This is a genomic window from Sneathiella litorea (genome assembly GCF_009882915.1).
Taxonomy (GTDB): domain Bacteria; phylum Pseudomonadota; class Alphaproteobacteria; order Sneathiellales; family Sneathiellaceae; genus Sneathiella; species Sneathiella litorea.
Genome location: NZ_WTUW01000009.1, coordinates 745,860 through 842,604, shown reverse-complemented (window position 1 = coordinate 842,604; position 96,745 = coordinate 745,860). Strand labels below are relative to the sequence as shown.

Here is a 96,745-nt window from a genome sequence, read left to right as displayed (position 1 = left end):
CCCGCAACCAACAATATCAACGGCTTAGTGAGTAATCACTGAGCCGCTTTTTGTTGAAAAGACGCTTAAGAAGGGTGATTTAAGAGTTATTCTTTATCATTAATGGGGTTGCCCGCAATTTCAAGGATAAGCTTTTTGCGGACAGCATTGGCAAAGGTATCAGTGTTATCTGCTGTAATGACAAACGCGCCGTTCCCACCGATGATCTGATTCTTGAATGCCAACTCAAGGTCATAGCTGTTTGGACGACCTGAGCAATAGCGACAAAGGACCGCAAGGCCGTTGATTGTGATACCGGCAGCGACAACTTCCTGGCGAGCAAGTTCAATTGGTGGCCCGCTCCAATTATTGGCACTGTCTGCAGAGATATCTATTACGCGGCTGAAACCCCAAATATTGTTATTTTCAATAAGGCTTTTTCCGAATAACAGCGCGGTACCGATGGCGTTATATCCTTGCGCCTTTCTAGGGCGCTGCAGCAGTTCTTCTGAAAATTCTTGCGCGCTTTCCAAGCTATCTATAATTTTCCAGCCGACCACGATATCTTGTGAACTTGAGTCTCCCCATTCTACATAGGTAACCGCGATCCTCTCATAAATTGTTGTCTGAATTGCTGATATGACCGTGGGATCGGTAATGGCCTTGGCATAGCCTTGCCGTTGAAACTGAATTTCAGCATCATCAATGGATCCAGTGGCATCCGCGAGTAAAACAAGCTCCAGTCCGACCTTCATTTCTTCTTGGGCCGTGACGGGCAAGCCCCAAAAGACCATCAATGATATCAAGGTTGCGCCTAGTTTGTGACAGGGCATGAATATTCTTCACCAATATATATTAGGAAGATATCATTTGGGAATTTAGAAAGGTGGTCAAGTGCCAAATACTAGGCAGCTCTAAACTTATGCGAAATTATACCCCTTACTTTCACAGTCAAAATAGTGTGGTTGAGGACCAAGGGATACTATTGATTATAATATCCCTTGGTCCTGCCCAAACAGATTTATTAGTAATTTGAAATACTTGGCTATCTAAGATGGATGGGCAGGAATATGTTGCTCATGCAAAATGAAGGGTGCACATGGCGCGCGATCATCCTCGAGAAAGAAACTGTCGATCTGTCGCGAGTTTTTTCCAGGCATAGACATTTGGCGGGCCTATCGTTCTGATTTTTAGATCGCGTAACTCCCTGGCCATCCAACTCCGCATATTTTGTATATGTGCGAGGGGAGCGTCGGCATAACGGGTAACCCGCTCAACCTTTTTTCTCCGTCTCTTCTGGTAAGTAATGAGAGCCTGATCGATGTTCTGCATGGCCAAAGCATCAGCCAGACAGCGGCTATCGGCAAGAGCTGTCGCGGCTCCCTGTTGAATTAAAGGGGAACAACCGTTGGAGGCATCGCCTACAAACGCTATACGGCGGTCAAAGAAACAGGGTTCGATGACAGATTTGAGGCGATTGGTCAGGATTTCAGCCTCGTCAACCTGTGGCAAGATACCCGGGAGTGGTCCACCGTAATCCGAGAAAGTTTTTTTAAAGTTTTCCTGTGCGTTATCACCGAGGGTAATATTATTCAGGTCCTGATATACATGGCCATAGCAATAGAGCGTGTCGGCGCTGATCGGATAGGCCATGAACAGATCTGTCTTCCCTATCATATGTAACGGCTGCATTCCATGTTCAGGGTAGGGAATAAGAAATCGCCAGCAAATGACATTGTGATCAATATTGATTTCCTGACCCTCGAAGTTTTTCTGTCGTACAAGGGAGTTAATGCCGTCAGCTGCGATTAGAAGATCGTAAGTTCCGTTAAGAAGCTCATTGGTACATGTGACTTTAACGGAGTCATCGCCATGCTCAATAGTTGTTATCTCTGTATTGTAGCGGATTTTTCTTCTTAGGCCTTCTACCAGTACGTTATCCAGATATTGTTGTTTAAGGGCTATAAATTGATCATTCTCGAAGGGAGGCTCTGCAAGATTGGCCGTTTTAATCACTCGGCCGCTGGATTTGCTGTAGGTAATTGTTTTGGCTTCAAAAAATTGGCCCGTTAGTTTGTCGAACAAATTGAGATCTTGAAGTTCCCTGACGGCATTGAAGGGAAGTACAATGCCAGTTGGTGTGATACATTCTGACGATCGCTTTTCGATGATTTCGAAGTCTAGGCCAAAGCGCGTAAGCCATTGAGCGACAGAAAGTCCAGCAATTCCGGCACCTACAATCAGAATTTTCGATGTCAAAACAGTGATTTCCTCATTGTAATCAAGCCCTCAAGTAATAGTACGTGATCATATATATTTCCGCGGTTGAATCAAAGTGGCTTATTGATAGGGCGGATTGGCAATTCTCACTGATTAGTGCAGAGGTAATCTTCCAATTGGAAGATACGGTCATTAACGGATGCTCAATACTTTCACGTTAACATTCAGTAAACCTGTATAAGTTCGAACGGGGAAGACAGATTGACTAGAGATTGCAACAGCTTGCGTGACCGTAATCGCAAGGAGAATGGTTCATGCTGAGTGAGTCAGCCATTCTTATCTGCTTGCTGGTTATTCTCGTATTATTCTGGCGTCGAAAAAAGCGGCTCACGCATGTTAAATTGGGCCGGGACCTAATCAATTACGGTCTTCTTATTGTTGTTATCGCGTCTCTAATAGATGTTCTTTTTGTCGGAGCCGGGTCCGCTTTTGATATTGGTTACAGCAATGAAAGCTCATTAGGGGTTTGGCAAATTTCAGCCTATCTGCCCGGCCTTGTGCTGGTTGCATTTGGAATGAGCCGTATGCTTCCTGCAATTGAACAACTCAATCGAGAAATTCAGGCTAGGATTTTATCTGAAGTAAAGCAGCGGGAACAGAATAAGCGTTTGCAGTTGGCGATTGCACGCGCTGAAACAGCCGAAAGTACGCTTCTTGATGCTATCGAATCTATGCCGGAAGCCGTTGCTATTTTTGATCCGGAAGACAGGCTTTATGTCTGCAACCATCCCTATCGTGAGCGTTACAAGAACATTGTCAATAAGGTTAAGCCTGGCATTTATTTTGATGAGCTTGTTCGTATTATGGTTCATTTAGGGCGCGTACCAGAAGCCATTGGTTGCGAGGAAGAATGGATAGAAAGGCGGATTAAGAAACATCAAAACCCCTCTGAACCGATAGAACAGGAACTTGACGACGGACGGGTTTACCGTTTGTCTGAAACAAAAACCAAACTTGGGGGAATAGTATCCATTCGAACCAATATTACGGATATCCGTATTCGTGAGCAGGCTCTTAAGGAAAGTCGTGCTAAACTCGAAGAAGCCCAAGCCATCGCTCATATTGGCAATTGGATGCATGATAGTGCTGGCAATACCCATGAATGGTCAGACGAGGTTTTCCGCATTCTGGGATATCAACCGGGCGAAGTCATACAAAGCTATGGTAATTTCATATCTCGGGTGCATGACAATGATATTGAACGTTTAAGAGCAGTTTTCCAGCATTTAACCGAGAGCCAAGAGCCTTTTGAAGTTGAGTTCCGGGTGGTTCAGGGCGAAGACAAAATGGTCTATGTTCGGCTTATCGGGAGAGCGATAGTTGATGATAATGGTAACCTGACGGGAGCCAGTGGTACCATACAGGATATTACCACCCAGCATATTTTTGAACGTAAATTGATGCAGGCAAAGTTGGAAGCAGAAGAAGGAACCAGGTCGAAATCCCTATTCCTCGCCAATATGAGCCATGAACTCAGGACGCCGCTAAATGCAGTGATTGGATTCTCTGAAGTATTAGCCAAAGAAATTTTCGGTCCGCTCGCTAATGACCGCTATCGTGAATATGCGGATAATATCCAGTCGTCGGGCAGGCATTTGTTGTCTCTGATTGATGATATACTGGATTATTCCCGCCTGGAATCTGACTCTATCGAACTTCATGAAACGGAATTTAGCCTTTTGAAGGCAGTAGAATCGACGAAAACCATGCTGGCGGCCAAGGCAAATGAAAAATCGATAAGCGTTTCGTTGTCGGGCAATCTCGATATTCGTCTGAATGCAGACGAAAGAAAGTTTAAACAGGTCCTTATAAACCTTGTTAACAACGCCATAAAATTTACGCCGGAGAAGGGACATATCGAAATAGATTTCTCAATGAAATCGAAAAACTTTATTTCCCTTTATATAATCGATAGTGGCTATGGCATTAGCAAGGAAGAAATAAATAATGTCATGCGCCCGTTTGGCCGCACACATTATTCAATTTCCAAGTCAATTGAAGGAACCGGGCTCGGGCTACCACTTGCCAAATCTATTGTTGAATTACATGGCGGTGAGCTGAAAATCACCAGTAATAAGAAAAAATCAGGTACCACGATCGAAATAAGACTACCAAAAACCCGTATCGTGAAAATAGCGCCAAATTCTCCCCACTTGAACCTGATTGCCGGCCCTTGAACTGGTGGAAAAAATCATCACCTGATCGATGAATCTTTATGTAGCATATTAGTATTTTTTCTGCTACTGAGCCTCTCTGAAAAATTTGGTATCAACAACTAAACAGGTGGAACATTAGAATTGCAACTGCTCCAGGATTGTGAGGGCTATGTCGCTGATCGCGAGCAAGCCCTAGCCGGTTTGCGGCGATATGAAAACGAAGCGACAGCTCTTGAAATCGAGCAGTCGAATGATGCTGTCCACTTTCTGTATATCGACAAGATTGCAGAAGCAGCCAACACCTTTCTCACGGGTTTTCCCGGTACATGTCTTTATGCGGCGAAAGCAAATCCGCATCCGGCGCTTTTGCGTCTGATGTGGGCGGCTGGCGTTCGTAATTTTGAGGTGGCCTCGATTCGAGAGATTGAACATCTACGAGCCGAATTCCCTCTTGCCCGGCTATATTTTATGCATCCGGTCAAGAGTCGACAGGCGATTGCCCGCGCCTATGAGCTTGGCGTGCGTCATTTTGCCTTCGATAGCCTGGACGAACTTCGGAAGATCAAGCAAGAAACCGGTCATGCCGAAGATCTCTCGCTGATGCTGCGCCTGAGTGTTTCGCAAGTCGGGGCAGCCTATCCGCTGGACAACAAATTTGGCGCAACGCTGATGGAAGCACCGCTTCTACTGACGCATGCTCGGCAGATTGCGGAGAAAATCGGTGTTACATTCCATGTCGGATCCCAATGTCTAGAAATCGAAGCTTACGTTAATGCGATCTACAACATTGCCAATATGCTGGATGGTTGTGGTGTCAAGATTGACATGATTGACGTCGGCGGCGGATTTCCTGTGGCATACCCGGGGATGGAACCAGTTCCGTTGCAGAATTATTTTGATGCTATTGCCAGATCTCTTATGGAATGCGGTTTTGAAGATCTTGAGATCTTTTGTGAGCCGGGCCGGGCAATGGTTGCAGCAGGTGGTGCGGTCGCGGTTCGCGTTGAATTGCGCCGCGGTCAATCGCTTTATCTGAATGACGGCACTTACGGATCGCTTTTCGACGCGGGCCAGCTGGGCTGGACTTACCCAATCGAGCTTTATCGGGCAGGTCGGCATCCCGTTCCAACGGAAATGTCACTCTTTCAGCTTTATGGACCAACATGCGACAGCATTGACAAGATGCAGGATCGTCTTGCGCTGCCGGAAGATGTCTGTGAGGGTGACTGGATAATTTTCCAGCATTTGGGAGCATATGGTTACGCCATGCAAACCAAATTCAACGGATTTTATTCTGAAACTGTAGTGGCGATAGAAAATAGCGCCGAGCTCGTATAGCGCAACCAATTGATAAGGGTGCAGAGTTAGAAAATGACTAATACCTCTAAAAGTAATGATAAAGCGGCTCTTCTATCGAAGGTCGTAGAACATATCGATTTTAAAAGCTTTGATGCCCGTCCAATTATTGACGCCATGGGCAAAATGTCTTTTACCTCGCGTGACCTAGCGCGGGCGACGGAGATTTTCAACATGGCCGTTGAGGATCCGGATTGCGCTGTTATCCTGACTCTGGCTGGTTCGACTTCCGCCGGGGGTTGTATGCATGTTTATCGGGATCTGGTGGAAATGGGTATGGTGGATGCAATAGTGTCCACCGGCGCCTCCATCGTTGACATGGATTTTTTCGAGGCGTTGGGCTTTCGTCATTATCAGGCGGATAGTGCCGTTGATGATAATGATTTGCGGTCCCTGTATATCGACCGCATTTACGATACTTATATCGATGAGGAAGAACTGCAGCATTGCGATGAGACGATCAAGAAAATCGCCGATGGGTTGGAGCCACGTCCGTATTCTTCACGGGAGTTTATCCTGGAGATGGGCCGCTGGCTGAAAACTAATGCCGTTAAGAAAAACTCGTTGATTGAAACCTGTTTTGATCATGATGTGCCGATCTTTGTCCCGGCCTTTTCCGACTGTTCGGCCGGGTTCGGCCTGGTCAAGCATCAGGTGGAAAACCCGGACGCGCATCTCAGTATTGATAGCGTAAAGGACTTCCGTGAGCTTACCGAGATCAAAATTGCAGGGGGCACAACGGGATTGCTAATGGTCGGCGGCGGCGTTCCGAAGAACTTCGTTCAGGATACGGTCGTCTGTGCGGAAATTCTCGGCAAGGAAGTCGATGTCCATAAATATGCCGTGCAGATTTCCGTGGCCGATGTACGTGACGGAGCGTGTTCTTCCTCAACGCTTAAAGAGGCAGCGAGCTGGGGCAAGGTCAGCACCAGCCTTGAGCAGATGGTCTTTGCAGAAGCCTCGTCGGTCATACCGCTTTTAGCCTCCGACGTGTATCATCGGGGCGGCTGGAAAAATCGGCAGCCTCGTAAATTCACGCAGCTCTTTAAGTAGCTGATCAGCGGGCGTAGAGGCATGACCGAACCGTTTGACATACTCCCGTCGGAAGAGGGGTTTCTCGGGTTGCCCGCGGCGGAGGCGGTGGATTACGCCGCCGCCAAGGCGATTGTCATCCCTTTTGGTCTTGAAGGGTCCGTCAGCTATGGCGGGGGAACGGCCATGGGGCCCGCCGCGATGATTGAGGCGAGCCACCAGGTCGAGCTTTTTGATGAGGATCTCTGGCGGGAACCCTTTCGTGACTTTGGTGTCGTGACCATGCGGGAACGGCCAGTTGATGGTAGTAATATCAAAAAAGCAATTGATAGCCTCGCGACGTTGACAGGAAAGGCGCTTGCGGATGATAAGTTTCCACTTGTTTTCGGAGGGGAACATTCCATTACGCCAGGCGCAATCCGGCCCTTCCTCGAACAGTTCGACGATCTGATTATTTTGCATTTTGATGCCCATGCGGATCTTCGTGATGGATACGACGGCGAACATTATTCCCATGCGGCGGCCATCCGTCGGGTGCTTGATCATCCGTCCGTACCTATTGTGTCTATTGGCATACGGAATATTTCGGCCGAGGAAATACCTTTTCTGGATGCAAACCGGCATCGCATTACGATCCATTGGGGAAAAGACCGTGAAAACTGGCGCGTTGAAGACATCATTGCACCGCTGAAAGATCGCCCCATTTACCTGACCTTCGATCTCGATGGTTTTGATGGCTCTGTCATGCCTGCAACCGGGACACCTGAACCGGGCGGATTCTTCTGGAATGATGCGATTAGTATCATCAAGGCTGCTTCAAAAGCCGGGAAAATTGTGGGGGCAGATATCAATGAACTGGCGCCGATCGAAGGGCTCAATGCGCCTAACTTCCTCGCCGCCAAGCTTGCTTATAAGATCCTTTCTCTTGCGTTTTCGCGCTGATTTCCCTGAAAGCAGCAAAATTTTACCTTATTTTTGAATAAAATTAGCCCCATTTCCCCGTCAAAGTGCTCTTCATAAAGAAAGGACAGGGAAATGAATAAAGCACAGTCTCTACGCGGGAAGCAGAATGTATTTTCCCGGCTGATATCCTTAACCAGATCATATCGCCAGCAAATTGCTGTTATTGCCGTTGCGGCGACGCTTGGACTGGCCTTGGTTCTGAACGTTGTCATGGCGCCAGAAAATATGAGCGACAAAGCACAGTCCCAGATGGCCAACCTCAAGAAAGAGCCATCTGAGAAAGTAAATATGATACGTTAGGTAATTCGATGCCTGTCGTTTATTTGGCGGTGGTCAATCCGTCCTGTTTCATGCGCCACAGACACGCCTCCACCCGATCTTGACCGAAGAAAGCTTCGTTCTTATAGGCAAGAGTGGGAACCCCCCAATGGCCTGATTTTTCAAGTGCGGCTTGATTTTCCTCAACCTTGGCGGCATAGCCATCAAAATCGTCAGCTATGAGACTATCAAGATGCGCGAGATCAAATCCCGCCTTTGCTGCCGCTTTGGCGAGATGATCGCCTTCATGCCAGCCACGAACATTACCATTCCAGAGGAGTTGGGAAATTTCATCCAGGAAGGCAAGGCCGTTGCCTGTTTCCGCAGCCGCGACCCCGAGGTGCGTCAACCGATGGATATAGGGCTGTTCCCGCGGTATCTCTTTTGTCTCCCGATTCATTTTTACCGGATCAGGCCTTGGCCAGGAAATAGGAATGCCATTCATATCGCCAACGCGCTGTATGTCGGTCAACAGATAGTCAATCCAGAGCGGGTGGACATCCTTGAAAAATTCCGGCGTCCGGACGGCAATAGGATAAACAGGCCGAACATTTACCCGGAGGTCATACTCTTTTGTTAATTCTACAATCCGTCCTGTTGCCAAATAGGAGTATGGACTTCTGAACGACCAGAAAAGATCAACGCTGTAGGTCATGGTTTTCTCCATTGTTATTTGTTACTTTTTCTTCACAATAGGTCTTTATAGTGCCTGCGGCCAAATAAATTTCGTTATCGTTGCAATGGGTTGAGACATTGTATTCGATTCGATGAGATAATAGTCGGCAGAAGTATGCGATGCCCTGAGTATTTTTAAGAGATAACATGCCATTTTTTCATATTCTAGTTCTTGCTGTCATTCAGGGAATTACAGAGTTTCTGCCAATCTCTTCGAGTGGTCACCTATTGATCATCCCGACACTCACCGGCTGGCAGGATCAGGGACAAAGCATTGATATCGCGGTGCATGTCGGCACACTAGTAGCGGTGATCGCTTATTTTCGGAAAGATGTTCACGCGATCATAATGGCTTTCCTGCGACCAACGGATAATTCTGCCTCTGAAGGGCGGCGACTTGGCCAGCATATTATAATCGCCAGCATCCCAATCATTGTTGCCGGTGGTGCTGTGTACTTCTTAATCCAGGGAGAACTCAGGTCGATCCTTCTTGTGGCGGCGACGACAATATTTTTTGGCCTTTTCCTCGGGTGGGTCGATAAAAAATATCCTGTTACAAAGGAAATTGGAACGATCACTGTACTGGATTCCTTTATCATCGGGATTTTTCAGATTCTTTCACTTTTACCGGGAACCAGCCGATCCGGGATTACCATGTCAGCGGCGCGAATGCGTGGCCTAAGCCGGAGCGATAGTGCGTATTTTTCAATATTACTTTCAATCCCGACGATTCTTGGGGCGGGCACGCTTGCCACCTACCATTTGATCCAGGTCGGGGACGCGCAAATCGGTCTTGATGCGATTCTTGCGGGTGTGGTCTCTTGTCTAGTTGCATTCATGGTCATAAGTCTTTTGATGCGTTGGATTGAGAAGATTGGCTACACACCTTTTATTATTTACCGGCTGATCCTCGGCGTAATGCTGCTTGTACTATACTTTTCTACTTGAGGTTCAAAGGCATCGGCCCATTCCCGAAACTCAAATTGCTTGATTAATCCGGTCTGAAGCACCATCTCCCCTTCAAAGTGAACGGGGAGGGATATGCATGTCTGCGTTTAAGAAAAGTAGCGTAAATTCCATAAGGATAGTGGGGGCAGGCTTTTTTCTCTTCGCCGCGCTATTCTCGCGCTCAGTTGTCGCGGCAGAGGATGAAACGGACTTATACTATTCAGTTTATATTGGAGGGCTTTATCTCGGCAGCATTGAGACTGAAGTCAGGCAAGGACAGAGTAGCTATATAATCGAAGGGGCTGCCCGGACCAATGAGGCGTTTAATTGGATGTTTACCTGGTTTGCAACCAGTGAAACCCAAGGCCTTATCAGTCTCGATAAGTTTTTTCCTCGCCAACATCAGCATAAAAGCGCCTGGAATAAAAATGTTCGTACGGTTTCCATGGATTACGTGAACACAGGTGAGGTAAAGGTACATAAAACCGCCACGCGTATTGACTCGCCGGATAAATATACCCCGATTTCCCCAGACAGCCTGACGAACACGATTGATCCAATGACGGCTATCCTGACGATGACTAATCGGTTGGAGAAAGGCAAAGGTTGTAATGCGCAATTGCCGATATTTGACGGGCATCGACGCTATGACGTGCTGCTGACCGAGACGCCGATGCGGAATATCAAGCCCTCCCGCTATTCTGTGTTTGATGGTCAGGCCATTGGCTGCAAGATTGACTTTATTCGAAAAGGTGGTTTTCCTGCTAACCGGAATTATGACCGGCCCCCCAACGCCGATCAGGAAATCATTGTGTGGGCCGGGGCACCGATTAGAAATGGCCGCATTGTTCCGGTTCGAATGACATTGGACACCCAATTTGGCGTCATGGAATTGCATCTCAGTCGTTATCGTGAAGGCCCTGTGCAACTAGTAAGCCGTAATTCGCAATAAACCCACAATTGATAAGAGAAGTTTGGCAATACGCCCCTGATTAGACTAAAAAAGCATAAACATTAAACGAAAGCTTCTTCTGAGGGATGCCTGGGTCATTCATATAATATGGATAGATCTGCAATAGTGGAGTTAGCGCGATGGTCGAGGCACGGACGATTGATGGGATGCGTCAATTAAAAGAGAGGGAAGGCCAGGACGGTATTGAGAGTAATAAATACCTCTATGAGGCGCTGGAACAGAACAAACATGAAGGAGTGATGCTGGCAGTTCGGGCGCGGACTTTTTCTCTCGCCATAATTAGTGTGTTTCTGATCTACCGCATTCCCAACTGGTCTGTTCTTTATTATCAGGCATTGATTGTCGGTTTTCTTCTGATTGGTTGGGCTCAGGTCAAAATGGGACGGGTGGAGCGATCTCGGGTCGAGTTGTTCCTGATATTCCTGGATCTTTTACTGATGACTATTGTCTTGGTGGTTCCCAACCCCTGGGATCCACGCCCTTGGTCAGTGGCCATGCAGTTTAAATCCGGGAATTTTCCCTATTTCTATATTTTATTGGCGGGTGCGGCTCTTGCATATTCCTGGCGAACTCTGCTCCCTGTTGCTGCCTTCACGACGGCTCTTTGGTTAGCCGCTTATTTCTGGGCAATCTATCAGCCTTCAGATATTGCCGACCTTTCTGAAAAAGTAAAATTGGCGCTCGCGGGCTATCCAAATGTTCTCGAGATTGTTGACCCAAATTATATTCCATTAGAACCACGCATCCAGGAGGTATTGATATTCTGCATTGTTGCGGGCTTGCTCGGCCTGAACAGTTGGCGCTCGCGTAGATTATTGGTCCGTCAGGCTGATGTGGCGCGGGAGCGGGCAAATCTTTCCCGGCATTTTCCGCCAAACATTGTCGATAATCTCGCTGAAAGCGATCAACCACTTGGTGCGGTAAGGGCGCAGTCGGTGGCGGTTCTATTTGCAGATATCGTTGGTTTCACAAAAATGGCGGAGGCGGAAACGCCAGAAAGAATTGTTGAGGTATTGCGGCAGTTTCATTCCCGCATGGAAGCATGTGTCTTCGACAATCATGGGACGCTGGACAAGTTTCTGGGTGACGGTTTAATGGCAACCTTTGGCACACCGGAAACGACGGAGGCCGACGCGGAGAATGCCTTGCGTTGTGCGGCCGCCATGCATCAGGAAATGAAGAGCTGGAATGAATTGCGCGTCAAGGGCGGTGCCGCGCCCATACGACTATCTGTTGGCATTCACTATGGCACGGCGGTTCTCGGCGATATCGGTTCGGAACGCCGCCTGGAATATGCAGTGCTTGGAGACGTCGTCAATGTTGCCAGCCGGCTGGAAGCTCTAACGCGCGAACTGAATGCAAAGGTGGTCGTTAGCGGTGATCTTATAGAAGCCGCTGGCGGCGCGGTAATCGCTAGAGAATTGCAGTATACCGAAAATGGGTCCCAATCAATTCGGGGGCGGGGTGAAACTGTTAAAACCTGGATAAACCCGATGGTTTCCGTCCCGGCTTAACCGGAGAGCAAGCGCGGTACAAAAAGAGCGATGACAGGAAAGAACAGGATCAGCCCGATACGGAGTATCTCGATAGCAAAGAAGGGAAGAACTCCCTTAAAGGTATCTTTCATCTTCACGTCTCCTGCAAGGGCGCTAATGATGAAAACATTTAGGCCGACCGGGGGAGTTATCAGCCCGAGCTCGATCACAATGAGCGAGAGAATACCAAACCATATTTTTAGTTCGTTAGCATTCATGGCAAAGGCGGAAGTGGCGGCTGTCGCATAGTCGCCGCCGTTAATCTCCACCAGAACCGGCCATAAAAAGGGAACCACAACCAGAATCATGGAAAGTGAATCCATAAAACAACCGAGGATGATAAGAGCGATCAGCATGATGACGATAATTCCCAGCGGCTCAAGGCTGCTTGCGCCGGCCCAGGATGCCAGTGCCTCGGGAAGTCCGGCGCGTGTAAAAAAGCCTTTCAGGACCTCTGCTCCGAACAGGATGAAATAAATCATCCCGCTGGTCACAGCCGTTGCCAAGATAGAGTCCTTAATGGCGGCAACGCTCAATCCTTCCCCAAAACGGCGAAGATAGAGGCCGTAGACAAAAATCAGGAAAACACCAATTCCCGCCGCTGGGGTTGGGGTAAAAAGACCAAGGCCAAGCCCAAGAATAATGGCGCCAAAGATGACCACAACGGGTATGAGGCGGCGGATTGCGACGCGTCGTTCCTCTTTCGCCATGGGTTGAGCTTCTGGCGCGAGGGACGGTTTGATCCGGACAATAACGGCAATCGCAATAATGAAAAACAAGACGGCAATAAGTCCTGGGATAATAGCCGCCTGGAACATCTCTAGGATTGAAGCTTCAACGATGATCGCATAGATCACGAGCGCGACAGACGGAGGAATAAGAATGCCGAGGGTGCCGCCAGCCGCCAACACCCCAGTTGCAAAGCCGGGCGCATAATGAAGCCGCCGGAGCTCAGGTAGTGCAACCCGCCCCATGGTAGATGCTGTCGCAAGAGAGGAGCCGCAAACAGCACCAAAACCGGCACAGGCGCCAATCGCTGACATTGCAACACCGCCGCGATATTTTCCGGCAAAGGCGTTGACACCCTGGAATAGATCCCGGCTGAGATTGGCGTTTGAGGCGAGATAGCCCATCAGGATAAACAGCGGGACAACAGAGAGATCATAATTTGCGACTGAATTCCAGAGCAGGCTCTTGAACTGGAATAGATAAGGCTCAAAACGAAGGTAGGGCAAGGTAAGGCTCAGGGCAAAGTTGCCGCCAATGCCGACCAATACCATCGCCAGTCCCACCGGTATGCGAAGGGCCAGGAGGGCGAACAGGACCACAAGGCCCAAAATGCCGATAATCTCCCCGCTCACTGTCTACCCTTCTTTGTGCTAAGTTGCATTGCCGCAACCAGGGCCCAAAGGAGCAGGGACACGACACCGGGAATGTAAAAGGGCCAGTTTGGCCAGCCAAGAATAGGTGATGAGGCAAAATCTTCATATGCGGAAATCATCCCTAACGTCATCCAGTAGGCAAGAAACAATGCAATGATGATCGTCAGGATCAGGGTGATACTTTCAATAACATCTTGAGTCTGAATAGAAAATTGTTCCGCAAATAGATCGACCGCTACATGCCCCTTTTGGCGCTGACAATAAGGAAAGAACATCAGGGCCGCGGCACTGATTACAAGGCGGACAAAATCCTCATACCCGGACAGGCCGCTGACATTCTCACCAAACATGCGGGCAATCTTATCTGCCCCAAAAGCCGCTGTATTGACCGTTGTTGCAAGCACGATCAGGAAGGTAAGGATACCTGCGAGCAACGCCCAGCCGGATATAATCCAATCCAGTTTTTTTGGCATCCTTACCTCTAAATTTTACCTCAAGACGGTGCGGGTCAGTTAGAGTGCTTGGCGATGGCTTTGCGGGCCTCCTCGACAAGCTTTTGTCCGTCAATCCCTCGGTCACCAACCTCCTCAACCCAGCGGGCGACCACCTTGCCGCCGACCTCGTCAAAGACGCCTTTTGCAGCAGCATCAAGTTGGACAATTTCGCCACCTGATTTTTCCTGCATACCTATCCCGGGTTTTTCAACGTTGTTCCAGACCACGCCCATTTCCTCAGAGAAAGTTGGCCCGATGTTGTCGTCGATCACTTTTTTCAGGTCGTCAGGAAGTCTGTTGTAGCTGTCCTTGTTCATCGCGAATAGAAAAGTTGCGGTCCCAAAACGCTCATTGTCGCCACCGACCAAGGAATACTTGGTGAGGTCTGCCAATTTGAAAGGAGGGAATATCTCGAAGGGAACCAATCCCCCTTCGACAACACCCTTGGAGAGAGATTGCGAAAGATCCGGCAAAGGCATTCCTACCGGATCCGCTCCCCAGGCCTCGATCATCCATCCTCCACTTCGTGAGGGTGTGCGTATTTTCATGCCCTTTACATCGTCAAGTGAGGTAACTTTCTTGGAAGTTGTATGCAGGGCGTTGCCAGCATGGACGTGAACAAGCAGTGGCTTCACATCCGCAAAATCCTCCGCGATCAACGGGAAGATTTCCTGAATGGCGGCATTCGTAACCTTAGCATCGCCTTTATGGACCGTCGGCAGCTCAAAAACTTCAATGCGCGGAAAAACGCCCGGTGTGTAGCCTGGAACGGTCCACACCATGTCAACGACACCATCGCGAACTTGCTGATAGAGTTCCGGAGGCTTGCCTCCCAAGGCCATGGAAGGGAAAATCTTGACCTCAATTCGACCATTAGAGTCTTTCGCGATCTTTTCTGCCCAGGGTTGAAGCATCTGGGTATGCGCCGGGGCTTTGGGGCTTAGAAAATGATGCAAAGTCAGTGTAACTTCTGCGGCCTGTGCGGATGGCGCACCGGTAATGGCAACTATGGTTGCCAATGTTAAACCAATTAGCTTTTTCATGTGTATCCTCCCAGTTTCGCCTGTTTTGTTCTCCGACAAAATAGATGGCGATGAATTAGACATTACTGATAAAAAGTCTCGCGTAAAATAAGTTTATGCTTCGCGCTATTCGTAAAATGCATGGGATGTAAATTTGTAACCGTCAATAGCTTGGTCCTGAAAAAAAGATCAAAACAAACAGGCTATGATTGACTTTCCGATCCAGTTTTATGAAGACTTTCTAATATCTAGTTTAAAGGGAGTGACACATGAAAGCTGCTGTCTGCCGGGAGTTCAATAAACCGCTTCAAATTGAAAATCTTGAAATTGCGTCACCGGAAGAGGGTGAAGTGCGGGTTAAGCTTGACGCCTGCGCCATATGTCATTCGGATATTACCTATATGGATGGGGGCTGGGGTGGCAGCCTTCCCATGGTTCTCGGCCATGAGGCCGCCGGTGTTGTAGTGGAGATCGGTGCGGGTGTGCGACATATTCAGGTGGGAGATCATGTGCTCGTTACTCTTATCCGATCCTGTGGTCACTGTGCTGATTGCGAGAATGGGGAACCTTATATCTGCTCGACCCCCTTTCCAATCGACGAGAAAAGTCGCCTAACCTCGGCAACAGGTGAAAAGATCGGACAGGGGCTGCGCACTGGAGCCTTCGCAGAGGAGGTGGTTGTAGACCAATCTCAGCTCGTGATCCTCCCGAAGAATTTTCCGATGGATACCGCCTCACTGCTCTCTTGTGGCGTCATCACGGGACTCGGCGCGGTCGTTAATACGGCGAAGGTAGATTGCGGAGCATCCGTCGTCGTGATCGGCTGCGGTGGTGTTGGTCTCAATTCGATACAGGGCGCTGCCTTGGTAAATGCGGCGCCGATTATTGCGATAGATCTTGTTGAGGAAAAACTGAAGCCTGCCCGCAGTTTCGGTGCCACTCATACAGTAAATCCACTCGTCAATGACGCGGTGGAGTATATTCGCGGCCTGACTATTGGTCGCGGCGCTGACTATGTGTTCGTTGCAGCGGGAAGCCCCAGGGCATTTGAACAGGGGCTGGACCTACTGGCACCATCCGGGACGCTCGTGATTGTCGGGATGCCGCCAACGGGACAGAAAATCGCTGTTGAGGCCGGTAACATCGCCGGATCGGGCCAGAGAATACTTGGCAGTAAAATGGGGTCGACGCGGTTGCGGGTCGATATCCCGAAACTTGTAGCACTATATGAGGCGGGCCGATTGAAACTGGACGAACTGATCACCGGGCGATATCCGCTTGAGAAGATCAACGAGGCGATAGATGAAGTACGGGCAGACAAGGCCCTTAGAAACGTAATAATATTTGAGTAGATGTCATGAAGCTAACCGATCTTGAGACTTTTGTTGTCGGCACGCCGCCCCCTCATTGGGGTGGGCAGTTCTGGGTTTTCGTCAAGCTCACAACCGACAGCGGCGTGAGTGGAATAGGGGAGGCCTATGCCGTGCCGTTTCATCCCGATGTGACGGTCAAGATGATTGAGGATGTTTTCGCGCGACGCCTTCTCGGGATGGATCCGTTTCACATCGAGCGTATCTGGCGACGCGTCTATTCAAGTGGATATACGCAGCGGCCGGATTCGTCCATAATGGCAGTTCTGAGTGCGCTGGAAATGGCGTGTTGGGACATTATCGGGAAAGAAGCTAATAAACCGGTTTATGAGTTGTTAGGTGGTAAAGTTCGCGAAAAACTCCGGACTTATACTTACCTCTATCCAAAGGAAGGGGATAAGGGGGATGTCTATGCGGACCCTGACCTTGCGGCGGAACGGGCGGCGGAGAATGTTGCGCTCGGCTTCACCGGCGTAAAGTTCGATCCGGCAGGGCCGTATTCCGCCTTCGATCCGCGGCAGCCGTCACTTGGGCGCATGGATCTCTCGGAAAAGCTGGTCGCGCGGGTGCGTGAGGCTGTGGGAGATAAGGCAGACTTGCTGTTCGGGACCCATGGGCAACTGACCACATCCGGCGCAATACGTCTTGCCCGTCGGTTGGAGAAATATGATCCGCTTTGGTTTGAGGAGCCAACACCCCCTGAGAATGCGAATGAGATGGCGAAGCTGTCCCGACAGACGACCATCCCCGTCGCGACGGGCGAAAGGCTCTGTACAAAATATGAATTTCACCGCGTTCTGGAGAGTGGGGCTGCCTCTATCCTGCAAATGGCACTCGGGCGTGTCGGAGGATTGTTGGAAGGTAAGAAGATCGCCAGCATAGCGGAAGTTTACTATGCGCAGATCGCGCCGCATATGTATTGCGGTCCTGTCTCGGCGATGGCCGATATCCAGCTCAGCACCTGTACGCCGAATTTCCTGATTCAGGAAAGCATTAACACCATGGGGGACTTCCACGCGGAGATATTGAAAGAGCCGATCCAGTGGGAGGATGGTTACATCATTCCGCCAACAAAGCCGGGACTTGGCATTGAACTGGACGAAGAAGTTATCGCCCGTCATCCCTTCACAGGCGATAAACTACATCTCGAAATGGTCGATAATCCGGTGGTTTTCGAATAACTCAGCCGAAGTTCATGTCGGCGACGAAGGGATTGGTTTGTCTTTCCTGACCGAAGGTGGAAAGGTTTCCATGCCCTGGAATGAAGGTGATGTCATCACCAAGCGGCCAGAGTTTCTCGCGAATGGAATGGATCAGATCCTCATGGTTGCCGCGCGGGAAATCCGTCCGGCCGATTGATCCCTGGAACAGGACATCCCCGACGATAGCGACACGTTCCTTCAGGTTGACAAAAACAACATGGCCGGGCGTATGGCCGGGACAGTGGACCACGGTGAATTCTTCATTCCCAACAGTTACCTTGTCCCCATCCTCAAGCCAGCGATCGGGTGTAAAGGTAAATGATTCCGGAAAGCCATAGCGAGCGCATTGTGTCGGCAATTGATCGATCCAGAATTTGTCGTCCTTATGGGGCCCTTCAATCGGAACACCGAGCTTTTCGTGGAGTTCCTGCGTGCCCCCCGCATGGTCAAGATGCCCGTGGGTGATCAGGATTTTCTCAATCGTTACCCCTTGCTTTTCTGCGGCTTCGAGAATGCGATCAAGGTCGCCACCCGGATCGGTTACAGCGCCCTTCATGGTTTCCTCGCACCAGATCAGGCTGGAGTTTTGGGCAAATGGGGTAACGGGAATGATAACGGCTTTCATGAAATACCGAAGCGTGAATTGCTCCGTCCTTTGGTTATTGTTATTACATTATCTTTTCAAGGCGCCGAGAATACCACGAAGAAGCGCCTTGGCAATGCTGCGCCCAAAAGAAGAGCTGACAGCCCGGGTGAGTGACTTGACAGCCGCCTCTCCGACACTTTGGCGGTTTGATCGGCGCGCAGGTGCTTTTTTGGGTTTTGCAGCCTCAGCGGCTTCTGCCTTTTCGGCTGCTTTCGCGGCTTTTTCGGCCCGTTCCTGCAGGATCTCATAGGCCGACTCATTATCGACCGTTTTGTCATATTTAGCGCCGAGCGTGCTGTCGTTCAAGACCTGCTTGCGCTCAGCCCGGCTGACCGGCCCGAGTTTGGAGGAGGGAGGCCGGATCAATGTCCGCTCCACGATCGATGGTTGGCCCTTTTTCTCAAGTGTGGAGACAAGCGCTTCACCGACGCCGAGCGTTGTAATTACGTCTTCAACCTCGAAGGCGGGATTAGGGCGATAGGTCTGTGCGGCGAGGCGGATCGCTTTCTGCTGCTTCGGGGTAAAGGCACGCAAGGCGTGCTGTATCCGGTTGCCAAGCTGACCCAGAACAGAATCGGGTATATCGTCCGGGCTTTGGGTGACAAAAAAGACGCCAACACCCTTTGACCGGATCAATCGGACAACCTGCTCCACCTTCTCAAGTAGGGCTTTTGGCGCGTCATCGAATAGAAGATGTGCTTCATCAAAGAAGAAAACGAGCTTTGGCCGGTCGGCATCGCCTGCCTCCGGCAGTTCCTCGAACAGCTCAGACAGCATCCAGAGCAGGAAGGTGCCATAGAGCCGTGGCGAATTCATCAGCTTGTCGGCGGCAAGGATATTGACCATGCCACGCCCGGTATGGTCAGTCCGCATGAAATCGCGCAAATCAAGCGCCGGTTCACCGAAAAATTTGCCTGCGCCTTGGTCTTCAAGGCGGAGGAGGGCGCGCTGGATGGCCCCAATCGATTGAGGCGAGACATTTCCGTAGACCGCGGAGATTTCTTTCCTTTGCTCATTCACGACGCTGAGAAGTGCGCGGAGATCCTTCAAGTCCAGCAGCAGCAAGCCCTGCTCGTCCGCAACGCGAAAGGCGATATTCATCACGCCTTCCTGCGTATCGTTCAGCTCCAGCATGCGGGAGAGAAGCAAAGGCCCTATCTCGGAAATGGTTGTCCGAACGGGATGGCCCTGCTCGCCAAAGAGATCCCAAAAGACGGCGGGAAAGGAAGCCCCCTGATATTCTTCTGCGAAGCCGATCTTGCTCGCTCGCTTGGTCAGGAAATCCTGCATGTCCGACGTGCGGCAGAGACCGGAAAGGTCGCCTTTCGCATCGGCAAGAAATACCGGAACGCCCGCCCGTGAAAATCCTTCCGTGAGAACTTGCAAGGTGACTGTCTTGCCTGTGCCCGTCGCGCCAGCGATCAGGCCGTGGCGGTTGCCCCATTTGAGCGGAAGATATTGGTTGCTGCCGCTTCCATCATCGCTCTTACCGATAAAGATGCCATCGCTTTGCAAACAGGTCATGGTCAATGTCTTCCTTTAATCAAGATCGGGCCAGCAAATACGGAATACTATCGAATTTAATCTAAACCGGTTGTCCTGCGGCCTCAAGCATCCATTCGCGAACGGTGGCGAGCTTCGGCCGTGTCGATTTTCTCGATGAGGACACAATATGAAATGAGTGGTTGGAGCGTCGGTCCACATCGAATAGCTTCACCAGTCGCCCCGCCGCGATCGACTCCTGAACAAGCGCGTCTATTCCGATCGCAACGCCGAGGCCGTTCTCCGCTGCATGCAGCGCCATGTTGGCACTCTCGAAATGCAGGCCTGGGCTGGAATTAATGTTGCTCACTCCGGCCTCCGCGAGCCAGCGAGGCCAGTCCGTCGGGCGGGGGCTTTCATGAACAAAGACCGCATCATGCAAATCCTCCGGACGAGAGTATTTTTTTGCTAATTCCGGGCTGCAGACGGGATAGGTGACGACCTCGAGCAACTTGTCAATCCGCATGCCCGTCAGATTGGTCCCGTCTGGCAGGACCTGGATGGAGATATCAAAATCATCCCGTTCAAAATCTGCCGGGTTGAGGGAGGTAATCAATTGTACGTCAATATCCGGATGATGTTCATAAAGGTCGGCCCATCTCGGGATCAGCCAACGCAGTGCAAATGTCGGGTAGGCACAAATGGACACTGCATTGCGCCGTGTTTCGCTTCTAAGCCGGGCCGAAGCCGCCGCTATCTTTTCCAGCGGCAGGCTGATTTCCGCAAGATATTGCCGACCTACTGCGGTAAGTTCAATTCTTTTATGATGTCGGTGAAAGAGTGTTTTGCCCAGATATTGTTCCAACGTCTGAATTTGCCGGCTGACCGCGCCCGGCGTGACGCCCAGCTCTTCCGCTGCTTGATTGAAGCTCAAATAACGACAGGCCGCCTCAAATGCCCTGAGACCAGATGTAGAGGGAATATGAAGCATAAACAATACAATCCTGAGTGAGTTTTTTTCAATTATAATATGCTGAATTATCGATTGTCCACAGCTGTTGTCTTGCTCATTATGTGCACCAACCAAAAAACCTTGACGGTAAACAGAACTAGGCGGGAACGAGATGTCATATTTGCATAAAAAACAGGAATTTAAGCCACAGGAACTCTCTGACTATATCGCGCCTGATTGCCATGGCCTCAACTTCTTTGAAGTTGATAACAACCTGCGCGATCTGTTGCATGTCTATATGCCGGATGATTTGCGTCAGCACATGGAACCGCACTATAATCGCCTTGGCGAAATCTCAGGCACGCAGCTTGACGATTGGTCACGTGAGGCGGATAAGCATGGTCCGATACTCCATGCCCGCGATGCCCGTGGCCGGAACGAGGACTGGATCGAGTTTCATCCCTCCTATCGCAAGATGGAAGATGTTGCTTTTAGGGATTTTGGTTTCCATTGCATGTCGCATCGCGAGGGCGTGTTGGGCTGGCAGGAAAAAGTCCCGCCCATCGGAAAATATGTCTTCCAGTATCTCTTTGGCCAGTCCGAATTCGGACAGCTTTGCCCAATCTCGGCCACCGACACATCGGCGATGCTGATCGAGCGTTATGCGGATGAGGCTACTAAAGCGAAACTGCTTGACCGTATGTACAGCCAGGACATGGACAAGATCCTGAAGGGCGCCCAGTTCATGACCGAGAAGACGGGTGGCTCTGATGTGTCGCAAATCGCGCTGGAGGCCCGGTTCGAAGATGGCGAATGGAAGCTCTACGGTGAGAAATGGTTCTGTTCCTGCGCAGACGGCGACATTGCGTTGCTGCTGGCCCGCCCGGAAGGCGCTCCGGAGGGCAACAGCGGCCTTGCGCTCTTCGCCATGCCGCGCCGACGCGAAGATGGAAGCCGCAATCCATATCGGATCGTCCGGTTGAAGGATAAGCTCGGCACCAAGTCCATGGCCTCTGGCGAAATTATCTTTGAGGGCGCATCGGCTTATCCGCTTGGTGAGGTTGGCGCGCATCCGAACAAGGGCCTTAAACTGATGATGGATCAGGTAAACTTCTCCCGTCTGTCGCATGGCGTGCGCGGCGCGGCGATGATGCGCCGCTGCCTGAACGAGGCATTGACGGTGGCCAACTATCGCAAGGCGTTTGGGGAGACTATTATCGATAAACCTCTGCTGCGCCGTCAGCTGATGAAACTGATGGTTCCGACGGAGCAGGCACTTTCGATGTTTATGTATGTGGCCGTCAATCTTGAGCAGGGTGAAAAGGGGGGCGAAGCCGCCGCGAAACGGACCCGTATCCTGACCCCGTTGCTCAAATACCGAACGGCACGGGATAATATCCGCGTTGCGACCGGTGCCATGGAAGTCCGTGGTGGCAACGGCTATATCGAGGATTGGGTCAATGCCCGCCTTGTCCGGGATGCGCATCTCGGTGTGCTTTGGGAAGGAACCTCCAACATCAATTCCCTCGATGTGACAACGCGGGCAATCGCCCGGGCCGGGGCGCATGAAGATCTCGCCGAAGATCTCACCAGGCAGATTGATGCAAATAGCGCTTTGCCAGGTCAATATGCCGGACAACTTAAAGGCCTTTTGGATCAATCTGTAAAGTTTGCGGAGGAAGTAGCGCGTCTGGGCAAGGAAACCCATGCACGAAAGGCGGCAAGCGCGCTCTATCATGTGACGACCGCGACCCTTATGGCGAATGAAGGCGCCAAACTCGGCGCAGCCGGAAAAGATGCCCGTCGTTTGCTTCTGTCGCGTATGATCATCGATCACAAGCTTGGCGCGGCTAACCCATTATCAATCGAGGCGGATGCCTTCGATACGGCGGCGACGGACGCCTTGCTCAGTGAGTCGCCGCTCAGCCTTGAAGAAGTGAGTCGTATCCTTACACTGTAGGGTACGGTATTGACTGACCTAAAATGAAGTTCAGCGGGAAGAGACACTATGAATATGGAAGTTAAAATCAAAAGCCGTGAAGAGCGGGAGCTTGAGGACTGGGTAGCGGCGGATTGCCATGGTCTCAATTTCTTCGAGATCGACAAAAGTCTTCAGGATTTGCTGACCCTCTATCTTCCCGATGACCTGAGGGAGCATATGACGCCGGTTTACCGGGAACTCGGGGAAGTGGCGGGTAATCGCCTTGATGAACTCGCCCGGATTTGCGAATCCCATATGCCGGTGCTACATCCACGCGATGCGCGGGGCCGGAATCGTGACTGGATCGAATACCACCCCGCCTTCCGTGAAATGGAAAAAATCGGGTACGGTGACTTCGGTATTCATTGCATGTCGCGGAAACCCGGGGTTCACGGCTGGCCCGATAAAATTCCGCCGATGGCGAAATATGTCTTTCAATATCTTTTCACGCAGTCCGAATTTGGCCTGATGTGCCCGATCTCACTGACCGATACTTCGTCAATGCTTCTGGAACGTTATGGCCCGGAAGCGGCCAAGGAAAAATTCCTTGAACGGATGCGCAGTCAGGACATGGATGAGCTGTTCCGTGGCGCGCAATTCATGACCGAGAAAATCGGCGGCTCTGAGGTCGCCAACCTCGCGGTCACGGCGCGGGAAGAAAATGGCGAATGGCGGCTCTATGGCGATAAATGGTTCTGCTCCAGCGCGGATGCAGAGGTAAGCCTAGTCCTTGCCCGACCTGAAGGGGCGCCGGAGGGGAATTCCGGTCTTGCGATTTTTGCGGTGCCGCGCACATTGGATAACGGGGAGCGAAACAACTACCGGATCGTCCGCCTGAAAGACAAGATGGGCACGAAATCCATGGCGTCCGGCGAGATCATCTTCAATGGCGCGCTTGCCTACGCATTTGGGGATGTAGGGGCAAAACCCAATCCCGGTCTGCGCCAGATGATGGATCAAGTCAGCATGTCGCGGCTGTCGCATGGCGTGAGAGCGGCAGGTATGATGCGTCGCTGCCTGAACGAGGCATTGGTTGCCTCGAAAACCCGCGATGTATTTGGCGAGCCGATTATCAATAAGCCGCTGCTGCGGCGTCAACTGCTGAAATTGATGGTGCCGACGGAGCAGGTGCTCTCCATGGTGATGCATGTTTCCTCTGTTCTCCATAAGGCAGAGAATGGAGATGAAAGCGCCAAGCGCCTCAACAGAATCCTGACACCACTTGTGAAATTCCGTGCCTGCCGCGATAACGTAATGGTTGCGACCGGGGCGCTGGAAGTGCGTGGCGGAAACGGCTTTATCGAAGACTGGGTTAATTCTCGGCTTGTCCGGGATGCGCACACAGGCCTTCTGTGGGAAGGGACGTCCAACATCAATGCGCTGGACATCACAACCCGTGCCGTTGCCAAGACAGGCGCCCACGAAGATCTGGCTGAAGATCTGAAAGATCGCCTTCAGAATACCGACGGTGTGCCCGGTCAATATGCGGGTGAGCTCTCCGGCCTGATAGATCGTGCCAAGAAATTCGCTGAAGACATCGCGTCAAGCGGGGACGAAACCAAGGCACGTCAGGCGTCGAACGCGCTTTATCATGCCACAACGGCGACGCTTCTTGCAACGGAAGGCGCGGCTCTTGGTAAGGCGGGTGGAGATGCTCGTCGGATGCTTCTCTCCAGGCTGGTCGTGGACACACGATTACGACCCCATGATCCACTCAGCAATGGGAATAACCAGTTTGAAATTGAGGCAGGAAACTACCTGCTGGATGATGTGGACGTTCCGCTAGATGCTGCTACCGACCTTCTGCGGGTTTAGTCTAAATTAGAAAATAATAATAAAAAAACTATAGGAAAATCGACAGTCTCCCCCGACTGTGGCATTATGTCGCTGTCGGGGGATTTTTTGTGGAAAAGCCCATAAAACTGCGGAAAACATCATTCTGAAGTGTCTGTTTTACCGATTTTTTGTGTAAATCTTAAGTCTGCGTCATCTCACCACATGTAGGGACACCAGAAAAGTTTAGAATATAGGGGCTGAAGATAGGTTTGTGATTCATCTGCAATCAAACTAGATAGGGAGATTACGTGGTATGTTAGAATCATTAGATGCGCGTATTTCATCGTTGGCTAAATCTAAGTCGCAGGCTAATGGGCACAAGCAGTCTGAAACGACTCCCAAAGCAGAGCGGAAAAATATTTCAGAAGCACCTTGCTCAACCTGCAGTGCACATGCTCAGGCTATTTGCGCTGATTTAAAAGATCAGGAAATGGATGAAATCGCCCGCAATATCAGGACCAGACTGGTCCAAACAGGGCAGTCTGTCTATCGAGAATATGAAGAAGCGAAGTATCTTTATACCGTCGTTACGGGAGAAATTCGGCTTGCCAATTTGCTAGATGACGGGCGTCGTCAGGTGACGTCCTTCAAAACAGCCGGGGAAGTCCTCGGGGAGCAAAAAAACGGTTACTATCAATCGGATGCAGAAGCCGTTTGTGATACGGTTGTATGTCAGATTCCCATTAAGATTCTGGAAAAATATTTGCAGGAAATGCCGGCCATGCAGACGGCCCTGACAGCAAAGGTGCTGAGCGAGATACATGAGTTGAGACACCATGCCATACTGTTGGGCCGAAAAACACCGATAGAAAAAATTGCGACCTTCCTTGTTGATCGTGCAGAGAAATTGGGCGGTAAAGACAGTGTTGAGGTTGAAGTTATGTTGACAATGGGCCGGAATGATATTGCGGATTTTCTTGGCCTGACAATTGAGACAGTCAGCCGGACAATTACGAAAATGAAAAATTTGGGCCTTTTGGAGGTGCCGTCGAACCATTCGATAATCATCAAAGATATGGCAGAGCTAGAAAATCTGGCGGAAGGCGAGAAATGACGATGGCGATGGAGGTGTAGGTTGGCGAGACCGTACTCTCGTTCTACCCATTCATCGGCCCGAAACTTTAGTTCCGTGGCATCAGTGCATGCATGCCAATACTGGCATAAAGAGCTCAAACCGCAAAAGCCACTGCAGCTCAATTGTTATGGGCTTCGAATGCCCATTGAGGCAATGGAATGCCGATAATAATTTTGGCGCGAGATTCTCTAAAAAAAAATGAATTTAATCAAAAATCGCTTTGTTGTTAGAAAAGCGGAAGTGTAGAAAGTAGAAACGTTCTCTTAGGTAGCCGAATAGCTATTCCCCTATCGGGTTATATACGGATGTACACATTATCTGTGCGGCCTGTGCGGCATCCAAAACCGGCTTAGGTAATCAGGAGGCCAAAAAACTACTTCGGGGAAGAAGGTTTTGTTTGCGTTGATTTAGATCAATGTCAGGCGCAGACTAAAACCTAGTCTGCGAAATGAGGGGAGTATGAGTAGTTTGCGCTGTCGAGAGGTTCGCGAAACGATTTGAATACTCCGTAAACTATTGGAATAGACGGAACTCGGGTATGAATCTGTTATGGCTCGCTTTTACAATAATCTGTGCCCTGATAGGGGTCATGTTGTCCGCGAAGGCGGTCGATTCAACGATGATGCTTCATGGCATGGTATTTTCCATTGCCAGCGTGCTCAGCGCCTTCGCGCTAATCGCAAGGAATTATCGTAACATTAACACCCCCGGCCTGGCGGATGCGAATGGCAGCGTTAATTACAATACAGAAATTATCAAGGCGGGAGTGATTGCCTCAGCATTCTGGGGGATCGTTGGCTTTGCAGTTGGCCTTGTTATCGCTTTACAACTTGCGTTTCCAGCCCTGAACTTCGATCTTCCCTGGACAAATTTCGGGCGTCTTCGTCCACTTCATACCTCGGCTGTCATCTTTGCATTCGGCGGTAATATCCTGATCATGACGTCTTTTCATGTCGTGCAACGGACCTGTCGCGCCCGGCTGGCCGGAGATATCGCGCCGTGGTTTGTCTTCTGGGGATACCAGCTTTTCATCGTGCTGGCCGCGACCGGTTATGTTTTGGGTGTCACCCAATCCAAGGAGTATGCGGAACCCGAATGGTATGTCGATATCTGGTTGACGCTGGTGTGGGTGGTCTATCTGCTGGTTTTCCTCGCAACGATCTGGAAGCGCCAGGAAAAGCATATCTATGTCGCCAACTGGTTCTACTTGGCCTTCATCGTAACTATTGCCATGCTTCACATCGTGAATAATCTCTCCGTGCCGGTCAGTCTTGCGGGTGTGAAAAGCTATTCCCTGTTTGCTGGGGTGCAAAGCGCGCTGACCCAATGGTGGTATGGGCATAATGCGGTCGGGTTCTTTCTGACCGCGGGCTTTCTGGGAATAATGTATTACTTCATCCCGAAGCGGGTGAACCGGCCGGTCTATTCATACCGCCTGTCGATCATTCATTTCTGGTCGCTGATTTTCCTCTATATTTGGGCGGGTCCGCATCATTTGCATTATACGGCGCTGCCGGACTGGGCGCAGACACTTGGTATGACTTTTTCCATCATGCTCTGGATGCCGTCGTGGGGAGGGATGATCAACGGCCTGATGACCCTTTCCGGGGCTTGGGATAAACTCCGGACTGATCCGGTCGTTCGCTTCCTGGTGACATCAGTAGCTTTCTACGGGATGAGCACCTTTGAAGGACCGCTTATGTCGATCAAGGCGGTCAACGCGCTCAGCCATTACACGGACTGGACTATCGGCCATGTGCATTCCGGCGCGCTTGGGTGGGTGGCCTACATCAGCTTTGGGGCGCTTTACTTCCTGACGCCTGTTGTTTGGAAGCGCAAATCGCTTTATTCGGATGCGCTCGTCAATCTGCATTTCTGGATTTCGACGGTGGGTATCCTGCTTTACATCACCGCAATGTGGGTCTCCGGCATTCTGCAGGGCTTGATGTGGCGCGCCTATGATGCCTTCGGGTTTTTGGAATATTCCTTCAGCGAGACGGTCGAGGCAATGCATCCTTTCTATGTGATCAGGGCACTTGGCGGCGCCCTCTTCCTGATCGGGGCCCTCATTATGGTCTATAACCTCTGGCGGACAGTCCGGGGCGACGTGCGAGAGAAGGAAGCAGGGGCACTTGTGCTGAATATGGAATTTGCAGGGGCGAGGTAAGGAACATGTTTAGTCACAAAAAAATCGAGAAAAACTCGATCCTGATGCTGGTTCTCGTCCTGATCGTGGTTTCCATCGGCGGGCTTATCGAAATTGCGCCGTTGTTCTATCTCGAAAGTACAATCGAGAAGGTAAAAGGGATGCGGCCCTATAGCCCATTAGAACTCGCAGGTCGGGATATTTATATCCGCGAGGGCTGCTACAACTGTCATAGCCAGATGATCCGCCCCCTCCGTGATGAGGCGGAACGTTATGGCCATTACTCACTGGCGGCGGAAAGCATGTATGATCATCCGTTTCAGTGGGGGTCCAAGCGGACAGGTCCGGACCTCGCCCGGGTGGGCGGACGCTATTCGGATGAATGGCATGTCACTCATATGAATAACCCGCGTGACGTGGTGCCTGAATCTATAATGCCGGGATATCCCTTCCTCGGGAAAACGCCTCTGCATGTGCCGGATGTTGCTGGCAATCTCGAGACAAACAAGATTGTCGGGGTACCGTATACGGACGATATGATCGCTAACGCGGAGCTGGATTTGGCAATACAGGTAAATCCGGATGCCGACGAGATAGATGCCTTTTTGGAGCGTTACCCCAAGGCTCAGGTGCGGAATTTTGATGGTAATCCGATGATGCTGTCGGAGCTGGATGCGTTAATTGCCTATCTTCAGATGATGGGAACCCTGGTTGACTTCACGTCATATGACGTGGATGCCAATAAACGGTAGGAGGAGACTAATGGATTATCATAGCGTTTCTACCTTCGCACAGAGTTACGGACTGCTTTACCTATTCGGCCTGTTTATTGCGGTGCTTGTTTATGCATTGTGGCCGCGAAACAAGGAAAAGTTTGACAAGGCAGCCCATATCCCGCTTGAGGAAGATTAAGATGTCCAACAAGGTTGAAAAAGACGAGATCACCGGCACCGATACCACAGGACATGAATGGGACGGTATCAAGGAACTGGATAATCCCATGCCGCGGTGGTGGCTTTGGACGATGTACGCCTCTATTGTCTGGGCAATTGGTTACTGGATCGTTATGCCCGCTTGGCCACTTGTTACCAGCTATACTTCCGGATTCATCGGGTACTCCTCTCGCGGATCGCTGGAACAGGAACTGGCCAAGGCAACAGAGGCCCATGCACAAGATCGGGCCGCTCTTGTGGCGCTGGAACTCAGTGAGGTGAAAAATAATGATCAGCTCTATCAGTTTGCATTGCGAGGCGGAAAATCGGCGTTTGCGGTGAACTGCTCCCAGTGTCATGGATCAGGCGCGCAAGGGGCGCCAGGCTTTCCGAACCTGAATGATGATGATTGGTTGTGGGGTGGGAATATGGACGCGATTTACGAAACCATTAAGTATGGTATTCGCTCAGATCACGAGGATACCCGCATAGGCGAAATGCCCGCGTTTCTTACGGACGAAATGCTCACGAAAGATCAAATCAATGATGTTTCGGAATATGTCCTTTCCCTTTCGGAAGATCGGAAGGATATGGCTGCCGTCGATCGTGGTCAGGAAGTTTATGCGGAAAATTGTGCAGCATGCCATGGGGACAATGCCAAGGGCGGGCGGGAATTCGGGGCACCGGACCTGACCGACGCGATTTGGTTCTATGGGAAAGACAAGGATATTATTCTTAAAACCATTTCCCGGGGCCGCGGCAACGTAATGCCAGCCTGGGTCGACCGGTTAGATGAGACAACAATCCGCCAGCTTGCCTTGTATGTGCACTCCCTCGGGGGCGGGGAGTAATCCGTTTAACCTATCCATTTTGGAGTAAGAGTTGTGGTTGACAGCTCCGTTGAGAATATCGACGTACGTCCGGTTAACAAGAAAGAGAACCGGGCTTTATTCGAGAAGCGTGAGAAAATCCAGCCGAAGAAGGCGCGTGGAAATTTCCGCCGCCTGAAATGGATCATCATGGGAATAACCCTGGGGATCTATTATATCACTCCCTGGATTCGCTGGGACCGGGGTGAGAGTGGGCCGGATCAGGCGGTGCTTGTCGATTTTGCGCGGGAGCGGTTCTATTTCTTCTTTATCGAGCTCTGGCCGCAGGAAATTTATTACATTACCGGATTGCTCATTCTGGCAGCAATTTCTCTGTTTCTAGTGACATCGCTGTTTGGGCGTGCCTGGTGCGGATATTCGTGCCCGCAAACGGTCTGGACCGACCTTTTCATTTTTGTTGAGCGCATGGTGGAAGGGGATCGTAACGCCCGCCTAAGGCTGGACAAGGCGCCGATGTCGATCTCAAAACTCAGCAAACGGGTGTTGAAGCATTCAATCTGGCTCGTAATCGGCGTACTCACCGGCGGCGCCTGGGTTTTTTATTTTGCCGATGCACCGACCTTGCTACGGGAACTGTTTACGTTCGAAGCACCTGTTATTGCCTATTCCAGCGTCGCCGCCTTGACTGCGACAACCTATGTGTTCGGCGGCTTGATGCGGGAACAGGTCTGTACATATATGTGCCCCTGGCCACGGATACAGGGGGCAATGGTGGATGAGGATACTCTGACCGTCACATATCACGGTGCCCGAGGTGAACCGCGTGGACCGCATAAAAAAGGAGAACCCTGGACGGACCGGGGGCATTGTATTGATTGTAACCAGTGCGTTGCGGTTTGCCCGATGGGAATCGATATCCGTGACGGGTTGCAGCTGGAGTGCATTACCTGTGCGCTCTGCATTGACGCCTGTGATGACGTGATGGACAAGATTGATCTACCGCGCGGACTGATCAGCTATGATACCCACGTTGGCCAATTTGACAGCAACCCGGAACGTAAACTCAACATACGCTTTATCCGGCCGAGAACCATCGCCTATGGATTGATACTTGCTCTGGTTGGCGCAGTGATGCTGTTTACCCTGCTTAATCGGTCCATCCTTGATGTTAATGTCATTCGTGACCGTAACCCGTTGTTCGTGACTCTCTCCGATGGATCTATTCGCAATGGTTACACGGTGAAGATCCTGAATAAAATTCATGAGACTCGGCGATTCCTCATCGAAGTGGAGGGGCTGAAAGGGGTTCAGGCCTGGCTTGAGAGTGGTCCTCCGCTCGGACTGCCAATGCTGGTAACCGTACCCGCTGACTCGCTTTCCAGTTATAAGCTCTATGTATCTGTTCCGGCGGAGAACCTGGATGGCAAGAGTTCCGATATCGATATCGTGGTTACCGATTTTGAGAGCAGTGAGCGAGATTTACAGGCATCGAGCTTCAAGGGACCGGATAAATGAACGCAAATATTCATGGAAAGCCACTGACCGGACGCCATGTGGCCCTGATGCTGGCCGCATTCTTCGGGTTAATGTTTGCTGTTAATGGTGCCTTTGTATATTTCGCGCTTGGAAGTTTTTCAGGTGTAAGTGAAGACGATGCCTATAAACGCGGCCTCGCTTATAACGAAGAAATCGATCACCGAGAACGTCAACGTACCCGAGGGTGGCAACCCGCTCTGGAATTTGTGCAGACGGGAGCAGAGCAGGGAAAATTGACCCTCAATATTATCGATGCTGATGGCAATAACCTGAAAGACCTGGACGTGGTTGCAATCATTCGACGCCCGGTGATAGAGGGCACAGATCAGGGTCTATCTCTGGTATATGATAAAGATCACTATGCTGCGGAAGTCTCGCTTTCAGGCCTTGGGCAATGGGATGTCTCCATTCTTGTGCATGGAGGCGGATTTAAAGAGCCTTATCGATTGGATAAGAGGATATGGGTGAAATAGCCCAAAAAAACTTCGATAATCTGACCCTCCGGCAATCTCGCGACCTGGGTGGTGACTGCTGTGCTGCCGGTGCTATGGCGATGAGTGAAGTGGCTTCTCCCGCAGCGGACTATGATGACTTTGTCAGTGCCGACCCAACGGCTTTTGTTGAGGCTGATCAGGACGGCAATGCGATCTTGCATACACTCGTCGAAAATATGCACTGCGCCAATTGCATTAAAACTGTAGAGCAAACCCTGAAATCCAATCCAGCGGTTCTTGATGCGCGGGTAAATTTTTCAACTCGGCGGTTGTTTCTGCGTTGGCGCCCGGAGGGAATTGATGTCACCGACCTTGTCAAACCAGTGATTGATCAGGGTTACCCGCTTACGCCTTATAATCCCGCGATGATAAAATCAGCCGCAGCAGAGGAGAATATGCGCCTCCTTCGAGCGCTAGCTGTTGCGGGTTTTGCCGCTGCTAATGTTATGTTGCTCTCCGTTTCGGTTTGGGCTGGGCTTTTCTCGGAAGATATGGGGCCTGCAACCCGTGATTTCCTCCACTGGATCTCGGCAATGGTTGCTCTTCCTGCTGTGGCCTACGCAGGTCAACCCTTCTTTAAATCTGCACTTGCCGCCGTTCGTGCCGGTCGGCTCAATATGGATGTACCCATATCGCTGGCAGTCATCCTCGCCGCTGGCATGAGCTTGGCCGAGACCATTCAAAGCGGTGAACATGTTTATTTTGATGCGGCCGTCACATTGCTTTTTTTCCTGCTTATTGGGCGTTATCTTGATAATGCCGCGCGCAGCAAGGCGCGATCAGCAGCAGAACGCTTGCTGCTTCTTAAGGCAGTGGCCGCCACTATCATTCTACCTGATGGCAATAGCAAGACAGTACCGGTCGAGACCGTCACACCGGGAACCCGAGTCAAAATCATGGCGGGAGACAGACTCCCCGTAGATGGGGTGGTGAGTTCGGGTCGATCGGAGCTCGATGTGAGTCTGATTACCGGTGAAAGCCTGCCAATAACAGTCAAGACAGGCGACAATGTTTTTGCCGGAACGCTGAACCTGAACGCGCCGTTCGAGATTGAGGCAACAAAGACGGGCGATAATACTTTACTCGGGGATATTGTTCGGTTGATGGAGGCGGCAGAGCAGGGCCGTGCGAAATATGTTCGTCTTGCCGACCGGGTTGCTGAATTTTATGCGCCTGCGGTCCATTTGTTGGCGGCGGCCACTTTTATTGGCTGGTGGATATTGGCCGGTAGCTGGCAAAACGCGCTGATGCAGGCAGTTGCGGTGCTTATTATTACCTGTCCTTGCGCGCTTGGTCTTGCGGTACCGGTCGTACAGGTGGTCGCAAGTGGGCGTTTGTTGATGAAGGGTATTCTGGTCAAGGCGGCAGATGGACTTGAACGTCTGGCGGAAGTGGATGTTGTTGTCTTCGATAAAACCGGCACCCTGACAGAAGGCCGCCTCGACCTCATTAACCGCGAGGAGTTATTGCCTGAACAGCTGCGTCTTGCGGCTCGGGTTGCGAGCAACAGCCGCCATCCGCTCGCTCGGGCTGTCGCGCGGGCCGGATACGGCCTTGGCGACCATCTGGAAGTAGAGGAATGCCCGGGGGAGGGGCTCAGAGCAGCCTTGGACGGTGAGGAAGTTCGTCTTGGCAGCCGTGCCTTTTGTCATGTGCAAGAGGGCGTAGCTGATGATCAAGCCCCAGGTCCGGAACTATGGCTGCGTGTCGCTAATAAGGAGGCGGTCCAGTTTCGTTTCAGGGACCGTCTGCGCCCTGGCGCCCGCACCGCGATTGACAGGTTGAAAGCACAAGGGTTTAAAGTTGAGCTTCTCTCAGGTGACAGAGAGGTCGTGGTGAAGGAACTTGCCGAGGCGCTTGGCATTGAGAACTGGCATGCAGAGAAGAAACCGGAAGATAAGGTTGCTCGCCTTAAAACGTTGGCAGATCAAGGTCATAAGGTGCTGATGGTGGGCGATGGTTTGAATGACGCGCCGGCCTTGTCATCTGCGCATGCTTCTTTATCTCCGGCAAGCGCAGCGGATATCAGCCAGACAACGGCTGATTTTGTCTTTCAGGGGAAGGATCTGTCAGCGGTGACGGAGACGATCCGCGTTGCACGCGCTGCAAGGCGCCTGATCTTCCAGAATTTCTCGCTCGCGTTTCTCTATAATGCAATTGCTGTTCCGTTGGCGGTTGCGGGGATCGTGACGCCACTAATTGCGGCCATTGCCATGTCCGCTTCATCTCTTGTCGTTTGCCTCAACTCGCTTCGCCTTCGGCTAGAAGGAAGGGTGGCTATGCGATGAATGTACTCATTTATCTCATTCCGGTAGCATTGTTCCTGGGAGGGGTTGGCCTTATCGCTTTCCTCTGGAGTCTGAAAACTGGGCAATATGAAGATCTTGATGGCGCGGCCAACCGGATACTTATTGATGATGATGACACAGAAGATTCCTGATAAACCAGAAGTTCAAGAACTAGGAACGCTGGCGATTTTGAATTCCTCCTGATATTGTGCTTCTTGGTAAAATACTATTTGGTAGCGTAAACAATTATGGCAATTTGGGGAAAAATACTGGGCGGCGCAGCCGGCCTTCTTGTTGGAGGTCCGCTTGGTGCTCTTGTCGGAGGGCTGGCGGGACATGCCGTCGATAAATATCGCGCGACTGCGTCAGATACAGACGATAATATCGGACAGCATCAGGTAAAGCAGGTTGCCTTTACAATCGCAGTCATTGCGCTTGGCGCGAAAATGGCGAAGGCAGATGGCGTTGTTACCCGAGAGGAGATTAACACCTTCAAGCGGGTGTTTCGTATTCCGCCAAATGAGGAAAAGAATGTTGGCCGTGTCTTTAATATGGCGCGTCAGGATACAGCGGGATATGAAGAGTACGCCGCGCAGGTCGCGCGAATGTTTCGTGATACGCCTCAGTTGATGGAGGATCTCCTTCATGGCCTGTTTGCAATCGCCATGGCAGACGGTGTCCTTCACCCGGATGAAGATATTTATCTGCAGAATGTTGCGTCTATTTTCGGGTTTAACGAGGCTGCCTATGCCCGTATTCGCAGTTATCATGCCAAGGATGGGGAGCGGGACCCCTATCAAATACTTGGCGTTTCGGCAGATATTTCCGACGCAGAGCTCAAAAAGGTATATAGACAACTCATTCGTGAGAACCACCCGGATAAGGTCATTGCGGATGGTTTGCCACAGGAGTTTGTGGACGTTGCCAATGCTAAACTCGCCAAGATTAACGCAGCCTATGATCAGATTATAGCGATCCGCGGTCTGTAGAATCGGAACATTAAATTGAAAAATAAAGACCTTGCCCTGATTTTGGTGGTCAATTTTCTCTGGGCAGCCAATTTTCTATCGGCGAAAATCGGCATGGAGATATTCACGCCACTTTTCTTTACGGCGCTTCGTTTTTCAATCGTGATTGTCGTCCTGTTGCCCTTTGTCTCATTTCCGCATGGTTATTGGCGGAAAATGCTAATTATCGGGGTGCTGATGGGGGTGTGTCATTTCTCGTTGATGTTCTGGGGCTTGTCGCTATCACCAGATATTTCCTCGGTTGCGATAATCAACCAGGTTTTTGTACCCTTTTCCGCCCTGCTGGCGATGGTATTTCTCAAGGAGAAGATTGGTTGGCGACGCTGGACGGCAATTCTAATGGCATTCGCCGGAGTAATGGTCATTGGTTTTGATCCGGTAATATTTGCAAACTGGCTATCACCTGTACTTGTTATTATTGCCTCCTTCATGGTTTCCCTCAATATGGTGGTTGTCCGGACGATGCCGGGGGTCGGCGCCCTTAACCTGACTTTCTGGACGGCCGCCATCGGTACACTTCCGTTATATGTCTTTTCTTTCCTGTTTGAGGATGGACAGGGGGCGGCTTTGCAAACAGCTGGCTGGGAGGAATGGTCAGCCGTTGCTTTTTCTGCCATCGGCGCAACGGTTGTCGGCCATGGGCTTGGCAACTATCTGATCAAACGTTACCCTGTCAGCACAATTGCCCCCTATTATCTTTTGGTGCCCATCTTCGCTGTGGCGTTGGGTATGATTTTCTGGGGGGATGTCATGACAGTGGAACTCATGGTCGGCGGGGCCATGGTGATGAGTGGTGTAACAATTATTACATTGCGATCAGCCAAAAAGAAGCCAGTAAAGAATATCAGCGATGGTTGAGAATATCATTTGGCGGCCTTCTCCAAATTATGATCAGCGTGGGTCCGGGACGCCAATTGACATGCTCGTCCTTCATTATACAGGGATGCCGACGGCAAATGGCGCCCTTGATCGGTTGACAGACGAAGCGTCGAAAGTGAGCGCACATTATCTTGTTCGGGAAGATGGCCAGATTTTAGCCCTTGTGAAAGAAGAAATGCGCGCGTGGCACGCGGGCGTTGCAAGTTGGCGAGGGGCGGACAACATCAATGCCCGCTCGATCGGGGTGGAAATAGTTAACCCTGGTCATGAATTTGGCTATCGCGCCTTTCCGGCGGAGCAAATGGTTGCGGTCACAGCGCTAGCGAATGGTATCGTCACCCGCCACGCTATTCCAGCCCGGAACGTTGTTGGGCATTCCGACGTTGCGCCGGATCGGAAGGAAGATCCTGGTGAATTGTTTCCCTGGCAAGCGCTGGCCCGGACGGGGGTCGGGTTGTGGTATGCAGAAGACACAGTGGTTTCTCAGGAATGTATTTCGCTTGCATCAGGCGAACAGGGCGCGAATGTTTTTGCCGTCCAGAAAGCCCTGAAAGAGATCGGTTACCATGTCGTGGTAAATGGAATTTATGATGCGAAGCTGACAAATATTGTTCGGGCTTTTCAGCGTCACTGGCGCCCCTCTTGCGTGGACGGGAATGCTGACGAAGAAACGCAGGCTATAATTTATGCGGTATTGGCCGAGGTTCGCCGCTTGACTTGAGCATTTCTGGCGCTTACTTACAAACAGACAGATAGCTGGATGATCGCCGCTTGTCGAAAGACAAGGGGAGGAAAGTCCGGGCTCCACGGAAATACGATGCCGGTTAATGGCCGGCGGGGGCGACCCCAGGGAAAGTGCCACAGAAAGCAAACCGCCCGGGATTTCCGGGTAAGGGTGAAAGGGTGCGGTAAGAGCGCACCGCGCGCCTGGTAACAGGAGCGGCACGGTAAACCCCATCGGGAGCAAAACCAAATAGGGATGGTCGGCGCAGGGGCAACCTGTGCGCAAGCCGGTTTTCCGGGCTATCATCCGGGTTGGTTGCTTGAGGTGTCTGGTAACAGGCATCCTAGATGAATGATCATCACCTGCATTCAGGGACAGAACCCGGCTTACAGGCTATCTGTCTTATTCTCTACCGTGATTTGCGGTATAGTGTTTTTTAAGCGAAAGCGTCTTGCTGCGGTAGGAAATTGTATGGGTATTATGCGGGCAACGGGTCTCGGGATTGCGGCGGTTTTCTTTCCGCTTCTGATACGGCCGGCCCATGCATCAGCGGCCGCTATGCCCTCGCTTGTTTATGATATCGGTATCAGCCTGTTTATTGCGAGTATTCTTGCGATCATCTTCGTTCGGATCAAGATTCCAAGTATTGCGGCGTTCCTGGTTTGTGGCATTCTAATCGGTCCGATTGGCGTGAAGCTCATAACCGAGCCGGAAAATATAGAAACAATTTCGGAACTCGGCTTTATTCTGCTTTTGTTCATGATCGGGATGGAGATTGATCTGCGGCGAATGCTGCGAAGTGGCAAGATGATTATTATCTCCGGCCTGCTTCAATATCCCTTTACCATCTTGTTTGGATTTCTTATCGGCAAGGCGCTGGTCTGGGGTGGATTGTCAACGATTGGTGGAAACTACGACGCGTTGTATTTCGGGTTATTTATTGCCGGATCGTCGACGCTTCTGGTGATTAAGCTGTTTCAGGAAAAATATGAACTGGATACAGAACCGGGAAGAATTGCTCTTGGTCTTCTGGTGTTCCAGGACTTCTGGGCGATCATCGTAATTATCCTGCAGCCCTCCTTTGCGGCCCCTGAAGTGATGCCTGTCGTGTACACTATTCTTGGGATAGTTCTTTTGGCGCTGGTCTCCTATTCACTTGCCAAAAGTCTTGTTCCACTGGTGTTTCGCTGGCTATCGAAAGAGCCGCAGATGATGCTGGTCGGTGCGCTTGGCTGGTGCTTTGCTATTGTGTTTATTGGTCGCGGGTTTGAACATGTCGGGGAATTTGTCTTCGGTGAGGGTAAACACATGTCCGTCGCCACAGGGATGAGTGCTCTGATTGCGGGTTTGACCCTCGCAACTCTTCCCTACAGCCGGGAGATTGTTGCCAAGGTTGGCATTGTGCGGGATTTCTTCATTACCCTGTTTTTTGTTGGTCTGGGAATGAGTGTCCCCCCGATAGAAGATATGGGTGTCATCGTGATCGCTGTTGCGCTTGCTTTTTTTGCGCTTTTAAGTCGGCAGCTGATTTTCTTTCCCTTGCTCTATTTCACGGGCGGGGATCAGCGTCACGCACAAGTTGCCTCCATTCGGCTTGCGCAAATCTCGGAGTTTGGTCTCGTAATCTCTTATCTGGGGACACAATACGGTCATATCTCGGGTGAATTCGCCAGTGCAATCATTTTTGCGTTTATTATAACGGCACTTCTGACACCAGCACTTTACAAGCATGCCTATAATTTTCATCGCTGGGTGGCGCCTTTTCTTCAGGCAATTGGTTTTCGCGAGCCGGACGAGGGCGCCCTGGATGCGGAGAAAGAATATGACCTGGTGTTGCTTGGGTTCCACCGCGTTGCCTCTTCGCTACTCCATGACATTGCCAAGAACAAGCCAGAGCTCTTGCCGCGTATCCTTGTGATCGATTTTAACGTGCAACTCCATCCTGCGATCAGAAAGCTCGGTGCGGCTGTCCGCTATGGTGATTTGTCAAATGACGAGATCCTTCTTCATGCGGGGGTAGGCTCGGCGAAGGTCGTGGTTGCGACCATCCCGGATGATATCCTCCGGGGCACCAGCAACAAGGAATTGGTAAAGGTCGTTCGGCGGATAAACAAAAAAGCAATTGTGATTGCCAATGCCGAAGAACTCGCCTCCGCTCAGGAGGTTTATGCGTGCGGTGCCGATTATGTTTATATGGGACGGATTAACACAGCGCGCGCGCTGGAAGACATCATCACGCGGACGATGGATGGCGCCCTTGAAGACTTTCGGCGGGATGAAGAGAAACTGCATGGTCGCCACCACGAAAGAACTGAAATTCTGAAATAACACGGCCCGAAGCCAGGTTGCGGGTCCAATCCGGACCGACGTATATCAGAAAATTGCGAATCTCTAGCCTTCCGACGCGTTAAAACGGTGTTTTTATCGGGGAACGTTGAAAATAAATTCTCACCATGTGGGGGCGAGATGCTCTGTCCATCGTTGGACCGGGCCTGCGACTTTCCTGTGTCGGGCATATTTCACTTTTCTAAATAATAAGAACAAAAATAGAACGTATAAAAAATATTCTATTACTTTCAGTTGCTCCGCGGTCGCGTTGGGCAATTCAATAAAGCCACAATAATGGAAAAATTTTTACTTAAAATCTAACGATTTCATGTTTTGAAATCCATAAACCAACCCCCGTTTGGCATTGACTTCCATAATATCCCATGATATTCCAGATTTATCCATTTTTGACCAGAAATGCTTGTTTTTGACGGTTTGTTTCGGAAGTTTTGAGAAATTTTCTGGGTTCTTGGGGAATGGAAAAATAGGGGGATTTTTGGCTGTATGGCCCTGTTTCTATCCACATATGTCAACAAGGTCGATAAGAAGGGACGCGTATCCGTTCCGGCGAAGTTCCGTGCGGTTCTTGCGTCCAAAGGTTTCGACAGCGTTGTCTTGCTACCGACGGTCAATGGTGATGCCATTGATGCCTGTGGCATGGATGTGATGGAAGGCCTCCTCGAGAAAATCGGTGGCTTTGATCCCCTGTCGGAAGATCGGGAAAGTTTTGCCGACGCGTTAATGAGTGATGCCATCGAGCTACCTATCGATGGTGATGGACGTATCATGATTCCTCTGCCGATGCTTGAAAATGCCGATATCGAGGGGCAATGCGCCTTTGTCGGGCGCGGCGACAGTTTTCAGATCTGGCAGCCTGAAGCTTTTGAAATTCGTAAAAAGCAGGCGCGCGCCCGGGCGGCCAAAAAGCGAGCCGACAGTTCGTCGAGTAAGGAGGAGGTTGATGGCTAGTCAAGACGCGTCACATATTTCCGTCCTGCTCCGAGAGGTGATGGAGGTTCTTAGTCCCAAAGATGGCGGCATTTATGTTGACGGCACGTTCGGTGCTGGTGGCTATTCCCGCGCAATTCTTGAGGCGGCGGATTGCCAAGTGTTTGGGATTGACCGTGATCCTTTGGCGATCTCAAAGGGCCAGAAGATGGCCGACGAATTTCCCGGTCGATTAATCATGATTGAAGGTTGTTACGCAGATATGGAAGAACTGCTCGCTGGGCAAGGAGTTGCCGCGGTTGATGGCATTGCTCTTGATATCGGTGTTTCATCCATGCAAATCGACGAAGCAGAGCGCGGCTTTTCCTTCATGCGGGAGGGGCCGCTTGATATGCGCATGTCTGGCAAGGGTCGGACGGCGGCGGAAATTGTTAATGAAGAATCTGAAGCGGAGCTTGCCAGGATTATTTTTGTGTATGGCGAGGAGCGCAGATCACGTGCAATTGCGCGTGCAGTAGCCGAAAGGCGCGAGTTGGCGCCTTTCAAGAGTACAGTTGAGTTAGCGGAAGTGGTTGCGTCGGTTGTGCGCCCAACAGGAAAGGGCATTCATCCGGCGACGCGTACCTTCCAAGCGTTGCGTATAGTAGTAAATGATGAACTTGGGCAGCTGGTCAAGGGCTTGGCCGCATCCGAACGATTGCTAACTCCCGGCGGTCGTCTTGCGGTTGTGTCATTCCATAGTCTTGAAGACCGACGCGTGAAAAACTTCCTGTCAGCAAGGTCTGAAGGGCGTGCCAGGCCGTCTCGTCATGTTCCTGTCTCGGACGAGGGGCCAGCTCCCACTTTCAAGTTAATCAAACGAGGGACCATTAAGGCTCGTCCCGATGAATTGGCCGTCAATCCGCGTTCACGTTCCGCCCGTTTGCGAGGGGCGATCCGAACTAACGCATCAGCCTGGACGGAGGCAGCATGAAGCTAAACTTAACGATTATTTCTCTCGTGCTTGTTGCCGCTGTATCATTTGGTCTGTACCAGCTTTCCTATGAGGTTCAGGGGCTGGAAAAAAACCTTAAATCACTCAACCAGAATATATCTGAGAATAAGGAAACCATTCGTATTCTAAAGGCGGAATGGACCTATCAGAACCGTCCGGACGTTTTGCAGTCGCTCGCGAGTAAATACCTGCCTCTGTTGTTGATTGCACCCTACCAGGTGGCGTCAGTGGGCGAGGTGCCGTACCCGCAAATTGACCCTGAGCAATATACCGTACCTATACCGCGCCACAATCCGCGCCGGGATTATACACCGGCGACGCCGTTGCCAAGAGGGCCGGTGCAACTCGCTACCTTCACCCATACTGGGGGAGTGCAATGAGCGAATTGACTTGGCCCACTAAGTCACCTCGCCCTCGCATCACGCTGACGCCTTCCCTTGGTCAAAACAATCAGGATGATCGTCACATGGCGTTGCGACTGGACGGCAGCGCGAAAGAAACGTTGGAGCGGGGTAGAAATCGGCTCGTAATGGCCGGGGTTATCTTTGCTTTTTGCTTTGTCGTCCTTGCGGGAAGGCTTGTCGGGCTCGCAATAAGCGGTATCGGAGATGAGGACGTCATGGCGTCGGAAGCTGACTCGGTGCCGCCTGTTGCCATCAGTGAGAGTAAGAGGGCTGAAATCAGGGATCGTAATGGCGTTCTGCTGGCGACGACTTTGACCACGGCATCGCTATTCGCTGAGCCGAAGAATGTCATTAACCCTAAGGAGCTCGCAGCAAAGCTCACGACTGTTCTTGATGATATGAGCGAAGCTGCAATCCTAAGCAAGCTTGCCTCGGCTAGGAATTTTGTCTGGCTCAAACGGAATTTGACTCCAACCCAGCAATATCAGGTGAATGCGCTTGGTATTCCGGGATTGCATTTTCGCGAGGAGGAAAAGCGTTTCTATCCGATGGGTGCGCTGGTCTCTCATGCGATGGGTTTCACCGATGTGGATAATCAAGGCATCGCTGGCGTTGAAAAGTATTTTGATGCTCAGCTCAGTGGATCAAAAGAAAAGTCTGCGCAGGATTTGACACTTTCCCTGGATGTCAGGATACAGCATGCGTTACGGGATGAGCTTTCGCGCCATATGTCAATTTTCCGGGCTATCGGTGCCGCAGGCATGGTGATGGACGTGAAAACAGGTGAAATACTGGGCATGGTTTCCCTGCCGGACTTTGATCCCAACCGGCCCGGGGATTTTTCCGGTGATGCCAAGTTCAACCGGATATCCCTTGGTGTTTATGAGATGGGATCAACCTTTAAGACTTTTACGACGGCCATGGCGCTGGATATGGGGGCCGTTGAATTACAGGGTGGCTATGACGCGACAGAGCCTATCCGCAAGGCGGGCTTTCGTATTCGCGATGACCATCCTAAGAAGCGCTGGCTGTCCGTACCTGAAATTTATATGTACTCATCCAATATTGGTGCAGCAAAAATGGCCGATGATGTTGGCCCAAAAAACCATAAGGCGTTCTTGGCGAAACTGGGGCTGCTTGATAAGCCGTCTCTTGAGATTCCAGAGGTCGGTGCCCCAATTTTGCCGCCAAGATGGAATAGCCTTGAAACCATGACAATTTCATTTGGCCATGGACTGTCCGTTAGCCCCTTGCAACTCAGCACCGGGATCGCGGCAATTGTCAATGGCGGTAACTATATCAATCCGACGATGATCCGGAGGAACGAAGAAAAAATGACGCCGGTCCGCCAAGTCATCTCGGCCAAGACTTCCGATGTCATGCGGCGGCTTATGCGGCTTGTTGTCGAAAAGGGAACGGGCGGTAAGGCGGCTGCTACGGGTTATCTGGTCGGCGGCAAAACCGGGACGGCGGAAAAAGCTGTTGGGGGCCGATACAAGCGTGATGCGCTGATTTCCTCGTTTGTGAGCGCGTTTCCCATGAATGATCCACGTTATGTCGTCTTCGCGATGCTTGATGAGCCAAAAGGGAACGCTCAGACCCACGGTTTTAGAAGCGCAGGCTGGACAGCCGCGCCAATTATTGGACGGCTGATTTCCCGTATCGGGCCAATACTGGCAATTGAGCCCGTTGAAGAGGAAAGTGAGGCTGTGCAGAAAGCCATGTTTATTCCCATCAATTCAAGGGAGAAGAAACTTGCGTCTTTCTGAATTGATGAAGGGCCGGGATGTGCCGGTCATGCATGATAGACATGTTAAGGGTTTGACTGCCGACAGCCGTCATGTCGAGCCGGGCTTTTTGTTCGCGGCGCTTTCGGGAACCAAGGCTGACGGGCGCAATTACATTGAGGATGCGGTCAGGAAAGGGGCGGTTGCCATTCTTACTGATGCATCCTACGAGCCCGCTGATTGCGATCTTCCCTGTTTTCGGGAGGGTAACCCGCGCTTAACTCTTGCACGCCTCGCTTCGCGCTTCTATGGGGCGGAGCCGGAAGCGATAGCTGCTGTTACTGGAACGAATGGTAAGACATCTGTGGCGTATTTTACGCGCGCTATATGGCAGGCGATGGGATTGCCTGCGGCGAGCATTGGGACACTTGGTGTAATGATGCCCGACCAGACGATGTCACTCGGATATACAACCCCTGATCCTGTGCTCCTGCATAAAACGCTTACCTATCTCGTCGGGCACGGAATTCAGCACACAGTCATCGAAGCTTCAAGTCATGGGCTGGATCAGTACCGGCTTGATGGTGCGCGAATTAAATCGGCGGCCTTCACCAATCTGACGCGTGATCATCTTGATTATCATTCCTCCTCTGAAGAATACCTCAATGCGAAACTTGGATTGATCTCGCGCGTTCTCGATAAGACGGGCACAGCCGTTTTAAACTCGGATTCGGAAGTATATCCCGCCTTCTTGCGGGCCGCTAAGGACCGTGGAGTGAAGATTATATCCTATGGCCGAATGGGCGAGGAGATCAAGCTGGTCGACCTTGCGCCGAAAAGCGTAGGGCAGATAATCACGATAGAAGTTTTCGGAAAACGCCACGAAGTCATGTTGCCGCTTGCAGGCGAATTTCAGGCGATGAACGCTCTTTGCGCGCTTGGTCTCGTTATCGGTGCAGGGGGTGATCCGTCGGCTGCGATTATGGCTCTTCCCAAGGTGACGAATGTTCCGGGACGCCTTGAGTTGGTCTCGAGACTCGCGAATAATGCCGCCATTTATGTTGATTATGCTCATTCACCGGATGCGCTGGAAACCGTCCTTGAGGCTGTCCGTAGTCATGCAAAGGGAAAAATTCATGTTGTTTTTGGCTGTGGCGGCGACCGGGACAAGGGAAAGCGGGCTGAAATGGGCCGCATTGCCGGTCTTTATGCGGATCGGGCGATTGTGACGGATGATAATCCGCGTAATGAGGATCCAGTTCAAATACGTGCTGAAATTATAGTGGCTTGTCCGGATGCGCTGAATATTGGCGATCGTTTTACCGCGATTGAAACCGCGATCAAGGCACTCGGGCCGGAAGATATTCTGGTGGTAGCGGGTAAGGGCCATGAGGAAGGTCAGGTTATCGGCACGGAAGCCATTCCCTTTAACGACAAAACAGCCGTCCAGCAGATCGTTTCTGTGTTAGGGGGCGAAAATGTCTGAAGCGCCGCTCTGGAAAGGGATCGATGTTATCGCCGCTGTTGGCGGAAAAGCCGACCGGGAAGACTGGCTGGCGACAGGTGTTTCTATCGACAGCCGATCACTTGAGGCAGGCGATTTGTTTGTCGCGATTGTCGGGCCTGTGCATGATGGCCATGACTTTGCCTGCGCCGCGTTTGAGAGCGGTGCTTCGGCACTGCTGCTGAGCCAGAGGCCGGATAATCTGCCGGCAGAGGCGAATGTTATCCTTGTGGACGATACTTTGCGCGCGCTTGAAGATCTGGGGCGCGCCGCCCGGGCACGAACGGACGCGCAGATTGTTGCTGTTACCGGCAGTGTCGGCAAGACAGGCTCCAAGGAATCGCTTTTACACATATTGTCGCGGCAGGGAAAAACCCACGCCAGCATCGGCAGCTTCAATAATCACTGGGGCGTGCCATTATCGCTTTCGCGTATGCCCGAAGATACCAAATATGCCATATTCGAGCTTGGCATGAATCATCCGGGTGAGCTTGGTCCCCTGTCAAAAATGGTTCGTCCACATGTTGCGCTGATCACAACAATTGAGGCCGTTCACCTGGAATTTTTCTCGGATGTTGAGGCAATTGCACGTGCGAAAGCGGAAATTTTCGAAGGTTTGACTTCCAGTGGCTCGGTTATTCTCAATGGTGACAATAGCTATGGCGGTCTTTTGAAGAGTATTGCAGCGAATGCAGGTATTACGCAAATCCTGACATTTGGCGAAAAATCAGAAGCGGATATTCGTCTTACTGACTTTACGCTCTACCCCGATTACAGTGATGTGGCGGTCAAGATCGCCTCCCAGGAGGTTTTCTTCCGCTTAGGTGTGCCGGGACGCCACTGGATCAGTAATATTCTTGGAGTTTTAGGCGCCGTGAGCGAGCTTGGCGCCAATATCGAGAAGGCCGCGGAAGCGCTTGGTGCTATGCAGTCACCCAAGGGGCGCGGTGCGCGACATATGGTGCCCTGTTTAGGTGGCAGCTATATGGTTGTTGATGAAAGCTATAACGCCAGTCCCGCCTCCATGAGGGCCTCGCTGGAAGTTCTCCAAAATCTCTACCCGGACGGCGACGGACGGCGCATTGCCGTGCTCGGTGATATGCTGGAGTTGGGGGAGAAGTCTGCTGATATTCATCGAAGCTTGAAAGCTGACGTTTGCGCGGCGGAGGTTGATCTCCTGTTCACCTGTGGCCCCAATATGGCCCAGTTGGCGAAGTCCATGCCGAGCACTATCCGCACACATCATGAAGACATATCGGAACTGTTGATCAATCCCCTGCTGGATACGGTCCGTGCCGGTGACATTATATTAATCAAGGGCTCGCTGGGCAGCAAAATGCGCATTCCGCTTGATGCGCTGCTTGCGCAACAGCCGACGGCATTGGCCGCTTCAGAACAGAGGGGGCGCTGATGCTCTACAATCTATTATTTCCGCTGGCCGAAGATTTTACGCTCTTCAATCTGTTCCGCTATTTGACCTTTCGTACTGGCGGTGCGGTTATGACGGCACTGCTAATCAGTTTTATTTGTGGTCCGGCTGTCATTCGCTGGCTGAAAAGCAAACAACACCGGGGGCAACCAATCCGTGACGACGGACCGCAATCCCATATTATCGCCAAGCAGGGCACTCCGACAATGGGAGGTTTCTTGATCCTTCTGGCGCTTGGGATCAGCACATTGCTCTGGGCGGATCTGAAGAATATCTACGTCTGGGTGGTTCTGTTGGTCACACTTGGATTTGGTGCCATCGGATTTGCCGATGACTATCTGAAAGTTAGCCGCCACAATACGCGGGGTCTCCCAGGAAAGCTCAAGCTACTGCTGGAACTTTTGATCGCCGGTTCGGCCGGGTATGTCATCATGGCGAGTTCTCCGGTGGAGATTTCCGGCGTGCTGACTATTCCTTTTTTCAAGCATGCGATTATCACTCTCGGCTGGTTCTATATCCCCTTTGCCATTTTGGTGACGGTGGGGGCGGGGAACGCAGTCAACCTCACAGATGGGCTTGACGGTCTTGCAATTGTTCCCGTGATGATCGCGGCGGCCTCCTTTGCATTGATTGCCTATTTGGTGGGTAATGCTGTCTTTTCAAACTACCTGCAGATCCAATATGTCCCAGGATCAGGAGAATTGACTGTTTTCTGCGGTGCCCTGATTGGTGCCAGTCTCGGTTTCCTGTGGTTTAATGCGCCTCCCGCGATGGTATTTATGGGTGATACTGGCTCCCTTGCTATGGGGGGAGCGCTCGGTTCTGTCAGTCTTGTGGCGCGCCATGAAATTGTGCTGGCGATCATTGGCGGGTTGTTTGTGTTGGAAACCGTTTCAGTGATTGTACAGGTGGCCTCCTTTAAATTAACGGGGAAACGCGTCTTCCGGATGGCTCCCTTGCATCATCATTATGAACAGAAAGGCTGGGCCGAGCCGACGATCGTAATCCGCTTCTGGATTATTGCCGTTATTCTTGCGCTTATTGGCCTTGCATCGTTGAAGTTGAGGTGAGGGGATGATGCAGAGCCACTCATATCAGCATAAGAACATCGCCGTATTTGGGCTCGGCAAGAGCGGTATGGCAACGGCGCGCCAGCTTCATCTCGGCGCGGCGCATGTTTATGTCTGGGATGATAACGAAGGCCGCCGCAAGGCTGCCGAGGAAGAAGGCCTTATCGTTCAGAATCTGGCGGAGGATAGCTGGCCGGAGGCGGAAGCGCTGGTGCTGAGTCCAGGGGTGCCCCTGACACATCCAGAGCCGCATCCCGTCGTTGGTCTTGCAAAAATGGCCGGTGCTGCTGTTATCGGGGACGTCGAAATTTTCCTTCAGGAAAAGAAGGCCGGCCGTATCATTGGTGTAACGGGCACAAATGGTAAATCGACGACATCTGCCTTAATATATCACTTGCTGACTGCAGCCGGTAAGTCCTCGGCGCTGGGTGGAAATATCGGTACGCCGGTTATGGATTTGCCAGAACTTGACGCGACGGGTTGCTATGTTCTGGAGCTGTCGTCTTACCAGTTGGATCTAACGCCCTCCTGGCAGGCGGATGTGGCAATCCTTCTTAATATCACACCGGATCATCTGGATCGTCATGGTGATATGGAGGGATATGCGGCCGTTAAACGGCGTATTTTCCAGCATCAGGATGAAAAAGGTATCGCGATTATCAATATTGATGATCCACTTTGTGAACATATAGCGACATGCCTCGCAATTCATGGTGAGGGAAGACTCGTACCAATCTCGACTAGGGTGCGGGTAGCCGGGGGAGTCAGCGTCATCGACGGCCAACTTGAGGACCAGTCCATTGGTGATCAATCTTGGACGATAGATATCTCTGAGATTGGTTCCCTGCGTGGCCGTCATAACTGGCAAAATGCCGCGGCGGCGGTTGCTGCTGCACGGAGCGTTGGTTTGACATCGGATGAAATAAAGTCGGGTCTTCAGTCTTTCGGGGGTCTTTCCCATCGGATGGAGGAAGTCGGACGTTATGAGAATGTCCTCTTTATTAATGATTCCAAGGCGACAAATGCAGAGGCGGCGGAAAAGGCGCTGACCAGTTTTGAGAATATTTTCTGGATTGCCGGAGGACGGCAAAAGGCTGGGGGGATTACCTCTCTTGCGCCGCATTTCGATAGAGTTTGTGAGGCTTTCCTGATTGGCGAAGCGATGGATCAGTTTGCCTCGACACTGGAAGGAAAGGTGCCATATCAAAAATGCGCTAACCTTGAGGAAGCCGTTTTAAAGGCAGCGACAGCTGCGCATGATGATAAGGGGAAAGATGCCGTTGTGCTGTTATCCCCGGCGGCCGCAAGCTTCGACCAGTTTACCAGTTTTGAGGCCCGCGGAGATATGTTTCGTAAGGCCGCCGTTCAGTGGATTACGAGGGAGACGACATGACAACCTTTACTCGTCTTGACCGTTCTGTTGTCGGAAGCTGGTGGTGGACCGTGGATCGCTGGACGCTTGTTGCGGTTGGCCTGCTTGTCGCGATGGGCGGAGTGATGGTCCTGGCCGCAAGTCCTGCTATCGCTGCCCGGCTTAACCTTGACAGCTTCCACTTTGTTCGTCGCCAATTCATGTATCTGCCGATGGCTGTGATGATGATCTTTGCTATCTCACTGCTTTCACCTCTGTGGGTGCGGCGGCTTGCTGTGGTCAGTTTCGGCTTTTTCTCCCTCCTGACAATTGCGACCCTTTTGGTCGGGCCTGAGGTAAAGGGTGCGCATCGTTGGCTGCAATTTGGCAGCTTTACTCTTCAACCGACGGAATTCCTGAAGCCTTCATTCGCGGTTGTTGCCGCGTGGATGTTTGCCGAGCAACGCAGAAGCGACGAGATTCCAGGAAATCTCATATCGATTGCCCTTTTTGTTTTTGTTGTTTCTTTACTTCTTCTGCAGCCGGATGTTGGCATGACACTGGTGGTCTGTGCAGTTTGGTTCGCCCAATTTTTTCTGGCCGGTCTGCCTATCATCTGGGTTGTAATGTTTGTTGTTGTCGGGATTGTCAGCGCCGCGGCCGCCTATAGCCTGTTTCCTCATGTAGCCAGCCGGGTAGACCGTTTTATGGATCCGTCCGGCGGCGGAAACTATCAGATTGAACGCGCGATGGAGGCCTTCCAGACTGGCGGCTTTCTCGGTGTGGGGCCTGGGGATGGCTCTGTAAAACGGCAATTGCCGGACGCCCATACAGATTTTATTTTTGCGGTTCTGGGTGAGGAATTCGGCGTGGTGGTCTGCCTTCTCGTCGTCGCTCTATTTGCATTTATTGTGCTCCGGGGATTTAGCCGCTTACTGGAAGAGAAAAACTTCTTCGTCGTGCTGGCAGCTGCTGGATTGTTGACGCAATTCGGATTGCAGGCGGTAATCAATATTGGGGTTAATCTGCGACTGATGCCGACAAAAGGAATGACACTCCCTTTCATTTCATACGGCGGATCATCGATGTTTGCGCTGGCCCTTCTGATGGGTATGTTGCTTGCGCTGAGCCGTCGCCGGGCAGGTACAGGGGAGCTGAGATGACTCTCCCGAAGAAACAGGTTGTCTTGGCGAGTGGTGGCACCGGTGGGCACATATTCCCGGCCCGTGCGCTTGCGGAAGAGTTGACGGCGCGCGGGTTCACTGTAACGCTGATCACCGATATGCGGGGCGAGAAATACGATGAGCTTTTCCCGGGGGTCACGGTTCTTCAGGTTAAGTCCGGCTCTCCATCCATCGGCGGGTTCATTGGGAAAGTAAAAGCTGTTGGCGCCCTTATTCTTGGCTTTCTACAATCTCGTAAGATTCTGCGCCGTATTAAACCTTTGGCAGTGGTGGGATTTGGCGGGTACCCCTCCATGCCACCAGCGGCCGCCGCAGCTAGTTTGGGAATTCCGTTGGTGTTGCATGAGCAGAATGCGGTATTGGGGCGGGTAAACAAGCTTTTGGCCGGATATGCAAAGATTGTGGCAACGTCCTTCGATCACACGGAAAGCCCAGACAATGAGATCGCGGATAAGATGATCTATACCGGTAATCCGGTCCGGCGTGCGATATTACCCCTTTTTGACAAAGGCTATAAAAGCCCTGTCTCCGGCGGTCCCATAAACTTACTTGTTCTCGGGGGAAGCCAGGGGGCGACAGTCCTTTCCGAGGTTGTGCCGGAAGCTTTAAGTGCGCTGTCCGCTGATCTGAAATCGCGGATACATGTGACACAGCAATGTCGTGCCGAGGATATCGAGAAGGTCCGGGCTTTTTATCAGGAGAACGGCATAGACGCGAATTTGGCGTGCTTTTTTGAAAATGTCGCCCAGCTCCTGGAGGAGTGTCATCTGGCCATCACTCGGTCCGGTGCGTCCACCTTGTCTGAATTGACTGTAGCGGGGCGGCCTTCACTCCTCGTGCCCTATAAACATGCGATGGATGACCATCAACGTAAGAATGGCGAGAATGCTGTGGCGAGAGGCGCCGCACGGCTTATTCTGCAGGATGATTTTACCGTGGAGGAAGTGAGCCGCCAGCTCACCTATCTTCTTATGCATCCCGACTGTCTCTCGGTCATGGCGAATGCTGCAACAAGTATTGGTGAGATACATGCTGCGGAAAAGCTTGCTGATCTGGTCGAACGGTTCAAGCCAGCCAACAGTGAAAACCAAAATAATGGAAAGGCAGCTGCATGAGAAAGCTACCTCTAGACATGGGCCTTGTACATTTCGTCGGGATCGGCGGGATCGGGATGAGCGGCATCGCGGAAGTAATGCATACCCTTGGCTATCAGGTTCAGGGATCCGATCTTTCGGCTAACGCAAATGTTGAGCGACTGCGCGCCCTTGGTGTCACCGTGCATATTGGCCACGATGCAAAAAATCTTGGCGAGGCGCAAGTCGTCGTGATTTCCTCTGCGGTAAAGCCTGATAATCCGGAAGTACGAGAGGCGCGAAATAATCTGATACCGGTTGTGCGCCGTGCGGAAATGCTGGCGGAATTGATGCGCCTTAAATCGGCAATCGCTGTTGGCGGCACTCATGGTAAGACGACCACAACCTCAATGCTGGCCAGTTTATTGGACGCAGCAGGTATGGAGCCTACGGTGATAAACGGGGGCATCATTAACGCATATGGCACCAACGCGCGCCTTGGGAAGGGTGAATGGATGGTGGTTGAAGCGGACGAGTCCGACGGCAGCTTCACCAAACTACCGGCAACGATCGCGGTGGTAACCAATATTGACCCGGAACATCTTGATTTTTATGGCGATTTTGATGGCGTGCGTGATGCCTTCCAAACATTTGTACAGAATATTCCCTTCTATGGGTTCGCTGCGGTTTGTATCGACCACCCTGAAGTTCAGGCATTGATCGGCAGGATTTTGGATCGACGCCTCGTTTCCTATGGCTGCTCCCCACAGGCAGACTATCGCGCAACTAATATCCGGTTTGAGGGCGGTCATGCCCATTTTGATGTTGAGTTGAGCGATCGTGTGGAAGGCGATCTCCGGGAGATAAAGGGCTTTAATTTACCGATGCCCGGCACTCATAATGTCATGAATGCGCTTGCTGCTATTACGGTTGGCAAGGAAATGGGTTTCGCGGAAGAGGATATTAAAAAGGGACTTCACAACTTTGGTGGCGTCAAACGACGTTTTACCAAGACCGGTGAAGTGGATGGCGTAACCATTATTGATGATTACGGACATCACCCAGTTGAAATTGCTTCGGTCCTGTCCGCTGCGCGTCAGGCCTACGACAAAAAGGTTATCGCGGTCGTCCAGCCACACCGGTATTCCCGGCTTCATGATCTGTTCGAGGAGTTTTGCAGCTGCTTCAATGATGCGGATATTGTAGTTGTCGCAGATATCTATGCTGCGGGAGAGGCTCCGCTTCCCGGAATTGACAAGGAGCATTTCGTCGAGGCTCTTCGCGTTCGTGGTCATCGCCATGTCCTTTCGCTTGATGGACCCGACGCGTTGGCGGCTTTAATCAAGGAAAACAGTCATCCGGGCGATGTTGTTGTCTGCCTCGGAGCGGGCTCCATTTCCGTGTGGGCCAACGCCTTGCCTGCAGACCTTGAAAAGCTTCTCGCCAAGGAAAAGGTAGGATGAATGAGATGACCCCGGTGGTGCCGAAAAATATTACTGAGGACAAGTTAATTGACCGGATGCCGTCGGTACGCGGTCGCCTGCGGGAGAATGTGGATCTTAGCAAGGTGACCTGGTTTCAGGTGGGGGGACCGGTTGATGTCCTGTTTAAGCCCGAAGATGAAGCGGACCTCGAGGAGTTCCTGAAAAACCTGCCCCGGGATATTTCTGTCTATGTGATCGGCGTGGGGTCTAACCTGTTGGTGCGGGATGCCGGTATGCGCGGTGTTGTTATTCGGTTAGGCCGGCATTTCGCAAAAATGAACCATGACGGTGATAAGCTGATTGTCGGTGCGGGCGCGCTTGACGGGCACGTGGCGCGATTTGCAGCGGATGCCGGGTTAGAGGGTGCCGAATTCCTGAGCGGAATACCTGGTGGTATTGGTGGCGCGCTAAGAATGAACGCCGGAGCCTATGGGGCGGATATCTCCGATATCTTCCTTTCAGCAGTTGCGTATGACCGTGAAGGTAACCGGCATGAATTGAATTTAAAGGACATGGGATTTTCCTACCGCCATACGGATATTCCAAATGACTGGATATTCACGCAGGCAATCTTCCGACTTGCTCCTGGTGACCGTAAGGAAATCCTCAACCGGATGGCGGATATTTCCCGAAACCGGGAAGAAAGCCAGCCTATTCGCAGCCGGACAGGAGGTTCTACTTTTGCTAATCCTCCGGGGAAAAAGGCATGGGAGTTGATTGACGATGTCGGCGGTCGCGGCCTGACGATTGGCGATGCCATGGTGTCGGAAAAGCACTGTAATTTCCTCATCAATAAAGGTACGGCGCGGGCGTCCGATCTGGAGGCGGTTGGGGAAGAGCTGCGTCGACGTGTCTTCGTCAAGCACGACACGCTCTTGCGCTGGGAAATTGTTCGTCTTGGAGACGCAGATGAACAAATTGAAGGGACAGGATCATGAAACATGTCGCCGTTTTAATGGGGGGCTGGTCTGCGGAGCGGGAAGTTTCGATGAACAGTGGCCTCGCCTGCAGTGAGGCCTTAAAAGCTGGCGGTTATCGGGTCACGCCAGTGGATGTTGGTCGTAATATATCGGAAACACTCGCTGAGTTGAAACCTGATGTTTGTTTCAACGCTCTCCATGGGCGCTACGGCGAGGATGGATATATTCAGGGACTGCTTGAAATCATGGGCCTTCCCTATACCCATTCCGGCGTCCTTGCTTCAGCGCTGGCCATGGACAAGCCCGTTGCCAAGACCCTGTTTGCCGAAGCGGGTATCCCGATTGCGGATGGAAAAATCTTCACGCGTCAGGAAGTTCAGGACGGAGCCAGCTTCCCGAAGCCTTTTGTTGTCAAACCGCTTAATGAAGGGTCGAGTGTTGGCGTAACGATCATTTTGGAAGACGAAAACATAAGCCTTCAGGATTTGCCCTGGAATTTTGGCGAGAAAGTTCTGATCGAGAGCTTTATCCCGGGCCGGGAAATTCAGGTTGCCGTAATGGGGGACGCCGCTCTTGGCGCTGTCGAAATCAAACCGCTTGGCCGCTTTTATGATTATGAAGCCAAATACACCGCGGGAAAAGCAGAGCACTTAATGCCGGCTCCGCTCGATCCCGAGAAATACGAGGAAGCCTTACGGTTGGCTTTGCTTGCTCATCAGACTTTGGGGTGCCGCGGTGTCAGCAGGAGCGATCTCCGTTTCGATGATACGGGGGAAGGACCGGGTGAATTTTATATGCTGGAAACGAACACCCAGCCGGGCATGACGTCGCTCAGTCTCGTTCCGGAGATTGCTGCTCATTCAGGCATTTCCTTTGAAGAGCTCGTCAGTTGGATTGTGGAGGATGCATCATGCGACAGATAACTATTGATAAAGATGATCGCGTCATTCCGTCATCTTCGCGTCCGCGTAAATCAAAAGCCAAGGGTGGATTTTTTAAAAGTCTCCGTGGCGGAGCCAAGAAAAAGAAGGCGGTCAAAAGAAAGGCAGAGCCCAGAATTTCAACCGAAGCCGCATTTTCTCGTCTGGGCAGTATGACCGTTCAGATAACCGACCGGATAAGTGCGCCTTTTAAAAGAGAGAAACCACGACGGGGCGGGCGGCGCAAGCCCATACCTGCCTGGCGTAAGCCCGCCTTGGTTTGCGGCTGCGTCCTGGTTCTCGCCATTACTATTGGCGGTGTTACAAATTTTATTATTCGTACGGAACTGTTGGACAGAAGCGCAACATGGATTGATGAACAGCAGCAGTCCCTTGCAGAAGTATTTGGCCTGACTGTGCAGCAAATTAGCGTCATCGGTCGCGATAAGACTTCTGGTGACGATATCCTGCGGGTTCTCGATGTTAGTCGCGGTGAAAGTATTCTCGGTATCGATCCTGAAGCGGCGCGGGAACGGCTGGAAACCCTGGGGTGGGTTGAAACGGCATCGGTCATGCGTCGTTACCCCGATGAAATTTTTATCGAGATTGTGGAAAGACGCCCCTATGCCCGTTGGCAAATTGACGGAAAAACAGGTGTCATTGACCGAACAGGTGCTCTCGTCTCGAGAAAAGATGAAGCGGCGTTCCGTTATCTACCCAAAGTTGTCGGGACCGGTGCAAATGATCATGCCGCAGAGCTATTTGATATGTTGGCACAAACGCCCGAACTCTTTACACGTCTCGAAAATGCCGTTCGCATCCGTGATCGCCGCTGGAACCTGGAATTCAAGAATGGCGTAACAGTGCTTCTTCCAGAGAAAAGCGCACTCCACGCTTGGAAACAACTTTATCTGATACAGAACGAACAGAAAATTCTCGACAAGGATGTCGTCACCATCGACTTGCGCGGAAAAGATCGCATGTATGTGCGGTTAAACGGAGAGGCCGCCAAACTTCGCCGTTTGGCGGGGAACGATACATGATTTGCGGTCAGGGATATTGCTATGAAAGAAAGACGGAGCAGGTGAAAAGGTAATGGCAGCGGGACGTAATGGACCTTTGGCAGCACTGGATGTCGGCTCGACGAAAGTATGTTGTTTTGTCGCGACAGAGGAGGCCGGGCGCCTCCGTGTAACCGGTATCGGCCATCAGGTCTCCCGCGGTTTGCGGGCTGGCGGAATTACCAATATGGAAATGGCAGAGGAAGCAATTCGCTCTGCCGTCGATGCGGCGGAGCGCATGGCTGGCGAGACAGTGCGTGAGGTTTTCCTGGGTGTTTCCGCGGGCAAACCCGCCTCCCAAACCGTTGATGTCGAAATGTCGATCGGTGGCCAGGAAATTACGGAAAAAGATCTGCAGCGGACCTTGAAGGAAGCTCGTGCAAGTTATCAGCCAGAAGGGCGTACGGTTATCCATGCACTTCCTGTTGGCTACACCGTCGATGGCAATCGAGGCATTCGCGATCCACGCGGAATGTATGGTGAAAGCCTTGGTGTCAGCATGCATATGGTTTCCTTGCAAAACAGTCATATGCGTAATCTCGCCAATTGCGTCGAACGCTGCCATCTCGGTGTGGCGGGGATGGTCTCTGCCCCATATGCGTCCGGCCTCGCCTGCTTGGTTGAGGATGAAATGGATCTTGGAGTCACCGTAATTGACATGGGGGGAGGGTCAACTTCCTTTGCCGTCTTTTATGATGGTGAGATGGTCTATAACGAGGTGATCCCGGTTGGCGGCGGGCATGTCAGCAATGATATTGCGCGAGGGTTATCCACCACGCTCGCCAACGCGGAACGAATGAAAACGCTCTATGGAAATGCCCTCGCAAGCCCCGCAGATGAAAAGGAAATCATCGATGTCCCGCTGATCGGTGAAATAGATCATGATGTCGCCAATCATGTGCCGCGTTCCATGCTGGTTGGTATTATCAAGCCGCGCATAGAGGAGATTCTCGAGCTGGTTAATGATCGCCTGCTAGCCTCCGGATTTAACAAGGTCGCCGGACGCCGAGCCGTCCTTTGTGGAGGAGCCACGCAGCTATCCGGGGTACAGGAATTAACCGCCCGGGTTCTCGACAAGCAGGTCCGCATGGGTAAACCTATCCGTGTCAAGGGACTGGCCGATGCGACAGATGGGCCTGCTTTTACAACTGTTGCCGGATTATTGTCCTACGCGGTGCGTGAGAGATTTGATGAAGGCATCAAGATGGCAGTGGCGGAAAAGCCGCCAAAAAACCGGTTTTTACGAGTTGGAAACTGGTTCAAGGAGAATTTTTAGGCAAAAAAATGCATAAAAATTGTCAATATAGTGAGAAGTAGGGTTTCATTAACCACAATATTTGGTATTAATTAGCTGTACGACAGCGTAGTAGAGGAGGAGAGTACCGTGAGTATCAATTTGTCAGTGCCGGAGCAAGCTGAGCTAAAACCGAAAATCTTGGTATTAGGCGTTGGAGGAGCTGGTGGTAACGCGGTAAACAACATGATTTCCTCCGAGCTTCAAGGCGTGGAGTTCGTGGTTGCCAATACAGATGCGCAGGCTCTGAAGCAGAGCTTGGCTGAGCGTCGCATTCAACTGGGGGCTGAGTTGACCGAGGGGCTGGGCGCCGGATCGAAACCGCATATCGGCGCAGGTGCAGCGGAAGAAGCGCTCGACGAAATCACCGGACACCTTGAAGGTGTGCATATGTGTTTTATCACTGCCGGTATGGGCGGTGGTACAGGAACGGGCGCAGCGCCGGTTGTCGCACGAGCAGCCCGCGAAAAAGGAATTCTGACGGTTGGCGTGGTAACGAAGCCCTTCCAGTTTGAAGGTAACCACAGAATGCGGATTGCTGAAGCTGGCATTGAGGAGTTGCAGCGTTATGTAGATACGCTGATCATCATTCCGAACCAGAATCTTTTCCGCATCGCGAATGAGAAAACCACTTTCGCCGATGCGTTCAACATGGCCGATGAAGTCCTTCATTCCGGCGTTCGTGGTGTAACCGACCTCATGGTGATGCCGGGCCTGATCAATCTCGACTTCGCAGACGTGAATACGGTCATGAACGAGATGGGCAAGGCCATGATGGGCACTGGCGAGGCGAGTGGTGAAAATCGGGCGATTGAAGCGGCCGAGGCAGCCATCTCCAATCCACTGCTTGACGACGTCTCCATGAAAGGCGCGCGCGGCGTTCTGATCAATATCACGGGCGGCATGGATCTCACTCTGTATGAACTGGATGAGGCAGCCAACCGGATTCGCAGTGAAGTTGACCCGGAAGCAAATATTATTGTTGGATCCACCTTCGATACGGAGATGGAAGGCAGCATGAGGGTATCGGTCGTTGCAACCGGTATTGACGCGCTGGAAGCTCAGAAAGCCAATTCTCCGAATGTAACGTCACTTCTTTCTGTGAAGAACGAAGGTAGGGCTGCATCTTTCTCGGCATCTGGCTCTAGCGATTCAGCGCCCATGGTGCCGGCAGCCGCAGATATTTCTGCATCCGGATTTGGTGCGACGGTGCCGGGCGGTAATTTCTCAGGACAGCCGGTTGCACAGGCTGGCGATGCAAACAATTCTTCGGAAAATCTTGAAATGGGGTCCACCTCATCGGATGCCGGTTATATGAGTGGAAATCTTGCCGTTGATCAGGAGCGTGACCTTCTTTCTGATATCGATGGAGAGATGGAAGAAAGTGATCAGACCCCGTCAGAGATTGAGGGAAAAGACAGCCCCTTCAATGCACCGCCAGCGATTAAGGTAGATAAAAGCCCGGAAAAACTGGTAAATCCTGATGCGCATCAGGCATTGGCGGACGCTGCGGGTCCGAAGTCGAAGAAGCGTGGCCCCAGCCTGTTTGAACGGATGACAGGCGTCAGCCGAACGTTCAGGAAGGAATCAGCGACGGAAGAAGTACCCGCACCAGTGCGTAAAGAGCCGACGAGCGCTCGGGTCGCGCCATCTCCTGCGGCTCCCGCACCGGCCGCGCCACAAAGTCCGTCAGTTCGGAAGGAAGTCACGTCTTCAGTCAAAATTGACCAAAAGCAAGAGGATGAAGATCTTCTTGATATCCCGGCTTTCCTTCGTCGACAGGCGAATTAATCAGTCAAATCCAGCTGAACAAAGAAAAAGCGTGAAACCGACTTGGTTTCACGCTTTTCTTACGCGGCGGTAATTCGCCCATTAATCGTCTGTATTTTAATCTGTGTCGAGGGGAAAAAAAAGGTTTTCGGATTAAATACAGTCACAGCCATGACAGGGTTTAACACCTAATGCATGGCATGCCATATATGCACGCAAGCTCTTCAGGGCGTCTGCTATCAAAACCAGGATGCTATATCTGTATCTGACCATCGAACCAATCCTCTTTAAGTCACGATCACAAGGAAATATTACACCGTCAGGGCGCATCGCCCAAGTAAAAGAGGTGTGCGCCGCGTCACAGCTTGGCGTAAAAAGGAGTATCTCCTTCTGTTACGGCCATTTCACTTCTGGTGGCAGGGACATAAGTATCGCATCTGTATTCCCCCCGGTTTTCAGGCCAAAGGTTGTCCCGCGATCGTATAGGAGATTAAATTCGACATAGCGACCGCGGCGAATGAGTTGATGCTCCCGCTGTTCAGAGGTCCATTCTTTGTTCATATGACGACGAACAATTTCCGGATAACTATCCCGAAAGGCTCGTCCGACATCCTGCGTAAAGGCAAAATCCTTTTCCCATTCCGTTTCAAGCCGATCGTAAAAAATTCCGCCGACACCTCGTGGTTCATTCCTGTGGGGAAGGAAAAAATACTCGTCACACCATTTCTTGAATTTAGGGTAATATTCCGCATCATGTCGGTCGCACGCAGTTTTTAGGGCTGAGTGAAAATCATCGGTGTCCTTTTCGTCAGGATACATCGGTGTCAAGTCTGCACCGCCACCAAACCAGTGATTGGCAGTGACAATGTGGCGGGTGTTCATATGCACCGCCGGAACAAGGGGAGACTGCATATGGGCGACAAGGGATATGCCGCATGCCCAGAAAGAACCATCGGTCTCAGTTCCTGGGATGGATTTTCTGAATTCCTCTGAAAACTGGCCGTGAACCGTTGAAATATTGACGCCCACTTTTTCGAATACCCGGCCTTTCATGACGGACATTTCTCCGCCTCCACCGCCCGCACGATCCCATTTAGTAACCTCGAACCGTCCCGGCTCCCGATCGCAGAGTTGGCCGGATAGTTCCTGCTCCAGCGTCTCGAAACTATCACGTATCTGATCACGCAATGACCGAAACCATTCCGCGGCCCGGGCTTTTTGGGATTCTGTCGTACTATCTGTCATGAACTTACCAAATTTTAAGTAAAAGAAGAGGAGTTAGGAAAATCAGCCGTCTGCCGAAGCGCCTCACCAAGTACCATAGCTGCCGAAAGTGCGACATTGATTGAACGCAATCCTTTCGTCATGGGGATAAGTACTCGATGATCTGCGGCATCATGGATTGCATCGGGCACACCGGCACTCTCTCGACCAACAAGAAGAATATCCGATTCTGTGAATGTAAAATCCGTGTAGGCAGTATCGGCTTTTGTCGAAAGTAATATGAGGCGTTTTCCGCTTATGTGCCTAGTGAACTCCTGCCATGAGACATGGCGCGTTACATCTGCTGCGGCGCTATAGTCCATCACGGCCCGTCGCAGGTCCTTTGCGCCAAAAGGAAAGCCACAAGGCTCGATAATATCGACCGGAACGCCTAGGCAGGCGCCCAATCTGAGCATGGTTCCCACGTTGGGGGCTATATCTGGTTGGTAAAGTGCAAGTCGCATCTTGCTGTTGTAATGGGAGTGTTGTAACAAATACAGAAAAAATGCGCGCTTTATTGTCGCATTCGGCACGTTCGGGCTGGACATGTCGGCATTATGATGACAAAAAGCGGGCGCGGTAAAATTATTTTTATAGGCTTTGGGGAAAGTAAATGACGACAACCACCCCTGAAGAAGAGAACGGCGTAAAGCGCCGTGATTTTCTTTATATTGCTGCAGGCGGCCTTGGTGCCGTGGGGACGGCAGCGGCCATCTGGCCCTTTATTTCGCAAATGAACCCATCTGCGGATGTTCTTGCGCTGTCAACGACGGAAGTCGACCTTGACGGCATTGAAACCGGATCTGAAGTCACTGTTGTTTGGCAGGGCAAGCCGGTTTTTGTAAGACATCGGACAGAAGAGGATATCGAGAGGGCCGAAGATGTCGACCTCGCGGATTTACCTGATCCGGAACCAGACTCCGAACGGGTGATTAATCCTGAATGGCTGATCATGGTCGGTATCTGCACCCATCTGGGATGCGTCCCGCTCAAAGGGCAAGGCGATTTCGGGGGATGGTTCTGTCCCTGTCATGGATCGCATTACGATACGTCAGGACGTATCCGTAAGGGCCCGGCACCAGCGAATCTGGTCATTCCGCCTTACGAGTTCCTGAACGACAGCAATATCAAGATCGGGTAGGGGGCCCCAAGATGTCTTTTGAACCTAAAAATCCAGCTGTTAAGTGGGTAGAGGATCGGCTACCGATCACGGGGATGCTTCATCATGCCCTGTATGAGTATCCGACACCCAAAAACCTGAGTTACTGGTGGACCTTTGGCTCTCTCGCCGGCGTCATGCTGGTAGTCCAGATTGTCACCGGCATTGTTCTTGCCATGCATTACACACCGCATGTCGACATGGCCTTTAATAGCGTTGAGCATATCATGCGTGACGTGAATTATGGTTGGCTGCTTAGGTATATGCATGCCAATGGCGCCTCGATGTTCTTCATCGTCGTCTATCTCCATATTTTCCGGGGGCTTTACTACGGTTCCTACAAGGCCCCACGCGAACTTCTCTGGTGGCTAGGCTTGGTAATCTTCCTGCTGATGATGGCAACGGCCTTTATGGGCTACGTGCTTCCTTGGGGCCAGATGAGCTTCTGGGGCGCGACCGTTATCACCAACCTGTTCGGTGCTATTCCAGTTGTGGGCGACAGCATTGTGACCTGGTTGTGGGGTGGTTTCGCGGTGGATAACCCAACGCTTAACCGTTTCTTCAGCCTGCATTATCTGTTGCCTTTCGTGATTGTTGGCATCGTAATCCTGCATATCTGGGCTTTGCATACGAACGGTTCGAACAATCCGACAGGTCTGGACCTGAAGGACAAGCAGGACAGCATTCCTTTCCATCCTTATTACACGGTCAAGGACCTGTACGGGCTGGCGATCTTCCTGATCTTCTTCTCAGCCTTCCTGTTCTATGCGCCAAACTATCTTGGCCATCCGGACAACTACATTCCGGCCAATCCGCTGGTAACCCCGGCGCATATCGTGCCTGAATGGTACTTCCTGCCATTCTACGCGATCCTGCGTGCGGTTCCGGACAAGCTCGGTGGTGTTATGCTGATGTTTGGTGCGATTGCAGTTCTGTTTGCACTGCCATGGCTGGATAAGAGCAGGATCCGTTCCGCGCGCTTCCGTCCGATCTACAAGCAGCTCTTCTGGGTGTTTGTAGCGGATTGTATCCTGCTTACCTACATCGGCGGCAAGCCGGCAGAAGGTGCTTATATTATTTGGGGCCGGATCGCCACGATATACTATTTCGTGCATATCCTGATCTTGTTGCCGTTGGTCGGCTTGTTTGAAAAGCCAAAACCGTTACCGGCGAGTATCTCGGAGGATGTTTTGTCCAAGAAACCCGCGAGTGAGGAGGCGGCCAATGCTTAAATTATTGACGTCTTTGAGCATTGCAGCTCTGGTTTCCCTGACAAGCCTGGGCACTGCCCAGGCGGCCGGGGAAGCGGTTGAACTGAAATCCGTGGCCTGGAAACATGGCGGTATTTTTGGAACTTATGACCGCGCTGCGGCACAGCGTGGCCTTCAGGTGTACCGCGAAGTCTGTGCCGGCTGTCATGGGCTCGGCCTAGTCGCCTTCCGCACACTCTCCGATCTTGGTTTCAGTGAAGAAGAAATTAAGGCACTTGCAGCGGAGTCCGATTATCTGGACGGTCCGGACGGTGACGGCGAAATGTTTGATCGGCCGGGTAAACCGTCCGACAAGTTTCCGTCGCCCTTCCCGAACGAACAGGCAGCACGTGCGTCCAATGGCGGGGCTTACCCACCGGATCTCTCGCTGATAACCAAGGCACGTCCAAACGGAGATAATTATCTTTATTCACTGTTGACCGGGTATGTGGATGCGCCAGCTGATTTCAACCTGGCAGAAGGTATGAATTATAACGCATACTTCCCGGGACATCAGATCGCTATGCCGTCTCCAATATCGGAGGATGCCGTTGAGTATTCCGATGGTACGCCTGCTACTGTGGATCAGATGGCGAAAGATGTGACAGTGTTTCTGGCTTGGGCAGCTGAACCCAAATTGGAGCAGCGCAAAAGCATTGGTCTTCGGGTGATCCTGTTCCTGCTTATCCTTGCGGGTGTTTTCTACGCGGTGAAGCGGAAAGTCTGGTCTGACCTTCACTAAAACCATTTGTGACTTCAAGAAAAGGGCGCTTATTGAGGCGCCCTTTTTTATGGCGTAACGAAGTATTCAAGGTTAGGTTTTCGCTAATACTAAGCTGGAGGTGGGAATGAGCGTATCAAGTAGTAAGCCGATTATCGGTGTGATCGGCGGAAGTGGTGTTTATGGGCTTGATGCGCTTGAGGATAAGCACTGGAGGACCATTGAAAGCCCCTTCGGACAGCCTTCAGACGACTTGCTGTTTGGGACGCTGGACGGCGTACAGATGGTCTTCTTGCCTCGCCACGGAAGAGGACATCGAATCCCGCCGGCGGAAGTGAACTACAGGGCCAATATAGATGCGCTCAAACGCGCGGGGGTGACGGAAATTATCTCTGTAAGCGCCTGCGGTTCATTTGAGAAAGAGCTTGCGCCTGGAACTTTCGTAATCATCGATCAGTTCATCGACCGGACAATTGATCGCAAGAAAAGCTTCTTTGGCACTGGGCTCGTCGCCCATATCAGCATGGCAAATCCGGTTTGTTCTCGTCTTGGAGATAAGTTGGAGGATGCGGCACGCCAAGTGGGTATCTCTGTGCATCGGGGCGGGACATATCTCGCGATGGAGGGACCGCAATTCTCGAGCCTTGCCGAATCAGAACTCTATCGGAGCTGGGGGTGTCAGGTGATTGGTATGACAAATATGCCAGAAGCCAAACTCGCCCGGGAAGCTGAGATGTGTTATGCGACCGTTGCCATGGTAACTGATTATGACTGTTGGCACCCTGATCATGACGCGGTTGAAGTCTTAACAATTATCGAGGTGCTGATGAAAAATGGGGAGAAAGCCCGCAGCCTGATAGAAACAGTGGTCCCTGTGCTTAAGGGGCGGGCTACTGCCTGTTCGGCAGGCTGTCATCATGCCTTGGACAATGCCTTAATCACGGCTCCCGAAGCGCGGGATCCGGTCCTCATGAAAAAACTTGCGGCTGTGGCAGGCCGCGTACTCTAGGCAAGAGGCCATTATGGATATAAAATCTGTTATTCGGACAATTCCTGATTACCCGAAAAAGGGAATATTGTTCCGTGATATCACCACCCTCTGGCAGGATGCGCGTGGCTTTCGTCATGTTGTTGATCAACTTGTCTGGCCTTATGCGGGGGTACGGATTGACAAGGTCGCGGGAATTGAGGCCCGGGGGTTCGTGCTTGGCGGTGCTATCGCTCATCAACTCAGCGTCGGGTTCGTTCCGGTTCGAAAAAAAGGCAAACTCCCGGGTGCTGTCCACAGCGAAGAATATGATCTTGAGTATGGCACCGACACAGTGGAAGTTCATCAGGATGCCATAAAAGAAGGGGAGAATGTCCTGCTGGTTGATGATCTTATTGCTACTGGCGGCACGGCTGCCGCGGCGATCAACCTTATTCGTCATGCGGGGGGCACCGTGATCGGGGCCGCCTTTGTCATTGATTTGCCGGATATCGGCGGGGCCAAGCGAATTGCCGCGATGGGTGTCAACGTCCGCACCCTCTGTGAGTTTGAAGGGGATTAAACCGACTTCTTGCCAGATTATAAGCAGGCACTTGTCATTTTTCGCCAGCTATGTCTTTGCTGATTAAAAGGCATATTATGAGGAACTAGATATGTCGTTCGAAATCTGGATATCGTTCTTCATTGCCAGTGCGGCCCTTCTTGCCATTCCAGGGCCGACTGTGATGATTGTTATAAGCTATGCGCTAGGTCAGGGCCGGAGCACCGCTTGGGCGACAGTCCCCGGTGTCACACTCGGGGATTTTACCGCAATGACAGCCTCCTTATTGGGGGCCGGTGCAGTCCTTGCGACTTCGGCAACGCTTTTTACGGCGTTAAAAATACTGGGTGCAATATATCTCGTTTGGCTCGGTATCAGGCTCTGGCGGGCAGAGGGTGGCATGAGCACCGTTCACTCAACTAAGGCAGCATCTAAGGCGGCAATGTTTCGCGCCACTTATATTGTCACCGCCCTCAACCCGAAAAGTATTGTTTTCTTTGTCGCTTTCGTTCCACAATTCGTGACTGTAAATGAGCCTTTGTTTATACAATTTATGATTTTGGAAGTGACTTTCCTTGTGTTGGCTGCAATAAATGTTGCAATCTGGGCTTTCCTGGTCAGTAATTTGAGGGCGCGGTTTAAAAATCCCAGGGTGTTGAAGGTTGTGAATCGTTTGGGCGCAAGCTTCTTGATTGGCGCAGGATTGCTGACGGCTCTTGTCCGTCGCACGGCGTGAATTAGCTTATAACCGATCGCTGAAATTAAATCGGAGTAGGGAATGCTGCATAATATAACCGGAATTGATCATGTCCTGATTGGGGTTGAGAACCTTGAAAATGCGCGATCTATATATGAAAGCCTTGGGTTTACCGCGACACCGCGTGGATCGCACATTGGTTGGGGAACGGCAAATTACTGCGTTATGTTCGAGGAGGACTATATCGAGCTCCTTGGTATCGTGGATCCGTCTTTAGAGACCAACGGACTTGATCGCGCCCTTGGTGAGCGCGGGGAGGGGTTGCTTGGTGTGGCTCTTGCCAGTGATGACCCAGACGTCACCTATCAATCACTGTCTGAGGATGGACTGGAACCGTCAGAGTTGCTGGTACTGAAGCGTAAACTGGAACTGCCGGAAGGTGATGTGCTGCCGGAATTCAAGCTGATCCGGTTATCATCCTCCGCAGGATTGACCGCGAAAAATCTATTCATCTGTCATCACTTAACGCCCGAGATAGTGCGTCGACCGGAGTGGCTCAGCCATCCGAATGGGGCAAAATATATAAATTCTGTTGTTGTGGTAGTGGAAAACCCTGGCGAGATTGCACCCTATTATCAGCGGCTTTGTGGTTCCATCAATGTCACCCTTACCGACAATACCCTAACAGTGCGCTTTGGACTTGGAAGCCTGATTTTTGTAAACGATCGGGATATTGACCTGTTATTTCCGGGCCTGACGATTTCAGATGAAATGCCGTCGTTGCCGCACTTAATCGCGATGACCGTTGCCGTCGAAGAACTGGATCAGACTGCGCAGTTCTTATCGGAAAAAGGTATTAAGCCGCAGAAAATTGCGAATGGCACCCTTCGGGTAAACCCGACGCAAGCCTGCGGCCTATTGCTGGAATTTACAGCCGGCTAGTTCAGTTCAGCCTATGAATTCAAGTGTACGCTCAAGTGCAAGATGAGCGGATTCCGCATCGTAACTACCGCGATGATCACAATTAAACCCGTGACCCGCGGGATAAACGTAAACGGGAATATCCGGCCGCCTGGTTTTTACATCCTCCACTGCGGACATCGGGATCGAAGCGTCTTTATCGCCAAAATGCAGGATGATCGGCACTTTGGGTTCTTCTTCAATAGTTTGAGGGATCTGTCCGCCGTAATACCCAACGGCCTTATCGATAGATGGCAGGCGACAAGCGGCGAGATAGGCGAGGCTACCGCCCCAGCAATATCCGATCACGGCGACGTTACCGGCGTCAGCCAGTAACTTGGCCGCAGCATCAATGTCTTTAAGGGCGTCATCGCTGTCAACCTTCTTCATGTACCCGAGCCCCTGCTGGATATCATCCTGTTCATAGGCGAGCGTGATGTTGGGAGCGACCCGGTCAAACAGGGCTGGGGCTATAGCGACATAGCCCTGCTTGGCGTAGCCATCACATACATTCTTTATATGGCTGTTCACGCCAAAAATTTCCTGCAGAATGACGACGCCCCCCTTGGCAGTTGCCGTCGGTGTCGCCTTATAGGCATTTAACTTATGGCCGTCCGCAGCTGTGAGTTCAATTATTTCACCCAATATTTTATCTCCTATTTCTTTGTGACAGGTTCAACGATGAGAAGTATACCGTCAACACCGGTTACATTGACCACCTCACCAGGTCCCATATCTGGCCCTTCAACGGACCACTGGGTATCATCAACATGGATCTTTCCCCGACCATTGCGGATTGGCTCCGTCAGGGTAAAGTGGCGGCCGACATATTGCGCCCCGCGTTGGTTGAGTGTGATATTGTCTTCAACTCCTGGGTGCCTTTTCAGGAATAGACGGGAGATAAGAATACTGGCAATCGCGATAATGGCGAACAGGATCCATTGGTATTCCCAACGCATATCTGGAAAAGCCCACGCAACAAAACCGACCAGTCCCGCAGATATACCAAGCCAGAGAAAGATAGTGCTGGGCGCGAAGATTTCCAGGATCACTAATATAATACCGAGGATCCACCAGGACCAGAATTCGAGATTTGCGAGCCAGGTAATAAAAGGATCAAGCATGGGCGTTACTCAACAGTGGGAACAGAACCGCTCGAACGGCTCTTACCACTATCCTTGCCAAAGACTTCTTTTGCAATTGCCCCGATACCGCCAAGCGAACCAACCAGGGCACTTGCTTCCATAGGCATAAGGACAACTTTTGAATTGCGGGCCATGCCGATTTCCTTCATTGCTTCCGTGTACTTCTGGGCAATGAAGTAATTGATAGACTGAATATCGCCTGCTGCAATGGCCTCTGATACATCATGAGTGGCCTTTGCTTCAGCTTCGGCCAGACGTTCCCGCGCTTCAGCGTCGCGAAACGCAGCCTCTCTCCGGCCTTCTGCTTCCAGGATCGCGGCTTTCTTTTCCCCTTCAGCTTTCAGGATTTCAGACTGGCGAACACCTTCGGCTTCCAGAATAACGGCGCGTTTCAAGCGCTCCGCCTTCATCTGTCGTCCCATCGCTTCAACAAGATCGAGCGGCGGCGTAATATCCTTAATCTCGACGCGGGTGACCTTAAGGCCCCAGGGTGTGGAAGCCTGATCAATGACATTAAGAAGGCGGACGTTAATCGCATCACGCTGGCTCAAGGCTTCATCGAGATCCATTGAGCCCAGCACCGTTCTGAGGTTTGTCTGCGCCAGATTTTGAATGGCACGCTCCAGGTCGCGCACTTCATAGGCGGATTTTGCGGCATCCAGAACCTGATAGAAGAGGACGCCGTCGACCTGCACCATGGCATTATCACGGGAAATCACTTCCTGTGTCGGAATATCGAGCACCTGCTCCATCATATTGATTCTGCCGCCAATACGATCGATGAAGGGGAGGATGAGGCCAAGGCCCGGGTGTAGGCTTCGGGTATATCGGCCAAAGCGCTCAATGGTATATTGATAGCCTTGCGGTACTATGGTCACGCCCATAAAGACAATGATAATGGCCAGAAGGACCAGAACGACAACGAATATCGCGAAGCCAGACAAGAAAAAATCCATTTCACTACCCCTAGAATTGCCGATTAAATATCAGGCACATCGGACTATATAATGTAAAGTCGTTAGGCCTAAGTTAAAAATCCACCGGGCCGTGAAATCCCTTCAGCTTTATATGGGACGCGTTTTCACCATGCCAATGGATTTCAGGCTGAGCACTATTTCGTCATTCTGGTTGAGGAGATTGACGTCTGCGCGAACAATTCCCATCTCAGGTCGGGATGCGGATTTTCTTGTTTCAACAACTGTGGATTCATAGCGCAGACTATCGCCTGGCCGAACCGGCCGGACCCAGCGTAAATCGTCAAACCCTGGTGATCCCAGGCCGGCGCGATTATTCGTCGCATTATCAACGAGAAGCCGCATCAGATTTGACGCCGTATGCCAGCCGGAAGCGATCAACCCGCCATAGATGCTCTTTTTTGCTGCTTCTTCATCTATATGGAATGATTGCGGGTCATACTTGCGTGCAAAGTCGATAATTTCCTCTTTCGTGACAGTCCTGCTATGGGAGGTTGTTGTATCCCCAACGGCAATATCCTCGAAATAAATCTTGGTCATTGGGATGCCTCCGTCGCAGAGTTTTCTGGATTGCGCAGGAACATGCCACTCGAAATCATGGTCATCTTAACCTCGCCCTTCTGATTAAGGACGGTATGGGAAAATTTGACAAAACCAAGCTCAGGACGGCTTTTTGGAAGGCTGCGGTCAAGAACCTCGGCTTTTACCTGAAGGATTTCGCCCGGCCGTACTGGCTTTTTCCAACGAAGCTGTTCAATGCCCGGCGACCCCATGGAGGCAGAATCCCCGATATAATGATCAACCATCATTCTCATGCACATTGAGCCTGTATGCCAGCCACTCGCAATTATGCCGCCGAAAAAATGCTCTTTTGCGGCATCTTTATCGATGTGAAAAGATTGGGGATCAAATTCAGTCGCGAATTCAATTATCTCTTCTTCTGTCACTTCGTATCCGCCGAACTCCAAAACCATGCCGACGGTAAAATCTTCCCAATAACGCATTTTTACTTCACCTTCTGATCTTGTTTCGATCGTTTGCGCATTTACTGCTTTTTCAAAGGTCAGGGCAGGGGCTTAATTGGCAAATCTGAAATGCAGGACATCGCCGTCATCGACGACATATTCCTTCCCTTCCAGCCGCATGAGGCCAGCTTCCTTTGCACCGCTTTCTCCGCCTTGTTCCACATAGGCAGGGTACGCGATAGTTTCAGCGCGAATAAAGCCTTTTTCGAAATCGGTATGAATGACGCCGGCCGCCTGCGGTGCTTTGGTGCCTTTGGTGACGGTCCAGGCCCGACATTCTTTGGGTCCGACCGTAAAATAGGTGATTAGATCGAGCAAATCATATCCAGCCCGAATAATACGCCCAAGCCCTGTTTCAACGAGTCCGAGATCGGAAAGAAATTCCGCGCGCTCTTCCGCATCGAGCTGGGCGACCTCGGCCTCAATCGCCGCCGATATTACAACAGTACCGGCATTCTCCGCCTCCGCCTTTGTCTTTACTTTATCCGAGTAGGCATTGCCCGTTGCGGCGCTTCCTTCCTCAACGTTGCAAACATACAGAACCGGCTTTTGGGTCAGGAGATGTAGATTGCGGAAGATTTTCACTTCTTCATCCGCTAGTTCGACAAGACGAGCTGGTTTTCCGTCGTGTAAAACAGCAAGCGCACGGTCAATCAATTCCGCCTGCTTCTTGGCTTCCTTGTCTCCGCCGCGAATTTTTTTAACCAGTGCTTCCGTCCGCTTTTCGAGGCTCTCTAAATCCGCGAGCATTAGCTCGGTCTCGATGGTTTCAATATCGGATAGCGGGTCGATTTTTCCGTCGACATGGGTAATGTCATCATCCTCGAAGCAGCGGACAACCTGGATGATGGCGTCTACCTCCCGAATATGCGCAAGGAACTTGTTGCCAAGGCCTTCACCACTTGCCGCACCACGGACCAGCCCGGCGATATCGACGAAGGTAAGCTGTGTTGGGATGATCTCCTTGGAACCGGCCAACTGTGCCAATTTTTCCATCCGTTCATCCGGCACAGGAACCTGACCGAGGTTCGGCTCAATCGTGCAGAAGGGATAGTTCTCCGCTGCTGCCTGCGCTGTTTGCGTCAGGGCGTTGAAAAGAGTTGATTTGCCGACATTGGGAAGGCCAACTATTCCGCATTTAAAGCCCATACTCAGTTTCCTTCTTTTTTCTCGGCTCGCTTTTCTTTTGGCGGCGCAATGTCGAGGGCGATCTTGTTCATAAAGCTTGACGTATCTCCGGTCACGATAAGTTCAGTATGACGCGCGATACTTTCGATAATTTTTTCTACTGCGGGCATTTCGGCTTTTGCAAAATCCTTGAGAACATGACCTGAAACCAGATGCTTTTCTCCGGGATGCCCGACCCCTAATCGAACCCTGCAGAAATCGGCACCGATATGATCGGTGATAGAGCGAATACCGTTGTTTCCGCCATGTCCACCGCCGGTTTTTACGCGCACTTTCCCGAGCGGCAAATCCAGTTCATCATGGAAGACGATGATATTCTCGAGAGGGATTTTGTAAAACCGTGCGGCTTCGCCAACGGATTGCCCGGACAGGTTCATGTAGGTCGTGGGTTTTAGCGCAAGGACCTTCGTTCCGCCGATGTTTCCCTCAGCAGCCAGTCCTTGAAATCGAACGCGTTCCGGCATAAAGGAATGGCGGCGGACAATTTCATCCACCGCCATATATCCAAAATTATGCCGGTTGCCTGCATATCCCTTACCAGGATTTCCAAGGCCAACCAGCAAAATCATCATACCATCCCGATTAGTCTTCGGATTCTTCGGCTTCTGCGCCTGTGTCCTCAGCGGCTGCGTCGGCTTCTGCGCCTTCTTCCTCTTCAGACGTTTCCGGTTCGACAGTCGGTGCGGCGATTGTTGCAATCGTAAAGTCGCGGTCCGTAATCGTCGGCTGCGTACCTTCAGGCAGCGTCACCTCGGAAATATGAACACTGTCACCAATGTCGAAGTTCAGGAGGTCGATCTCAAGCGATTCCGGGATATTTCCGGCGGGTACCATCATTTCAACTTCATGACGGACAACGTTCAATACGCCACCACGTTTCAGGCCGACACATTCTTCTTCATTGAGGAAGTTCACGGCAACCATGACCGCAATCTGTGATTTGGCGGAAACGCGCAGGAAGTCTACATGCACCGGCATATCATTGATCGGATGTAACTGCATGTCACGCGGCAGTACATTATGCTTATCAGTTCCCACCTGCACAGTGAAAACTGTGGAAAGGAAGGCGCCATGATTAATGGTCTTCACAAGCTCTTTGGTTTCCAGGGAAATGGAAATAGGGGTCTTTTTGTCACCATAAATGACGGCGGGTGTCCGACCGTCACGACGCAATGCACGGGAGGTCCCCTTTCCGACCCGGTCACGCGTTTCTGCAATTAGCACTGCATTTTCGCTCATTGTATATCTCCTACGTAACGAGCAACACCGGGATAAACCCGGTGCCAATATGACGCGTGCCTCCAGGGGTGCCCGCGCCGCCTAATGCCTATCCGAATTAGTCGAATAGGCTGGAAACAGAAGTTTCCTTTGAAATTCTATACATCGCTTCGCCAATCAGCGGAGCGACGGAAATTTGCCGCATCTTTTTTGAAGCCCGGAATGCTTCCGTCTCCATGATACTATCGGTCGTTACCATTTCATCGAGTGCAGAGTCGTTAATGCGTGAAATGGCACCACCAGACAGGACACCATGTGTTACATATCCCGCCACACTTTTCGCACCTTTTTCCATCAGTGCTTTGGCGGCATTACACAGCGTGCCCGCACTATCGACAATATCATCGACCAGAATACAACGCTGATTTTTGACGTCACCGATAATATTCATCACTTCTGAAACACCAGCTTTTTCACGGCGCTTATCTACGATTGCAAGGTCTGCGTCAAGCCTTTTGGCATACGCGCGAGCGCGAACAACGCCGCCCACATCAGGAGATACGATGGTGATATCGCTTCCCTTGCCATAATGCTTTTCAATATCAGGGACAATAACGGGCGCAGAGAACAGGTTATCCGTTGGAATATCAAAGAACCCCTGGATTTGGCCGGCATGCAGATCCATGGTGAGAACCCTGTCTGCCCCTGCTGTTGTTATCAGGTTGGCGACCAGTTTCGCCGAAATGGGTGTTCTTGGTCCCGGCTTTCGGTCCTGGCGGGCGTAGCCAAAATAGGGGAGGACCGCTGTGATTCTCGATGCCGAGGCTCTTTTCAGCGCATCAATGCAGACCAATAGTTCCATCAAATGGTCATTTGCCGGAAAAGAGGTGGGCTGTACAACGAAGACATCCTCGCCGCGCACATTCTCATGAATTTCTACAAAAACTTCCATGTCCGAGAACCGCCGGACATCGGCATCAGTTAAAGGAAGCTTAAGGTAGCTCGTAATGGCTTCCGCCAAAGGTCGATTGCCATTTCCCGAAAGCACTTTCATAGGAGCGATCCTTTAGTTCGTAGAGGGCTTTTATCAGTTAAAAACACACTGCCCCTCGCACGAAAAATGAACGAGCTGGCGTCGGCGGGCGGAACTTACCAAGGCCCATAAGCCCTGTAAACGCTTTAAACACTCTTTTTTATAGGAAATTGATAATTACCGTCATGATTTTGGCCTAAAATAGTCCGGCTCACTTTTTTTCAGAAGGTTATAGACGCCATCCGCCCCTCCGCGGGCTGCAAGCCTTGCGGTATCCCCCCAGGCACCGTTCAGCGATCCCGCCCTGATTCTGTTGCGCTGTCTAACCTGGCCAACCTGTTCACCATTCCGCCGTTCAAGGCTCCAGACAATTTCGATTATCTGTGTTTCAAGTTTGGGGGGGGTGATCTCAGCATGTCCGCGTACAACAAAATTTGCGCCGGTCTCGGTTGCCAAAACTTCAAGCCCTCGCCGGGCAAGCTCATCCTGAATAGCTGCAGCCAGACTCTCTGATCCATCGCCCGGCGCACCTTCGACGATTGGAACAAAAATAACCGGTTTATTAAGCTCGGCGAAATTTATCCCGTCACCGCCAAGCAATTTATCGATGTCGCTGGCGGATTTTGCCGCCAATAATTCGATAGATTCCGCCGGAACTTCAGCCAAGTTTCCTGTATCCTCTAACTTCTCAAGCGCATAAAGACCGGTGTCGCGATTTTGCGGGTCGAAAACCGTCCAGTTAAGATAGTGCCCGTCTTCTTTATCTATGATGAAGCCCCGTACATAATAGCGGTTTGGCGCGGCCTCACCGGCAAAGGCGGCAATGCCGAGTTTCTGTAAATTGGAGGCAATAGCTTTTTCAAGATCTGCGGGGCCGTCTTTTACCGGTTCAACGTAGAGCGCTGTACGTGGGCCCGGAGCCGCACGCCAGGAAGACTTTACTTCCGGCTGGAAAGGACGTTGCAAAGGCTGGCAGGCGGCAATCACACCCACGCAAATAACCAAAAACGCCTTTATAAAGAAATTACATTGCACAGGTTGCAAGAACTCCCAAAAGACAGATCATAATAAAGACGACCATATACGGCATTTTTACCTTCTCTTACAAGTTCTTCCCCGGTTATGACAAGCTAGTCAATAGTTAGTCAGTGAGGGCAATGGCAGAAAGCTGACGACCGTAATCAGCTTCCCCTTTTTTTACCATACGCCTGTAGCTAAAAAACAGTTCTTCTTCTGTGCAGGTATCTTTGTCCAGCAACTCAATATCTCCAATATCCAGCTTTTCAAGCCCCGTGCGGACATAGCCGGTTAAATCAAACATATGTCGCCCCTGGTTCTTGGAGGGAATAAAAAATTTCTTCGCCGCGGGGTCAAGTTTGAGAAAGGGTTCCGGAAATTCCGGCCCTACTTCATATGATTTTTGGGCAATTGCAGGGCCAATCGCAACCTTAATATTAGATTTTCTGGCGCCAAGTTCGGTCATCTTGTCGATTACCCGCGCACTTATGTTGCCAACGGCACCTTTCCAGCCGGAGTGCGCGGCACCGATAACCCCGTTTTCCGCGTCCGCAAATAAGACAGGGACGCAATCAGCGGTTAGAATGCCGAGTGCTATATTCGGCAGCCTTGTCACCATCGCATCTGCCTTTGGTCTTGGGGTAATTTCTTCGTGCTGATCCAGGATAAGGACATCTGTACTATGAATTTGATAGACGGTGCGTAGTGCGGTTGGCGGCTGCCCGATCATTGCCATGGCGCGGGATCGATTTTCATTCACCCGCGCTGGATCATCCTTTGATCCGGGTCCACAATTGAGACCTCTATAAAGCCCTTCGGAGACACCGCCGTCTCGCGTAAAGAAGCCATGCGCAAGAGCGTCGTTCTTCAAAATATGGCTTTTCAGCATGTTAGCTCCCGAATCCTTCTGTTGCGGCGGACATATTATGGGATAAAGCCATGACTTTGAAAAGCGTTCCCATTTCAGAAGCACTGGTCAGGCGTCGGAGCTGTGCATCGAGCTTTTTCTTTTGGGTATCATCGGCTTTCTGGCGGAGCAGGTGATGGCGTGCCTCTATTCCGAGTCGTTCAAGAAAGCGCCCTTGAGGAGTTGGGCCTTGAACCATGACGCCATGCTTCGCCGCAATTTTTCGCAACGTTGCGAATTTTACATGGGCGGTGAGATCTGCCTCTCCAGGAGACGTGAGAGGGTTCGAATGCTTGTGGCCTTTTAACGCCTGAAAGCTATCTCCAACAAGAGTATCGGCAGCGCCATAATCAATAATCAGCACGGCCCCGCCTTTTTTAGAAAGATGCCCGCAAACTCTATCGACTATTTGTTCGCCGTCTGGGCAGGTTTCGACAATATCGCCTTCCTTTCCGGATGAGGCAAGATCAAGGGGTGTCACGTCAGTAGACAAGACAAAGTCAAATTTATTATCGATTGCAGTGACAAGACGTTCACGCCAGTTACCCTTGCTAAAACAATACTGGCGTATAGGGAGAGCATCAAAGAATTCGTTTGCGACGAGGATAATGGGAGCGCCGGTAAGGTCAGGCAGATCAGTGTGCCAACTCACTTCGTAATTTTTTAAGGCGGCTGCCTGCTGTGCTTTCAATCGGGCACTATTTTCTACAAGATGGATTTCCGCAGCGGCCAGAAAATCCGGGGCGAGGCGAGCACTTCTTAGTGCATCCGCCATCAAGGTACCATTTCCGGGGCCCAATTCCACGAGATGGAACTTATTCGGACAACCCAGCTTGACCCAAACGTCAACGGCCCATAACCCGATAAGTTCACCAAACATCTGGCTGATCTCTGGCGCGGTTATAAAATCACCTTGCTCACCAAACGGGTCCTGGCGGGAATAATAGCCATACTCCGGATGCCCAAGCGCTTGTTTCATATAGTCGTAAATGGAAATCGGCCCGGTCTTTTCAATCCGCGCCTTCAGCAATTTTCCAAGATCATTCATGAGGATTTGTGAGACGGCCGAAGCATAAAATAGAAACCGACAATCAACATTGGTAAGGAGAGAAGTTGGCCCATCGTTAAGCTGCCGACAAGGAAACCAAGATAGGCGTCCGGTTCGCGGAAGAACTCGACGATACTGCGGGCGACGGCGTAGCCGGCAAAGAACAAGCCCATAATAAAGCCCGGCTTATTGGCGTATCGGGTTTTGCGGAAAATGAGCAGGATTGCAAATAACACCGCGCCTTCAAGAAGAGCTTCATAGAGCTGACTGGGGTGGCGGGGTAAAATACCACCGCCTGGAAAAACCATACCCCAGGGGACATCCGTCGTACGCCCATAAAGCTCGCCATTGATAAAATTAGCGATGCGTCCAAAGAAGAGACCGACTGGCACAACTGTTGCCAATAAATCCCCGAACTCCAGAATGATAATTTTTTTATGGCGGCAATAAAGAATGGTCGCGAGAACAACCCCAAGAAATCCGCCATGGAAGGACATTCCGCCCTGCCAGACCATGAAGATTTCACCTGGATTGCTGAGGTAGTAATCCGGTTTATAGAATAGAACATAACCAAGTCGGCCGCCAAATATAACACCAAGCGTGGCCCAAATCAGGAAGTCATCAACCTGTTTAGCGGAAATTCGCGATCCCTCTGCTCCGGCGAAACGCATCATGAGCTGCCAGCCAATGATCAGGCCGGCGACATAGGCAAGGGCATACCAGCGAATAGCAAAGGGCCCGACCTGAAAAATAATGGGGTCGATTTCAGGAAAGGCAATTGCCGAAAACAAGGTCGATACTATCATGCGGGCTACTATATAAAGTTCTTTAAAACATTCGCAAGTAAATCAAGGCAAAGAGGTTGCTTTCACCTCTGGCTGTCGCCATTATGGCCTTAGTAACAACAAGGATCCAACGCGATGCAGACGAACTCACGGCTTTTTGATGATCTGGCCCGCCTTGCAACAGGCGCCCTCGGGACGGCCCAGGGCGTAAAAACCGAATGGGAAAATCTCTTTCACCAACGTATGGAACGCTTCATTAGCGAAATGGATCTCGTCCCGCGGGAAGAGTTCGATGCCGTTAAAGCGATGGCCACTCTGGCGCGGGAAGAAAACGACGCGTTGAAGGAGCGCCTTGATGCGCTTGAGAAAAAGCTTGAAGATCTGGCCAAGCCGACCCGGGCCCGTAAGGCGGCACCGAGGAAAGCTAAATCGACCTCGTCCGAAAAGTAGATTTTCAGGTGGCAGGAAACTGCAATTCGCCCAAATTTATCCACAAGAAATATAACCCTCAGCCATATTCTTTGTTGCGCCGCAACTCAAGGCAGACTACGCTAGATTTATGGTGTAGCGAAACTTGCAGCACCATATATGGCCTGTAGTAGATTTCCTTACCGGCTGAGCTTTGAGGTCAGCAACAGGGCGCCAGCCGGCGGGATGGTTCTGAAAGGAATGCTTCCATGACGTCCTTGTATCTCACGCGCGAAGAACTCGAAGATTCAAACCCCCTCGATCTCATTGAAAGTATCATTGCCGACAACGATTGGTCGTTTGATCGTCAGGGCAACAATGAACTTACTGTCGGTGTGGAGGGGAGTTGGTGCCAATATCATCTCTGGTTTTCCTGGCGGTCTGATCTTCGCGCTCTCCATTTTTCCTGCGCCTATGACGTCAAGATACCGGAACGGCAATATGGATCCGTTTACGAGTTGTTGGCACGCGTGAATGAGCGCATGCCGGTTGGTCATTTCGATACCTGGCGGGAGGAGGGAATGATTCTATTCCGTCACTCACTATTGCTAAGCAGTGCATGCGTGGTCACAAACGAGCAAATTCAGACACTTGTCGAGATCGGCATGAGTGAGCTTGAAAAATTCTATCCGGCAATTCAGTTTTGCCTGTGGGGTGGAAAAACTCCTGAAGAAGCGATTGAGGCGGCGATGTTTGAAACGATGGGTGAGGCTTAAAGAATGTCTCTTTCCTTGCTGCTTGTCGGTTCTGGCAAGATGGGGCAAGCAATGCTTGGCGGCTGGATTGATCATCAGGTCGACCCCGCCAACATTGTTGTCATTGATCCAAACTCAGAGAATCTGGCGGTTGCCCTGAAGCTTGGCTGTCGGGGGATCGGCGCTGCGTCTGAAATTCCGACTGATTTCAAACCCGACGTAATCGTTCTTGCCGTCAAACCACAAATTATTTCTGATGTCCTGCCGACATTTCGGGCCTACGCAGAAACGGGTAGTTTGGTCGTTTCGATTGCGGCAGGCACAAGAATTGCGACGTTCGAGGCGGCCTTTGGTGAAACAGCTGCCGTTATCCGTGCGATGCCCAATACGCCCGCCGCCGTACATCAGGGCATGATCGTATGCTGTCCCAACCCGCATGTCTCTTTGGTACAGAAGAATCACTGTGATTGGCTCATGCGAGCCATTGGTTCCGTTGCCTGGATAGAAGATGAAGGATTGATGGATGCGGTTACCGGGCTATCTGGTTCGGGGCCTGCTTATGTTTTCTATATGGTTGAGGCGATGACAGCGGCCGGTGTGCAGGCAGGCTTGCCCGAAGAACTTGCAATTCAACTCGCTCAGGAAACTGTTGCCGGGGCGGGTGCACTTGTGCGTCAATCTGATGAGACGGCAGCGCAACTTCGCAAGAATGTTACCAGTCCAAATGGCACGACGGCTGCGGGGCTGGAAGTGCTGATGAACGAAAAGAGCGGTCTTGGGCCCTTGATGGAAAAGACGGTTGCAGCCGCGACAATAAGATCAAAAGAGTTAGGGTAGGGGTTTAAATTTTTAAACTATACTCTTTTAAGTTGTTCAAAGATCACCATATACCCTAAATACTCTAAATGAGGATAGGGCAATGAGTGAAAAGACTGAAACACAACAATCTGCAGCACCCTCGGCGCCAACAGTTGCCGGAGGGTTGATCATTCCAGACCTCAGTGCGGTCGCGAGCATGCAGAATGAAAATATGCAGAAGATGATAGCAGCGGTTCAGGCTACTTCTCAGGGGTTGCAGGATATTGTTGCCGCACAACGCACCACCTTGCAGCAAACTGTCGGGAATATGCAGGGCTCGCTTAATGGTTCCGTCTGGACGGGGAAGGCTGGGCAGGAAGCTATTCCGAATATCCAGTCCGAGATCGACAATTTTAATCTGACAGTTGAGAATTTGAGCAAGAATGCGGACACGCTAACGGCATCGACCAGCAAGTCTTTTGAGGCCATAAGTAAATCTATGGAGCAATCGCTGGCCACGATTGAGCAGGTTGCAGAGAAATTTTCTTCTGGCGGATGATTTTCGTATCTTTTTGCAATAGCATCTTCGAAACCAAGGAGATGCGACAAACATGGATAACCAGATTACATTTGACGATTTTTTGAAGGTGGATATTCGCGTGGGCAGAGTGCTGGAGGCGACAGAGTTCCCGGAGGCACGTAAACCCGCCTACAAGCTGAAGATCGATTTTGGAGAGGACATCGGCATTCGGAAAAGTTCAGCGCAGATCACAGTTCTTTATAATCCGGAGGACCTTGTGGGCCGACGTGTGATGGCGGTGGTGAATTTTCCGCCGCGGCAAATCGGGCCCGTTATGTCGGAAGTGCTGGTGCTCGGTTTCAGTGATGCAGAAGGGAATATTTCTCTCGCGGCGCCTGACCATGAAGTTCCGATAGGCGCGCGCCTTCACTGATTTGAGAGTAGGGAGCCATACTGATGGCAGATGAGAATGAGGACGGTATACCGGCACCGCCGGACCTGACATCGTTGTTTCAGAAACAAACCCAACAAATAAATGAGGCCTGTCAAAAGGCGAGCCAGGCCTTTGCGGTGATTAAAACCCGGGATTCAGATGTCGCCAGTCTGACGCGGAGCCTGAACAGTGAAGTCAACAAAGTTTTCATGATGGCGAAGGCGGCAAAAACACCGCAGCTTGCCATGGCAAGCATTCCACCAGTGCTTGCCATCGCCAACACCACTTTCGCAAAAGTACCTGTCACGGACCAGAAAGCGGTCAGTGAAATTCAGCAGGCGTTCGCTCCGTTTGACGATTGACCTCGCATTAGAGTGGCAGACGAATTTCGATCCTTAATCCTCCGGCCGGCGAATCGCCAAGCGAGATCTGTCCGCCGTGACCGTGGATGACGTCCCGGGCAATTGTCATCCCAAGGCCGCTTCCACCGGTTTCCATATTGCGAGACGGATCAAGACGATAGAACGGACGGAATACGTCTTTTCGATTAATTTTTGGTATTCCCGGCCCATCATCATCAATCAGAATTACCATTTCCGAGTTGGTTGTCTTGACGGTAATCCAGATTTCCGAAGCATAGCGGGCGGCATTGCTAATCAGGTTTGTAATACATCGTTTAAAACTGCTGGGCCTGATTTCTGCATGAAGGTTTTTCGGCGTATCGAGGGATACTGCCGCTCCTTCACGGCGGGCATTCATAACAGTGTCTTGGAAAAGCTCCGTAATATCTGTTTCTTCGACGGCCTCAGCTTCCTGCCCCCGAGCGAACGCGAGATAGCCTTCGACCATTTGCTCCATGTCAGATACATCGCCTTCAAGGCTGGTTTTGCTTTCATCGCTCTCCGGCATCATCGCAAGTTGCAGCTTCATGCGGGTTAAGGGTGTGCGAAGGTCATGGCTTACCCCTGCCAGCATTTCGGTCCGTTGGGTAATTTGACGAAGAATACGATGTTTCATGACATGAAAGGCACGGGACGCCGAGCGGATTTCCTGCGCGCCGCTTGGCTTGAAATCCTCAACAAATTGACCTTTACCAAACTGTTCCGCGGCAGTTGCCAGTTGGCGGATAGGCCGCATCTGGTTGCGCAGGAAAAGAAGTGCGACGCCCAACAGGACGAGGGAGATCGCCACCATCCACATAACAAAAATATAAGTTGTTGTGGAAAACAGGCGCTTGTCACGGACAATAACCTGCAAAACCCCATCAGGTAGCTGGATAAGGAGAACAACGGATTCAAGCTTCTTGTTGGTTGAAATATTAAAGGGTCGGGCCGGTAGGCTTTCTTTCAGGGCATTTACAAGGTGACTTTCCAGGAAGCCGTAGCTTTGTTGTTTTTCGCTCCCTTCGGGAAGCCGTGCACCCTCTTCAATGCTCACTGCGAGCCGCATTTGACCGCGCGCGATGTTCAGGATATCCGCCTCAGCTGTTGCGCCGGGAAATCGATCGCGAAGGGAAATGACAGCGGCTACATCACCGGCAACCCCTTGGGCAAGACGCCGGGCAACATCATCCCAATGGCGTTCATAGAAAATATAAGTAACCAGAATTTGCAATAGCAGGATCGGTAATACAACGATCAGGATTGATCGACCAAAGAGCGTCCGTGGCATCAGGTTCTTGATAAAACCTGCCGTAATCTGGCGGTAAATTTCCTGTATGAATGCTAATCCGCCCATAACACATACCCTTCGCCACGGACTGTCTGGAGGTGTCGTGGCGATTTCGGGTCCTCTTCAATTTTGCGCCGAAGCCGCGTGATCTGCACATCAACGGCGCGGCCTTGGCTGCCGCTGGACAGGGATAGGTCTTCACGGCTTATTGGAACGCCAGGCATGGCTGCCAAAGACTTTAACAGGAGCGATTCACCAGATGTGAGATTAATTATTTTCCCATCCTTGAGGAGTTCACCGCGTTCCAGGTTGAAAGTGAAGGCTCCAAACTGCAGTTCTTTAAGTTTTTCGGTTTTTGATCGCCGCAGGATTGCATCAATACGCAGTAAAAGCTCCCGCGGCTCAAAGGGTTTGCTGAGATAGTCATCAACACCGACTTCCAGACCGAGAATGCGATCTTCGGCATCCCCCATTGCCGTAAGCATCAAAATCGGAATTTCACGGCTTACACCAGAGCCCGTGCGCATCCGGCGGACGAGGTCGATACCATCGCCGCCGGGCATCATACGATCGAGTACGATCAGGTCAAAAAAGAACCCAACCATTTTGGTTTCCGCTGTTTCGGCGCTTGTCGCTGTCGAGATGCGATAACCATTATCCATCAGATATTTTTTCAAGAGTGATAGTAGTCGAGTATCGTCATCCACCACCAGAATATGAGGCGCGTTATCCATCATCGTGCGCTATCCGCCGCAAGTATACGTCATGGCTTCAAAACCCGGTTGAGCACAGTATCGCGATTTGCTTCATCAATCAGACCCGTCAGCACTTTTCGATAACCTGCAACGGCTTCACCGCCGGCCTCACGAAACGCGCTGGCAACAAGTTCCCGCTGGACGCGGCTCACCTTTTGTTCCAGCGATCGTCCTTCTTCCGTCAAGTAGAGGCAGCGTTGTCGCCGGTCTTCCTCGCCTTGGCGCTGTTCGATGAAACCACGCTGGATAAGGTTGCTGAGAACCCGGTTCAGGCTTTGCTTGGTGATCCGCAAAATATCAAGCAACTCTGACACAGTCATGCCCTCATTCCGCCCAACAAAATGAATCACCCGGTGATGTGCCCGTCCAAACTTATAGTCCTTTAGGATCTGATCAGGACCCGCCGTAAAGTCACGATAGGCAAAAAACAGGAGCTCAATTGCCTGGCGCAGTTCTTCTTCACGCAGAAAAAGTGGATTATTTACTGATTTTAAGTCAGTCATGTTGACATATATTTCTTATAATGTTACAAAATTATCATTCGATCCGACATATATCGAACATTTTACGGGATTAAACGATACTATAATAACTCAAGGTGCTTCAAAATGGATACCTCCTCTTTTTCTGATCGTGACGGCTTCATTTGGTTGAATGGTAAACTCGTACCATGGCGCGATGCAAACATCCATGTCCTTACACATGGATTGCATTATGCCAGCAGTGTGTTTGAAGGGGAACGGGTCTATGATGGCGAGATTTTCAAACTTAGGGAACATACGGACCGGCTGATTGAATCCGCTCGTATTCTCGGCTTCACGCTGGAGCAGACCGCAGAGGAAATCAATGAGGCTTCGCGCCAGACTGTAAGCGCAAACAAAATTGTTGATGGATATGTGCGCCCGGTAGCGTGGCGGGGCTCCGAAATGATGGGAGTGTCCGCCCAGAGCAACCGGATAAACTTGGCGATTGCCGCGTGGGTCTGGCCGAGTTACTTTTCGCCTGAAGCACGCATGAAAGGCATTCGGTTGAAGCTTTCTAGCTGGAAGCGGCCGTCGCCGGAGACAATCCCGACCCAGTCAAAAGCGGCGGGGCTATACATGATTTGTACGCTCAGTAAACATCAGGCGGAGGCCGAAGGTTTCGATGACGCACTGATGCTTGATTATCGTGGTCGTATTGCCGAAGCGACAGGCGCAAACATCTTCTTTATACGGGACGGTGTATTGCATACCCCAACACCGGATTGTTTCCTGGACGGCATCACCCGGCGCACTGTGATTGATCTTGCAAAGGCGCGCGGGATTGAAGTCGTGGAACGTGCAATCATGCCTGAGGAAATGGCTGAATTTGAGGAGTGTTTCCTGACGGGTACTGCTGCCGAAGTAACCCCGGTCAGCAGCATTGATACCTATCAGTTTGTACCTGGTGATATCTGTGCACAGTTGATCAAGGACTATGATGCTTGCGTCCGCAGAAAAATTGCCGCCTAGGTTTGGCGAAATAGGTTGAACTGACTACCCGTCTTAACCATGTTGCGACGGGTATTTTGATTTTTGCACAATTTCGTCTAAAATAGCGATAATATTTAGAGGAATTGATTAAGCCGCAGTTTTACCGGGACACAAGATCATTATGAAAACGAAGCGTTTTTCACTGGCAATAGCGCTGGTTTTTTTCAGCACGCAATTTGTTCAGGCAAGTTATGAAACGGGGCAGGAAGCCTTGAACAATAACGACGCCTCCGCGGCTATCGAGGAATGGCAGCCTATTGCGAAACGGGGTGATGCAAAGGCGCAGTTTGCGCTTGGGCAGATTTTTGAAAAAGGGGCTGATGGCGTCGAGACTGATATTGTTGAGGCATACTCCTGGTTCAAGCTGGCCGCGGCTCAGGATTATCAAGATGCGAATGAAGTGATTGAGAGGCTTCGTGCTTCTATGTCGACAGAAGATTTGCGGGAAGCGCAGACAAGATCTCTCATGGCTCTGGGGGTTTGGTTTCGGGATTATACCGGGCAGGACGAAGCCGCATTTCAGGAGACAAAGGCAGCAACAGTCGCTCAGAAACAATCTCCATTAGAGACAGAAGATTCACTTGCTGAACAACGCGCTGCAGCTCAGCGAGAAATGATCGCACAGCGAAAAGCGGACGCGGAGGCCAAGGCAAAGGCGCTTGAGGAAAGCCGTCAAGCAGCAATCCTTGCCGCACAGCAGGCAGCCGAAGAGGCGAAACGCCAAGCGGAGATACGTAATAAAAAAATCGAAGAACAGCGGCTGGCCATTGCCCAAAAGGACGCACAGCAAAGTCAAACCAGCCTTGACGCAGCAAGGGCGCGTCTTGCAGACTTGATGGCCAAACAACAGGGCGCAGCATCGGTCTCAGGAGGCAGTGCTGCAGCGGCATCGTCGCTGCAGGAGCCCGTCACGCCGGCTCAGGTTGACTCTACACCTGAAAATACTTCATCAAATGCGATGGCGATACCGGGACAAACAGAGCCAGTAGCTGTAACGCCGACCCAAAAGTCCTTGGCAGAGGTACAAAATGCCGGGTCCCCAGCAGACGGCAAGCAACCGGCGTTATTAAAATCTGAAGCGATGCCCGAGCCAAAACCCTCATCTGAAATACAGACGGCGGCGCTTGCACCATCAACTGAGTCTGCCAAAAGTTCAGCCGAGACTAATCTTGCGGAACCGGCTTTGACAAATTCAAAGTCTGAGGCTTTGGCCTCGCTTAAATCCCTTGATGGATTAAATGCAGATGCGGTTGAGGAAATATTCGAGCAGGCGAAAATTGCTGATCTTGATAATGCGGCGGCGCAAACGGAGATTGAGCAATCGTTGGTTCGGATTGAGGCGTTGAAATGGTCTCTTATTTCTGGGGCAAAGGGTGATAACGCAGCACCAAAATTAAACAAGGTTCTGATGTCAAAAATGTCTTCTGTGCAAATAGCGGAGGCTAATCGGCTGGCGAGGCAATGGCTGATTGATCGTCAGAAAGAGCTTTAATCAGAAAACAGGCGCACGCCTTTAATCAACAGGCTAAGTATCTGAAGACCAGCGTTTTGCTGCCTCCAGATCGCTTTCTCGCTCATTTACCCAGTTTACTTCACCGCTTGCGTTCATTTCCTGCTTCCAGAAAGGGGCCTTGGTTTTTAACCAGTCCATCAAGAAATGAGCGGCTTCGAATGCGTCTCGCCGATGGGGTGATGCCGTAACCACCAATACGATAGGTTCACCGAGCGCCATCTTTCCGTGCCGATGAATGATCAGGCATTCCTGTATATCCCAGCGCCCTCTCGCTTCATCTTCAATCTTCGCAAGTTCCCGCTCTGTCATGCCGGGATAATGCTCCAGGCTCAGGCCCGTCACTTTATTTCCGTCGTTGAAATCCCGCACAAGGCCGGTAAAGCTGACAACGGCGCCGATATCCGTACGGCCGGTTGTAAGGGCCTCAATCTCCGCGCCGATATCGAATTTTTCGCGCTGGACACGGATCATTTCATCCACCTGTTACAGGGGGAAAAAACGCAATTTCATCGCCCTCTGAGAGCGTGGTATTACCTGTAATATATTCCTGATTAACCGCAATTCTGACAACCTCCAGGTCACTGAATACTTCTTCGAATGCAGGACCGCGTTTCTTCATCCAGCGCACCAAGCTATCAGTATCGCGGCGTTCATCCGAACAGCTCACAACTTCTTCCGTCATCTGTAGTTTGGCTTTCAGCCAGGCAAAATACAGAATTTTCATCTCATCAACTCCGAAAAGGGGAAAAAAGTGATCAGATCCCCTTTGTTTATATAGGTGACATCGTCCCCAATTTCGATCAAGCCATTTGCCCAGACAGCAGAAGAAAGAATACCTGACCCTTCTGTCGGATATTTTTCGACTATCCCGATGCCAGTATCTGAAACGTGATAGCGCGCCCTTAACCATTCCGTCCGGCCGGGTTTCTTTTTCAGGCTGAAATCTGATGTCGCCTGAAAGGAAAGGGGAGGCGTTGTATTCGCGCCACTTAATATTTTAATCAACGGGCGGGCGAACATCAATGTACAAACAAGCGCGGCAATTGGATTCCCGGGCAAGCCAATAAAGGCGGTATTCCCTATCTGGCCAAGAGCCAGCGGTCGCCCCGGCTTGATGGCAATGCGCCAGAAATGCAGGTGACCTATATCATTAAGCGCTGTCTTGACATGATCCTCATCGCCCATCGAGACACCGCCTGAAGTCAACACAAGATCATGGTTGCTCGCGGCCTCGTGTAACGCCGCACGGACGACCGGTAGGCGGTCTTTTAGAATACCAAGGTCCGTGACGGAACAGCCAAGATTGGCAAGAAGGCCGATCAGGATTAATCTGTTACTGTCATAAATGCCGTTGGAAGAACGGGGTTCGCCGGGATTGACAAGTTCATCTCCCGTTGAGAAAAGAGCGACCTTCAGCCGCTTGAAGACATTAATTGATTCCAGTCCGACAGACGCGAGATACCCAAGCTCTTGTGGGCGTAGCTGTGTTCCTTTCGTCAATAAGATCTGACCCGCTTGAATATCCTCTCCCTTCTTGCGACAGTTGTCTCCAGCCTTTAATCCGGTCGGAAGGATGACTTGATTGCCTTGTATCGATACATCCTCTGTCATGGCAATTGTATCGAGCCCTTCGGGCATTACGGCTCCAGTTAGGATCTTGATGACTGCGTCGGTTGCTAGGGGGCCTTTCCAGGGGTGGCCGGCTTTGCTTTGGCCTGTAATATTGCGCGGTTTATCAGGTTTTTTCTCATAGTCTGCAAAGCAAAAAGCATACCCATCGACAGCGGAATTATCGGTCGGAGGGATGCTCATTGTTGCATAAATATCTTCCGCGAGTATCCGGCCTTCCGCTTCAAAAACTGTCGTTCGCTCGGTGCCCGCAAGTGGTTTCGCGGCAGCGGCGATCTTCGTCAATGCCTCAGCAACGCTGATCATCTCCGACGCGTTCGAAAAACAGTCATTAGCCAGCCGTTTCATTCGTAGTGACCTCCAACTTAAAATATTGAACAATAAAATCAGCAATAGCATTTTCATTATTCAAATTGAGAATTGGGACGGGGGCTACGTAAGTTAGATCGGGGGTCGCCAGAGCGACAATGCTATCATCCGAGGCGACTCTTGGCTCAGTACCGCTTTCCTGACGCCAGACCTCAATTTTTGGAAAACTTTCTGACTTGAAACCTTCTACCAAAAGGATATCAACAGGTGCCATCCTGGCAATGAGATCCTCAAGATGTGCCTCCCCATTGTCATGGTTTTCATGCATGAGTGCCCAGCGGTTTGATGAGGAGATAAGGACTTCTTCTGCGCCAGCCTCACGATGGCGATAAGAATCCTTACCCGGCACATCAATATCGAACTTATGATGCGCATGCTTGATTGTCGACACCTTGAAACCACGTGCTTTCAGGGCGGGGATCAACCGGGTAAGAAGAGTTGTCTTGCCATTTCCACTCCAGCCCGAAATGCCAATGATATTCATACCTATCCTACCCGCATCTGTCCTATCACGAGCCTTCAGCCATCATATGTTTCAGGCCAAGACGCAAATAGTCATATCCGGTCCAGACAGTCAGGGATCCGGCCACCCAGAGTAAAACCTGACCGATAAGAATGGCGTCGAACTGCCCTTCGACTGCAGGGCCGCCCAACAGAAAGCAGATCGCAAAAATCTGGGCAGTTGTTTTCCATTTCGCAAGTTTGCTGACCGGCATGCCGACACGCAGTTCCGCTAGATATTCGCGCAATCCCGATACCAGAATCTCCCGACACAGTATGATCGTAGCGGGGATAAGATCCCATTCGCCAATGCGCCCGATCCCGACGAGAACGAACAATACGGACGCAACAAGCAGTTTATCCGCGACGGGATCCATAAACCGACCCAAATTGGATGTTTGTCGATAGCGCCGCGCGAAATACCCATCCAGGAAATCCGTTATCCCGGCCGCAATAAAAAGGCCAAGCGGTACCCAGCTTCCCAAATCTCCTGGCAGAAAAAGCGAAGCCAGCAGCAGGGGGATGACAACGATACGTGATAGTGTCAGTAAATTTGGTAGGCTTGAGAGCATGAGTATTCTTGACGCCAACGGCTGATGAAAAAATTAGTATAGGGACCCGCCATGGGGAATTAAAGAGTAGAAATCAGCTTTCTTCATGGAAAAACTGATAGATGGTATCTGCGATGGCGCGAGAGATCCCTTCTACCGCTTGCAGATCGCTCAACGCTGCCTGCTCAACGCCCTTGGCAGAGCCAAACCGGTTGAGAAGAGCCTTCTTGCGTTTGGCGCCAATGCCCGGAATTTCGTCCAGAGGAGAGCGCCCGATTGCGCGTGACCGTTTTGCCCGATGCGTCGATATTGCGAAATGATGCACCTCGTCACGAAGTCGTTGCAGGAAATAGAGCGTGGAATCCTTTTCTGGCAGGGAGAAGGGAGCTTTTCCGGTCATAAAGAACCGCTCCCGTCCAGCGTTTCGGTCAGGGCCCTTTGCAATGCCGACCAGAGCAACGTCCGTGACACCAAGATTGTCAAATACTTCCTGCACGGCGCTCAGTTGTCCCTGACCGCCATCGATAAGGATTAGGTCGGGCCATTGTTCGCGCGAACCTGACAGGGCGGGTCCCGCTTTGTCAGGATCTTCCTTCTGCAAGCGGGAAAACCGCCGAGTTAATACCTCACGCATCATGCCGTAATCATCCCCAGGCGCGAGTGCGGTGTTCTTTATATTGAACTTGCGGTAGGCCTTTTTCTCAAATCCCTCTGGTCCGGCAACCACCATGGCGCCTACCGAATGGGTGCCCGAAATATGACTGTTATCATAAACCTCAATCCGCGATGGTGGTTCCGCAAGCCCGAACGCCGTAGCAACACCTTCAAGATGTCTGCGTTGGCTGGCATTTTCCGCCAGACGCCTCGCCAAGGCTCCCTTCGCGTTTAAAAGTGCGTGCTCCACCATTTCCCGTTTTGCACCGCGTTTGGGTGTGTCGATCTTCACAACCCTTTCGGACGCAATTGATAAGGCTTCACCGATTAGGTCAGCGTCTTGAAGTTCATGGCTCGTCCAGATACGCCGTGGGGCACTGCGCCCGTCATAGAACTGACCGATGAAGGCGCTAAGGATATCAGATGGGTTATCATCCTTGTTGTGGGTTGGGTAATGGGCGCGATTACCGAAGTTCTGGCCGGACCGAAGAAAAAAGACCTGAACGCATGTCTGACCGCCTTCCTGATACGCGGCAATGACATCGACTTCCTCGACACCGGGCAGGTTAATCGTTTGCTTTGACTGGATATGAGCCATGGCTTTAAGCCGGTCGCGCAGGACGGCTGCCTGCTCGAAATCGAGCGCGTCGCTTGCCACCTGCATTCTGGCCGCCAGCTTTTCCTGAAGCATATGGCTCTTGCCGGAGAGAAAGCTGCGTGCTTCATCCACGACGTCGAGATAGTCCTCCCGGTTGATAAGTCCAACACAGGGCCCAGAGCAGCGTTTAATCTGATACTGAAGGCAGGGGCGGGTGCGGTTCTGAAATTCAGAGTCCGAACAGGAGCGTAGGGGAAAGAGGCGCTGAAAGGTTGCCAGAGTTTCATTTACGGCACCAGCCGAGGCAAAAGGACCATAATACTCACCTTTGCGCGATCTCGCACCGCGATGCTTGGTGATTTGCGGCCATTCGTGATCGCCGGTAATCAGGATGTAGGGGAAGGATTTATCATCGCGCAGGATGATATTATAGCGCGGCTTCAGGTTCTTGATCAGATTGGCTTCAAGGAGCAGTGCCTCAACCTCAGTATGGGTTGAGACAAATTCCATTGACCGGGTTAATGAGACCATCCGCATAATTCGCGTCGACTGGCCTGTCGTTTTTACATACGAACTTACGCGTTTCTTAAGGTTTTTTGCCTTACCCACATAGAGGATCTGTCCGTCCGCATCAATCATGCGATAGACACCAGGGGAATTGGGAAGGTTTTTTAAAAACCGTTCGATCACCATGGCCCCGCGGCGGAATGGTGATTCGCTGTTATTACCGGTAGAATCTGAGTTCTGGTGCATCATTAATATTTATCAGGTCGTAAAAAGCAATGATAGTTAGTAGATGGACTTAAAACGATTATCAGTAAAATACCCTAACCCCCTTATTATTAAGAGACATTAGAAGTCCAAATTTTCCCTCTAATTTTAGCTGTTACAGTTTTTTTACACTATCCACTTTTTCTGTGGATAACTTTGTTAGTAAGCCGCTGACATGCAGCTGTAGGGCATGGTAACCCTAGCCTTTAACGACACTGCCTAATTTTTAGGCAAATAAGTAACCATTTGAATTATATAGGTTTTTCAAAAGTCAAGCCAGAGGTTCCTGGGGAAATGTAATTTTATTTGGGTTTTATGGGGGAATTGACGGGTTTGCGCCGCAATGTGCACAACTAGCGCTGAGATTTCGTCAAATTTTACGTTTTTTACGATTTTCAAGAGACCTGAGGTCTTCCACGAATAATTTCAACGCCAACACTTGTCGTGTTTTTGATAGCGTTGAGCTTTTCAACCTTTATCTTCACCAAGCTAACCCTCTCATTGGCAAGGCAGATTGCGGCAACTTTCTCAGCGAGCGTTTCTACGAGGTTAACATGCTCACTTTTTGCCATGTTTGTGATGTGATTCGAAATTGTTTCATAACAAACGACATTCTTGTAGTTGTCCGCAAGCGGGGCCAGTGGATCGGTCACCGTCATCTCAATATTAAGGCGAACGGGTTGCGGCGTAGATTTCTCATGTGAATACACGCCAATCAGCATGTCCACCATAAGGTCGTTGATGAATACCTTATGCGTGGATGCTGGCCGGGTCATCTTTTCAGAGTAAAGTACATTTGCTGTCGTTGGTTTATTCATACACGCCTTCTTTCGTCTCGCTTTGACTTACCGGCAGATGCTGACCACCATCAAGGGAAACAAATTCACCGGTCATCGATTTCGCCGCCAGAATAAACTGGACGGCGAGTGCGATTTCCTCTGGTGTTGGACCATAGCCTAGAGGAACCGATTTTTGCTGCTGTTTAAATTGCGTCGCCGTCTGTCTTGTATTTGCCAGGGTCGGTCCGGGACCAACTGCGTTGACCCTTATATGCGGCGCGAGCGCCATTGCGGTTGTCTGTGTGAGTGTCCAGAGTCCAGTCTTGCTTATCGTATAGGACATAAACTCAGGGCGTAGGTTAAAAACCCGCTGGTCAGCGATATTGATAATATTACCCTGTATATCGACAGGAAGCTGTTGGGCAAAGGCTTGCGTGAGAAGCATCGGCGCAAGCAGGTTTGTATTGAGATGCATATGAAAGCTTTCAGCGGTTACATCGTCAATCGTATCTTTTTCAAAAACGGCCGCATTGTTTACCAGACAATTTAGCGGCCCGAGGGCAGCATTCACCTCAGGAATGATTTTGGTGACCTCGGTTGGGTTTGCCAGGTCCGCTTTGACAAGAACAACATTTACCCCTGTCGCAGACAAGTCATCTTTCAGTGCCTCGGCCTCTGATCTTGATTGCCGGTAATGAAGGGCAATGCCCCAGCCCTTGTCGGCAAAAGACGTGGCGATGGCGCGGCCAATGCGCCGACCCGCTCCTGTTATTAAGACATTATTTGGCATTCACGCGATGTCCTAAGTTAGTTTCTAATGCACCGGTGCGGCATAGACGCCAGACATACCATAAAACTGCGCCATGACATAGGCGACATAGGCAATGCAAAACGCCCCACCCATAACCCGGCCGATGGGTTTTTTGGATATGAAAATCGGGATCATGAGAAGGGAAACGAACAGCATGATCCAGAGATCGAAATGCAGGATCTGCAAGGGCGCTTGCATTGGTTCGACAATCGCCGTTACGCCGATGATGCCTGTGATATTGAATAGGTTGGAGCCCAGAACATTCCCGATAGCCACGTCCCCATGGCGACGGAAAGCGGCAATTATAGACGTGGCAAGTTCTGGAAGGGAAGTGCCAAGAGCAACAAGGGTCAGGCCAATGATCTCATCTGAAACACCGGCAACCCGTGCAATCACTTCCGCGCCCTGAACAAGTAGATGCGACCCAAATATCAGGCCAAAAAGTCCCATCAAAACAAAGAGTATGCTGATATAAATACTTTTCGGCATATTCTGTTCATATTCTTCCAATGCTTCCTCGGCGCCTTCGTCCCCCTCCTTGCGGGCACGATAATAGGATCGGACAATAACAGCAGTCAGGACAGCGAGAAGAAGCGCTCCCTGCCAAAGATGGAGCTCGCCATTCCAGACCAGGACCATGAAGAGGATTGATGCGAAAACCATGATGAGGCAGTCGCGAAGTGCGGAGCGAGTATCACAAACCAGCGGATAGATTAGCGCAGGAACGCCAATAACCAGCAGGACATTAGCTATATTACTGCCAATCACATTGCCGAAGGCTATGCCCGGCACACCATCAATTGCAGCCTGAATGCATACAACCAGTTCCGGCGCGGAAGTCCCAAAGGCAATCACCGTAAAACCAATGACCAGTTTTGACACGCCCATCTGTTCCGCAAGGGCAACAGAGCCCCGGACCAGAAGTTCACCACAAACCAGAAGGATTACCAGACCAGCAGCTACTTGTAGGTACATCATAAAGGGCTAACACCCCGGGACAAATTTCCCGTTACACTCATCCCGTCACCACTGTTCCTTGAAGACATCAGGTTGTTATATAGACATGGCGGGGTATCAGTAAAAGAGCTAATGGCACTAAATTTCTGTCTTTTCAAATTAGAGTGCGTATTTACTCAAGGGTGTGGCATGGTTACTGCAAGTTATTTAAGGGGCTACTGCTAGTATTTTCGCTCAATTGAATATCCCTTCTCCTTAAGGAGTGAGAGGACGCCTTCTTCTCCTGGAAGATGGAGGGCGCCTATGCCAACAAAGACGTTCCCGCGCGCCAACTCAGGGAGCATGCGTTCAACCATGTGATGGTTTCGAGTATATATAAGGTCGTTCGTCATGATATCGTTTAAGGCCGCGCTCGCTCCCTCAAGCGTTTCCTCAAGATCACAGGCGATCCATCCGGTGTTTCCGGAAAGATAATAGCTCGTCATTTTCTCGAGCTCTTCATTAAGTTCGCTATGTTCGGCAATGGCTTGATCGAGAAACTCCAGTTGTACAGCTTTCGGCATGGTATCGAATATATCCAACTGCTCTTTATAACTCTCAAGAGCTATGACGCGTTTGCCGGATTGCAGGGCGGATTTTTCAAGCTCCTTGTCAAGCAATGTCAAGGAATGGGTGTCGTTTGTTCCCTCGGGTGGCGGCTGACTGATGATTGTCGCTGCGGCCCATATTTTAAGTCGATCGAGGGTAGTAGGTGCCATTCCATATGGTTCTACAAGTCTGGTGAGCTGTTCAAATCGCTTGTCGCCGACTAGCTTCTGTAAACTTTTCCCGGGCGAAAGTAGCAATAGGCGTTGATTTTGGGCGATTTCGTCATCCTTCAGGGATGTTTCAAAAATTGCCGTGGTCGAGGCGATAAATACCTGCATCACAACGCCGGGTATATGTAGAATGCGGGGGTCCTTTGAATGCATCGTGCCAAAGATATAGCTTGGCGGCACATTGTCTCGAGATACTTTCCAGAGCCGTCCTTCATCGAAGGGGCGGTCGGTACAATTTTCCGGCGGAAGAGGTTTGGCGAGGCCTTGTAACGAAAGTCCCTGCGACAGGATTAGAAGAATAAGGCACAGGAAAAGCCTTGAAAGCATTGTCATAATAAGCCTCGTCGATTGCCACCGTTGCGAATTACACTTAAACTAACACAACACTCAGAATTTTCACGAAATAGCCGACTCAAGGGATGGATTATTGACTGTATACAGATTTCTTCGGATTTTTTTTCTGCAATTGGTGATGGTACTAATACTGACTTTCACTTCTGTATCGATCGTTAAGGCGGCTGAAGAGGATGTCGTTGTTTTTGCAGCCGCCAGTACATCGGAAGCTGTTTCTGCGCTTGGGTCGGCATTTGAAAAGCGGACCGGTTTTACCGTGATTGCTTCCTTTGCCGGCAGTGGAACGTTGGCTCGGCAGATTAAGGAAGGGGCGCCGGCTGATATCTTTATTTCTGCAAATTTACCCTGGGTGGAATTTCTGGATAAATCTGAATTCCTCGAACAGGGGAGTTTGGTAAGGATCGCGTCTAACAATCTAATCCTCGTCGCCCCAAAGGACGCTATGCTACCTGATCCCTTTCTTTTCGAGAAAATACCCTCCCTTCTCGGGTCGGGACGGCTGGCGATCGGCAATCCAGCTCATGTGCCCGCAGGTGCATATGCAAAGGCCTCTCTCCAGACCCTTAACTTATGGGACAAGGTAAAAGAGAGTTTGGTGATGCTGCCAAATGTCCGGGCTGTCTTGGCTTTGGTAGAGAGGGGAGAGGCACCCTTCGCAATCATTTATGAAACGGATATGCGACGTGCCAAGAATATTCAGCTCGCGGCTGTTTTCCCGCGCGATTCCCATCCGCCTATTTCCTATGCCATGGCAAAGGTCAAGGGGAATGACGGCCATTCAACTGACCTTTTTTATAAGTTTGTACGCTCAGAGGAGGGACGGGAAATCCTCCGCCAGCATGGATTTCTAGCGTTCGAGAACTAGCCGTTTCGAGTTCGTCCGCCAAGGACATGGCCGCTACCGGCTTTCCCTTTGCGTGATCGGCCTTGCGGTCGGCCGCTTTTCGGGCCGCCGATGCCCAGTTCGCGATCTTGCAGTTTCTTGATTTCGTCGCGTAATCGTGCCGCTTCCTCAAACTCGAGATCCTCGGCGGCAGTACGCATTTTCTTCTCAAGGCTCTCGATATGCGCCTCGAGATTATGGCCGATCATATTGTTTGAGTCTTCGAGGCCCAGACTCACATTATAATGATCCTGCTCATAGACACTCTGCATGACATCGTCGATATTTTTCCGGATAGACATGGGGGTAATTCCATGTTCTGCGTTGAACGCCTCCTGCTTATCCTTGCGCCGTTTGGTCTCGTCCAGCGCGAACTGCATGCTTTTGGTAATCTTATCCGCATAGAGGATGACGCGGCCATCCACATTTCGTGCCGCACGGCCAATTGTCTGGATTAATGAGGTGGAGGATCGCAGGAAACCTTCCTTATCTGCATCGAGAATAGCGACAAGCGCACATTCGGGGATGTCCAGACCTTCGCGAAGAAGGTTGATACCCACCAGAACATCAAAAGTGCCTAATCGGAGGTCGCGGATAATTTCTATGCGTTCCAACGTATCAATGTCTGAATGGAGATACCGAACCTTAATCCCGTTCTCATGAAAATACTCGGTCAGGTCTTCCGCCATTTTCTTGGTCAGTGTCGTGACGAGTACTCGTTCCCCCTTTGCTGCGCAGAGTTTACATTCGCGCATCAGGTCGTCCACCTGTTGATCGACAGGGCGGATAATGCAGTCCGGATCGGTCAGGCCGGTGGGGCGAATAACCTGCTCAACGAACGCGCCGCCTGTTCTTTCGAGTTCCCACGGGCCGGGCGTTGCAGAAACAAAAACCGTCTGCGGCCGCATGGCCTCCCATTCCTCGAACTTGAGTGGCCGGTTATCCATACAGGAGGGGAGGCGGAAGCCATAATCCGAAAGGGTTGATTTACGCCGAAAGTCGCCTTTGTACATGGCGCCGATCTGGCTGACGGTGACATGGCTTTCATCTACCATCAGCATCGCATTGTCAGGCAGATACTCGAACAGGGTTGGCGGGGGTTGGCCGGGACCACGGCCGGAGAGGTATCTTGAGTAATTCTCGATACCGGCACAGGCGCCTGTCGCCTCCATCATCTCGAGATCAAACATTGTCCGTTGTTCCAGACGCTGGGCTTCCAGCAGCTTATTCTGCGCCTCAAATTCCGCCAGACGCAATTTCAGCTCTTGCTTTATCTGTTCCTGCGCCTGTCGCAATGTCGGTTTAGGCGTCACATAATGACTGTTTGCATAGATCCGCACGTCGGAAAGAGTACCCGATTTTTCACCGGTTAAGGGGTCGAACTCGGTAATGCTCTCAAGCTCATCGCCGAAAAGCGAGAGACGCCAGGCACGATCTTCCAAATGGGCCGGGAAAATTTCGATGGTGTCGCCGCGCACCCGGAAGGTGCCACGGGTAAAGCTCGCATCATTGCGGCGGTACTGAATTTCCACCAGCTGACGGAGCAGATCCTGCCTGTCAAACTCCTTGCCAACCTTCAGATCAAGCGTCATCTCACTATAGGTTTCAACGGAGCCGATACCGTAAATGCAGGAGACAGAGGCGACAATGATCACGTCATCTCGCTCAAGAAGGGCGCGCGTCGCGGAATGGCGAAGGCGGTCAATCTGCTCATTTACTGAGGCATCTTTTTCTATATATGTGTCCGTCCGCGCCACATAGGCTTCCGGCTGGTAATAGTCGTAATAGGAGACGAAATATTCAACGGCGTTATTGGGGAAAAACGCTTTCATCTCTCCATAGAGCTGAGCAGCAAGTGTCTTGTTATGGGCGAGGATGAGAGTTGGCCGTTGCATTTTCTCAATGACCTTCGCCATTGTAAAGGTCTTGCCGGAGCCCGTTACCCCGAGAAGAACCTGATCTTTTTCATGCTGCTTTATGCCGCTGACAAGACTGCTAATGGCCTCCGGCTGGTCGCCAGCCGGTTCATATTCTGAAACGACTTCAAAGGCGATGCCGCCTTCCGATTTCTCCGGTCGGGTCGGCCGATGCGGAATGAAGGCGGGCGATGCGTCTTCTAGTCCAGATGTTTCATTTTTGTTCTCAAATTGCATGGACTGGTTATAGGGTGATTACGCCCAAATTTCCATCAATATCTGATACAGGTTATGAAAATTTGATGAAATGCGCCTGCGGTCAATAAACAAATCACAGGGACCGCCCGGACGTCCTTGGACAGGGGGAAGGGGACATTTCCGGGCGGATAGTCTTCTGGACTTATGATTGCCAGAAAGACTTAGATGTTTCCAATTTTACGGCAGAGGTTGAAAGCCCCATGTCATTCAAATACTCTTTATCCAAGCTTGCGAGCTGGTGCCGCATGGATGCCCGTTCCTGCCAATTTAGAATTGTTGATGCGATAGATCCCAGGATCCCCTGATTGTCAACATGTCCTGTAACAGGAGCAAATTGCATGTTGCCGCCGTTTGTATATGTTCTCGTTGCCATCTCTCTACTCCTTCACTTAAAATGGAGCCGCCATTTCTAAGGCGTCTCCTCTTGTTCTGATGGAGTATATCTGTCAACTTTCAGACTTGATTACAAACGACAAATTCTAATAGAATGAGTTAGTTTTTCTAATCTGAAATGGGAGCCGGATATGCGCCTTCCCCCACTAAAGGCATTGCGAAGCTTTGAGGCCGCGGCCCGGCATTTGAGCTTTTCTAAGGCGGCCGAAGAGTTGTTCGTGACCCCTGCTGCTGTTAGCCAT

General features: G+C 51.1%; 97 protein-coding genes and 1 other RNA gene (1 of these 98 running past the window's edge). 59 read left to right on the top strand and 39 right to left on the bottom strand.

Features of this window, described 5'->3' with window-relative positions; translation table 11 throughout:
* Window positions 1-86: 86 nt before the first annotated feature.
* On the bottom strand, window positions 87-812 hold the full coding sequence (locus tag GQE98_RS17950) for a DUF1194 domain-containing protein (protein WP_161317323.1): 726 nt from the start codon (window positions 810-812) through the stop codon (window positions 87-89).
* A gap of 277 nt (window positions 813-1,089) precedes the next feature.
* Window positions 1,090-2,238 carry an FAD-dependent oxidoreductase gene (locus GQE98_RS17945; RefSeq protein ID WP_161317321.1) on the bottom strand — a complete coding sequence of 383 codons (1,149 nt, stop codon included), beginning with the start codon at window positions 2,236-2,238 and terminating at the stop codon, window positions 1,090-1,092.
* Between the two features lie 275 nt (window positions 2,239-2,513).
* On the opposite strand from GQE98_RS17945, the gene GQE98_RS17940 reads away from it, so the two are divergent.
* The 5 genes from GQE98_RS17940 (at window position 2,514) to GQE98_RS17920 (ending at window position 8,066) form a co-directional block, all read left to right on the top strand.
* Complete coding sequence (locus GQE98_RS17940) at window positions 2,514-4,436, top strand: PAS domain-containing sensor histidine kinase (RefSeq protein WP_161317319.1); 1,923 nt, start codon at window positions 2,514-2,516, stop codon at window positions 4,434-4,436.
* 120 nt (window positions 4,437-4,556) lie between these two features.
* Complete coding sequence (locus GQE98_RS17935; RefSeq protein WP_161317317.1) at window positions 4,557-5,753, top strand: type III PLP-dependent enzyme; 1,197 nt, start codon at window positions 4,557-4,559, stop codon at window positions 5,751-5,753.
* Between the two features lie 33 nt (window positions 5,754-5,786).
* Window positions 5,787-6,824: a 1,9-bis(guanidino)-5-aza-nonane synthase gene (locus tag GQE98_RS17930; RefSeq protein WP_161317315.1), complete on the top strand. Its 1,038-nt coding sequence runs from the start codon at window positions 5,787-5,789 to the stop codon at window positions 6,822-6,824.
* 21 nt (window positions 6,825-6,845) lie between these two features.
* A complete protein-coding gene (gene speB / locus GQE98_RS17925) occupies window positions 6,846-7,745 on the top strand; it encodes an agmatinase (protein ID WP_161317313.1) in 900 nt (299 codons plus the stop codon).
* Between the two features lie 93 nt (window positions 7,746-7,838).
* A complete protein-coding gene (locus GQE98_RS17920) occupies window positions 7,839-8,066 on the top strand; it encodes a hypothetical protein (RefSeq protein WP_161317311.1) in 228 nt (75 codons plus the stop codon).
* A 19-nt stretch (window positions 8,067-8,085) separates the two neighbouring features.
* On the opposite strand, the gene GQE98_RS17915 is transcribed toward GQE98_RS17920, so the two are convergent.
* Complete coding sequence (locus tag GQE98_RS17915) at window positions 8,086-8,739, bottom strand: 2-hydroxychromene-2-carboxylate isomerase (protein WP_161317310.1); 654 nt, start codon at window positions 8,737-8,739, stop codon at window positions 8,086-8,088.
* A 167-nt stretch (window positions 8,740-8,906) separates the two neighbouring features.
* Between GQE98_RS17915 and GQE98_RS17910 the strand changes: the two genes are divergently transcribed.
* The 3 genes from GQE98_RS17910 (at window position 8,907) to GQE98_RS17900 (ending at window position 12,194) form a co-directional block, all read left to right on the top strand.
* Window positions 8,907-9,707: an undecaprenyl-diphosphate phosphatase gene (locus GQE98_RS17910; RefSeq protein ID WP_161317307.1), complete on the top strand. Its 801-nt coding sequence runs from the start codon at window positions 8,907-8,909 to the stop codon at window positions 9,705-9,707.
* Window positions 9,708-9,804: 97 nt separating this feature from the next.
* Entirely contained in the window at window positions 9,805-10,659 is an 855-nt protein-coding gene (locus GQE98_RS17905; RefSeq protein WP_161317306.1) for a DUF3108 domain-containing protein, read from the top strand.
* A gap of 140 nt (window positions 10,660-10,799) precedes the next feature.
* Entirely contained in the window at window positions 10,800-12,194 is a 1,395-nt protein-coding gene (locus GQE98_RS17900; protein WP_161317303.1) for an adenylate/guanylate cyclase domain-containing protein, read from the top strand.
* On the opposite strand, the gene GQE98_RS17895 is transcribed toward GQE98_RS17900, so the two are convergent.
* From GQE98_RS17895 to GQE98_RS17885, 3 genes are read right to left on the bottom strand one after another with little or no spacing between them, the layout of a single operon-like run.
* Entirely contained in the window at window positions 12,191-13,576 is a 1,386-nt protein-coding gene (locus GQE98_RS17895) for a TRAP transporter large permease subunit (RefSeq protein ID WP_161317301.1), read from the bottom strand. The two genes, GQE98_RS17900 and GQE98_RS17895, sit on opposite strands and share 4 nt — an antisense overlap.
* Entirely contained in the window at window positions 13,573-14,070 is a 498-nt protein-coding gene (locus GQE98_RS17890) for a TRAP transporter small permease (protein ID WP_161317299.1), read from the bottom strand. Before GQE98_RS17890 ends, GQE98_RS17895 begins: the two co-directional genes overlap by 4 nt.
* A gap of 35 nt (window positions 14,071-14,105) precedes the next feature.
* A complete protein-coding gene (locus tag GQE98_RS17885; protein ID WP_161317297.1) occupies window positions 14,106-15,134 on the bottom strand; it encodes a TRAP transporter substrate-binding protein in 1,029 nt (342 codons plus the stop codon).
* Window positions 15,135-15,382: 248 nt separating this feature from the next.
* Here GQE98_RS17885 and GQE98_RS17880 point away from each other — a divergent pair, with 248 nt between their 5' ends.
* On the top strand, window positions 15,383-16,465 hold the full coding sequence (locus GQE98_RS17880) for a Zn-dependent alcohol dehydrogenase (protein WP_161317295.1): 1,083 nt from the start codon (window positions 15,383-15,385) through the stop codon (window positions 16,463-16,465).
* 5 nt (window positions 16,466-16,470) lie between these two features.
* Window positions 16,471-17,664: a mandelate racemase/muconate lactonizing enzyme family protein gene (locus tag GQE98_RS17875; protein WP_161317293.1), complete on the top strand. Its 1,194-nt coding sequence runs from the start codon at window positions 16,471-16,473 to the stop codon at window positions 17,662-17,664.
* Window position 17,665: 1 nt separating this feature from the next.
* On the opposite strand, the gene GQE98_RS17870 is transcribed toward GQE98_RS17875, so the two are convergent.
* From GQE98_RS17870 to GQE98_RS17860, 3 genes are all read right to left on the bottom strand, one after another.
* Entirely contained in the window at window positions 17,666-18,310 is a 645-nt protein-coding gene (locus tag GQE98_RS17870) for an MBL fold metallo-hydrolase (RefSeq protein ID WP_161317291.1), read from the bottom strand.
* 48 nt (window positions 18,311-18,358) lie between these two features.
* Window positions 18,359-19,855 carry a helicase HerA-like domain-containing protein gene (locus tag GQE98_RS17865; RefSeq protein ID WP_161317289.1) on the bottom strand — a complete coding sequence of 499 codons (1,497 nt, stop codon included), beginning with the start codon at window positions 19,853-19,855 and terminating at the stop codon, window positions 18,359-18,361.
* Window positions 19,856-19,916: 61 nt separating this feature from the next.
* Window positions 19,917-20,804 (bottom strand): LysR substrate-binding domain-containing protein, encoded by an 888-nt coding sequence (locus tag GQE98_RS17860; RefSeq protein WP_161317287.1) that lies wholly within the window; start codon window positions 20,802-20,804, stop codon window positions 19,917-19,919.
* Between the two features lie 133 nt (window positions 20,805-20,937).
* Between GQE98_RS17860 and GQE98_RS17855 the strand changes: the two genes are divergently transcribed.
* The 32 genes from GQE98_RS17855 (at window position 20,938) to ftsZ (ending at window position 57,996) form a co-directional block, all read left to right on the top strand.
* Window positions 20,938-22,725, top strand: coding sequence for an acyl-CoA dehydrogenase family protein (locus GQE98_RS17855; protein ID WP_161317286.1), 1,788 nt, complete (start codon window positions 20,938-20,940; stop codon window positions 22,723-22,725).
* Window positions 22,726-22,773: 48 nt separating this feature from the next.
* Window positions 22,774-24,561, top strand: coding sequence for an acyl-CoA dehydrogenase family protein (locus GQE98_RS17850; protein WP_161317284.1), 1,788 nt, complete (start codon window positions 22,774-22,776; stop codon window positions 24,559-24,561).
* 274 nt (window positions 24,562-24,835) lie between these two features.
* Window positions 24,836-25,636 carry a helix-turn-helix domain-containing protein gene (locus GQE98_RS17845; protein WP_161317282.1) on the top strand — a complete coding sequence of 267 codons (801 nt, stop codon included), beginning with the start codon at window positions 24,836-24,838 and terminating at the stop codon, window positions 25,634-25,636.
* Between the two features lie 559 nt (window positions 25,637-26,195).
* The gene (gene ccoN, locus GQE98_RS17840) at window positions 26,196-27,824 is read left to right on the top strand and encodes a cytochrome-c oxidase, cbb3-type subunit I (RefSeq protein WP_161317280.1); all 1,629 of its coding nucleotides are present in this window, start codon (window positions 26,196-26,198) and stop codon (window positions 27,822-27,824) included.
* Window positions 27,825-27,829: 5 nt separating this feature from the next.
* Window positions 27,830-28,555, top strand: coding sequence for a cytochrome-c oxidase, cbb3-type subunit II (gene ccoO, locus GQE98_RS17835; protein ID WP_161317278.1), 726 nt, complete (start codon window positions 27,830-27,832; stop codon window positions 28,553-28,555).
* A 10-nt stretch (window positions 28,556-28,565) separates the two neighbouring features.
* Entirely contained in the window at window positions 28,566-28,715 is a 150-nt protein-coding gene (locus GQE98_RS17830; protein WP_161317276.1) for a cbb3-type cytochrome oxidase subunit 3, read from the top strand.
* Between the two features lies 1 nt (window position 28,716).
* Window positions 28,717-29,586, top strand: a complete 870-nt coding sequence (gene ccoP / locus GQE98_RS17825; protein WP_161317274.1) for a cytochrome-c oxidase, cbb3-type subunit III — start codon at window positions 28,717-28,719, stop codon at window positions 29,584-29,586.
* Between the two features lie 33 nt (window positions 29,587-29,619).
* Window positions 29,620-31,080: a cytochrome c oxidase accessory protein CcoG gene (gene ccoG / locus GQE98_RS17820; RefSeq protein WP_161317272.1), complete on the top strand. Its 1,461-nt coding sequence runs from the start codon at window positions 29,620-29,622 to the stop codon at window positions 31,078-31,080.
* Window positions 31,077-31,574 (top strand): FixH family protein, encoded by a 498-nt coding sequence (locus GQE98_RS17815; RefSeq protein ID WP_161317271.1) that lies wholly within the window; start codon window positions 31,077-31,079, stop codon window positions 31,572-31,574. The genes ccoG and GQE98_RS17815 overlap by 4 nt, the downstream gene beginning before the upstream one ends.
* Window positions 31,562-33,883, top strand: a complete 2,322-nt coding sequence (locus GQE98_RS17810) for a heavy metal translocating P-type ATPase (RefSeq protein ID WP_161317269.1) — start codon at window positions 31,562-31,564, stop codon at window positions 33,881-33,883. Before GQE98_RS17815 ends, GQE98_RS17810 begins: the two co-directional genes overlap by 13 nt.
* Window positions 33,880-34,035 (top strand): cbb3-type cytochrome oxidase assembly protein CcoS, encoded by a 156-nt coding sequence (gene ccoS, locus GQE98_RS17805; RefSeq protein ID WP_161317267.1) that lies wholly within the window; start codon window positions 33,880-33,882, stop codon window positions 34,033-34,035. Before GQE98_RS17810 ends, ccoS begins: the two co-directional genes overlap by 4 nt.
* Window positions 34,036-34,131: 96 nt before the next feature.
* Entirely contained in the window at window positions 34,132-34,872 is a 741-nt protein-coding gene (locus GQE98_RS18050) for a TerB family tellurite resistance protein (RefSeq protein WP_161317266.1), read from the top strand.
* 15 nt (window positions 34,873-34,887) lie between these two features.
* Window positions 34,888-35,769: a DMT family transporter gene (locus GQE98_RS17795; protein WP_161317264.1), complete on the top strand. Its 882-nt coding sequence runs from the start codon at window positions 34,888-34,890 to the stop codon at window positions 35,767-35,769.
* Window positions 35,762-36,511: a peptidoglycan recognition protein family protein gene (locus GQE98_RS17790; protein WP_161317262.1), complete on the top strand. Its 750-nt coding sequence runs from the start codon at window positions 35,762-35,764 to the stop codon at window positions 36,509-36,511. Before GQE98_RS17795 ends, GQE98_RS17790 begins: the two co-directional genes overlap by 8 nt.
* A gap of 27 nt (window positions 36,512-36,538) precedes the next feature.
* Window positions 36,539-36,919: RNase P RNA component class A (gene rnpB / locus GQE98_RS17785), an RNA gene on the top strand.
* Window positions 36,920-36,985: 66 nt separating this feature from the next.
* On the top strand, window positions 36,986-38,842 hold the full coding sequence (locus tag GQE98_RS17780; RefSeq protein WP_161317260.1) for a cation:proton antiporter: 1,857 nt from the start codon (window positions 36,986-36,988) through the stop codon (window positions 38,840-38,842).
* A 504-nt stretch (window positions 38,843-39,346) separates the two neighbouring features.
* Window positions 39,347-39,811, top strand: coding sequence for a division/cell wall cluster transcriptional repressor MraZ (locus tag GQE98_RS17775; RefSeq protein ID WP_161317259.1), 465 nt, complete (start codon window positions 39,347-39,349; stop codon window positions 39,809-39,811).
* Window positions 39,804-40,763, top strand: a complete 960-nt coding sequence (gene rsmH, locus GQE98_RS17770) for a 16S rRNA (cytosine(1402)-N(4))-methyltransferase RsmH (protein WP_161317257.1) — start codon at window positions 39,804-39,806, stop codon at window positions 40,761-40,763. Before GQE98_RS17775 ends, rsmH begins: the two co-directional genes overlap by 8 nt.
* The gene (gene ftsL, locus GQE98_RS17765; RefSeq protein WP_161317255.1) at window positions 40,760-41,164 is read left to right on the top strand and encodes a cell division protein FtsL; all 405 of its coding nucleotides are present in this window, start codon (window positions 40,760-40,762) and stop codon (window positions 41,162-41,164) included. The genes rsmH and ftsL overlap by 4 nt, the downstream gene beginning before the upstream one ends.
* On the top strand, window positions 41,161-42,957 hold the full coding sequence (locus GQE98_RS17760; protein WP_202526377.1) for a peptidoglycan D,D-transpeptidase FtsI family protein: 1,797 nt from the start codon (window positions 41,161-41,163) through the stop codon (window positions 42,955-42,957). The genes ftsL and GQE98_RS17760 overlap by 4 nt, the downstream gene beginning before the upstream one ends.
* A complete protein-coding gene (locus GQE98_RS17755; RefSeq protein WP_202526376.1) occupies window positions 42,944-44,401 on the top strand; it encodes a UDP-N-acetylmuramoyl-L-alanyl-D-glutamate--2,6-diaminopimelate ligase in 1,458 nt (485 codons plus the stop codon). Before GQE98_RS17760 ends, GQE98_RS17755 begins: the two co-directional genes overlap by 14 nt.
* On the top strand, window positions 44,394-45,830 hold the full coding sequence (locus GQE98_RS17750; protein ID WP_161317253.1) for a UDP-N-acetylmuramoylalanyl-D-glutamyl-2,6-diaminopimelate--D-alanyl-D-alanine ligase: 1,437 nt from the start codon (window positions 44,394-44,396) through the stop codon (window positions 45,828-45,830). The genes GQE98_RS17755 and GQE98_RS17750 overlap by 8 nt, the downstream gene beginning before the upstream one ends.
* The gene (mraY, locus tag GQE98_RS17745) at window positions 45,830-46,918 is read left to right on the top strand and encodes a phospho-N-acetylmuramoyl-pentapeptide-transferase (RefSeq protein WP_161317251.1); all 1,089 of its coding nucleotides are present in this window, start codon (window positions 45,830-45,832) and stop codon (window positions 46,916-46,918) included. The genes GQE98_RS17750 and mraY overlap by 1 nt, the downstream gene beginning before the upstream one ends.
* Before the next feature lie 4 nt (window positions 46,919-46,922).
* On the top strand, window positions 46,923-48,311 hold the full coding sequence (gene murD, locus GQE98_RS17740; protein ID WP_161317249.1) for a UDP-N-acetylmuramoyl-L-alanine--D-glutamate ligase: 1,389 nt from the start codon (window positions 46,923-46,925) through the stop codon (window positions 48,309-48,311).
* Window positions 48,308-49,432, top strand: coding sequence for a putative lipid II flippase FtsW (gene ftsW / locus GQE98_RS17735; protein ID WP_161317247.1), 1,125 nt, complete (start codon window positions 48,308-48,310; stop codon window positions 49,430-49,432). The genes murD and ftsW overlap by 4 nt, the downstream gene beginning before the upstream one ends.
* A complete protein-coding gene (gene murG, locus GQE98_RS17730; RefSeq protein ID WP_161317245.1) occupies window positions 49,429-50,568 on the top strand; it encodes an undecaprenyldiphospho-muramoylpentapeptide beta-N-acetylglucosaminyltransferase in 1,140 nt (379 codons plus the stop codon). Before ftsW ends, murG begins: the two co-directional genes overlap by 4 nt.
* On the top strand, window positions 50,565-51,989 hold the full coding sequence (murC, locus tag GQE98_RS17725; RefSeq protein WP_161317243.1) for a UDP-N-acetylmuramate--L-alanine ligase: 1,425 nt from the start codon (window positions 50,565-50,567) through the stop codon (window positions 51,987-51,989). Before murG ends, murC begins: the two co-directional genes overlap by 4 nt.
* Before the next feature lie 5 nt (window positions 51,990-51,994).
* Entirely contained in the window at window positions 51,995-52,948 is a 954-nt protein-coding gene (gene murB, locus GQE98_RS17720) for a UDP-N-acetylmuramate dehydrogenase (protein WP_425501144.1), read from the top strand.
* A complete protein-coding gene (locus GQE98_RS17715) occupies window positions 52,942-53,853 on the top strand; it encodes a D-alanine--D-alanine ligase (RefSeq protein ID WP_161317427.1) in 912 nt (303 codons plus the stop codon). Before murB ends, GQE98_RS17715 begins: the two co-directional genes overlap by 7 nt.
* Window positions 53,841-54,893: a cell division protein FtsQ/DivIB gene (locus GQE98_RS17710; protein ID WP_161317240.1), complete on the top strand. Its 1,053-nt coding sequence runs from the start codon at window positions 53,841-53,843 to the stop codon at window positions 54,891-54,893. The genes GQE98_RS17715 and GQE98_RS17710 overlap by 13 nt, the downstream gene beginning before the upstream one ends.
* Window positions 54,894-54,945: 52 nt before the next feature.
* Complete coding sequence (gene ftsA, locus GQE98_RS17705; RefSeq protein WP_161317238.1) at window positions 54,946-56,187, top strand: cell division protein FtsA; 1,242 nt, start codon at window positions 54,946-54,948, stop codon at window positions 56,185-56,187.
* Window positions 56,188-56,295: 108 nt separating this feature from the next.
* Complete coding sequence (ftsZ, locus tag GQE98_RS17700) at window positions 56,296-57,996, top strand: cell division protein FtsZ (RefSeq protein ID WP_161317236.1); 1,701 nt, start codon at window positions 56,296-56,298, stop codon at window positions 57,994-57,996.
* 372 nt (window positions 57,997-58,368) lie between these two features.
* Here the strand turns inward: ftsZ and hemF are convergent, their stop codons facing one another.
* Together hemF and GQE98_RS17690 are read right to left on the bottom strand one after the other, a co-directional pair.
* Window positions 58,369-59,220: an oxygen-dependent coproporphyrinogen oxidase gene (gene hemF, locus GQE98_RS17695; RefSeq protein ID WP_161317234.1), complete on the bottom strand. Its 852-nt coding sequence runs from the start codon at window positions 59,218-59,220 to the stop codon at window positions 58,369-58,371.
* 14 nt (window positions 59,221-59,234) lie between these two features.
* The gene (locus GQE98_RS17690) at window positions 59,235-59,702 is read right to left on the bottom strand and encodes a tRNA (cytidine(34)-2'-O)-methyltransferase (RefSeq protein WP_161317425.1); all 468 of its coding nucleotides are present in this window, start codon (window positions 59,700-59,702) and stop codon (window positions 59,235-59,237) included.
* 149 nt (window positions 59,703-59,851) lie between these two features.
* On the opposite strand from GQE98_RS17690, the gene petA reads away from it, so the two are divergent.
* The 7 genes from petA (at window position 59,852) to GQE98_RS17655 (ending at window position 65,536) form a co-directional block, all read left to right on the top strand.
* Window positions 59,852-60,379 (top strand): ubiquinol-cytochrome c reductase iron-sulfur subunit, encoded by a 528-nt coding sequence (gene petA / locus GQE98_RS17685; RefSeq protein WP_161317232.1) that lies wholly within the window; start codon window positions 59,852-59,854, stop codon window positions 60,377-60,379.
* Window positions 60,380-60,390: 11 nt separating this feature from the next.
* Window positions 60,391-61,629: a cytochrome b gene (locus tag GQE98_RS17680; RefSeq protein WP_161317230.1), complete on the top strand. Its 1,239-nt coding sequence runs from the start codon at window positions 60,391-60,393 to the stop codon at window positions 61,627-61,629.
* Complete coding sequence (locus tag GQE98_RS17675) at window positions 61,622-62,389, top strand: cytochrome c1 (protein ID WP_161317228.1); 768 nt, start codon at window positions 61,622-61,624, stop codon at window positions 62,387-62,389. The genes GQE98_RS17680 and GQE98_RS17675 overlap by 8 nt, the downstream gene beginning before the upstream one ends.
* Window positions 62,390-62,495: 106 nt before the next feature.
* A complete protein-coding gene (locus GQE98_RS17670; protein ID WP_161317226.1) occupies window positions 62,496-63,377 on the top strand; it encodes an S-methyl-5'-thioadenosine phosphorylase in 882 nt (293 codons plus the stop codon).
* A 13-nt stretch (window positions 63,378-63,390) separates the two neighbouring features.
* On the top strand, window positions 63,391-63,918 hold the full coding sequence (locus GQE98_RS17665; protein WP_161317224.1) for an adenine phosphoribosyltransferase: 528 nt from the start codon (window positions 63,391-63,393) through the stop codon (window positions 63,916-63,918).
* A gap of 91 nt (window positions 63,919-64,009) precedes the next feature.
* A complete protein-coding gene (locus GQE98_RS17660) occupies window positions 64,010-64,633 on the top strand; it encodes a LysE family translocator (protein ID WP_161317222.1) in 624 nt (207 codons plus the stop codon).
* Window positions 64,634-64,675: 42 nt separating this feature from the next.
* Entirely contained in the window at window positions 64,676-65,536 is an 861-nt protein-coding gene (locus GQE98_RS17655) for a VOC family protein (RefSeq protein ID WP_161317220.1), read from the top strand.
* A gap of 6 nt (window positions 65,537-65,542) precedes the next feature.
* On the opposite strand, the gene GQE98_RS17650 is transcribed toward GQE98_RS17655, so the two are convergent.
* The 13 genes from GQE98_RS17650 to lgt form a co-directional block, all read right to left on the bottom strand.
* Window positions 65,543-66,199 carry a dienelactone hydrolase family protein gene (locus GQE98_RS17650; RefSeq protein WP_161317218.1) on the bottom strand — a complete coding sequence of 219 codons (657 nt, stop codon included), beginning with the start codon at window positions 66,197-66,199 and terminating at the stop codon, window positions 65,543-65,545.
* An 11-nt stretch (window positions 66,200-66,210) separates the two neighbouring features.
* The gene (locus GQE98_RS17645; RefSeq protein WP_161317216.1) at window positions 66,211-66,678 is read right to left on the bottom strand and encodes an NfeD family protein; all 468 of its coding nucleotides are present in this window, start codon (window positions 66,676-66,678) and stop codon (window positions 66,211-66,213) included.
* A gap of 5 nt (window positions 66,679-66,683) precedes the next feature.
* Window positions 66,684-67,655 carry an SPFH domain-containing protein gene (locus tag GQE98_RS17640; protein ID WP_161317214.1) on the bottom strand — a complete coding sequence of 324 codons (972 nt, stop codon included), beginning with the start codon at window positions 67,653-67,655 and terminating at the stop codon, window positions 66,684-66,686.
* Between the two features lie 108 nt (window positions 67,656-67,763).
* Window positions 67,764-68,213 (bottom strand): MaoC family dehydratase, encoded by a 450-nt coding sequence (locus GQE98_RS17635; protein ID WP_161317212.1) that lies wholly within the window; start codon window positions 68,211-68,213, stop codon window positions 67,764-67,766.
* Window positions 68,210-68,677 carry a MaoC family dehydratase gene (locus GQE98_RS17630; RefSeq protein ID WP_161317210.1) on the bottom strand — a complete coding sequence of 156 codons (468 nt, stop codon included), beginning with the start codon at window positions 68,675-68,677 and terminating at the stop codon, window positions 68,210-68,212. The genes GQE98_RS17635 and GQE98_RS17630 overlap by 4 nt, the downstream gene beginning before the upstream one ends.
* A gap of 72 nt (window positions 68,678-68,749) precedes the next feature.
* Complete coding sequence (gene ychF / locus GQE98_RS17625) at window positions 68,750-69,847, bottom strand: redox-regulated ATPase YchF (RefSeq protein WP_161317209.1); 1,098 nt, start codon at window positions 69,845-69,847, stop codon at window positions 68,750-68,752.
* A gap of 2 nt (window positions 69,848-69,849) precedes the next feature.
* Window positions 69,850-70,458 (bottom strand): aminoacyl-tRNA hydrolase, encoded by a 609-nt coding sequence (gene pth, locus GQE98_RS17620; protein WP_214646508.1) that lies wholly within the window; start codon window positions 70,456-70,458, stop codon window positions 69,850-69,852.
* Between the two features lie 10 nt (window positions 70,459-70,468).
* Window positions 70,469-71,125 carry a 50S ribosomal protein L25/general stress protein Ctc gene (locus GQE98_RS17615; RefSeq protein WP_161317205.1) on the bottom strand — a complete coding sequence of 219 codons (657 nt, stop codon included), beginning with the start codon at window positions 71,123-71,125 and terminating at the stop codon, window positions 70,469-70,471.
* Between the two features lie 97 nt (window positions 71,126-71,222).
* Complete coding sequence (locus GQE98_RS17610) at window positions 71,223-72,158, bottom strand: ribose-phosphate pyrophosphokinase (protein ID WP_161317203.1); 936 nt, start codon at window positions 72,156-72,158, stop codon at window positions 71,223-71,225.
* A gap of 162 nt (window positions 72,159-72,320) precedes the next feature.
* Window positions 72,321-73,130: a hypothetical protein gene (locus GQE98_RS17605; RefSeq protein WP_161317201.1), complete on the bottom strand. Its 810-nt coding sequence runs from the start codon at window positions 73,128-73,130 to the stop codon at window positions 72,321-72,323.
* Window positions 73,131-73,278: 148 nt separating this feature from the next.
* A complete protein-coding gene (pgeF, locus tag GQE98_RS17600) occupies window positions 73,279-74,043 on the bottom strand; it encodes a peptidoglycan editing factor PgeF (protein ID WP_161317199.1) in 765 nt (254 codons plus the stop codon).
* A 1-nt stretch (window position 74,044) separates the two neighbouring features.
* Window positions 74,045-75,109: a class I SAM-dependent methyltransferase gene (locus tag GQE98_RS17595; RefSeq protein ID WP_161317197.1), complete on the bottom strand. Its 1,065-nt coding sequence runs from the start codon at window positions 75,107-75,109 to the stop codon at window positions 74,045-74,047.
* Window positions 75,106-75,915: a prolipoprotein diacylglyceryl transferase gene (lgt, locus tag GQE98_RS17590; protein ID WP_202526373.1), complete on the bottom strand. Its 810-nt coding sequence runs from the start codon at window positions 75,913-75,915 to the stop codon at window positions 75,106-75,108. The genes GQE98_RS17595 and lgt overlap by 4 nt, the downstream gene beginning before the upstream one ends.
* 114 nt (window positions 75,916-76,029) lie before the next feature.
* On the opposite strand from lgt, the gene GQE98_RS17585 reads away from it, so the two are divergent.
* The 6 genes from GQE98_RS17585 (at window position 76,030) to GQE98_RS17560 (ending at window position 79,170) form a co-directional block, all read left to right on the top strand.
* A complete protein-coding gene (locus GQE98_RS17585; RefSeq protein ID WP_161317195.1) occupies window positions 76,030-76,344 on the top strand; it encodes an accessory factor UbiK family protein in 315 nt (104 codons plus the stop codon).
* 227 nt (window positions 76,345-76,571) lie between these two features.
* On the top strand, window positions 76,572-77,078 hold the full coding sequence (locus tag GQE98_RS17580) for a type III secretion system chaperone family protein (protein ID WP_161317193.1): 507 nt from the start codon (window positions 76,572-76,574) through the stop codon (window positions 77,076-77,078).
* A gap of 3 nt (window positions 77,079-77,081) precedes the next feature.
* Window positions 77,082-77,894, top strand: a complete 813-nt coding sequence (gene proC, locus GQE98_RS17575) for a pyrroline-5-carboxylate reductase (protein WP_161317191.1) — start codon at window positions 77,082-77,084, stop codon at window positions 77,892-77,894.
* An 82-nt stretch (window positions 77,895-77,976) separates the two neighbouring features.
* Window positions 77,977-78,414, top strand: coding sequence for a hypothetical protein (locus GQE98_RS17570; RefSeq protein ID WP_161317189.1), 438 nt, complete (start codon window positions 77,977-77,979; stop codon window positions 78,412-78,414).
* 52 nt (window positions 78,415-78,466) lie between these two features.
* Complete coding sequence (locus GQE98_RS17565; RefSeq protein ID WP_161317187.1) at window positions 78,467-78,808, top strand: tRNA-binding protein; 342 nt, start codon at window positions 78,467-78,469, stop codon at window positions 78,806-78,808.
* Between the two features lie 23 nt (window positions 78,809-78,831).
* Window positions 78,832-79,170, top strand: coding sequence for a hypothetical protein (locus tag GQE98_RS17560; RefSeq protein WP_161317185.1), 339 nt, complete (start codon window positions 78,832-78,834; stop codon window positions 79,168-79,170).
* A 7-nt stretch (window positions 79,171-79,177) separates the two neighbouring features.
* On the opposite strand, the gene GQE98_RS17555 is transcribed toward GQE98_RS17560, so the two are convergent.
* From GQE98_RS17555 to GQE98_RS17545, 3 genes are read right to left on the bottom strand one after another with little or no spacing between them, the layout of a single operon-like run.
* Entirely contained in the window at window positions 79,178-80,545 is a 1,368-nt protein-coding gene (locus tag GQE98_RS17555; RefSeq protein ID WP_161317183.1) for an ATP-binding protein, read from the bottom strand.
* Window positions 80,533-81,216: a response regulator gene (locus tag GQE98_RS17550; protein ID WP_202526372.1), complete on the bottom strand. Its 684-nt coding sequence runs from the start codon at window positions 81,214-81,216 to the stop codon at window positions 80,533-80,535. Before GQE98_RS17550 ends, GQE98_RS17555 begins: the two co-directional genes overlap by 13 nt.
* Window positions 81,217-81,242: 26 nt before the next feature.
* Entirely contained in the window at window positions 81,243-81,737 is a 495-nt protein-coding gene (locus GQE98_RS17545; RefSeq protein ID WP_161317181.1) for a MarR family winged helix-turn-helix transcriptional regulator, read from the bottom strand.
* Window positions 81,738-81,842: 105 nt separating this feature from the next.
* Here GQE98_RS17545 and GQE98_RS17540 point away from each other — a divergent pair, with 105 nt between their 5' ends.
* Window positions 81,843-82,727 carry a branched-chain amino acid aminotransferase gene (locus GQE98_RS17540; RefSeq protein WP_161317179.1) on the top strand — a complete coding sequence of 295 codons (885 nt, stop codon included), beginning with the start codon at window positions 81,843-81,845 and terminating at the stop codon, window positions 82,725-82,727.
* A 142-nt stretch (window positions 82,728-82,869) separates the two neighbouring features.
* A complete protein-coding gene (locus tag GQE98_RS17535; protein ID WP_161317177.1) occupies window positions 82,870-84,240 on the top strand; it encodes an SEL1-like repeat protein in 1,371 nt (456 codons plus the stop codon).
* Between the two features lie 33 nt (window positions 84,241-84,273).
* On the opposite strand, the gene GQE98_RS17530 is transcribed toward GQE98_RS17535, so the two are convergent.
* From GQE98_RS17530 to GQE98_RS17485, 10 genes are all read right to left on the bottom strand, one after another.
* Window positions 84,274-84,732, bottom strand: coding sequence for a molybdenum cofactor biosynthesis protein MoaE (locus GQE98_RS17530; RefSeq protein WP_161317175.1), 459 nt, complete (start codon window positions 84,730-84,732; stop codon window positions 84,274-84,276).
* Window position 84,733: 1 nt separating this feature from the next.
* Entirely contained in the window at window positions 84,734-84,985 is a 252-nt protein-coding gene (gene moaD / locus GQE98_RS17525; RefSeq protein WP_161317173.1) for a molybdopterin converting factor subunit 1, read from the bottom strand.
* On the bottom strand, window positions 84,982-86,238 hold the full coding sequence (gene moeA / locus GQE98_RS17520; RefSeq protein WP_161317171.1) for a molybdopterin molybdotransferase MoeA: 1,257 nt from the start codon (window positions 86,236-86,238) through the stop codon (window positions 84,982-84,984). The genes moaD and moeA overlap by 4 nt, the downstream gene beginning before the upstream one ends.
* Window positions 86,222-86,743, bottom strand: coding sequence for a molybdopterin-guanine dinucleotide biosynthesis protein B (mobB, locus tag GQE98_RS17515; protein ID WP_161317169.1), 522 nt, complete (start codon window positions 86,741-86,743; stop codon window positions 86,222-86,224). Before mobB ends, moeA begins: the two co-directional genes overlap by 17 nt.
* Before the next feature lie 25 nt (window positions 86,744-86,768).
* Entirely contained in the window at window positions 86,769-87,332 is a 564-nt protein-coding gene (gene pgsA / locus GQE98_RS17510; RefSeq protein WP_161317167.1) for a CDP-diacylglycerol--glycerol-3-phosphate 3-phosphatidyltransferase, read from the bottom strand.
* 73 nt (window positions 87,333-87,405) lie between these two features.
* The gene (gene uvrC, locus GQE98_RS17505; protein WP_161317165.1) at window positions 87,406-89,319 is read right to left on the bottom strand and encodes an excinuclease ABC subunit UvrC; all 1,914 of its coding nucleotides are present in this window, start codon (window positions 89,317-89,319) and stop codon (window positions 87,406-87,408) included.
* A 410-nt stretch (window positions 89,320-89,729) separates the two neighbouring features.
* A complete protein-coding gene (gene folB, locus GQE98_RS17500) occupies window positions 89,730-90,152 on the bottom strand; it encodes a dihydroneopterin aldolase (RefSeq protein ID WP_161317163.1) in 423 nt (140 codons plus the stop codon).
* The gene (locus GQE98_RS17495) at window positions 90,145-90,903 is read right to left on the bottom strand and encodes an SDR family oxidoreductase (protein WP_161317161.1); all 759 of its coding nucleotides are present in this window, start codon (window positions 90,901-90,903) and stop codon (window positions 90,145-90,147) included. Before GQE98_RS17495 ends, folB begins: the two co-directional genes overlap by 8 nt.
* A 24-nt stretch (window positions 90,904-90,927) precedes the next feature.
* On the bottom strand, window positions 90,928-91,902 hold the full coding sequence (locus tag GQE98_RS17490) for a calcium/sodium antiporter (RefSeq protein WP_161317159.1): 975 nt from the start codon (window positions 91,900-91,902) through the stop codon (window positions 90,928-90,930).
* Between the two features lie 200 nt (window positions 91,903-92,102).
* Window positions 92,103-93,032, bottom strand: coding sequence for a TraB/GumN family protein (locus GQE98_RS17485; protein ID WP_161317157.1), 930 nt, complete (start codon window positions 93,030-93,032; stop codon window positions 92,103-92,105).
* Between the two features lie 139 nt (window positions 93,033-93,171).
* On the opposite strand from GQE98_RS17485, the gene modA reads away from it, so the two are divergent.
* On the top strand, window positions 93,172-93,918 hold the full coding sequence (modA, locus tag GQE98_RS17480) for a molybdate ABC transporter substrate-binding protein (RefSeq protein WP_161317155.1): 747 nt from the start codon (window positions 93,172-93,174) through the stop codon (window positions 93,916-93,918).
* Here the strand turns inward: modA and uvrB are convergent.
* Window positions 93,915-96,089 carry an excinuclease ABC subunit UvrB gene (uvrB, locus tag GQE98_RS17475; protein WP_161317153.1) on the bottom strand — a complete coding sequence of 725 codons (2,175 nt, stop codon included), beginning with the start codon at window positions 96,087-96,089 and terminating at the stop codon, window positions 93,915-93,917. The two genes, modA and uvrB, sit on opposite strands and share 4 nt — an antisense overlap.
* Window positions 96,090-96,252: 163 nt before the next feature.
* Window positions 96,253-96,483 carry a DUF1127 domain-containing protein gene (locus GQE98_RS17470; protein ID WP_161317151.1) on the bottom strand — a complete coding sequence of 77 codons (231 nt, stop codon included), beginning with the start codon at window positions 96,481-96,483 and terminating at the stop codon, window positions 96,253-96,255.
* A 151-nt stretch (window positions 96,484-96,634) separates the two neighbouring features.
* Between GQE98_RS17470 and GQE98_RS17465 the strand changes: the two genes are divergently transcribed.
* Window positions 96,635-96,745, top strand: the start of a protein-coding gene (locus tag GQE98_RS17465) for a transcriptional regulator GcvA (protein ID WP_161317149.1). Its footprint extends 813 nt past the window's final position; only the first 111 of its 924 coding nucleotides appear in the window; it begins with the start codon at window positions 96,635-96,637; the stop codon falls past the right edge of the window.

Excerpts from the sequence above, each read along its gene's own strand:
- murC (WP_161317243.1), top strand. The coding sequence starts at position 50,565 with ATGAGAAAGCTACCTCTAGACATGGGCCTTGTACATTTCGTCGGGATC.
- GQE98_RS17880 (WP_161317295.1), top strand. The coding sequence starts at position 15,383 with ATGAAAGCTGCTGTCTGCCGGGAGTTCAATAAACCGCTTCAAATTGAA.
- rsmH (WP_161317257.1), top strand. The coding sequence starts at position 39,804 with ATGGCTAGTCAAGACGCGTCACATATTTCCGTCCTGCTCCGAGAGGTG.
- GQE98_RS17680 (WP_161317230.1), top strand. The coding sequence starts at position 60,391 with ATGTCTTTTGAACCTAAAAATCCAGCTGTTAAGTGGGTAGAGGATCGG.
- GQE98_RS17470 (WP_161317151.1), bottom strand. The coding sequence starts at position 96,483 with ATGGCAACGAGAACATATACAAACGGCGGCAACATGCAATTTGCTCCT.
- GQE98_RS17540 (WP_161317179.1), top strand. The coding sequence starts at position 81,843 with ATGGATACCTCCTCTTTTTCTGATCGTGACGGCTTCATTTGGTTGAAT.
- ccoS (WP_161317267.1), top strand. The coding sequence starts at position 33,880 with ATGAATGTACTCATTTATCTCATTCCGGTAGCATTGTTCCTGGGAGGG.
- GQE98_RS17630 (WP_161317210.1), bottom strand. The coding sequence starts at position 68,677 with ATGCGTTATTGGGAAGATTTTACCGTCGGCATGGTTTTGGAGTTCGGC.
- GQE98_RS17775 (WP_161317259.1), top strand. The coding sequence starts at position 39,347 with ATGGCCCTGTTTCTATCCACATATGTCAACAAGGTCGATAAGAAGGGA.
- folB (WP_161317163.1), bottom strand. The coding sequence starts at position 90,152 with ATGAATAAACCAACGACAGCAAATGTACTTTACTCTGAAAAGATGACC.
- petA (WP_161317232.1), top strand. The coding sequence starts at position 59,852 with ATGACGACAACCACCCCTGAAGAAGAGAACGGCGTAAAGCGCCGTGAT.
- ccoO (WP_161317278.1), top strand. The coding sequence starts at position 27,830 with ATGTTTAGTCACAAAAAAATCGAGAAAAACTCGATCCTGATGCTGGTT.
- GQE98_RS17885 (WP_161317297.1), bottom strand. The coding sequence starts at position 15,134 with ATGAAAAAGCTAATTGGTTTAACATTGGCAACCATAGTTGCCATTACC.
- ychF (WP_161317209.1), bottom strand. The coding sequence starts at position 69,847 with ATGGGCTTTAAATGCGGAATAGTTGGCCTTCCCAATGTCGGCAAATCA.
- GQE98_RS17875 (WP_161317293.1), top strand. The coding sequence starts at position 16,471 with ATGAAGCTAACCGATCTTGAGACTTTTGTTGTCGGCACGCCGCCCCCT.
- GQE98_RS17930 (WP_161317315.1), top strand. The coding sequence starts at position 5,787 with ATGACTAATACCTCTAAAAGTAATGATAAAGCGGCTCTTCTATCGAAG.
- ftsL (WP_161317255.1), top strand. The coding sequence starts at position 40,760 with ATGAAGCTAAACTTAACGATTATTTCTCTCGTGCTTGTTGCCGCTGTA.
- pgeF (WP_161317199.1), bottom strand. The coding sequence starts at position 74,043 with ATGCTGAAAAGCCATATTTTGAAGAACGACGCTCTTGCGCATGGCTTC.
- GQE98_RS17890 (WP_161317299.1), bottom strand. The coding sequence starts at position 14,070 with ATGCCAAAAAAACTGGATTGGATTATATCCGGCTGGGCGTTGCTCGCA.
- pgsA (WP_161317167.1), bottom strand. The coding sequence starts at position 87,332 with ATGCTCTCAAGCCTACCAAATTTACTGACACTATCACGTATCGTTGTC.
- hemF (WP_161317234.1), bottom strand. The coding sequence starts at position 59,220 with ATGACAGATAGTACGACAGAATCCCAAAAAGCCCGGGCCGCGGAATGG.
- ccoN (WP_161317280.1), top strand. The coding sequence starts at position 26,196 with ATGAATCTGTTATGGCTCGCTTTTACAATAATCTGTGCCCTGATAGGG.
- GQE98_RS18050 (WP_161317266.1), top strand. The coding sequence starts at position 34,132 with ATGGCAATTTGGGGAAAAATACTGGGCGGCGCAGCCGGCCTTCTTGTT.
- GQE98_RS17910 (WP_161317307.1), top strand. The coding sequence starts at position 8,907 with ATGCCATTTTTTCATATTCTAGTTCTTGCTGTCATTCAGGGAATTACA.
- mobB (WP_161317169.1), bottom strand. The coding sequence starts at position 86,743 with ATGAATATCATTGGCATTTCGGGCTGGAGTGGAAATGGCAAGACAACT.
- GQE98_RS17865 (WP_161317289.1), bottom strand. The coding sequence starts at position 19,855 with ATGACCTGTTTGCAAAGCGATGGCATCTTTATCGGTAAGAGCGATGAT.
- GQE98_RS17920 (WP_161317311.1), top strand. The coding sequence starts at position 7,839 with ATGAATAAAGCACAGTCTCTACGCGGGAAGCAGAATGTATTTTCCCGG.
- GQE98_RS17760 (WP_202526377.1), top strand. The coding sequence starts at position 41,161 with ATGAGCGAATTGACTTGGCCCACTAAGTCACCTCGCCCTCGCATCACG.
- GQE98_RS17555 (WP_161317183.1), bottom strand. The coding sequence starts at position 80,545 with ATGGGCGGATTAGCATTCATACAGGAAATTTACCGCCAGATTACGGCA.
- GQE98_RS17665 (WP_161317224.1), top strand. The coding sequence starts at position 63,391 with ATGGATATAAAATCTGTTATTCGGACAATTCCTGATTACCCGAAAAAG.
- GQE98_RS17845 (WP_161317282.1), top strand. The coding sequence starts at position 24,836 with ATGTTAGAATCATTAGATGCGCGTATTTCATCGTTGGCTAAATCTAAG.
- GQE98_RS17670 (WP_161317226.1), top strand. The coding sequence starts at position 62,496 with ATGAGCGTATCAAGTAGTAAGCCGATTATCGGTGTGATCGGCGGAAGT.
- murG (WP_161317245.1), top strand. The coding sequence starts at position 49,429 with ATGACTCTCCCGAAGAAACAGGTTGTCTTGGCGAGTGGTGGCACCGGT.
- GQE98_RS17560 (WP_161317185.1), top strand. The coding sequence starts at position 78,832 with ATGGCAGATGAGAATGAGGACGGTATACCGGCACCGCCGGACCTGACA.
- GQE98_RS17855 (WP_161317286.1), top strand. The coding sequence starts at position 20,938 with ATGTCATATTTGCATAAAAAACAGGAATTTAAGCCACAGGAACTCTCT.
- ftsA (WP_161317238.1), top strand. The coding sequence starts at position 54,946 with ATGGCAGCGGGACGTAATGGACCTTTGGCAGCACTGGATGTCGGCTCG.
- GQE98_RS17905 (WP_161317306.1), top strand. The coding sequence starts at position 9,805 with ATGTCTGCGTTTAAGAAAAGTAGCGTAAATTCCATAAGGATAGTGGGG.
- GQE98_RS17710 (WP_161317240.1), top strand. The coding sequence starts at position 53,841 with ATGCGACAGATAACTATTGATAAAGATGATCGCGTCATTCCGTCATCT.
- ccoP (WP_161317274.1), top strand. The coding sequence starts at position 28,717 with ATGTCCAACAAGGTTGAAAAAGACGAGATCACCGGCACCGATACCACA.
- GQE98_RS17750 (WP_161317253.1), top strand. The coding sequence starts at position 44,394 with ATGTCTGAAGCGCCGCTCTGGAAAGGGATCGATGTTATCGCCGCTGTT.
- GQE98_RS17580 (WP_161317193.1), top strand. The coding sequence starts at position 76,572 with ATGACGTCCTTGTATCTCACGCGCGAAGAACTCGAAGATTCAAACCCC.
- murD (WP_161317249.1), top strand. The coding sequence starts at position 46,923 with ATGATGCAGAGCCACTCATATCAGCATAAGAACATCGCCGTATTTGGG.
- GQE98_RS17615 (WP_161317205.1), bottom strand. The coding sequence starts at position 71,125 with ATGAGCGAAAATGCAGTGCTAATTGCAGAAACGCGTGACCGGGTCGGA.
- GQE98_RS17900 (WP_161317303.1), top strand. The coding sequence starts at position 10,800 with ATGGTCGAGGCACGGACGATTGATGGGATGCGTCAATTAAAAGAGAGG.
- GQE98_RS17530 (WP_161317175.1), bottom strand. The coding sequence starts at position 84,732 with ATGATCCGTGTCCAGCGCGAAAAATTCGATATCGGCGCGGAGATTGAG.
- GQE98_RS17610 (WP_161317203.1), bottom strand. The coding sequence starts at position 72,158 with ATGAAAGTGCTTTCGGGAAATGGCAATCGACCTTTGGCGGAAGCCATT.
- speB (WP_161317313.1), top strand. The coding sequence starts at position 6,846 with ATGACCGAACCGTTTGACATACTCCCGTCGGAAGAGGGGTTTCTCGGG.
- GQE98_RS17660 (WP_161317222.1), top strand. The coding sequence starts at position 64,010 with ATGTCGTTCGAAATCTGGATATCGTTCTTCATTGCCAGTGCGGCCCTT.
- moeA (WP_161317171.1), bottom strand. The coding sequence starts at position 86,238 with ATGAAACGGCTGGCTAATGACTGTTTTTCGAACGCGTCGGAGATGATC.
- GQE98_RS17940 (WP_161317319.1), top strand. The coding sequence starts at position 2,514 with ATGCTGAGTGAGTCAGCCATTCTTATCTGCTTGCTGGTTATTCTCGTA.
- GQE98_RS17690 (WP_161317425.1), bottom strand. The coding sequence starts at position 59,702 with ATGCGACTTGCACTTTACCAACCAGATATAGCCCCCAACGTGGGAACC.
- GQE98_RS17640 (WP_161317214.1), bottom strand. The coding sequence starts at position 67,655 with ATGGATTTTTTCTTGTCTGGCTTCGCGATATTCGTTGTCGTTCTGGTC.
- GQE98_RS17810 (WP_161317269.1), top strand. The coding sequence starts at position 31,562 with ATGGGTGAAATAGCCCAAAAAAACTTCGATAATCTGACCCTCCGGCAA.
- GQE98_RS17595 (WP_161317197.1), bottom strand. The coding sequence starts at position 75,109 with ATGAATGATCTTGGAAAATTGCTGAAGGCGCGGATTGAAAAGACCGGG.
- GQE98_RS17860 (WP_161317287.1), bottom strand. The coding sequence starts at position 20,804 with ATGCTTCATATTCCCTCTACATCTGGTCTCAGGGCATTTGAGGCGGCC.
- GQE98_RS17550 (WP_202526372.1), bottom strand. The coding sequence starts at position 81,216 with ATGATGGATAACGCGCCTCATATTCTGGTGGTGGATGACGATACTCGA.
- GQE98_RS17950 (WP_161317323.1), bottom strand. The coding sequence starts at position 812 with ATGCCCTGTCACAAACTAGGCGCAACCTTGATATCATTGATGGTCTTT.
- mraY (WP_161317251.1), top strand. The coding sequence starts at position 45,830 with ATGCTCTACAATCTATTATTTCCGCTGGCCGAAGATTTTACGCTCTTC.
- GQE98_RS17635 (WP_161317212.1), bottom strand. The coding sequence starts at position 68,213 with ATGACCAAGATTTATTTCGAGGATATTGCCGTTGGGGATACAACAACC.
- ftsW (WP_161317247.1), top strand. The coding sequence starts at position 48,308 with ATGACAACCTTTACTCGTCTTGACCGTTCTGTTGTCGGAAGCTGGTGG.
- proC (WP_161317191.1), top strand. The coding sequence starts at position 77,082 with ATGTCTCTTTCCTTGCTGCTTGTCGGTTCTGGCAAGATGGGGCAAGCA.
- pth (WP_214646508.1), bottom strand. The coding sequence starts at position 70,458 with ATGATGATTTTGCTGGTTGGCCTTGGAAATCCTGGTAAGGGATATGCA.
- GQE98_RS17485 (WP_161317157.1), bottom strand. The coding sequence starts at position 93,032 with ATGACAATGCTTTCAAGGCTTTTCCTGTGCCTTATTCTTCTAATCCTG.
- GQE98_RS17645 (WP_161317216.1), bottom strand. The coding sequence starts at position 66,678 with ATGCTTGATCCTTTTATTACCTGGCTCGCAAATCTCGAATTCTGGTCC.
- GQE98_RS17780 (WP_161317260.1), top strand. The coding sequence starts at position 36,986 with ATGGGTATTATGCGGGCAACGGGTCTCGGGATTGCGGCGGTTTTCTTT.
- modA (WP_161317155.1), top strand. The coding sequence starts at position 93,172 with ATGGTACTAATACTGACTTTCACTTCTGTATCGATCGTTAAGGCGGCT.
- GQE98_RS17830 (WP_161317276.1), top strand. The coding sequence starts at position 28,566 with ATGGATTATCATAGCGTTTCTACCTTCGCACAGAGTTACGGACTGCTT.
- GQE98_RS17870 (WP_161317291.1), bottom strand. The coding sequence starts at position 18,310 with ATGAAAGCCGTTATCATTCCCGTTACCCCATTTGCCCAAAACTCCAGC.
- GQE98_RS17915 (WP_161317310.1), bottom strand. The coding sequence starts at position 8,739 with ATGACCTACAGCGTTGATCTTTTCTGGTCGTTCAGAAGTCCATACTCC.
- GQE98_RS17815 (WP_161317271.1), top strand. The coding sequence starts at position 31,077 with ATGAACGCAAATATTCATGGAAAGCCACTGACCGGACGCCATGTGGCC.
- GQE98_RS17565 (WP_161317187.1), top strand. The coding sequence starts at position 78,467 with ATGGATAACCAGATTACATTTGACGATTTTTTGAAGGTGGATATTCGC.
- GQE98_RS17675 (WP_161317228.1), top strand. The coding sequence starts at position 61,622 with ATGCTTAAATTATTGACGTCTTTGAGCATTGCAGCTCTGGTTTCCCTG.
- uvrB (WP_161317153.1), bottom strand. The coding sequence starts at position 96,089 with ATGCAATTTGAGAACAAAAATGAAACATCTGGACTAGAAGACGCATCG.
- GQE98_RS17850 (WP_161317284.1), top strand. The coding sequence starts at position 22,774 with ATGAATATGGAAGTTAAAATCAAAAGCCGTGAAGAGCGGGAGCTTGAG.
- GQE98_RS17545 (WP_161317181.1), bottom strand. The coding sequence starts at position 81,737 with ATGACTGACTTAAAATCAGTAAATAATCCACTTTTTCTGCGTGAAGAA.
- GQE98_RS17570 (WP_161317189.1), top strand. The coding sequence starts at position 77,977 with ATGAGTGAAAAGACTGAAACACAACAATCTGCAGCACCCTCGGCGCCA.
- GQE98_RS17490 (WP_161317159.1), bottom strand. The coding sequence starts at position 91,902 with ATGATGTACCTACAAGTAGCTGCTGGTCTGGTAATCCTTCTGGTTTGT.
- murB (WP_425501144.1), top strand. The coding sequence starts at position 51,995 with ATGACCCCGGTGGTGCCGAAAAATATTACTGAGGACAAGTTAATTGAC.
- GQE98_RS17535 (WP_161317177.1), top strand. The coding sequence starts at position 82,870 with ATGAAAACGAAGCGTTTTTCACTGGCAATAGCGCTGGTTTTTTTCAGC.
- GQE98_RS17790 (WP_161317262.1), top strand. The coding sequence starts at position 35,762 with ATGGTTGAGAATATCATTTGGCGGCCTTCTCCAAATTATGATCAGCGT.
- lgt (WP_202526373.1), bottom strand. The coding sequence starts at position 75,915 with ATGATAGTATCGACCTTGTTTTCGGCAATTGCCTTTCCTGAAATCGAC.
- GQE98_RS17655 (WP_161317220.1), top strand. The coding sequence starts at position 64,676 with ATGCTGCATAATATAACCGGAATTGATCATGTCCTGATTGGGGTTGAG.
- GQE98_RS17495 (WP_161317161.1), bottom strand. The coding sequence starts at position 90,903 with ATGCCAAATAATGTCTTAATAACAGGAGCGGGTCGGCGCATTGGCCGC.
- GQE98_RS17585 (WP_161317195.1), top strand. The coding sequence starts at position 76,030 with ATGCAGACGAACTCACGGCTTTTTGATGATCTGGCCCGCCTTGCAACA.
- moaD (WP_161317173.1), bottom strand. The coding sequence starts at position 84,985 with ATGAAAATTCTGTATTTTGCCTGGCTGAAAGCCAAACTACAGATGACG.
- uvrC (WP_161317165.1), bottom strand. The coding sequence starts at position 89,319 with ATGATGCACCAGAACTCAGATTCTACCGGTAATAACAGCGAATCACCA.